This window comes from Pseudoalteromonas prydzensis, from assembly GCF_001661495.1.
GTDB classification, from domain to species: domain Bacteria; phylum Pseudomonadota; class Gammaproteobacteria; order Enterobacterales; family Alteromonadaceae; genus Pseudoalteromonas; species Pseudoalteromonas prydzensis.
The window spans coordinates 173,015-288,357 of the sequence record NZ_BDDT01000002.1 but is presented as its reverse complement, the minus strand read 5'-3'; the positions used below and the strand labels follow the sequence as shown (position 1 = coordinate 288,357).

104 protein-coding genes, 1 tRNA gene and 1 pseudogene (2 of these 106 running past the window's edge) are annotated in these 115,343 nt (G+C 41.1%); 47 read left to right on the top strand and 59 right to left on the bottom strand.

From position 1 onward, the window contains the following. The 3 genes from A7968_RS05645 to erpA form a co-directional block, all read right to left on the bottom strand. Nucleotides 1–618, bottom strand: partial view of an efflux RND transporter permease subunit gene (locus A7968_RS05645; protein ID WP_064665604.1) — the beginning only. 2,460 nt of this gene lie to the left of the window's left edge; 618 of the gene's 3,078 nt are visible here — the first part of the coding sequence; the start codon lies at nt 616–618; its stop codon lies off the left edge, out of view. 3 nt (nt 619–621) lie between these two features. Beyond that, nucleotides 622–1,716 carry an efflux RND transporter periplasmic adaptor subunit gene (locus tag A7968_RS05640; protein ID WP_064665603.1) on the bottom strand — a complete coding sequence of 365 codons (1,095 nt, stop codon included), beginning with the start codon at nt 1,714–1,716 and terminating at the stop codon, nt 622–624. Nucleotides 1,717–1,860: 144 nt separating this feature from the next. Then, nucleotides 1,861–2,199 carry an iron-sulfur cluster insertion protein ErpA gene (erpA, locus tag A7968_RS05635; RefSeq protein WP_064665602.1) on the bottom strand — a complete coding sequence of 113 codons (339 nt, stop codon included), beginning with the start codon at nt 2,197–2,199 and terminating at the stop codon, nt 1,861–1,863. 206 nt (nt 2,200–2,405) lie between these two features. Here erpA and A7968_RS05630 point away from each other — a divergent pair, with 206 nt between their 5' ends. From A7968_RS05630 to A7968_RS05605, 6 genes are all read left to right on the top strand, one after another. Then, nucleotides 2,406–4,766, top strand: a complete 2,361-nt coding sequence (locus A7968_RS05630) for a diguanylate cyclase domain-containing protein (protein ID WP_084448048.1) — start codon at nt 2,406–2,408, stop codon at nt 4,764–4,766. A gap of 202 nt (nt 4,767–4,968) precedes the next feature. Then, nucleotides 4,969–6,651: a chloride channel protein gene (locus A7968_RS05625; protein WP_064665601.1), complete on the top strand. Its 1,683-nt coding sequence runs from the start codon at nt 4,969–4,971 to the stop codon at nt 6,649–6,651. Between the two features lie 20 nt (nt 6,652–6,671). Beyond that, nucleotides 6,672–7,106 (top strand): CopD family protein, encoded by a 435-nt coding sequence (locus A7968_RS05620; protein WP_016708673.1) that lies wholly within the window; start codon nt 6,672–6,674, stop codon nt 7,104–7,106. Nucleotides 7,107–7,242: 136 nt separating this feature from the next. Next, a complete protein-coding gene (locus A7968_RS05615) occupies nt 7,243–8,259 on the top strand; it encodes an aspartate carbamoyltransferase (protein WP_016708672.1) in 1,017 nt (338 codons plus the stop codon). Between the two features lie 28 nt (nt 8,260–8,287). Next, nucleotides 8,288–9,568: a glutamate-1-semialdehyde 2,1-aminomutase gene (gene hemL, locus A7968_RS05610; protein WP_064665600.1), complete on the top strand. Its 1,281-nt coding sequence runs from the start codon at nt 8,288–8,290 to the stop codon at nt 9,566–9,568. Nucleotides 9,569–9,698: 130 nt separating this feature from the next. Next, on the top strand, nt 9,699–11,540 hold the full coding sequence (locus A7968_RS05605; protein ID WP_064665599.1) for a methyl-accepting chemotaxis protein: 1,842 nt from the start codon (nt 9,699–9,701) through the stop codon (nt 11,538–11,540). A gap of 69 nt (nt 11,541–11,609) precedes the next feature. Here A7968_RS05605 and mrcB read toward each other — a convergent pair whose 3' ends face one another. The 5 genes from mrcB to A7968_RS05580 form a co-directional block, all read right to left on the bottom strand. Continuing rightward, nucleotides 11,610–13,961 (bottom strand): penicillin-binding protein 1B, encoded by a 2,352-nt coding sequence (mrcB, locus tag A7968_RS05600; RefSeq protein WP_064665598.1) that lies wholly within the window; start codon nt 13,959–13,961, stop codon nt 11,610–11,612. Nucleotides 13,962–14,058: 97 nt separating this feature from the next. Continuing rightward, nucleotides 14,059–14,220 carry a YqaE/Pmp3 family membrane protein gene (locus tag A7968_RS05595; protein ID WP_084448088.1) on the bottom strand — a complete coding sequence of 54 codons (162 nt, stop codon included), beginning with the start codon at nt 14,218–14,220 and terminating at the stop codon, nt 14,059–14,061. Between the two features lie 175 nt (nt 14,221–14,395). Beyond that, nucleotides 14,396–15,625, bottom strand: a complete 1,230-nt coding sequence (locus A7968_RS05590) for an ammonium transporter AmtB (RefSeq protein ID WP_064665596.1) — start codon at nt 15,623–15,625, stop codon at nt 14,396–14,398. A 9-nt stretch (nt 15,626–15,634) separates the two neighbouring features. Next, the gene (locus A7968_RS05585; protein ID WP_016708666.1) at nt 15,635–15,973 is read right to left on the bottom strand and encodes a P-II family nitrogen regulator; all 339 of its coding nucleotides are present in this window, start codon (nt 15,971–15,973) and stop codon (nt 15,635–15,637) included. Nucleotides 15,974–16,149: 176 nt separating this feature from the next. Continuing rightward, nucleotides 16,150–17,382 (bottom strand): GGDEF domain-containing response regulator, encoded by a 1,233-nt coding sequence (locus A7968_RS05580; RefSeq protein ID WP_064665595.1) that lies wholly within the window; start codon nt 17,380–17,382, stop codon nt 16,150–16,152. A 260-nt stretch (nt 17,383–17,642) separates the two neighbouring features. Between A7968_RS05580 and A7968_RS05575 the strand changes: the two genes are divergently transcribed. The 6 genes from A7968_RS05575 to A7968_RS23780 all read left to right on the top strand — a co-directional run bounded on the left by A7968_RS05575 (nt 17,643) and on the right by A7968_RS23780 (nt 22,639). Then, on the top strand, nt 17,643–19,160 hold the full coding sequence (locus A7968_RS05575) for a S10 family peptidase (protein WP_064665594.1): 1,518 nt from the start codon (nt 17,643–17,645) through the stop codon (nt 19,158–19,160). 115 nt (nt 19,161–19,275) lie between these two features. Next, complete coding sequence (locus A7968_RS05570) at nt 19,276–19,821, top strand: hypothetical protein (RefSeq protein ID WP_064665593.1); 546 nt, start codon at nt 19,276–19,278, stop codon at nt 19,819–19,821. 29 nt (nt 19,822–19,850) lie between these two features. Beyond that, nucleotides 19,851–20,447 carry a 5-formyltetrahydrofolate cyclo-ligase gene (locus A7968_RS05565; protein WP_064665592.1) on the top strand — a complete coding sequence of 199 codons (597 nt, stop codon included), beginning with the start codon at nt 19,851–19,853 and terminating at the stop codon, nt 20,445–20,447. A gap of 53 nt (nt 20,448–20,500) precedes the next feature. Further along, complete coding sequence (gene rpiA, locus A7968_RS05560; protein WP_064665591.1) at nt 20,501–21,154, top strand: ribose-5-phosphate isomerase RpiA; 654 nt, start codon at nt 20,501–20,503, stop codon at nt 21,152–21,154. A gap of 13 nt (nt 21,155–21,167) precedes the next feature. Continuing rightward, a complete protein-coding gene (gene serA, locus A7968_RS05555) occupies nt 21,168–22,397 on the top strand; it encodes a phosphoglycerate dehydrogenase (protein WP_064665590.1) in 1,230 nt (409 codons plus the stop codon). Next, nucleotides 22,397–22,639: a hypothetical protein gene (locus A7968_RS23780; protein ID WP_371850143.1), complete on the top strand. Its 243-nt coding sequence runs from the start codon at nt 22,397–22,399 to the stop codon at nt 22,637–22,639. The genes serA and A7968_RS23780 overlap by 1 nt, the downstream gene beginning before the upstream one ends. A gap of 145 nt (nt 22,640–22,784) precedes the next feature. On the opposite strand, the gene A7968_RS05550 is transcribed toward A7968_RS23780, so the two are convergent. Both A7968_RS05550 and A7968_RS05545 read right to left on the bottom strand, forming a co-directional pair. Next, the gene (locus A7968_RS05550; RefSeq protein ID WP_064665589.1) at nt 22,785–23,084 is read right to left on the bottom strand and encodes a type II toxin-antitoxin system RelE/ParE family toxin; all 300 of its coding nucleotides are present in this window, start codon (nt 23,082–23,084) and stop codon (nt 22,785–22,787) included. Then, nucleotides 23,072–23,329, bottom strand: coding sequence for a type II toxin-antitoxin system Phd/YefM family antitoxin (locus A7968_RS05545; protein WP_064665588.1), 258 nt, complete (start codon nt 23,327–23,329; stop codon nt 23,072–23,074). Before A7968_RS05545 ends, A7968_RS05550 begins: the two co-directional genes overlap by 13 nt. A 407-nt stretch (nt 23,330–23,736) precedes the next feature. Between A7968_RS05545 and A7968_RS23775 the strand changes: the two genes are divergently transcribed. Beyond that, entirely contained in the window at nt 23,737–23,856 is a 120-nt protein-coding gene (locus tag A7968_RS23775; RefSeq protein ID WP_227008886.1) for a group II intron maturase-specific domain-containing protein, read from the top strand. 325 nt (nt 23,857–24,181) lie between these two features. Here A7968_RS23775 and A7968_RS05540 read toward each other — a convergent pair whose 3' ends face one another. The 4 genes from A7968_RS05540 to radA all read right to left on the bottom strand — a co-directional run bounded on the left by A7968_RS05540 (nt 24,182) and on the right by radA (nt 28,347). Next, complete coding sequence (locus tag A7968_RS05540) at nt 24,182–24,967, bottom strand: hypothetical protein (protein ID WP_064665587.1); 786 nt, start codon at nt 24,965–24,967, stop codon at nt 24,182–24,184. Between the two features lie 131 nt (nt 24,968–25,098). Further along, a complete protein-coding gene (locus A7968_RS05535) occupies nt 25,099–25,425 on the bottom strand; it encodes a hypothetical protein (RefSeq protein WP_227008885.1) in 327 nt (108 codons plus the stop codon). 473 nt (nt 25,426–25,898) lie between these two features. Next, on the bottom strand, nt 25,899–26,831 hold the full coding sequence (locus A7968_RS05530) for an aq_1923 C-terminal domain (RefSeq protein ID WP_064665586.1): 933 nt from the start codon (nt 26,829–26,831) through the stop codon (nt 25,899–25,901). 130 nt (nt 26,832–26,961) lie between these two features. Continuing rightward, entirely contained in the window at nt 26,962–28,347 is a 1,386-nt protein-coding gene (radA, locus tag A7968_RS05525; RefSeq protein WP_064665585.1) for a DNA repair protein RadA, read from the bottom strand. 379 nt (nt 28,348–28,726) lie between these two features. Here radA and A7968_RS05520 point away from each other — a divergent pair, with 379 nt between their 5' ends. Further along, entirely contained in the window at nt 28,727–31,213 is a 2,487-nt protein-coding gene (locus A7968_RS05520; RefSeq protein ID WP_064665584.1) for a PilZ domain-containing protein, read from the top strand. On the opposite strand, the gene serB is transcribed toward A7968_RS05520, so the two are convergent. Then, nucleotides 31,214–32,227 carry a phosphoserine phosphatase SerB gene (serB, locus tag A7968_RS05515; RefSeq protein WP_064665583.1) on the bottom strand — a complete coding sequence of 338 codons (1,014 nt, stop codon included), beginning with the start codon at nt 32,225–32,227 and terminating at the stop codon, nt 31,214–31,216. It abuts the gene before it with no gap. Between the two features lie 134 nt (nt 32,228–32,361). On the opposite strand from serB, the gene A7968_RS05510 reads away from it, so the two are divergent. Next, a complete protein-coding gene (locus A7968_RS05510) occupies nt 32,362–32,982 on the top strand; it encodes an AhpA/YtjB family protein (protein WP_064665582.1) in 621 nt (206 codons plus the stop codon). Here A7968_RS05510 and A7968_RS05505 read toward each other — a convergent pair. From A7968_RS05505 to prfC, 4 genes are all read right to left on the bottom strand, one after another. Then, the gene (locus A7968_RS05505) at nt 32,949–33,722 is read right to left on the bottom strand and encodes a TatD family hydrolase (protein ID WP_064665581.1); all 774 of its coding nucleotides are present in this window, start codon (nt 33,720–33,722) and stop codon (nt 32,949–32,951) included. The genes A7968_RS05510 and A7968_RS05505 overlap by 34 nt on opposite strands. 6 nt (nt 33,723–33,728) lie before the next feature. Further along, on the bottom strand, nt 33,729–34,367 hold the full coding sequence (pdxH, locus tag A7968_RS05500) for a pyridoxamine 5'-phosphate oxidase (protein WP_064665580.1): 639 nt from the start codon (nt 34,365–34,367) through the stop codon (nt 33,729–33,731). Nucleotides 34,368–34,704: 337 nt separating this feature from the next. Then, entirely contained in the window at nt 34,705–36,447 is a 1,743-nt protein-coding gene (gene argS / locus A7968_RS05495) for an arginine--tRNA ligase (protein WP_064665579.1), read from the bottom strand. Between the two features lie 54 nt (nt 36,448–36,501). Further along, complete coding sequence (gene prfC, locus A7968_RS05490; protein ID WP_064665578.1) at nt 36,502–38,085, bottom strand: peptide chain release factor 3; 1,584 nt, start codon at nt 38,083–38,085, stop codon at nt 36,502–36,504. Nucleotides 38,086–38,346: 261 nt separating this feature from the next. Between prfC and A7968_RS05485 the strand changes: the two genes are divergently transcribed. Next, on the top strand, nt 38,347–41,025 hold the full coding sequence (locus A7968_RS05485) for an ATP-binding protein (RefSeq protein WP_064665577.1): 2,679 nt from the start codon (nt 38,347–38,349) through the stop codon (nt 41,023–41,025). Nucleotides 41,026–41,049: 24 nt separating this feature from the next. Here the strand turns inward: A7968_RS05485 and rimI are convergent, their stop codons facing one another. The 5 genes from rimI to guaB form a co-directional block, all read right to left on the bottom strand. Beyond that, nucleotides 41,050–41,511 (bottom strand): ribosomal protein S18-alanine N-acetyltransferase, encoded by a 462-nt coding sequence (gene rimI, locus A7968_RS05480; RefSeq protein ID WP_064665576.1) that lies wholly within the window; start codon nt 41,509–41,511, stop codon nt 41,050–41,052. Then, nucleotides 41,498–41,806, bottom strand: coding sequence for a hypothetical protein (locus A7968_RS05475; protein ID WP_064665575.1), 309 nt, complete (start codon nt 41,804–41,806; stop codon nt 41,498–41,500). The genes rimI and A7968_RS05475 overlap by 14 nt, the downstream gene beginning before the upstream one ends. Nucleotides 41,807–41,871: 65 nt before the next feature. Then, nucleotides 41,872–41,948 (bottom strand) — tRNA-Trp (locus tag A7968_RS05470). Between the two features lie 146 nt (nt 41,949–42,094). Then, nucleotides 42,095–43,672: a glutamine-hydrolyzing GMP synthase gene (gene guaA / locus A7968_RS05465; RefSeq protein WP_064665574.1), complete on the bottom strand. Its 1,578-nt coding sequence runs from the start codon at nt 43,670–43,672 to the stop codon at nt 42,095–42,097. Between the two features lie 104 nt (nt 43,673–43,776). Then, nucleotides 43,777–45,246, bottom strand: coding sequence for an IMP dehydrogenase (guaB, locus tag A7968_RS05460; protein WP_064665573.1), 1,470 nt, complete (start codon nt 45,244–45,246; stop codon nt 43,777–43,779). A gap of 135 nt (nt 45,247–45,381) precedes the next feature. Here guaB and xseA point away from each other — a divergent pair, with 135 nt between their 5' ends. Further along, complete coding sequence (xseA, locus tag A7968_RS05455) at nt 45,382–46,716, top strand: exodeoxyribonuclease VII large subunit (protein ID WP_064665572.1); 1,335 nt, start codon at nt 45,382–45,384, stop codon at nt 46,714–46,716. Here the strand turns inward: xseA and A7968_RS05450 are convergent. Continuing rightward, the gene (locus tag A7968_RS05450) at nt 46,713–47,384 is read right to left on the bottom strand and encodes a hypothetical protein (RefSeq protein WP_064665571.1); all 672 of its coding nucleotides are present in this window, start codon (nt 47,382–47,384) and stop codon (nt 46,713–46,715) included. The two genes, xseA and A7968_RS05450, sit on opposite strands and share 4 nt — an antisense overlap. A gap of 25 nt (nt 47,385–47,409) precedes the next feature. After that, on the bottom strand, nt 47,410–48,228 hold the full coding sequence (gene cysE / locus A7968_RS05445) for a serine O-acetyltransferase (RefSeq protein WP_064665570.1): 819 nt from the start codon (nt 48,226–48,228) through the stop codon (nt 47,410–47,412). 341 nt (nt 48,229–48,569) lie between these two features. On the opposite strand from cysE, the gene A7968_RS05440 reads away from it, so the two are divergent. Next, nucleotides 48,570–48,962, top strand: coding sequence for a hypothetical protein (locus tag A7968_RS05440; protein WP_192541105.1), 393 nt, complete (start codon nt 48,570–48,572; stop codon nt 48,960–48,962). Nucleotides 48,963–48,964: 2 nt separating this feature from the next. After that, the gene (locus A7968_RS05435) at nt 48,965–49,285 is read left to right on the top strand and encodes a helix-turn-helix transcriptional regulator (RefSeq protein WP_064665568.1); all 321 of its coding nucleotides are present in this window, start codon (nt 48,965–48,967) and stop codon (nt 49,283–49,285) included. Nucleotides 49,286–49,449: 164 nt separating this feature from the next. On the opposite strand, the gene A7968_RS05430 is transcribed toward A7968_RS05435, so the two are convergent. Continuing rightward, nucleotides 49,450–52,335, bottom strand: a complete 2,886-nt coding sequence (locus A7968_RS05430; protein WP_064665567.1) for a M16 family metallopeptidase — start codon at nt 52,333–52,335, stop codon at nt 49,450–49,452. A gap of 247 nt (nt 52,336–52,582) precedes the next feature. On the opposite strand from A7968_RS05430, the gene A7968_RS05425 reads away from it, so the two are divergent. The 3 genes from A7968_RS05425 (at nt 52,583) to A7968_RS05415 (ending at nt 54,942) form a co-directional block, all read left to right on the top strand. Beyond that, a complete protein-coding gene (locus A7968_RS05425; RefSeq protein WP_064665566.1) occupies nt 52,583–53,539 on the top strand; it encodes a methylenetetrahydrofolate reductase in 957 nt (318 codons plus the stop codon). A 123-nt stretch (nt 53,540–53,662) separates the two neighbouring features. Next, nucleotides 53,663–54,277, top strand: coding sequence for a hypothetical protein (locus A7968_RS05420; RefSeq protein WP_084448042.1), 615 nt, complete (start codon nt 53,663–53,665; stop codon nt 54,275–54,277). Continuing rightward, nucleotides 54,274–54,942: a hypothetical protein gene (locus A7968_RS05415; RefSeq protein WP_064665565.1), complete on the top strand. Its 669-nt coding sequence runs from the start codon at nt 54,274–54,276 to the stop codon at nt 54,940–54,942. Before A7968_RS05420 ends, A7968_RS05415 begins: the two co-directional genes overlap by 4 nt. A 198-nt stretch (nt 54,943–55,140) precedes the next feature. Here A7968_RS05415 and A7968_RS05410 read toward each other — a convergent pair whose 3' ends face one another. Both A7968_RS05410 and A7968_RS05405 read right to left on the bottom strand, forming a co-directional pair. Then, nucleotides 55,141–56,388 carry a DEAD/DEAH box helicase gene (locus tag A7968_RS05410; protein ID WP_064665564.1) on the bottom strand — a complete coding sequence of 416 codons (1,248 nt, stop codon included), beginning with the start codon at nt 56,386–56,388 and terminating at the stop codon, nt 55,141–55,143. 104 nt (nt 56,389–56,492) lie between these two features. Beyond that, nucleotides 56,493–57,197, bottom strand: coding sequence for a DUF3581 domain-containing protein (locus A7968_RS05405; RefSeq protein WP_064665563.1), 705 nt, complete (start codon nt 57,195–57,197; stop codon nt 56,493–56,495). 193 nt (nt 57,198–57,390) lie between these two features. Between A7968_RS05405 and A7968_RS05400 the strand changes: the two genes are divergently transcribed. After that, nucleotides 57,391–58,092: a response regulator transcription factor gene (locus A7968_RS05400; protein WP_064665562.1), complete on the top strand. Its 702-nt coding sequence runs from the start codon at nt 57,391–57,393 to the stop codon at nt 58,090–58,092. Between the two features lie 10 nt (nt 58,093–58,102). Then, nucleotides 58,103–59,296 (top strand): ATP-binding protein, encoded by a 1,194-nt coding sequence (locus A7968_RS05395; RefSeq protein WP_064665561.1) that lies wholly within the window; start codon nt 58,103–58,105, stop codon nt 59,294–59,296. A 136-nt stretch (nt 59,297–59,432) separates the two neighbouring features. On the opposite strand, the gene A7968_RS05390 is transcribed toward A7968_RS05395, so the two are convergent. The 5 genes from A7968_RS05390 to rplU all read right to left on the bottom strand — a co-directional run bounded on the left by A7968_RS05390 (nt 59,433) and on the right by rplU (nt 62,339). Further along, complete coding sequence (locus tag A7968_RS05390; RefSeq protein ID WP_064665560.1) at nt 59,433–59,810, bottom strand: DUF3718 domain-containing protein; 378 nt, start codon at nt 59,808–59,810, stop codon at nt 59,433–59,435. A gap of 79 nt (nt 59,811–59,889) precedes the next feature. After that, nucleotides 59,890–60,381, bottom strand: a complete 492-nt coding sequence (folA, locus tag A7968_RS05385) for a type 3 dihydrofolate reductase (protein ID WP_064665559.1) — start codon at nt 60,379–60,381, stop codon at nt 59,890–59,892. Between the two features lie 73 nt (nt 60,382–60,454). Further along, complete coding sequence (cgtA, locus tag A7968_RS05380; protein WP_064665558.1) at nt 60,455–61,612, bottom strand: Obg family GTPase CgtA; 1,158 nt, start codon at nt 61,610–61,612, stop codon at nt 60,455–60,457. Nucleotides 61,613–61,753: 141 nt separating this feature from the next. Then, the gene (gene rpmA, locus A7968_RS05375) at nt 61,754–62,011 is read right to left on the bottom strand and encodes a 50S ribosomal protein L27 (RefSeq protein ID WP_064665557.1); all 258 of its coding nucleotides are present in this window, start codon (nt 62,009–62,011) and stop codon (nt 61,754–61,756) included. 16 nt (nt 62,012–62,027) lie between these two features. After that, a complete protein-coding gene (gene rplU, locus A7968_RS05370) occupies nt 62,028–62,339 on the bottom strand; it encodes a 50S ribosomal protein L21 (RefSeq protein ID WP_006794538.1) in 312 nt (103 codons plus the stop codon). 421 nt (nt 62,340–62,760) lie between these two features. On the opposite strand from rplU, the gene ispB reads away from it, so the two are divergent. Further along, on the top strand, nt 62,761–63,732 hold the full coding sequence (gene ispB, locus A7968_RS05365) for an octaprenyl diphosphate synthase (protein ID WP_064665556.1): 972 nt from the start codon (nt 62,761–62,763) through the stop codon (nt 63,730–63,732). Nucleotides 63,733–63,819: 87 nt separating this feature from the next. On the opposite strand, the gene mdh is transcribed toward ispB, so the two are convergent. Beyond that, a complete protein-coding gene (mdh, locus tag A7968_RS05360; protein ID WP_064665555.1) occupies nt 63,820–64,755 on the bottom strand; it encodes a malate dehydrogenase in 936 nt (311 codons plus the stop codon). Between the two features lie 224 nt (nt 64,756–64,979). On the opposite strand from mdh, the gene argR reads away from it, so the two are divergent. Next, nucleotides 64,980–65,447 (top strand): transcriptional regulator ArgR, encoded by a 468-nt coding sequence (gene argR / locus A7968_RS05355; RefSeq protein WP_064665554.1) that lies wholly within the window; start codon nt 64,980–64,982, stop codon nt 65,445–65,447. Nucleotides 65,448–65,451: 4 nt separating this feature from the next. Here argR and A7968_RS05350 read toward each other — a convergent pair whose 3' ends face one another. From A7968_RS05350 to A7968_RS05335, 4 genes are read right to left on the bottom strand one after another with little or no spacing between them, the layout of a single operon-like run. After that, nucleotides 65,452–66,351: a Dyp-type peroxidase gene (locus A7968_RS05350; protein WP_064665553.1), complete on the bottom strand. Its 900-nt coding sequence runs from the start codon at nt 66,349–66,351 to the stop codon at nt 65,452–65,454. 47 nt (nt 66,352–66,398) lie between these two features. Next, nucleotides 66,399–67,448 carry an ABC transporter ATP-binding protein gene (locus tag A7968_RS05345; protein WP_064665552.1) on the bottom strand — a complete coding sequence of 350 codons (1,050 nt, stop codon included), beginning with the start codon at nt 67,446–67,448 and terminating at the stop codon, nt 66,399–66,401. A gap of 12 nt (nt 67,449–67,460) precedes the next feature. Then, nucleotides 67,461–69,092 carry an ABC transporter permease gene (locus tag A7968_RS05340; protein WP_064665551.1) on the bottom strand — a complete coding sequence of 544 codons (1,632 nt, stop codon included), beginning with the start codon at nt 69,090–69,092 and terminating at the stop codon, nt 67,461–67,463. Beyond that, a complete protein-coding gene (locus tag A7968_RS05335) occupies nt 69,092–70,096 on the bottom strand; it encodes a Fe(3+) ABC transporter substrate-binding protein (RefSeq protein WP_064665550.1) in 1,005 nt (334 codons plus the stop codon). Before A7968_RS05335 ends, A7968_RS05340 begins: the two co-directional genes overlap by 1 nt. An 857-nt stretch (nt 70,097–70,953) precedes the next feature. On the opposite strand from A7968_RS05335, the gene rluA reads away from it, so the two are divergent. Together rluA and A7968_RS05325 are read left to right on the top strand one after the other, a co-directional pair. Then, nucleotides 70,954–71,607 carry a bifunctional tRNA pseudouridine(32) synthase/23S rRNA pseudouridine(746) synthase RluA gene (gene rluA / locus A7968_RS05330; protein WP_064665549.1) on the top strand — a complete coding sequence of 218 codons (654 nt, stop codon included), beginning with the start codon at nt 70,954–70,956 and terminating at the stop codon, nt 71,605–71,607. A gap of 71 nt (nt 71,608–71,678) precedes the next feature. Continuing rightward, nucleotides 71,679–72,605 (top strand): DUF3530 family protein, encoded by a 927-nt coding sequence (locus tag A7968_RS05325; protein WP_064665548.1) that lies wholly within the window; start codon nt 71,679–71,681, stop codon nt 72,603–72,605. Here the strand turns inward: A7968_RS05325 and djlA are convergent. The 3 genes from djlA to A7968_RS05310 are packed head-to-tail and all read right to left on the bottom strand — an operon-like array spanning nt 72,588 to nt 75,164. Beyond that, on the bottom strand, nt 72,588–73,460 hold the full coding sequence (gene djlA, locus A7968_RS05320; RefSeq protein WP_064665547.1) for a co-chaperone DjlA: 873 nt from the start codon (nt 73,458–73,460) through the stop codon (nt 72,588–72,590). The genes A7968_RS05325 and djlA overlap by 18 nt on opposite strands. Further along, on the bottom strand, nt 73,450–74,160 hold the full coding sequence (gene murU / locus A7968_RS05315; protein ID WP_064665546.1) for an N-acetylmuramate alpha-1-phosphate uridylyltransferase MurU: 711 nt from the start codon (nt 74,158–74,160) through the stop codon (nt 73,450–73,452). The genes djlA and murU overlap by 11 nt, the downstream gene beginning before the upstream one ends. Further along, nucleotides 74,160–75,164, bottom strand: a complete 1,005-nt coding sequence (locus A7968_RS05310) for an aminoglycoside phosphotransferase family protein (protein WP_064665545.1) — start codon at nt 75,162–75,164, stop codon at nt 74,160–74,162. Before A7968_RS05310 ends, murU begins: the two co-directional genes overlap by 1 nt. Nucleotides 75,165–75,267: 103 nt before the next feature. On the opposite strand from A7968_RS05310, the gene lptD reads away from it, so the two are divergent. From lptD to A7968_RS05270, 8 genes are all read left to right on the top strand, one after another. After that, a complete protein-coding gene (gene lptD, locus A7968_RS05305; RefSeq protein ID WP_064665544.1) occupies nt 75,268–77,511 on the top strand; it encodes an LPS assembly protein LptD in 2,244 nt (747 codons plus the stop codon). A gap of 36 nt (nt 77,512–77,547) precedes the next feature. Continuing rightward, a complete protein-coding gene (surA, locus tag A7968_RS05300; RefSeq protein ID WP_064665543.1) occupies nt 77,548–78,843 on the top strand; it encodes a peptidylprolyl isomerase SurA in 1,296 nt (431 codons plus the stop codon). A gap of 3 nt (nt 78,844–78,846) precedes the next feature. Continuing rightward, nucleotides 78,847–79,839: a 4-hydroxythreonine-4-phosphate dehydrogenase PdxA gene (gene pdxA / locus A7968_RS05295; protein WP_064665542.1), complete on the top strand. Its 993-nt coding sequence runs from the start codon at nt 78,847–78,849 to the stop codon at nt 79,837–79,839. Further along, nucleotides 79,836–80,642, top strand: a complete 807-nt coding sequence (gene rsmA, locus A7968_RS05290; RefSeq protein ID WP_064665541.1) for a 16S rRNA (adenine(1518)-N(6)/adenine(1519)-N(6))-dimethyltransferase RsmA — start codon at nt 79,836–79,838, stop codon at nt 80,640–80,642. Before pdxA ends, rsmA begins: the two co-directional genes overlap by 4 nt. Next, a complete protein-coding gene (apaG, locus tag A7968_RS05285) occupies nt 80,626–81,015 on the top strand; it encodes a Co2+/Mg2+ efflux facilitator ApaG/CorD (protein ID WP_064665540.1) in 390 nt (129 codons plus the stop codon). The genes rsmA and apaG overlap by 17 nt, the downstream gene beginning before the upstream one ends. A 3-nt stretch (nt 81,016–81,018) precedes the next feature. After that, nucleotides 81,019–81,834 carry a symmetrical bis(5'-nucleosyl)-tetraphosphatase gene (locus A7968_RS05280; protein WP_064665539.1) on the top strand — a complete coding sequence of 272 codons (816 nt, stop codon included), beginning with the start codon at nt 81,019–81,021 and terminating at the stop codon, nt 81,832–81,834. Between the two features lie 132 nt (nt 81,835–81,966). Then, nucleotides 81,967–83,982, top strand: coding sequence for a methyl-accepting chemotaxis protein (locus A7968_RS05275; protein ID WP_064665538.1), 2,016 nt, complete (start codon nt 81,967–81,969; stop codon nt 83,980–83,982). 411 nt (nt 83,983–84,393) lie between these two features. Beyond that, nucleotides 84,394–84,834 (top strand): DUF3019 domain-containing protein, encoded by a 441-nt coding sequence (locus A7968_RS05270; RefSeq protein WP_208855831.1) that lies wholly within the window; start codon nt 84,394–84,396, stop codon nt 84,832–84,834. Between the two features lie 16 nt (nt 84,835–84,850). Here the strand turns inward: A7968_RS05270 and A7968_RS05265 are convergent, their stop codons facing one another. The 6 genes from A7968_RS05265 to proB all read right to left on the bottom strand — a co-directional run bounded on the left by A7968_RS05265 (nt 84,851) and on the right by proB (nt 95,709). Continuing rightward, nucleotides 84,851–85,690, bottom strand: a complete 840-nt coding sequence (locus A7968_RS05265) for a MipA/OmpV family protein (RefSeq protein WP_064665536.1) — start codon at nt 85,688–85,690, stop codon at nt 84,851–84,853. A 332-nt stretch (nt 85,691–86,022) separates the two neighbouring features. Continuing rightward, nucleotides 86,023–91,338, bottom strand: coding sequence for a S8 family serine peptidase (locus A7968_RS23690; protein ID WP_064665535.1), 5,316 nt, complete (start codon nt 91,336–91,338; stop codon nt 86,023–86,025). 228 nt (nt 91,339–91,566) lie between these two features. Beyond that, on the bottom strand, nt 91,567–93,051 hold the full coding sequence (gene gltX, locus A7968_RS05255; protein ID WP_064665534.1) for a glutamate--tRNA ligase: 1,485 nt from the start codon (nt 93,049–93,051) through the stop codon (nt 91,567–91,569). Between the two features lie 82 nt (nt 93,052–93,133). Then, nucleotides 93,134–93,493, bottom strand: a complete 360-nt coding sequence (locus A7968_RS05250) for a glutathione S-transferase N-terminal domain-containing protein (RefSeq protein ID WP_064665533.1) — start codon at nt 93,491–93,493, stop codon at nt 93,134–93,136. A 68-nt stretch (nt 93,494–93,561) separates the two neighbouring features. Then, on the bottom strand, nt 93,562–94,536 hold the full coding sequence (locus tag A7968_RS05245) for a GGDEF domain-containing protein (RefSeq protein WP_064665532.1): 975 nt from the start codon (nt 94,534–94,536) through the stop codon (nt 93,562–93,564). A 69-nt stretch (nt 94,537–94,605) separates the two neighbouring features. Next, nucleotides 94,606–95,709: a glutamate 5-kinase gene (proB, locus tag A7968_RS05240; protein WP_064665531.1), complete on the bottom strand. Its 1,104-nt coding sequence runs from the start codon at nt 95,707–95,709 to the stop codon at nt 94,606–94,608. Between the two features lie 112 nt (nt 95,710–95,821). Here proB and A7968_RS05235 point away from each other — a divergent pair, with 112 nt between their 5' ends. Next, entirely contained in the window at nt 95,822–96,799 is a 978-nt protein-coding gene (locus A7968_RS05235) for a DMT family transporter (RefSeq protein ID WP_064665530.1), read from the top strand. Between the two features lie 2 nt (nt 96,800–96,801). Here the strand turns inward: A7968_RS05235 and A7968_RS22845 are convergent. The 3 genes and pseudogenes from A7968_RS22845 to pdsO form a co-directional block, all read right to left on the bottom strand. Next, nucleotides 96,802–97,218: pseudogene (locus A7968_RS22845) on the bottom strand (class GN sortase); the annotation flags it as partial. 62 nt (nt 97,219–97,280) lie between these two features. Then, nucleotides 97,281–99,308, bottom strand: a complete 2,028-nt coding sequence (locus tag A7968_RS05230; RefSeq protein ID WP_064665529.1) for a marine proteobacterial sortase target protein — start codon at nt 99,306–99,308, stop codon at nt 97,281–97,283. A gap of 38 nt (nt 99,309–99,346) precedes the next feature. Further along, nucleotides 99,347–100,084: a sortase-associated OmpA-like protein PdsO gene (gene pdsO / locus A7968_RS05225; RefSeq protein ID WP_064665528.1), complete on the bottom strand. Its 738-nt coding sequence runs from the start codon at nt 100,082–100,084 to the stop codon at nt 99,347–99,349. 224 nt (nt 100,085–100,308) lie between these two features. On the opposite strand from pdsO, the gene pdsR reads away from it, so the two are divergent. From pdsR to A7968_RS05210, 4 genes are all read left to right on the top strand, one after another. Next, a complete protein-coding gene (gene pdsR, locus A7968_RS05220; RefSeq protein ID WP_064665911.1) occupies nt 100,309–100,998 on the top strand; it encodes a proteobacterial dedicated sortase system response regulator in 690 nt (229 codons plus the stop codon). After that, on the top strand, nt 100,998–103,145 hold the full coding sequence (pdsS, locus tag A7968_RS05215) for a proteobacterial dedicated sortase system histidine kinase (protein WP_064665527.1): 2,148 nt from the start codon (nt 100,998–101,000) through the stop codon (nt 103,143–103,145). Before pdsR ends, pdsS begins: the two co-directional genes overlap by 1 nt. Nucleotides 103,146–103,252: 107 nt before the next feature. Then, nucleotides 103,253–103,411, top strand: a complete 159-nt coding sequence (locus tag A7968_RS23105) for a hypothetical protein (RefSeq protein WP_157586655.1) — start codon at nt 103,253–103,255, stop codon at nt 103,409–103,411. Nucleotides 103,412–103,461: 50 nt separating this feature from the next. Next, on the top strand, nt 103,462–103,695 hold the full coding sequence (locus tag A7968_RS05210) for a hypothetical protein (RefSeq protein ID WP_064665526.1): 234 nt from the start codon (nt 103,462–103,464) through the stop codon (nt 103,693–103,695). 37 nt (nt 103,696–103,732) lie between these two features. Here A7968_RS05210 and A7968_RS05205 read toward each other — a convergent pair whose 3' ends face one another. Genes A7968_RS05205 through A7968_RS05190 form a run of 4 tightly spaced genes read right to left on the bottom strand, consistent with a single transcriptional unit; the run spans nt 103,733 to nt 107,607 of the window. After that, entirely contained in the window at nt 103,733–104,233 is a 501-nt protein-coding gene (locus A7968_RS05205; RefSeq protein WP_064665525.1) for a DUF1543 domain-containing protein, read from the bottom strand. 8 nt (nt 104,234–104,241) lie between these two features. Further along, on the bottom strand, nt 104,242–105,591 hold the full coding sequence (locus tag A7968_RS05200; protein WP_064665524.1) for a sigma 54-interacting transcriptional regulator: 1,350 nt from the start codon (nt 105,589–105,591) through the stop codon (nt 104,242–104,244). A gap of 2 nt (nt 105,592–105,593) precedes the next feature. Then, entirely contained in the window at nt 105,594–106,136 is a 543-nt protein-coding gene (locus A7968_RS05195) for a hypothetical protein (protein ID WP_064665523.1), read from the bottom strand. A 1-nt stretch (nt 106,137) separates the two neighbouring features. After that, nucleotides 106,138–107,607 carry a sensor histidine kinase gene (locus A7968_RS05190; protein ID WP_064665522.1) on the bottom strand — a complete coding sequence of 490 codons (1,470 nt, stop codon included), beginning with the start codon at nt 107,605–107,607 and terminating at the stop codon, nt 106,138–106,140. Between the two features lie 315 nt (nt 107,608–107,922). Between A7968_RS05190 and A7968_RS05185 the strand changes: the two genes are divergently transcribed. From A7968_RS05185 to A7968_RS05170, 4 genes are all read left to right on the top strand, one after another. Further along, entirely contained in the window at nt 107,923–108,150 is a 228-nt protein-coding gene (locus tag A7968_RS05185) for an EF-hand domain-containing protein (RefSeq protein WP_064665521.1), read from the top strand. Between the two features lie 24 nt (nt 108,151–108,174). Then, a complete protein-coding gene (locus A7968_RS05180) occupies nt 108,175–108,402 on the top strand; it encodes a hypothetical protein (protein ID WP_064665520.1) in 228 nt (75 codons plus the stop codon). A 128-nt stretch (nt 108,403–108,530) separates the two neighbouring features. Further along, complete coding sequence (locus A7968_RS05175) at nt 108,531–108,767, top strand: EF-hand domain-containing protein (protein WP_064665519.1); 237 nt, start codon at nt 108,531–108,533, stop codon at nt 108,765–108,767. A gap of 14 nt (nt 108,768–108,781) precedes the next feature. Beyond that, nucleotides 108,782–109,018: an EF-hand domain-containing protein gene (locus A7968_RS05170; RefSeq protein ID WP_064665910.1), complete on the top strand. Its 237-nt coding sequence runs from the start codon at nt 108,782–108,784 to the stop codon at nt 109,016–109,018. A 12-nt stretch (nt 109,019–109,030) separates the two neighbouring features. Here A7968_RS05170 and A7968_RS05165 read toward each other — a convergent pair whose 3' ends face one another. After that, entirely contained in the window at nt 109,031–110,662 is a 1,632-nt protein-coding gene (locus A7968_RS05165; RefSeq protein WP_064665518.1) for a methyl-accepting chemotaxis protein, read from the bottom strand. A 149-nt stretch (nt 110,663–110,811) separates the two neighbouring features. On the opposite strand from A7968_RS05165, the gene A7968_RS05160 reads away from it, so the two are divergent. Continuing rightward, nucleotides 110,812–112,467 carry an amidohydrolase gene (locus tag A7968_RS05160; RefSeq protein WP_064665517.1) on the top strand — a complete coding sequence of 552 codons (1,656 nt, stop codon included), beginning with the start codon at nt 110,812–110,814 and terminating at the stop codon, nt 112,465–112,467. Nucleotides 112,468–112,471: 4 nt separating this feature from the next. On the opposite strand, the gene A7968_RS05155 is transcribed toward A7968_RS05160, so the two are convergent. Then, nucleotides 112,472–112,708 carry a YgjV family protein gene (locus A7968_RS05155; protein WP_064665516.1) on the bottom strand — a complete coding sequence of 79 codons (237 nt, stop codon included), beginning with the start codon at nt 112,706–112,708 and terminating at the stop codon, nt 112,472–112,474. 268 nt (nt 112,709–112,976) lie between these two features. Between A7968_RS05155 and A7968_RS05150 the strand changes: the two genes are divergently transcribed. Then, nucleotides 112,977–113,633, top strand: coding sequence for a Crp/Fnr family transcriptional regulator (locus tag A7968_RS05150; protein WP_064665515.1), 657 nt, complete (start codon nt 112,977–112,979; stop codon nt 113,631–113,633). Between the two features lie 86 nt (nt 113,634–113,719). Here the strand turns inward: A7968_RS05150 and A7968_RS05145 are convergent, their stop codons facing one another. Beyond that, nucleotides 113,720–114,286, bottom strand: a complete 567-nt coding sequence (locus A7968_RS05145) for a phosphoribosyltransferase (protein WP_064665514.1) — start codon at nt 114,284–114,286, stop codon at nt 113,720–113,722. A gap of 173 nt (nt 114,287–114,459) precedes the next feature. Then, nucleotides 114,460–115,343 carry the 3' portion of an aminopeptidase PepB gene (gene pepB, locus A7968_RS05140; protein ID WP_064665513.1) on the bottom strand. 412 nt of this gene lie beyond the right edge of the window, so only the last 884 of its 1,296 coding nucleotides appear in the window; its start codon lies beyond the right edge, outside the window; the stop codon is at nt 114,460–114,462.

Below are 115,343 nucleotides of genomic sequence, written 5' to 3'. Positions count from 1 at the left end.
TAATTGAATAATATCGCTTGGCTCAAGTCCATATGAAATCATCGCGAGCGGATCGACTTCAATTTCAACCATGTCTTCACGGTCACCACCCACATCAACTTCCAATACGCTAGAGATACTCTCAAGCTCGTCTTTTAAATTGCGGGCAAGGGTTAATAAACCTCGTTCAGGTGCGTCACCAGAGAGTGTTAAAGTAATGGTGGGTTGCTGATCTTCCATGAGAATTTCATGTACTTCAGGCTCTTCTGATTCTGACGGTAATTTTGCTTTAGCAAGGCTGACCCTATCACGTACATCAGCGAGCGCTTCTTTTGGATCCATGCCCGCCATAAATTCAAGTGTTACTGATGCGTGGCCTTCACTGGCCACCGCCGTCATTTCTTTTACCCCTTCGATAGAGCGTAGTTCAATCTCCATCGGCCGTACCAGTAGCCGCTCAGCATCTTCAGGTGAAATACCATCATGAATGATTGATACATAAATAAACGGGATGGTGACATCGGGGTTCGCTTCTTTAGGAATATTTTGGTACGTCACCCAACCAGAGATCAATAATAAAATAAAAATCAGCAGTACAGTTCGCGTGTGATTAAGCGACGCTTCTATTAAGTTTTTCATGCCTTACTCGCCCGCAGTCGTATCAGCTTCGACAAACACGGGCTCAACAATATCACCGGCTCTGACAAACCCTTGCCCTAACGTGATCACATTTGCTGTTTCACCCAACCCCCACAGCCATACTCCCTCTGCAGTTGATTTGGCAAGGCTGACATTTTTAAATTCTACGCGATTTTCAGCGTTAATCACCTTCACACCAATATTACCTTCACTATCAAGTGCCATATAAGCGGGACTTAATAACATTGCAGGCGCAGAATCGAGTGAGATATCAAGCTGCGTTGAATAGCCTGCTTTGTATTCCATATCAGGGTTAGCAAAGGCGGCTTCAATACGAAATGTATTGGTACTGTCATCTGCTACCGAGGCAATATAACGCATTTTACCTGGATATGTTTTGTCATTTAAAACATGGGCATGCACAGCTTGACCAACTTGCAAACCGGTAATTTCTTTTTGCGTTGCATCGGCACGAACTATTAAAGGATCAAGATCGACTAACTCTAAAATAGCATCACCAATAGCAACATAATCACCTAACTGAACTAAGCGCTTATTAATAATGCCACTAAAAGGCGCGCGAATTTCGGTACGCTCTAATTGTAATTCCAGCCCAGCTAAACGTGCTTTACCTTGCGCAAGTACTGCTTCGCTACGCATGGTTTGCACACGGTCTTGCAGGCCTTGATTCCTAAGAGAAAGTGCCCCTTCATACTCAGCCGTATACTGCTTTAACAATGCCGTGGCAGATCCCAACTGAGCGACTAAATCTGATTTATCTAATTCTAGAATCAATGTTCCTTGCTCAACAAACTGCCCTTCTTCGACATAAATTTTGTCTACTTCTCCGGCTTGGCGAGCACTCACTCGCGCTAATTTATCAGGCTCTGATTTACCATAAAACGACAAGGTTTTTTTGATCTCTTGCGCAACTAATTTCACCACTTGCACTTTCGCTACTTTCTCACTATTCGTTTGGGGCTGCTTATCACTGGCATGACTTGAGCCTGAGCCCATCCAGATACAAATAGCAACAACAATGACTATGGCGAGAATATAGGGTTTTTCTTCTAATTGCTGGGCAAGCTTTTTCAACACAAAATTTCCTTTTAGCTATCAATGGTAAATGCGTAAGATGGTTGTATGAATAATAGAGTAGGTAGTCGTTCTAAGGCAATAGAATTAGAGGGTATTAAATTTTAGCCAATAAAAAAGCCGCAATCTGCGGCTTTAATCAATACTTTAAACGCTGAAACTAGCGCCGCACCCACAGGTGGTCGTTGCATTGGGGTTAGCAACAAAAAAGCGTGCGCCTTCAAGTCCCTCGGTGTAATCCACCTCGCCATCAACTAAATATTGAATACTCATTGGGTCAACCACTAAGGTCACGCCATTTTTGACAATCTCTAAATCGCCCGGGTTTGCCTTTTCATCAAAAGTAAACCCATACTGGAAACCAGAGCATCCACCGCCTGTCACATAAACACGCAGTTTTAGATCTGGGTTTTCTTCTTCGTCGATTAACTGTTTAACACGAACAGCTGCTGCATCGCTGAACTTAATGGGTAATTCATCTGACATAATATAACCCTCTATACCTACATTGCTGCGATTATCTAATACCCGAGTGTTTTAATCAAGTATAGGGATGAGTTTGCTTATAATAGTTAATGTAGATCTAAGATAGTTAGTTGTATCAAATGGTCAAGCCACTATTTCTAGGCTATATTTGTTGTTCATACTCAGATACACCCACTTTATTTTTTTAATTAAGATGAGGGACCATCTTGGACAGCCACTTAAAGCTTCATTTTGTTACCCCAGAAATGCTAAATGCACCCGTTATTACTGCGCAATATGATAGCTATCTAGTTATCGCCTCAATTTTAACAGCGGTGTTCGCTTCCTATATTTCTTTTTTATTATCCGCGCGAATTAAAGACTCACAACTAAAAGAAGAAGCGCTACTGTGGACGGTCGTTTCATCATGCTTTTTAGGTGGCGGAATTTGGGCTATGCACTTTGTTGGCATGCTGGCCTATAAGCTCCCTATTCCCGTAGAGTACGATATTACATTAACACTGGTGTCTATTTTACCAAGTGTATTTGCTAGCTACATTGTTATGTCACCTACGTTAGGGCGTTTTAACAATTTATGGCTCAGAAGCATATTGATGGGCTTAGGTATTGGTAGTATGCATTATGTAGGCATGATGGCGATGCTGATGCCTGCTCACATGGCTTATGAACCGTGGTTATTCTCGTTTTCAGTACTCGTCGCGGTGGTGCTATCTGGGCTTGCTTTAAAAATAAATGAATTACGTCTAACAACACATATAAAGCTGAGCTGGGTCAATCTGCTGGCAGCCTTGGTAATGGGTACGGCAATTTCAGGAATGCACTATATAGGCATGATGTCTATGTATGTCTTTGCAGCACATCATACAACCTATCTCACTAATGAAAACAGCTCTGAACTTGCTCAAGTTATCATGTTTGTTTTATTAACATTAAGCTTGCTGCTGGTTGGCAGTATGGAATTACGCGCGAGAAGTTTATTATCCGCAAAATTAAAAGCGGTGCTCAATACTGTGCAAGATGGGGTTATTTGTTTTGATAAACTAGGCAATATTGAGTTTGCAAACCCTGCAACTGCCACTATTTTTGGTTTTGAACAACACGCATTAATTGGTAAAAACATTGCGCTGTTGATGCCGCAAAAATATGCCACCAACACAGCACACTACAACTACGCCGATCAAGCGGGTAAAAGTCAATTGTTACAAGGGCGCAATAGCAATGGCGTTGACTTTCCAATTACGGTATCTATTAGCCCAATCAGAAAGCATGCCAACCCGTCATTCGTCGCCACCATTAAAGATTTAACCAATATACAAAACCAAGAAGCGTTTACGCAAACTATCTTCGACACTTTGCCAATTATGTTAGTCGTCAAAGAAGCTGAGCAACTGTCATTTAGCCATGTAAATAAAGCTGGCGAGCAGCTACTTGGTAAAACACGCGATGAGCTGATTGGACTCAGTGATGCTGATTTATTTCCAGCACAAGAAGCTGCGTTTTTTTCGGCAGCTGACCGCTCAGTTTTAAGTTCAGGTCAAGGCATGACAATCGATGAAGAGCCGATCACCATTGATGGCCACACCCGTTATTTACGCACTCGTAAAATTACCATTAAAGATAACCGTGGTAAGGCAAAATTTTTACTGGCTGTATCCGAAGATATTACCGAACTGCGGGTCGCCAAGCTAGAACTTGAAAAATTGCATCATCGGATGTCAATGGCAGCTAACGCGGCACATATTGGCATATGGGAATGGAACTTTCAGACCAATGAGTTGATTTGGGATGACTGGATGTTCGAACTCTATGGTGTTGATAGGGAAACCTTTAATGGTAACTACTCAGTATGGGAGAACAGCATACATCCCGATGACTACGATGAAGTCATCAAAAACTTAAAAAGTGCAGTAGCCAATCAAGATGAGTTTCATGCCGAATTTCAGATTATTTTACCTAGCGGAGAAACCCGCTACCTAAATGCTGATGGCCGAATTTACGGCAATAGCATGGTAGGGATCAATTTTGATATCTCAAAGCGTGTGATTGCTGAAAATAAACTTCTCCAGTTAGCACAAACAGATCACCTCACAGGCCTCGCTAATCGTAATGCACTGTGCAAGTTTGCGGAGCATGAATTTGACTGCACAGAACGCACTGGCACTAAAGTCGCTTGCTTATATTTTGACTTAGATAAATTTAAACCAATTAATGACACTCATGGTCACTTAGTCGGTGATTTTGTATTGGTTGAAATAGCCAAGCGCTTACTCGACACAGCTAGAAAAACAGACTGTGTAGCCCGTATTGGCGGAGATGAGTTTGTAATTATCATTACCCATATTGAAACAAGCAACCAAGTTAAAAAAGCCCTGACACGATTTATAGACGCCATTGAGTTACCCATAGTATCTACGCAAGGGAATTTCTCAGTAAGTGCTAGTATCGGTTACGCAATTTACCCAGACGAAGCCACCAGCTTAGATGAATTACTCAATAAGGCTGATGCTAGAATGTTCGACCATAAGCGCACGAAGGCAATCAATCAAAAAGCCACCATCAACCAATGACCCTCAGCCACTAAAAAAGCCCAGTTGATTTTGGCAATAGCATTCGTTAGTGCTTTTTAATACATTGCCATCGGTATTGCGTACAGCAACCTAACTAACTGGTATCGATTTGATTTAAATTAAACTCTAAATGAAAATCAAAAGGACTTACTGTGACACTTTTGATAAACTGCCCACTGGAATAGGTGGCGAGGAATAAAGCATGTGGCTTGAAACGCTTAGGCGTCGCTTGGCAAAGCCAAAAACATCGGTGCAATTGTGCTTACTTGGCGTAAGTGCTGGATTAATTGCGGCGTTTTTGATCATTCTATTTCGTTTAACCATTCTATTTTTTCAAGGCTTGTTCCTTGATAACCCTGACGACTTCACCACTTTACCGCCTCTTGAACGGGTGTTAATGCCTATTATTGCAGCCTTTTTAATTGCTCTGTTTGCGGCTTTCACTGGTTTTAAACATTATCGATTAGGTATTCCATTCGTTATTCATCGAATTAAAAGCCATTATGGACAAATGCCGTTGTATAACACAGTTAATCAATTTGTTGGTGGTGCATTAGCATTGATCAGTGGTTTTTCTGTCGGCCGTGAAGGACCATCCGTGCATATGGGTGCAACCGGCGCAAGTATCTTAGCCGATAAACTGCATTTACCTTACAACGCTATGCGAACCCTAAGTGGTTGTGGGGTTGCAGCGGGCATTGCAGCCTCATTTAACACCCCATTAGCGGCGGTAATTTTTGTGATGGAAGTCGTGATGCGTGAGTACAAAGTGCATATCTTTGTGCCTATTATGCTTGCTGCTGTTACCGGTGCTTTGGCTACTCAATTCGTATTTGGTAATGCCTCTGAATTAGAGCTTATTACCATCACCACCCTTAGCGGTTGGCACTATCCATTTTTAATCCTATTTGGTATCGCACTTGGCGCTGTAGCCTATGCATTTAACCAAAATTTAATGTTGATCATTCGAACTTTTAAACCCTTAAGTATGTTCCCACGACTGTTATTAGCAGGTCTCATTGCCGGCGGCATCGCTTATTTAGTACCCCAAGCGATGGGGTCGGGGATGAGTGCAATAACACTCGCCGTAGAAACACCTGAAGATGTTCAACTGCTTACCACTATTTTAATCGCTAAATTACTCGCCACCCTATTTGCTATTGGTTTAGGTATTCCCGGTGGCATTATTGGTCCTGTGATCGGGCTCGGGGTACTAATGGGCACCTTAATGGCATTTTTTGCACAATTTATTAGCCCTGGAGTTGATATAGCGGGCACCTACAGCGTATTAGGAATGGCGGGGTTACTTGCTGCCACCTTACATGCTCCGCTTGCTGCGTTAACGACGGTAATGGAGCTTACCTCAAGCCAAGAGATCATCGTCCCAGCTATGCTGGTTATTACAACCGCCTATGTTACTGCGTTACAAATATTTGGTAATCGCTCAATATTTTTACAGCAACTGGACTTTCAAGGCTTAAGTTACCAAGTATCGCCAGCGACCGAAGCCTTGCAAAAGGTGGGAGTAATGGACGAAATGGATGAAAACTTTAAACTACTGTATTCAGATGATAAACAACAAATCGAAAGTACCTTAAATGCGGTGGATAGCCAAACCCCACTGATTGTTTATGATGCTGAAAATGGCTACCGACTCGCGGAATATGATTTAAGTTTAATGTCGGATCAAAACATCGCTATAAACTATATCAGCCTGCAAGGGATCAGCAGCCAAGCAACCCTTGCCGATGCGTTTGATATACTAAAAGATAAACGCAGTGGCGCTGTATATATTTATAACTTACTCGATAATCAACAAATTATGGGAATTATGCGCTGGGATCAGATCCGCCATATCCTCACCATACGTAATAGTTTACTTTAACTAACCCAATAGAGAACATTATGAGCGCGCTACTGGTCTACAAAGCCCTACATATCTTTTTTATGATTGCCTGGTTTGCAGGCATTTTTTATCTGCCAAGACTGTTTGTTTATCATGCCATGAGTGAAGAGAAATCATGTAATTCAATGCTCAAAGTAATGGAGCGCCGGTTACTGTATTTTGTTACTCCTTTTGCAATACTTACCGCGGTATTTGGTGTATTAACCATTATGGAATACGGCCGTGAGTGGTTCAAACACAGCATGTGGCTGCACTATAAACTGGTATTAGTGATTATTTTATATCTGTATCACGGCTTTTGTTTTAAGTTGTTGGCTGATTTTAAACATGACCGAAATACCCGTAGCCATCGTTTTTATCGCATTTTTAATGAGTTACCAGTGTTACTCCTTTTAGTGATTATATTTTTAGCCGTAACTAAACCCAGTTTATAAAATTTGCTGTATACCCAAACCACCTAAAAAAGCAGAAACTCGCATCTTGAGGTGGTTTGGGTATAATATCGCGCGATTGCGTGCCCATCTTTGATGGTTGGTCGCGCCCCTTTTCAATGTGATAGGAATAACCCCAATGTTAAGTTTCCAAGGTGAAAATATTCTTTCTGTCAATCAGCTCGACCGCGACTGTATTGAACGTATTTTTGCAGTAGCCAAAAAAATGGAGCCATATGCTAAAAAGCAAAAGCGCACCAATGTGTTAGAAGGCGCGATCTTAGCAAACCTATTCTTTGAGCCAAGTACCCGTACCCGTGTCAGTTTTGGCACCGCCTTTAATTTACTAGGCGGCCTAGTCCGTGAAACCACAGGTATGCAAAGCTCTGCACTTGCGAAAGGCGAATCGTTATACGATACTGCGCGCGTTATTTCAGCGTACGCAGATGCTGTCGCGATGCGCCACCCTGATGCAGGTTCAGTGGCTGAATTTGCTACTGGCTGCTCGGTACCTGTGATCAACGGCGGCGACGGCCCGAATGAGCATCCAACCCAAGCATTACTGGATTTATTAACTATCGAAAGAGAGCTAAACCGGTTTGAGCAAGGTATTGATGGCATGCACATCGCCCTTGTCGGTGATTTAAAGTATGGCCGCACTGTACATTCACTATCAAAATTACTGTGTCATTACAAAGATATAAAGTTCTCAATGGTGGCACCAGATGGCTTACAAATGCCCAGCTATATTTTGGATGCCGTTGATAATGCAGGTCATAAAATTGAAATCGTCGATAAAATGGAAGGCAACTTAGCCGCCGATATCGTCTATCAAACCCGCATTCAAGAAGAACGTTTTCCTTCGCAAGAAGAAGCCAATAAATACCGTGGCGGTTTTCGGATCAGCCAATCAATTTACAATGCTCACTGCAAACCAAACTCAGTATTAATGCATCCATTGCCTCGCGACAGCCGCATGGAAGCCAATGAACTCGATAACGATTTAAATAGTAACGATAACTTAGCTATCTTCCGCCAAGTACAAAATGGCGTGCTAATTCGTATGGCACTATTTGCATTGACCTTAGATGTTGCCGACAAAGTTGAGCAATATGAAGTCGCTGTGCCATGGTTTAGCCGTAAACGCGATAGTTAATCTACCAGTACAATTAATAGGATTTTTTATGACAATCAGCCAAGATTTATTTGCCCGCGCCCAAGCGTCTATCCCAGGCGGCGTAAACTCACCGGTACGTGCCTTTAATGGCGTTGGCGGCACGCCACTGTTTATTACAAAAGCACAAGGCCCATTTACCTTTGATGCCGATGGCAACCGTTATATCGATTATGTGGGTTCATGGGGACCTATGATCATGGGTCATAACCATCCAGCCATTAAACAAGCGGTACTTGATGCGGTAGAAAACGGCCTAAGCTATGGCGCACCAACTGAAACTGAAATTTTCATGGCTGAAAAAGTAAAACAGCTAGTGCCATCAATCGAAAAAGTACGCATGGTAAGCTCAGGTACTGAAGCAACAATGAGCGCAATCCGTTTAGCACGTGGTTTTACTGGACGTGACAAAATACTTAAATTTGAAGGCTGTTACCACGGTCACGCAGATTCATTGTTAGTAAAAGCAGGTTCAGGCGCACTAACAATGGGTGTACCAAACTCACCGGGTATTCCAGAAGATTTTGCTAAACATACCTTAACGGTATCGTTTAATAACCTTGATGAAGTAAAAGCTATTTTTGCTAAATATGCCGACGAAATCGCCTGTATTATCGTAGAGCCGGTTGCTGGTAACATGAACTGTATTCCACCTGTACCTGGGTTTTTAGAAGGCCTGCGCGCGGTATGTGATGAGTACAAATCAGTGCTTATTTTTGACGAAGTCATGACCGGTTTTCGCGTAGCATTAGGTGGCGCACAAGCTTATTACAACATCACCCCTGACTTAACTTGTTTAGGTAAAGTGATTGGCGGTGGTATGCCAGTGGGTGCCTTTGGTGGTAAAACTGAGATCATGGATTACATTGCACCTGTAGGCCCTGTTTATCAGGCTGGTACCCTATCTGGTAACCCAATTGCTATGGCGGCAGGCTTAAAGGCACTTGAACTTTTATGTGTTGATGGCCTACACGCTGAGCTTGAAGCGAAAAGTAAAGCAATTTGTGAGGGCTTTGAAGCCGCTGCTAAAAAAGCGGACATCCCACTGACCACAAACTACGCCGGTGGCATGTATGGTTTCTTCTTTACTGAACAAGATAAAGTAACCACTTACCAACAAGCAACGCAATGTGATTTAGAGCGCTTTAAAAAGTTCTTCCACTTGATGCTTGAAGAAGGCGTGTATTTAGCGCCATCAGCATTTGAAGCTGGCTTTGTTTGCTCGGAGCACTCAGAGCAAGAAATCGCCGACACTATCGCCGCCGCTGAGCGCGCGTTTGCTAAGCTTTAAGTTGTAAATTTATGCAATAAAAAAGCCCGCAAGGGCTTTTTTTATGGCTGCTCTCATATCAATGAATGACATTACAAAGATACGCGGTCTTAGTTAAAAGTATTAATAGCTAAGCCATCATGAGATCTCTATGTCAGGATTAAGACACATTACTTCGCCCGCTATCAATTTGATGGCAAACCTAAAATATAAAACCAAAATTAGTTTAGTGTTTGGTATTTTATTAGTCCCTTTAAGCGTTAGTTTATTTTTTTTATTATCTTTACTTACTAATAGCATTGAGATATCTCAATCTAAACGCCATGGCTTGCAAAGCTACAATGCTTTACTCGATAACTTTTTGAATTCACGTACAGATAACAATGCTGCTATTGCCCGTTCATATGGCTACTCGGTCACAGATGCTGATTCTAACGAAGCATTAGAGCGTATATCTATAGCCTCAAGGTTAGCAATAGATGAACAGTTAGCGAGCGCTTATTTAAATCGTACATTAGTCTCACCTCTGCCAGCTTTAATTACACAAATACATTTAACAAAACGAAGTGCCGATACTGTATTAAAGCGCCAATCATTTACACCAGAAACATTTATTAACCTATCTAACTTATCTAAGTCATTGCCACAATACCTAGCAAATGTTCGCACCATCTTACAAGTTGCGACAGATGGCAGTGAACAAGTCAGCGCTAAAATCACACCACTGCTCAGTAAACTTGAACACACTATCAATAACTTTAAGACCAGTATTGATAAAAACATGCTCGAACCCGATGAACTGGCATTAAGCGAGCCTGAATTCACACAATTACATGTCTTAGTTATCAATGACATACGTCAATTGATCGATATTAGTGTGCCAATGTTAGAGCTGCTAATTAACCAAAAGTTGCAAAAACAACTATGGATCAGAAATACCGTACTGCTTGCTTCTTTATTCAGTTTGCTCAGCGCCTGTTACTTATTAATTGGTTTTTACTTTGCGGTGGTAGACGGCATCAGCCGCTTCGCTCGCGCAGCAGAGCATGCTGCAAATGGTAATTTGAATGCCAAGTTAGAAACTGTAGGTAGTGATGAAATGAGTATAATTACTAATAGGTACAATGCGTTACTCTGCGCATTTAAAGGTTTACTTGCACAAGTTAATCAAACAACATTCGATTTGAGTCGATCAATAACCTCTCTTGAACAAGCAAGCCATCAGACGAACCTTGACGTCAATGAACAACAAAATCGCGTCAATACTATTCATAGCGCCTTAAGCGAAATGGCTGATAACGCACATACTGTCGAAGACGCAGCAAGCCAAGCCATGCTGATTGCGCAAGCAGCTGCAGAGCACGTCTTAGCAAGTTCACATAACACAATGGAGCTTGCTGAGTATATGCACGATTTACAAATTGAATTTGGTGACAATCAACAAGCTTTAGATCGCTTAGCTAAAGACAGTCAAAATATCAGTAAAGTCAGCAAAGGGATCAGTGAAATAGCCGATCAAACCAACTTATTAGCACTTAATGCTGCAATTGAAGCTGCACGTGCGGGTGAGCAAGGTCGTGGTTTTGCGGTAGTAGCGGACGAAGTTAGAACCCTAGCGCAGCGAACTCAATTACAAACCCAAGAAATCCACCAAATCATTAGCTCATTACAGCAAGCATCTGACGATACCCAACAAAAAATGCGTTCAAGCGTGGATAAAATGGTGCATTGTGTGCAGTCAGCTAACAGTACAAGTAGCGTACTGCAAAATGCGCAACAGAGTATGCAAGAAATAACACAACAAGGTAAATTGATTGCTCAGCGGGTACAGTCACAATCTATTGCCACCAGCCAAGTTTTAAAAGACTCACAACAGATCAGCGCCTTAGCGTTGAAAACACAAAACTCCGCACATTCAAGCTCTGTAGATACCAGAAAAATCAGCCAGCTGTCTGAGCAACTAAGCAGTGCAATGAAGTTTTTTAAATCCTAACCCTGCTTACTTGTGAAACGAACACCCTCCTAAATTAGCGTGTTCGTTTTATAAGCCGTTTCAACACACTCAGCGTTGGCAACTTGGTCTTGGCTCAAATTCAGTGGCCCTCAGTGGTAGCTGAATAACCTTGCCACAACCAGGTGGTGCTTGTTTACCGGTTAGTTCATCGATAAACGCCCAACGAATAGAAGGTGGACGGGTATCAGCAATTGCCTCTGGGTTAAGCGGTTTGAGATAGCGAATATAGGTTTCTAATGCGCCAACGCTGCCTGTTAAGCCGGTGCTTTTATTATCATCACGGCCAAGCCATGCAACAGTAACTGTATTTTGATCAAAACCTGCATACCAGCTATCACGTAAGTCATTACTGGTGCCCGTTTTACCCGCTAGTTGAATCGATGGAAAGTGAGCATTTAAGCGTTTAGCTGTGCCGTCTTTCGTCACCCGTTTCATGGCATATTTAGTCATATACACTGCGGCTTTATCAAAACGTGGCTGCGAGCTGACATTATGCTGATATAGCACACTGCCTACCGAGTCGGTTAATGCAGATATTGATGTCAGTTGGCGATACTCACCATCTGCCGCCAAAGTGGTATAAAGTTGGGCAACGTCAAAGCTCGACATCTCAACAGCACCAAGCAGTAGTGATGGATAGTGAGGAATATTACCTTTTGCGCCAAGCTTAGTCAGTGTATCAGCAACTTTATCAACCCCAACATCTAAGCCCAGATTTACCGCTGGTATATTAATGCTTTTACTAAACGCTTTATAAAGCGGCATCATACCGCGATATTGATGATCAAAATTTTCTGGTTGCCACACTTTGCCTTGCTCATTAGTCACTTGCACTGGTGAGTCATCTAGCAGCGTCGCTAAATTATAGTGTGGTAAACCCAATGCAGTTAAATACACCGCTGGTTTAACCAATGATCCTATATTACGTTTTGTATCAAGAACGCGGTTAAATCCTAAGAAACGTGGATCGCGCCCTGCAACCAGTGCAGATACCCCACCCTTTTCAACATTAACTGAGATCATCGCTGCTTCAAGCTGCTCTGTCGTGGCGCGCTTTTCAAGATACGGTAGGCTTTTTTCAATTGCCTCTTCCATTGCGGCTTGTTTTTGTAGATCAAAATAAGTAAATACTCGCACACCAGCATCTAGTACTTCTTGGTCTGGCAGTAATTTTTTCAGTTCACGATCCACCAGCTCTAAATAACCAGGGTACGATTTAGGTAAGCTGTCTTTCATTGGTGCAATGTCAATTGGGCGTTTTAGTGCAGCACGGTATTCGCGAGTATCAATTAACTTATTATCAACCATTAAGCGCAGCACTAAATCACGACGCTCCATAGTACGCTCAGGGTAACGGCGTGGGTTATAATATGAAGGGCCTTTGACCATAGCAACGAGTAACGCTATTTGATCATACTCAAGCTCATCTACTGGCTTAGAAAAGTAAAACTCAGAGGCCAACCCCATGCCATGCACACCTTGGTTATACGATTGACCAAGATATACTTCGTTTAGATAGGCTTCTAATATTTGATCTTTTGAATAGCGGTAATCTAAAATCAAGGCGATCAATGCTTCATTGAATTTACGGATCAGCGTGCGGTCACGGGTTAAATAAATATTTTTTGCTAGTTGCTGCGTTAACGTACTGCCACCTTGAACAGTGCGCCCTGCTTTAATATTGCTGTATAGAGCACGCATAATCGAAAACACCGATACACCATGGTGCTGGTAAAAATTCTGATCTTCAACCACTAATAATGTATCTGTTAGCATTGGCGGGAACTTATCCAGCGGCACAAACTCACGGTCTTGTTTGGAATCATTACCAATACGGGCAATTTGTACTGGCTCTAATCGAGCGCTATTTAAGCGCCTGCCAAATTTATCTTTAATACTGGCAAGTTTCTGACCCGCAAAACGCAGCTCAATAACTTGTGCTTGCTCTAAGCCATCGTAAAATTCAAATTCACGACGGAAGATTTTAATACTATCACCCGCTTTTACATATTGTCCGGTGCGGCTAAGCTTATTTACCGATGAATAATTTAGCCTATCAAGTTCCCACACCACTTCTTGGCTAGATAAAAACTGTCCTGGGTAAAAACCCATTGCTCTGGCATAGACTTGTGCAGGTAGCTGCCATTTATTGCCTTCAAATTGACGGGTTATTTTTGCATCTAAATAAATTAAATATAACGCCATGGCAATAATGCCAGCTAAGCTAAGTTTCCAAAAAATAGACCAAATCTTACGACCAATGCCACGTTTTTTTACATTTTTTGCCGGCGCCTTTCTAGTCGCTGCTTTTTTCGCCGACTTAGACGCAGTCGTTGAGGCTTTATTGGCCGAGCGTTTCGATGGAGTTTTACTAGAGCGGGGATCTTTTTTATCAGCCATTGACGTTGCTATTACTATCCAGAGGTTAATTTACAGGTGTTAGGATACACTAACACCTGTAAAGTTAACAGTAACTGAAACGCCGCCAATTATGTGACTAACGTGTGCATAACCACAGCGCGTGGATCATCGCAGGAATAAAGAAGATAAAGCATAAGATAATATTGATGATCAGGTCTTTACCTACTCCTGCTTTTAAGAATACCGCCACAGGAGGTAAAAAAATCGACAGAATGATCAAGAGTAATTTGTTATCCATAGTTTGCCCTTCAATTGTAATTAGTGTCATTTAAAGAATAGACACTAAATCATTATTTTCCTACCTGAATATTCTGAATTTTATCAATAAGTTTTACGTTTATTAGAAACCAAAAAAAGTCCTAATCGAAATTAGGACTTTGTTTTGAACACACAATGATTTTAAAAATTTTTACTTAGTTACTGCGTACCGAAACAAACTCAGGGTAAGCATCAATACCACAATCGTGTTGATCCATGCCGTTTAGTTCTTCTTCTTCTGTTACCCGGATACCCATGGTTTTCTTCAGTATTCCCCACACGATAAGTGAAGCAATAAATACAAATCCTAAGATACATACTAAGCCGATTAACTGGTTAACTAGCGTTGCTTCAACATTTGATACTGGTACTAAAATAATACCTAAAATACCACATACACCATGCACTGAGATTGCACCAACTGGGTCATCAATTGTAATTTTGTCTAACGCAACAATGCTAAATACCACTAATGAGCCACCTAAAATACCGAGTAAACAAGCTAATAAAGGTGATGGTGATAATGGGTCTGCAGTGATAACGACCAAGCCTGCAAGTGCACCATTAAGTACCATAGTTAAATCAGCTTTACCCCATAACACTTTACAGACGAATAGTGCTGCAATTGCACCCGTTGCTGCAGCAGCGTTGGTGTTAAGTAGAATTTGACCAACCGCAGTGGCATTTTCAGCATCAGAGATAAGTAACTGTGAGCCGCCGTTAAAGCCGAACCAACCCATCCACAGAATAAATGTACCGAGTGTAGCCAGTGGTAAGTTAGAACCTGGAATTGGGTAGATCTCACCATTTTTACCATATTTACCTTTACGAGCACCTAGCATTAGTACACCAGCCAGTGCAGCAGCAGCGCCTGTGCCGTGAACAATAGCAGAGCCTGCAAAGTCAACAAAACCCATTTCAGATAAGAAGCCACCGCCCCACGTCCAGTAGCCTTCAACTGGGTAAATAAAGCCAGTTAATACCACGGCAAAAGCAAGGAAAGCCCATAACTTCATACGTTCCGCAACCGCACCCGAAACAATCGACATAGCCGTTGCCACGAATACCACTTGGAAGAAGAAATCAGATTCTAATGAATGATCCGCATCAGCTGCTTGAGTGCCAATTAGCGCACCAAGCGAAGGCACTAAGCCACCTTCAGCGTTGTCCACATACATAATGTTGTAGCCAACCAATAAGAACATGGTACATGCGATAGCATAAAGCGCCACGTTCTTGGTTAAAATTTCAGTGGTATTTTTTGAACGAACTAAGCCCGCTTCTAACATGGCGAAACCAGCCGCCATCCACATCACTAAAATACCCGATATTAAAAAGTAAAATGTATCTAATGAAAACTTGAGTTCTACTATCGTATTTTCCATAAAGCCCCCTTAAATTGCTTCTTCATCTAATTCACCCGTACGAATACGGACAATTTGATCTAAGTCGTAAACGAAAATTTTGCCGTCGCCAATCTTGCCTGTTGAAGCAATTTTGGTAATGGTCTCAACGACCCTTTGACAATTTTCGGTACGAGTAGCAATTTCAAGTTTGATTTTTGGAATAAAATCAACTTGATATTCAGCTCCACGGTACAGCTCTGTATGACCGCGTTGACGACCAAAACCTTTGACGTCAACAACTGTCATCCCCTCAATGCCTAAATCAGCCAGCGCTTCGCGCACATCATCTAATTTGAATGGCTTTATTATTGCACTAATCATTTTCATAGTGGCCCCCTTCGGACGCTTATTGTTATCCTGTTTGCTAAGATAATCCAACCTTTGTGCCACTATTTTAAATAACTAAAAAACAAGTAGTTACATAATAAAAATAAATTATCGATATAAAAAATGCACCATATAGGTGCATTTTTTTAACATCTTAACTGTGCTGGTGCAGCAGCCTAATTTTGCCGTACCACACAGTCGCGGTTTTGCTCTTTTGCCTGATATAAGGCTTTATCTGCTAAACGCATGGCGCTGGTTAACGTCACATTTTGGAATTGGGTTAAACCAATGCTCACTGTAATTGCAAATGCTTGGCCATCTATTACAAACTCATACTCTGATAACCGAACTCGAAAAGCATCGAGCAGCGGATAGGCTTGATCTAACCCTGTATCAGTTAACACAATCGCAAATTCTTCACCGCCAACCCGGGCAACCGTATAACCTTTAAACGAACTACGTAGTAACGACGCTACTTGCTTTAGTGCCTGATCCCCCGCTTCATGACCAAATTTATCATTAATCGTTTTAAAGAAATCAATATCAAGTAGCGCTAAGCTATTATTGCGCGATGTTTCTTTTAACAGTTTTTCGGCAAATTGGTAAAAATAGCGGCGATTATAAAGGTTAGTTAAATCATCACGAAAAGCACTCTCTTTAATATCTGCGATAAGAGAAAGCTGCTCCATCGTTTGCAATACACGACAATGAAACTCTTCATTCATAAAGGGTTTTGTTAAAAAGTCATTTGCACCAAATTTGATAAACCGAGCAGATAAGCCATGTTTACCAGCCCCAGACAAACCAATAATGGCTAAATCATCACGGCCGCGAATATTACGCACCGCTTTGACAAGTTCAAAGCCATCCATAGTCGGCATTGCGTAATCGGTGAGTAGTAATTTAATCTCGGGATCATTTTTTAGTATTTTTAGCGCTTGCTCACCATCATGGGCATCTTGCACATCAAACAGCTGTTTTTCGAGCATTTGCCTCATTAATGAGCGACTCAGTAAAGAATCATCGGCGATCAAAGCCTTGCAACCTTGATTGCGTAATAATTGCGCCACTAATTTGATAGCATAGTGATAAGAGTCGCGATTATCTTTTATTACATAATCAACCACCCCAAGCTCTAATATTTGCTGACGTTTATATTCATCAATAGTCGATGTCAGCACGACAGTGGGAATTTCGTGCTCTAAGGTGTATTTAACAACTTCGCCATTCATGGCATCAGGCAATGTTAAATCAACCAAAGCCAGTGTGTATTGATGTTTTGCAATAAACTCTTTGCCCTGTGCCAGTGACCAAGCAAAATCAATTGCAACATCAAGATAATGAGCCGATAAGTGCCGCAATACTTGCTGGACAACTTTACTATCTTCAACCACTAATACTCTTTGCATATATCTTCTCAACACGACAGCGGGAGATTGCTGAAATAAATTATTTACGAATAAAGTAAGAACTAAGTATGAAATATACCCTATTTTTGTCTTGAGCAAAATATCTTGCTGTAAAAATAAGCATAAAAGCACAGTGTATTCCCGGCTGATAATATTATTGTCTACCTCCTACCGATTAATATTGGTATCTAGTCTCATTCCCTTTGTTATTTAGATAAAAATTATCTTTAATGGGTTAACAATTGTTTAAAGGATCCACCATGAAGCTTATCAGTATCATTAGTTTCTCACTGGCTGTACTTACTTTGAGTGTTAGTACCGCCAGTTATGCAGAAAACCAACGTCGCATTGATGTCGACAGCAGTGTTGTCACGGAGCATAAAGCACGTATTAATGGCGAGCGCTTTTCATACACTGCAACCACAGGCACGCAGCCGGTGTGGGATGACAAAGGCGATGCGATTGCAACCTTGCAATACACCTACTACACCCGCGATAAAGTAGACGACAGAACAAAACGCCCGTTGCTGATCTCATTTAATGGCGGTCCTGGCTCTGCTTCAGTTTGGATGCACATTGCCTATACTGGCCCACGGGTGTTAAAAATTGATGACGAAGGCTACCCTATTCAACCTTATGGTATAAAAGATAACCCTTATTCAGTGCTTGATGTTGCCGACATCGTTTACGTTAACCCAGTCAATACTGGTTACTCTCGCGTACTTGAAAACGACAAAGGCGAACTGCCAAGTAAAGAAGCGCAACAAAAGATGTTTTTTGGTGTAAATGCCGATATAAAATATTTAGCGGAATGGTTAAATACTTTTGTGTCACGCAACGAGCGCTGGCGTTCACCTAAGTTTTTAATTGGCGAAAGCTATGGCACAACTCGTGTATCTGGCCTTGCCCACGAGCTGCAAAACCGCCAATGGATGTACATTAATGGTGTGGTATTAGTGTCTCCGACTGAGATAGGCATTAAGCGCGAAGGACCTGTAGAGGCTGCAAACCGTCTTCCTTACTTTGCAGCAACAGCTTGGTATCACAAAGCACTTAGCCCAGCCCTACAAGCAAAAGACTTAGACGAGTTACTGCCTGAAGTAGAAGCGTTTACAGTTAATAAACTATTGCCTGCGATTGCCAAAGGTGGCTTTCTTGACGCTGACGAAAAACAAGCCATCATCAAACAAATGGCTTTATATGCTGGCGTATCTGAGAAGTTTGTTGCGCAAAATAACTTAGACATTCCAACTAACTTTTTCTGGAAAGAGTTACTACGTGAACGCGGTCAAACAGTGGGTCGTTTAGATTCTCGCTACTTAGGTATTGATAAACGTGATGCCGGTGAGTCTCCTGATTATTGGGCTGAGCTTACCTCTTGGCTGCATTCATTTACACCAGCGATTAATCACTATTTACGCGATGAATTAAACTATAAAACAGATGTTAAATATAACTTGTTTGGTAATGTTCACCCGTGGGACCGCAGCAATAATAACACCGGTGAAAATTTACGTTTAGCTATGGCGCAAAACCCTTACCTCAATGTAATGATCCAATCAGGTTATTTTGATGGCGCAACCAATTACTTTGATGCCAAGTACACTATGTGGCAACTTGATCCAAGTAGCAAAATGCGTGATCGTTTGAGTTTTAAAGGCTACCGCAGTGGTCACATGATGTATTTACGCCATGCTGACTTAGAAAGCTCGAACAATGATTTACGAGATTTTATTTTAAAATCATTACCTAAAGAAGGTGAAGCGGCAAAGTATTAAGCATTGCACTCCCTTAGTTAGTTAAAAAAGCCCGTTTTATTACGGGCTTTTTTGGCAACATGTAAACGTTTAGGTATATACTCAAACCATTGATTTTACGTTTTGGAAAACAAAAATGGCAGAAAACTTCCGTGTCATGTTTGCAGGTCTAGCCAAAGATACCGACCAAGCACACGCGATCAGCCAATTGGCAACTAGACTCAAAGCCCCAACCGCAAAAGTGGCCGCTTTTCTTGAGAACAAGCCATTGTTTGCCCCTTGTGAAAAAGAAAAAGCGCTAAAACAAGCCAAAATCCTTGCTAGTGTAGGCATTAAAAGCAAACTGCAACCTGTACAGGGCAATACAATTGCCAGCAACAATGATACAAGCAGCCAACGCGATGAGCGAATTTTTAATGCCCTTGATTACATTACTAGCAGCTTAATTCGCATCGAAGAAAAACTCGATGACCTAGAACAGCGCTTACCCGCAAATCAACAACAAGCAACGGCTGACGAAGACGAAGATTGGCAAACTGATGATATACTACTAGACGAAGAATTAACCACACCAATTAAAAAACGCAGTAACATATTGTTATTTTCTCTTATTGCTATGGTCGTTATCTTGCTCGTTGTATTGGGATTATCGTTTGCATTTCCTGATTTACTCAGCGTTTAGTAAAAAATAACAGGTACATAAAAATAATAATGAGTGAAAAAAGAGCACAGATCCGCCAACAAATCCGAAAAGCACGTAATTTACTGTCAAAATCTGAGCAAGAAATTGCGGCAAAATCACTTAAAGTGAATTTTACTCAACACTTAAAACAACAAAAAAAGACCCAAAACGCCCATATAGGCATTTATTTTAGCAATGACGCAGAACTTGATACCTCATTGTTAATAAAAGATCTTTGGAGTAAAAATCACCATCTTTACCTACCGGTTATCCACCCCTTTAATGGCACTACTTTGTACTTTCAGCGCTATGAAGAAAATTCACCCATGAAGCCAAACCGCTATGGTATCTTGGAGCCCAAGTTAAATTGTAGTCAGATATGCCCACTTTCAGAACTTGATTATCTGCTGATGCCATTAGTGGCATTTGATGATAACGGTAACCGATTAGGTATGGGGGGTGGTTTTTATGATAAAACACTGGCGCGCTACGAAAAAGAAAACTGGCAAAAACCACAACTAATTGGCCTTGCACATCAATGCCAGCATGTTAAATGTTTACCTGTTGAATCGTGGGACGTACCATTAAATTACATAATCACACCACAGAAAATCTACCATTGGTAAGCAATTTATTTATATACTAATGGCAATCTCTTTCACCTATTGAGCATATAACAATGACACAAGATGAATTAAAAAAAGCAGCAGCTTGGGCTGCACTCGAATTTGTAAAAGAAGGCACCATAGTAGGCGTGGGCACCGGTTCTACGGTAAACCACTTTATTGATGCCTTAGGCACGGTAAAAGACACCATTGCCGGTGCAGTTTCAAGCTCTGATGCTTCAACCGAGAAACTCAAAGCCCTTGGCATTGAAGTATATGAATTAAACGATGTTGATAGCCTAGATGTATACGTTGATGGCGCCGATGAAATCAACGCACAGAATGAAATGATCAAAGGCGGCGGCGCTGCATTAACCCGTGAAAAAATCGTTTCGGCAGTGGCTAAACAGTTTGTTTGTATTGTTGATGAAACAAAAATAGTGGACACCTTAGGTGAATTTCCACTGCCAGTAGAGGTTATTCCTATGGCACGCAGTTATGTTGCCCGAGAATTACTAAAACTAGGCGGGGACCCGGTTTATCGTCAGGGTGTAGTGACAGACAATGGTAACGTTATTTTAGACGTACATAATTTGTCTATCAGCCAGGCAAAAGATTTAGAACTGACAATTAACCAAATTGTTGGCGTAGTAACTAACGGCTTATTTGCCCAACGTGGCGCAGATAAAGTGATTATCGGCACCAAAAATGGGCCGCAAATTAGATAAATAGGATGAGGATATGAGTAAGGTATCGTTAGCAAAAGACAAAATTAAAATTCTTTTGCTTGAAGGTGTGCATCAAAGCGCTGTTGAAACGCTAAAACGTAACGGCTACAGCAATATTGATTATGTAAAAACTTCATTACCTGAGGACGAACTACTTGAGCGCATTAAAGATGTGCACTTTGTAGGCCTGCGTTCTCGCACTCATATTACCGAAGCGGTATTAGATGCCGCTGAAAAACTGGTTGCGGTTGGCTGTTTTTGTATCGGCACTAATCAAGTTGATTTAAACGCTGCTCGTGAACGCGGCATTGCGGTATTCAACGCACCATTTTCTAACACTCGCTCTGTTGCTGAGTTAGTACTTGGTGAAATTTTACTGTTGTTCCGTGGGATTCCAGAGCGTAACGCCATAGCTCACCGTGGCGGCTGGTTAAAAACAGCCAATGGCTCGTTTGAAGCCCGTGGTAAAACCCTCGGTATTATTGGTTACGGTCACATTGGTACGCAACTAGGTATCATGGCTGAAAATATCGGCATGAACGTTGAGTTTTACGATATAGAAGACAAGCTAACCTTAGGTAATGCCACACAAGTACATAACCTAACGCAGCTATTACAACGCGCTGATGTTATCAGCTTACATGTGCCTGAAACACCGCAAACTAAAAATCTGATTGGTAGCGCGGAAATTTCAGTGATGAAACAAGGTTCAATTTTGATCAACGCCTCACGCGGCACAGTGGTTGATATTGACGCTCTTGCAGAAGCACTACGCGATAAAAAAATCAGTGGCGCTGCCATCGACGTATTCCCAGTTGAGCCAAAATCAAACGAAGAAGAATTTATCTCGCCACTGCGTGAATTCGACAACGTCATTTTAACGCCGCACATCGGTGGTTCAACGCAAGAAGCACAAGAAAACATTGGTATTGAAGTAGCAGGTAAACTGGCTAAGTACTCAGATAACGGCTCAACCATTACTGCGGTTAACTTCCCTGAAGTATCACTGCCAGAGCTTGCTAACCGTAGCCGTTTATTGCACGTACACCACAACCGCCCAGGTGTGTTGACCCAAATTAACCAAGCGTTTGCCCAACATGGCATCAACATCGCCGCGCAGTACTTACAAACCGACGAAGCCATTGGTTATGTAGTTATCGACGTAGATACTGATCACTCAGAAGTCGCACTAAAAGAGTTAAGTGCCGTAGAAGGCACCATCAGAGCGCGTATTCTTCACTAATAGCGGTCAGCGGTCAGCGGTCAGCGGTCAGCGGTCAGCGGTCAGCGGTCAGCGGTCAGCGGTCAGCGGTCAGCGGTCAGCGGTCAGCGGTCAGCGGTCAGCGGTCAGCGGTCAGCGGTCAGCGGTCAGAAATAATAAAAGCCGTGCTTGTTAAGTCAAGCACGGCTTTTATTTTGAGTGACAAAATACAATACGCGCTCCCACTATTTAGCAAAAAGAATTTAGATTGCGCTAGGCAATGACTACTTAGCTTCACAAAGTTTAGTGTCATTTAGAGATATTTGGATCTATATTTATTACGAGAGATGAACCGCCCATTGCACTTCCTGTTAATAAAAAGCGCATGATCGATGATGTGGAGAGCTCAGGCTACCCGATTAGTGTAAGCTACATTTGCAACAAGAACTTACGTAAATCACGCTCTTGTCTCATGATGTGTAAAATAAAAACCTTATCACTGGCTATTTTGTAAAATATACGACAAGGGTTAACTATCACTTCACGGTAATTCAGATTAGATAACTCAATCGGTGTCTTCCCTGACTCAGGGAACTCTTCAAGGCGTTCAACTTTATCAAAGATTTTCGCCACCAACTTTTTAGCAGACAGCAAGTTGCTCAATGCAATATATTCAGCGATATCGTTTAGATCTTCCAGAGCAGGATTTGTCCAGATTATTTCAGCCATTTATTCATTTTCTCTTTAGCTGCAATATTAGACATAGTTTCTCCTCTACTTATTGCCTGCTCACCTTTAGCTAGCGCCTCAAGGATTTGCATACGTTTTTGCATAAATTCGAAGTCATCAACATCAACAAGATACGCTGACGGTTGCCCATGTTCGGTGATTAATACGGGCTCTTTAGTTAAATGCAACTCAGATAATATTTTCGTCGCTTGGCGTTTCAATGTTGTTACTAACTCGACTTTCATAATAACCTCCACAAAAATGTATCACTATAGTAGCACTGAGTAAGCAATTTAGGAAACGCAGCTAACGAGCATGTAGAATAACTCGTTTTTAATTTATTTTATTGATGCATTAACCATAGCCGGGCCCTATTTTGATTCAATCGACAACTGACTTTCACGTAAAATATAAAAAGAGGATTTGCTGTTGTTTTAATTGGCGTTTTACAGGTTTTTGATTGGCTTTTTTGAGGAGTTATAGGCTATCTTATTAATATAATGTGTTTAACGCATGCTGATATTAGCCTTCAAGTTCATCCTCATTTACTTCTCATTTCCTTCTCTTTGTGCAAAAAAATTAGTGAATTATTCACAAAGAGGTTAAGAGACGCTGCGCTTAAGAGTAATACAGATTCTAGACCCAAAAGTATTTGCGCGGCGAAGGACATTACTACCGAATAGCCAACGCTAATCTGCTAACGGTGGATTTAGATCACTGGATCCGCCGTAGGATAAGAATGTGCTACTGGCGGCAATGGCGCTATTTATAAGAAATAACACGCACTAAAGTACGCTGTTTAGTGAAATTGAGTGTTAGCGAACGACTCGCCATAACATGTGGTATCACCAGTATCAAAAGTATACGCTTGGAAGCGAAGCCCCTTGTCAAAGCTCAAAAACAAAAGGAATTAACATTGCGCTAGGCAATGACTACCTAGCGTCACAAGGTTTAGCGTCATTGAGAGGTGTTTGGATCAATATTCATTACGGGAGGTGAACCGCCCATTGCACTTCCTATTAATAAAAAGTGCATGATGGGTGGTGTGGGGCTGGAGGTTAGAGACTTCCAGCTACCCGATTATAGCTACACACTGCTTACTGGCTCTGTATTTTCTGCACTTCAGATTCTAGCCATTCATATTTTTCTTTAATTCTTTGTGCCGGACCTGAAGAAATAATACTTTTAATTTTTGGTAACATTTCAGATTGAGCCCTCACAATAGTTCTAAGTTGGGCTGTGTCTGAATAAGCAAGTGAACTTGATGTTGTTATATACCTAAAGCAAGCTGGAAGAGATATATAACTATATTTATCATCTGTTTCAATCAGAGGCTCTAAAACTTCAAAAGTATGAATTTGTCGAAATGCCTCTATACAATGAGCATCAAATATTATCCTTGGTGTGATAGCTTTTTCTGATTCCAAGTGATATGCCCGATTCATAGCGGGACCAAATAATGGTCCGTTTTCGGTATGCACTAATTTCCCTAAGGTTACTCCCCCCCTAATAAGTAGTGAATGCTCATCCCATAATTTAATACTTAATTTCGCTAATAACTCAAGGATAGTTTGTGATGCTATCACATCGTCGACATCAGCTGAGAGGACCAAGCTATCTGAAAAATAGGAAATGGTTACTGGGTGCATTTCACTCATATTCTGAGTCATTCTAGCTATAACAGCTTTTGCTTCATCTAACTTTTCTTCAGGTATCTTGTCTTCATGAAGAGAACCAAACATTGTTTCTTGAAGTAGTTGTGGATTCATAGAGATTAAAGCATTTAGAATGCTTTCAGCTATATCAGGTATATCACTACTTTTTTCTACTAAGGCACCAAAGCCTAATATATCGATAAATGCTATAAATTTATTTTTGTACATTGCAGAAACTTCACCTGTAGCTATAACGCCGCAAATAAACGGCAAAAATTAGTTGGCTAAAAATTTGTGAGGTACGAACAAAGCCAACTAGTTTTTGTCCGCACTTTTTAATTTGCTTTGTTATATGCCGATTACCAATTCACCTGCTTAGTTTTTTTATAACCTAGCCACATAGTAATTGCTAGCGTTAAACATCCCAACAAAATGAAAATAGCTGTTACATTTGGGGACTCTTGCACAATGCCAAGTTTTCCATTTAACCATGCAGGGAAGAATATACTAAACGGGATGTAGGTAACGATAAACAACAGAAACCAAATATATTGGCTGAACACGTTTAACAAACTACGACGATTAACCAGTTTAAGTTTATCTGCTAAATGTTTATGGAACTTTACGATACCCAAGCAGAGCCAAACATAGACCACAAATGAAACTACAAAAATAGCAATATTCACATAACTCTCTTAGGCTTATAACAATTTTACAGTGCGCGAAGGGCGGATATTTCTACTCCGTCACGCTCATTTTTTACTTTATATAGTATTAACAAATTAGCTAAGACATTACTACTGCTAAGTTTTCTATTATCTTTAAGCAAAGCTAAATGGAACAATATACGCGCGCCGCTCACCTTTCCTAGTGCAGGAACAAACAACAGCTTTATTATTCAATAAGTCATTATCCTAAACCTATATCAATGTCGGCTTCCACCTTGAAACCATCACTCAGTTTTACTCTTTCACTATTTACTTTCGTCACTCTCAATCACAACCTACAGCGTTAAATTTAACGCCGATCTACTCTGGTTTTTCCTGATGCCTAGCGCCTAAAACCTAGTCCCTCAAACAAAAAAAAGCGCGAGATTAACTCGCGCTTTCAAATAACTCAAAACTATCGCGGCCTTAAACTTACCGCTTACTGACAGCTATTATTCGCCCTTGGCTTTAAGATTAATAAACTCTGCTAGCTCTTCTGGTTGCCCCATTAGGGTGAAGATCTGTTGGTTAATTTCGGTCATGGTTTGCCCTTCTGGCAAGCTTGCTGAGACGGTTAATGAACCTAAGCCTTGCGTGAAGTTTTTAATCGCTTCACCTAGCTCTTCGCTGACTGGTGCTTGTTGTAACTGCATGTCGACCATTTGCTGCATTTGCTCTAGCGTCATGCCTTGCTTTTCAAGGGCTTGCTCTACTAACGCTTTAAATTCGCCTTCATTGTTTAAGGCTATTTCAATACTGCGCGGTTCAAGCTCTGAAAGTGCTTCCATCATGATGGTTTGTTGCTGTAGCTGCTGCTCTAAAGTTGGCTGTTGTGCGCCTAACTCTTGCTGCATTTTACTAAGCGCTAACGACGCATTCATTAGTGCGGTTGATTTAGCTAAACCTAAGTTAAACTTAAGCGCGACAATTTTATTGGCATTAAGGTCGAAGGCAATATCGCTATCCCCTGATTTTTCATCGTAATTCATCAAGGTGTGTAAGTCATAACTGGCTGAGGCAAGGTTATTATTAGCATCCGGCGGTAGCTGTGCTAAGAAGTGCTCGCTAAAGGTAAAGTTTTTAATCGTCAGCTCGGTACGTGGCGCGATTTTATCGGTTTCGTATCCTGATACTTCAATACTCGCAATATTTGCCATTGCTTGCTGATCAAAGCCGGTGATCACCATATTAGAGATTTCTACGCTTTGCCCAAATACGCTCGCTGAGATATCTTCATAGCTGGCTGTCATACCCATTTGTTGATTCATCAGTGCTAGCTGACGATCAACTTCTACTTTCACTTCCTGTGTCAGTGCGTGATTTGCGTAGCTAACACCACCGATAGCTGCGGCAACAACAACGGCAACAATTGCGAGTTTTTTCATTCTATTTCCTTATTACTATTCTATTTATAGCCAAGCTGATTATGGCCATGCTTTATACTAAAAATTTTCCTAAGCGTATCATTCAATAATAACTTTGGTAAGGGCTTGCGTTTATTTGGGGCACTAAATGCTAATTAATTAAACTCAGTAGCTCATGCACTGTTTTAACTGGCGTAATTTTAGCGCCCAGTCCTTCCATTGATTTATGGTAGTTGCGAAATGGAATAAATATTTCGGTAAAACCGTGCTGGGCGGCTTCTTTAACGCGCGGCACACCACTATCGATTGGCCGTACATCGCCATTTAAGCTCAGCTCGCCCATTATGCAGGTTGTACGTGGCACCACAAATTCATTTAAGCTGCTGAGCAAAGCAGTTACTAGCGCTAAATCGATACAGGTTTCAGTTTCATCAATCCTCAGCCCGCCTACAATATTAAAAAAGGTATCGTGAAAGATTTTGGTTTTAGTGTGTTTACGTAAAATACCGGTCAACATTTTTATGCGGTTCATGTTTAAACCTACACACACTCGCTGTGGAAACTCAGCTTCGGTTTCAGTGGTTAAACATTGAATTTCGAGTAACAAATTACGGTTACCTTTGCGAATGCAGGTGATCGTAGAACCTGGCGAATCGGTGCTTGAGCCCGATAAAAAGATTTCACTTGGGTTATCTACACTGAGCATACCGCGCTCACACATTCTAAAAATACCCACAGTGTCGATATCACCAAAACGGTTTTTATTAGCCCGTAAAGTACGAATTTGCCCGTCGTTGGTGTCTATGTGTAATAGCGCATCAACAATGTGCACTAAAGTTTGCGGCCCTGCGATTTCATTATTCTTATTTACATGGGCGATGATAAACATAGTGACATCGTTTTGCTTGCAGTACTGTGTCAGCGCTTGCGCAGCACTTTTAACTTGCGATGGTGAGCCTGGGCTGCCGTTGGCGGTATCCGTAACAACCGCTTGAATGGAGTCGATCACCGCAAACTTGATTTTATTTTTTTCAAGCTCTTCGATAATGGTTTCAACACTGGTTTCTGATAATAAATACAGTTCGTCAGGGTTGTAATCGAGCTTTAGACGATTAACTCGATTTTTAAATTGTGATAACGACTCTTCCGCGGTGCAATAGAGTGATGGCATACGTTGTGACATGCGTGCCACTAAATCCGACAATAACGTGGTTTTGCCCGCTCCAGGGTCACCGGAAATAATATTTACAGAGCCGGTAGTCACGCCACCAGATAGCACCCGATCAAGCTCACCAATACCAGTGAGTTGTTTTTCTGCTTCAGTGGTTGTGATGTCGTTAATTTTTTTAGAGCCACCGCCCACACCACCGGCATAACCACCAACAACACTGCGCGCTGCTGCTTTTTTACTTTGCCCCGCAGAGGGTTTAAATTCAGCTAAGGTGTTCCATGCGCCACAGCGACACTGCCCTTGCCAGCGCTGATAGTTCATACCACATTCGGTACAAACAAACTCTATTTTTGCCGCTTTTGCCATTAACTTTGCCTATATTCATCATTTTGAATTAATTTATGTTAATACTAGTTTGCCATGCTGTACTGTATTGTATTGTATTGTCGAATATTGACCTTGCCAACTAGGCAAATCAACGCCACAATCGAGTTATATAAAAGCAATGTTATTTACTTTTATGTTTAGGGCATACTTTTTGCTTAATCTTTTTTGCTTGGACTTTTTGATCCTAAAATTAAAGTAATGAGCCATTAATTTGGCAATTTCATACTTGAATTCAAATAATAAAAACTAAAAAGGGTAGTTTATTACATTCACTATGCTGCAAACCAGCGTCCAAGAGAGTGTATAAATACTCACGTAGTATACCAACTTTTTAGAATAGACGGTGATGGTTTTATAAATGACTGAAGACATTCTACTGAAGTACGAAAGTTTGGTTGACGAACTTAAATCGTATTTAGGTAATGCCAAATTTGACACGATCTTTAAATCAAAAACAGCGGGCCTGACCAAGCCTGAGCAGTTCTTGATCAAGATGGAAATGTCACGCCTCTCGCAACCCATTGCTCGTTTTATCGATTTACGTGGTCAAGTAACAGGCCAAGTTAAGCCTTATGAGTATGACGGCAAACAGCACTTTATGGATGAAACTGCCATTGCAGTATTCGAAAAAGCCATAAAACGCCACGGTGGTTATACCCTTGCTGTGTATGAAGCCGTTATGAATACCGATAACAACCACCGCGTAATGCAAAAAAAAGCGGCTGAACAAGCAAAACAACCTGAACTACAAAACAAACAACAATTAGATTGTCAGGTAATTAAATTTGCCTCTTATGAAAGCCGCCGCGAAGAGCGGATGAACTATTCAATCAAGATCACGGTGGAGCTGAGCAAAGACGACACTATTGCAGCCACGACCTCTGATATTTCTTTAAGTGGCGCCAAAATCAAACTGTCGCCACGCTATCAAGTCAAAAAAGGCCAATTGCTTGGTCTGCGCTTAGTGGGCCTTGAACAAGATTTTGAGCTGGGTTTAAAAAACGGTATTCAATACGAAATTGTGGCGGTTGAAAAAATATCTGCAGAGTATAATCATATTCGCTTAAAACGTACTTTTATCGAAAATAATGCAAAATTCGATGAGTTTTTAGCAAGCTTTATTCATGGCAACAAACGCCGCTATAAAGTGAATTTAGATAACACCTTAGACGCCGTCGTGTCAAAAGGCTACGAACAGTATTATATTCCGCGTGTTACATCCTTGTTCACCTTTTTTAGCCAGCAAAATGACAAGCTCTACCCGAGTTTAGTGCTAACTACTGAAAACAATATTTTCATTCAGCGCTATTTTTGTGATGAACGTAAGCTATCGTGTTTGTACACTATTTTAAATCAACAACGTTTAGCCGAGCTGTTAAGCACCCCAGCGCAAGTAAAAGAAGAATATTTATACACCTTTACCCATGTGGTGGCAGGAAAAATATATTACTACTCGGCAACACGCAGCGAGTTGGCAGCAGAGCCGCAGTTCAGCGCGTTATTTTTTGGTTTTGGTAGCCAAAAAGATAGTTGGCAATGCTTTAAAGTGCAGTTAATGCCAAGCCATCCTGAGGACTCATTTATACCATTGAGTTTACCAAATACCGCTGGCAAAGATATTGAGAAGTTGAATAAACCACCTTCGCCGCGCGTACAAGGGATGATCAAAGACGTAAAATATTTGCTGATCTTAACCGCCATTGGTACCGCAGCCGAACAGGCTCATTATCAGAGTTTTAGTTATGATAAAAGTATCGTTAATCAACTCAAACGTTTTGGTCACGGTAAACATAAAACCCCTCCCAAACTTGAGACTGTAGATTTAGAATACGTGAACCTGCGCTCACACAAGCGTTACTTGTATAAAACAGATGCGCTATTAACCACTAAAGATGAGCAAATACAAACCGCCCATAGTCGTGATTTTTCGGTCATGGGATTGCAAATTGAATGCGATAAACCGGTTACATTGCAAAAAGGTGATATTGTTGAATTAAGCTTACCTGAACTACAAAAGATCACTAAAAAGCACACTCTTAGCAAATTAAAATACGAAGTGATGGCTGTCAGTAAATCATTAACTACCATCAATTTAAAAGCCTCACGAATTGCTGATAACCCTCATGAAGGGGTGAAATTTTTCACTCAGTTAATTGAAAATAACAAAGATAAATTAAAGGTATCCGAAGAAGCTCCCAAAGTACCGGGGCTTTCAACTGCGCTTAGGAATATGGTGACGAAAAGTGTCTGCCAATTTCCGTTTTATTTACATAAAGAGGCGGCGCATTTTAAAACCGGCGCAATCGGTCAAGGCTTATACCCGAGCCCACTGCATATTATTTTACAAAATTATGGTTTGCTTAATGAAACCACCAGCATTGATGCGTTTTTACCACCAGAGCAAATCACAGAGGTGATCACCCCTGCAATCAAAGATCGTAGCCGCCAAGATCCGCCACTGCCTTTCACATTATTTATTCGTTTTGATCCGAAAAAATCGAGCATCGAAGATGCTGTAAAAAGTAAATGCACTGCGACTGACGACTTTGCCCCTCAGTTGCTCTTTTTAAAGAAAGGGCTAAAATCTGAATTGCTATTTATTATGCGTGTTTATATTTCGCGTACTGGCCGCCCTGATACCGATTACTTAGCTAACGAGCTAAAATATGTAAGCCAATATGCATTACATAAAGCCAAAGATCTTGAAGAAGCGCTGTGGTCGGTCGCAGGCGTTGGTGACATGGTTGATATAACCGACGAAACGCTTAGTCATTTAGATTTACCAACTGAACTGATAGAACAAATGAATAAGCGTAAACAGATTTGGTTAAAACGGCTCAGTTAATTACTCAGCCTGTGGAATAATTAATAAATACAGCAGCTGTAATAGTGAGCCTTGGCAAATAGCCGCTTGGGCTTGCTCAACCACTTTAGGCTTACCGTGAACTGCGACTCCGAGCCCGGCTGCCGCCATCATGGTTAAATCATTAGCGCCATCGCCAATTGCCACCGTTTGTTGTAGTGGCAAACTTAGCTGCTGCTGTAAGTTGCGCAGCACCACTGCTTTTTGCTGGGCATCGACAATAGTACCAAGTACTTTACCTGTGAGTTTTGCATCTTTAAACTCTAGAATATTGGCATGAACTTCATCTAAATTAATCAGCTGCTGCACTTGCTCGGCAAAAGGCACAAAACCACCCGAAGCAATCGCTAAGTACCAATTATGTTGCTTTAACACTCGGCATAACTCTTTAACGCCAGGCATTAGTGGTAAGTTATTTTTAAGCTGATCAATTAAGCTTTGTTCAATCCCTTCAAGCTTGGCAACACGTTGATGTAAGCTCTCACTAAAATCTAACTTACCAGCCATCGCTTGTGCGGTTACTGCAGCCACTTCGTCATACACATCAGCTAGACGAGCTATTTCATCAATACATTCAATGGTAATAGCGGTTGAGTCCATATCCATTACCAGTAGGCCTGGATTAGTTAAACTTGGTGGCTTACTGACCTGTACAAGCTGAAAACCGTGTGGATGCGCAAATTCATTCATTACTAGAGGGTTAATGCTCGTTTTTGCGGTATCAGAGTAAAAACACAATGCCGGCGTTAGATTTTGATCGGGTTGATAACGGCATATTGCGGTGACTATAAATTGCTGTTGCGCCAAAAACTGCACAATACTCGCTAATTGCTGACCGTTAAAATCGCCAGCAAAAGCAATACTAAACACCCCTTGCGGATCGCTCGGTAAGCTCACTTGCTCTGCTAAGGCATCTTGATAGTGATACCATTTACCTAACGACAACTGCATTGACAATTGCTCTGATGAAAGGCTCGCAATGCGCTCCAATGTCATGATGACTCCAAAAATGATACTAATGTCTCCCCTGTAAAATAACAGTTAACTCGCCATAAAGGGGGATTTAAGGTTATAGTTAGGACTAGTTGTAACATCAAAAGTAAAAGCTGTCAGCAGCGCAAACGGTGACTATGAAAAATAACCATCTTAAAAACCCTATTTCAGCATCCCTTAGGCAACGCCTAGTGCGATTAAGCATTGCTGCGGCATGCTTTTTGTTACTGACTTGGGTAGCGGTTAATAGTAGTTTTCAAAGCCATCAATTACTTTATGATAATGCCGACAGCACAGCAAAAAGCTTAACCCGCTTTATGGCACTTAATGCAAAAACACCGATGCTTGAAAAAAACAAACCTGAGCTCACCGCCTTATGTAATAGTATTAGCAAAGATGAGTTTGTATTAGCGGCAACGATTTACGATCAGCAAGGTGTCCTTATTGCCAGTAGCGATAATTGGCAAAAGCACCATTTACTAGGCAAGCTACCGAATTCAACCCCGGGTATTAGCAAGCTAAAAACGCCGTTTGTTGAGCCGATTATTAGTGATGATAATCGCCCGCTGGGTTTTGTTACAATCACCTATTTAACGCGTTCAGCAGTGGCAACTAGCCATAGCAGTTTTCATGACTTAGGCCGCCAAGTTCTCTTGATGTTAGTGATCACCTGTATTTTTACCTGGCAACTTGGGCGTGGATTAAAACGCTGGCAGGTTAATCGTTATATTCGAAAAAGTGCTGAACACGATTCATAAAGTTGTTGTTCAAAAATACCTTTCTCTTGCTCTTTAAGCTGCTTTAACTCGCACAGTTGTGCAAATATTAAAGGCAGCTGCAATGGCGTATTAACTTGCCCTTGAAACCCCGCCAGTGGCATTGAGGGTGAATCTGTCTCCAGCACTAAATGCTCAGCCGCCAATGCAGCAACAACACTACGGGTTTTTTGCGCTCGCGGATAAGTGATCACCCCACCCACGCCCAGCTTAAAGCCGTGCTTAATGTAATACTGTGCTTGTTGCATTGAACCTGAAAAAGCATGAATAACCCCACCGAACTTAGGTTTGCAACGCTTGAATGCTTGGGCTATTAAGTCATGACTTTGTCGGTGGTGCACAATCAAGGGCAACTCAAGCTGATTAGCAAGCACGATATGATGCTCAAATATCTGTGTTTGTAAGGCTAAGTCATCAATACTGCGGTCAATTCCGCACTCACCAATAGCGATAAGCTGTGAGCGATGTTGCTCTGCAAATTCAGTTAATGTCATCAGATGATTATGCTGATACTGCGCTAAAAAGTAAGGGTGTAAACCGGCTGCAATACCAACGTTTGTATGCTGAGCAGCAAACGCAATTAAAGCCTGAGATTGCGCCAAGGTAACCCCCGGCACAATTAGCTTTTCGATCCCCTGCTGCTGACATTGCTTAATTAGTTGTGCGCGCTCAGCATCAAATTCAGTAAAGTCTAAATGGCAGTGTGAATCAATAAACGCCATAACAGCTTATGGGTTTAAACGGGTAATTTGCCAACTGTTATCAGCTTGACGATGATACATAAAACGGTCATGCAAGCGATGCGCGCCACCTTGCCAAAACTCAATTTTAGTCGGTACTACACAATAGCCGCCCCAAAAATCAGGCAGTGGGATTTCACCCTTAGCAAATTTGTTTTTCATATTGGCAAAAGTTTCCATCAGCACTTTACGCGATGATACCGGTCGACTTTGCGCTGACGCCCATGCCGCTAATTGGCTTTCTTTAGGGCGTGATAAAAAGTACTTCGCCACCGCCGCAGTAGGTAATGGTTGTGCTTCGCCATAAACAATCACTTGGCGTTCCATATGGTGCCACGGGAAATGCAAACAGATTTTGTTATTCCCTTTGAGCTCTTGTGCTTTACGTGAGCCGGTATTGGTAAAAAATACAAAGCCGTTTTCATCTAGATGTTTTAATAACACAATACGCTGTGAGGGCTGGCCAGTTTCATCAACCGTTGCCACCACCATGGCTGTTGGATCGGGCAGCTGACTTGCTACCGCATGCTCAAGCCAAGTTTCAAACTGTTTAAATGGATCATCAAGCAAAGTCTCTTCGCTCAACGCATCTTGCAGGTATTCACGACGAATATCTTCGAGTTTCATAAAATTCCCTCTAAAAAGCTATCAGCTACCAGCTACCAGCTATCAGCTATCAGCTATCAGCTATCAGCTATCAGCTATCAGCTATCAGCTATCAGCTACAAAATTAAACGATTGCAGCTGCGCGTCAAGCTAAACCTAGCACCTAGCACCTAGCACCTAGCACCTAGCACCTAGCACCTAGCACCTAGCACCTAGCACCTAGCACCTAAAATTATCTGCAAGTGTAGGAGTGCTGACAAGGCGGAGTGCTTTTTTATGCCAAGGAGCATACGTGTTTGTATGTGACTTAGGCTAAAAAAGCACGACAACGCCGTCAAAGCGAACTACACGCAGCAGATTACATTTGCTCCATGACTTCGATGCCTAACAGATCCAATCCTGTACGCAGCGTATCCGCCACCAAATTACACAACACTAAACGGCTGTCACGTACACTTGGCTCTACGCCATCTTTAAGCACTGGGCAAGCTTCGTAGAATGTCATGTAAAGGCTGGCAAGCTCGTATAAGTAACTACACAATACGTGCGGGGTTGCTTCACTGATCATTTGATCTAGCACTTCTTCCAATTGTAGCAATTTAAGTGCGAGTGCTTTTTCTTGCGGCTCGATAATAGCAACATCCGCGTTTAAGCTTGCAGCGTCTACGCCCGATTTACGGAAAATACTACGTACGCGAGTATAAGCGTATTGTAAGTAAGGAGCCGTTGCGCCTTCAAAACTAAGCATGGTATCCCAGTTGAAGATATAATCACTGGTGCGGTTTTTCGATAAATCAGCGTATTTAACCGCGCCAATACCTACTTTACGTGCGATTTCAGTGCGCTCTGCATCGGTTAAATCAGATTCACGCTCTGCAAGTTTAGCTGTAGCGCGAACTATTGACTCTTCGAGTAAGTCAGCAAGTTTAACAGTGCCGCCAGCACGGGTTTTAAATGGTTTGCCGTCTTCACCCATCATGGTGCCGAATGGGCAAAATTCATAGCTGGTTTCATCTCGTAGTAAACCCGCTTTACGGGCTGTAAGCTCTACTTGATTGAAGTGCAAGCTTTGACGCGCATCAACAAAGATTAAAATACGCGCTGCGCCTAACTTGTTTGAACGGTAATCACAGGCAGCTAAATCAGTTGTCGCGTATAAGAAACCGCCACCCGATTTTTGTACGATAAACACCGAAGGTTCACCGTCTTTGTTAGCAAGTTCGTCTAAAAACACCACTTGCGCACCTTGCGATTCAACCGCAATATTCTTATCTTTTAATAATGTGATAATGTTATTCAGTTCGCTGTTATAAGCACTTTCAGCCATGATGTCATCAGCAGTTAGGGTTACATTCAAACGCTTATAGACTTCCTCTGAATGTTTTACTGAAGTGGCAATAAATAGCTTCCACAGTTTTTCACAGTGCGCGTCGCCACCTTGCAGTTTTACAACGTAGTCACGTGCTTTATCGGCAAAACCTTGTTCATCATCAAAACGTTTTTTAGCATCGCGGTAGAACGTCTCTAAATCAGCCAGTGCCACTGAGTCTAAGTCAACACCTTGGTTTATTTGATCTTCTAAGTGAGCGATCAACATACCAAACTGCGTGCCCCAATCACCCATGTGATTTTGACGAATAACTTTGTCACCACGAAATTCAAGTGCGCGCACAACGGCATCACCAATAATGGTTGAACGTAAGTGACCTACGTGCATTTCTTTAGCAAGATTTGGTGATGAGTAATCAACTACAACGGTTTGCGGCTGTGCGTGCTCTGCAACAGCAAGTTTTGCATCTTGATTTGCAGCTTGTACGCTGCTTGCTAAAAATTCAGGCTTGAGGTGAATATTAATAAAACCAGGGCCTGCGATTTCAGTTTTTTCGGCGATGTCGCTAACATCTAAGTTATCAATAATTTTCTGTGCAAGCTCACGAGGGTTGCTTTTCATTTTTTTAGCCGCGCCCATAGCCCCGTTAATTTGGTAATCACCAAATTGTGGACGAGTACTTTGTGTAACCGCAGGGTTAGTATCTGCTGGTAGACCTGCTGCGGTCATTGCAGCAATGGCTTTATCGATTAAAAGCGTACGAATATTCATGTAATTTGTTACCTTTGTCAGCCCGCCATTGCGGGCTTTAATTAAATTTTGAGTTTAGTTTTCACGCGTGTGGTTAAACGTCACTTCAGGGTAACGCTCTATTGATAAATTAAGATTTACACGGCTTGGCGCTATGTAAGTTAAGTTATCGCCGCCATCAAGTGCTAAGTTGCTCTCACACTTACGTTTAAAGTCTTCAAATTTTTTCACGTCTGTCGAACTTACCCAGCGAGCTGTATTTACATTCACGCTTTCGTACAGCGCATCTACGTTATATTCTGCTTTTAAGCGTGCCACTACCACATCAAACTGTAGTACACCTACCGCACCTACGATTAAATCGTTATTGATAAGCGGTCTAAATACTTGTACTGCTCCTTCTTCAGAAAGCTGTACTAAGCCTTTAAGCAGTTGCTTTTGTTTTAATGGATCGCGTAAGCGAATACGACGGAACAACTCCGGCGCAAAGTTTGGAATACCACTAAATTTAAGCTTTTCGCCTTGGGTGAAAGTATCGCCAATTTGAATCGTACCGTGATTGTGTAAACCAATAATATCGCCTGCGAAAGCGTCTCCTGCGCGTTCACGGTCGCCGGCCATAAAGGTCACCGCATCAGAAATGCTTACTTGCTTACCAATACGCACATGGTTCATTTTCATACCTTGGCTGTACTTGCCTGATACGATACGCATAAAAGCAATACGGTCACGGTGTTTTGGATCCATGTTGGCTTGAATTTTAAATACGAAACCCGTGAAATTTTCTTCAGTGGCATGCACTGTGCGGTCTTCTGTTTCCCGTGGTAATGGCGTTGGCGCCCATTCAGTCAAACCATCGAGTACATGGTCAACACCAAAGTTACCCAATGCCGTACCAAAATACACAGGCGATAACTCACCGGCTAAAAATAGCGCTAAATCAAATTCGTGCGAAGCGCCAATAACCAACTCTAACTCTTCACGTAATTGCTCTGCAAGTTCTTCACCAATCGCTTCATCAAGCTCTGGGTTATCAAGACCTTTGATGCTACGTACTTCTTGAATTGTATGACCTTGACCGGTTTTATAGAGCAAGGTTTCGCCGCGGTGAATGTGGTAAACACCTTTAAATTCTTTACCACAGCCGATAGGCCAAGTAATTGGCGCACACGCGATGTTTAATTCAGTTTCAACTTCGTCTAACAGCTCCATTGGGTCGCGGATATCACGGTCACATTTATTCATAAAAGTTACAATCGGCGTAGTACGCAGACGTGTTACTTCCATCAATTTACGGGTACGATCTTCTACACCTTTCGCTGCGTCGATAACCATCAAACATGAATCTACCGCGGTAAGAGTACGATAAGTATCTTCAGAGAAATCTTCGTGTCCTGGAGTATCGAGTAAATTAACGAGCGCTTTGTTATATGGAAACTGCATTACAGAGGTAGTAACCGAGATACCACGCTCTTTTTCCATTTCCATCCAGTCTGATTTCGCATGCTGGTTAGAACCACGGCCTTTAACAGTCCCCGCTTTTTGAATAGCTTGTCCGAACAACAGTACTTTTTCAGTAATGGTGGTTTTACCCGCATCCGGGTGAGAAATGATCGCAAAGGTGCGTCGTTTATTAATTTCACTAGATAAATTAGACATGTAAGCCGCTTTAAGTCATAACAAGGCGCCACTAACACAACCCTAAGCAAAGGGCTTTGCTGCGCACTGTAATTTGAAAATAGAATTGCCAGCATTATACCTTGTTTGTCTTAGCCAAAAAAGCAACGATTGTAAGTAATTAGCCGATAATTTAGTTTCAAATAAAGCCAGGCTCTTTGCAGTAGTCAACGTACTAAACTTGTGTAATTTTACGCTAACGCATACTATTGGAAGATTGCATGGAGGATATTTTGTTTGGGTATGAAAACCAGTAAGCTAAGTATAAGATTATTATGGTATATCACGCCGTTGGTGATTTTGCCGTTACTGTTTTTAGGTGGTTTTACTCTCACCAACGTAACCAGTTCTACGCAAAAGCAAGCTGAGCTTATAGTCAGTCGCTTTGTTGAACAACAACAGCAAAAAATGTTTAACTACATTGATTCTTTCCACTCAACCACAAAATTGCTTTCAACCTCTCCTGTACTCAGTGATTTTTTAGCCGATGATCTACGCGACAGTGGTAATTACACCCGCAGACTAGGCGCGTTAATGGATGTATTTGCCAGTTACTCAGAGGCTTACCCTGACATTGTTAGTGTTAATTTGATTTCACCAAACGGTCAAAGTGATGCCTATTACTCCAGTAATTTAAATACCGCCCCAACCAGTTACCCGTTTTTTTCGCAAGTATTACAAAGTAACCTACGCCAACAACAGTTTATGGTGCAAAAACCAGATGGCACCACCAGCTTGTATTTTATTCAACGTATTTACAGTGCCGATTACTACTTAAAACGCCCACAACAGCTTGGTTTTATTGTTGTACACGTCGAGCCATCGATTTTAAATACCAGTATTTTAGAAGCTCCCTATAACAACACGCTCAATTTATTACTAACCAATAACGGTAAAATATTATTTAGTTCAGACTACGATAAACGTGGTCAATATATTAGTGAGTACGAACTTAAACAAATTCATGAACTCGCAGATCTCGGCAAGCTTTCAACCATAGAATTATCGAGTATAGATAAAGTAGAGCGGATGATTTACGCTATTCAGATGAGCGGCGGTTATTATTATGTCTCTACTATTCCGAAAGCTTTGCTGTACCAATCGGGTAAAGCAATCAGCTTAATTACTGCGTTAATTGTGATCATTTCAGTGATCACCCTACCGATGCTGATATTTATTGTGGTACGTAATTTACTGCTTAACCCAATCGAGTTGCTCGGTGCTGCCAGCCATCGTGTTGGTGATGGCGATTTATCGGTGTATTTACCCGCGCACAATAACGATGAAGTGGGCGTGCTATTTAACGACTTTAACCACATGGTGAACCAAATTCGTCATTATCAAGACGAACTTGAAGAATACAAACATCATCTTGAAGATAAAGTTGAAAGCCGTACCAAAGCACTTGAAACCATGAACAGTCAGCTAGAAGTTGCCATTGCCCAAGCTGAGCAAGCCAACCAATTAAAAAGCCGCTTTTTAGCTAATATGAGCCATGAAATTCGCACGCCACTAACCGCAATTATGGGCTTTACCGAGCAGCTGTTACATAGCAATAAAACCAGCGGTGATGCTTTACATCTCAGTACTATATTACGTAATTCAAAGCACCTGCTTGAGCTAATTAATAATATTTTAGACTTATCCAAAATCGAAGCCGAAAAGCTAGCAGTGGAAAAAGAGCCACTGGATATCGTGCAATTAGTCCATGATATAGATTCAATTATTCGGCCGTTATCACAAGAGAAAAAGCTCAACTGTAATATCAACTTTCACTTACCACTGCCGCGCATCATTAATAGTGATGGCACCCGTTTAAAACAAATTCTCATCAATATTGCCAGTAATGCAGTGAAATTTACCGAGCAAGGCTTGATCTCTTTAGATATTACTTATGACAGCGATTCACAGCTGATTGAGTTTGCAATTCAAGATAGCGGTATTGGCATGTCCGAACATGAAGTTGAGCGAGTATTTAAACCGTTTGAACAAGCTGATGCCACCACCACACGACGCTTTGGTGGTACAGGATTAGGCTTATGTATTTCTAAAAATTTAGCGCAACTACTCGGTGGTGATGTATATGTACAAAGTACGCTCGGTAAAGGTAGTTGTTTTAGCGTGCAAATTGCCTGTAACTTAGCGACTAACAGTGATTTTCCTCCTGTGATGCTAACAGAGCAAAGCCAACTCGCTCCGGAAAAAGATCTACAACTTTCATTTGCACAAAACAGTTTTGATGCCAATATTTTAGTCGCAGAAGATAACCCCGATAATCAAGTATTGATCAAACTACTGTTGCAAACATGGGGGCTTGAACCGGACATTGCTAACAACGGCGCAGAAGCGGTTGAAATGGCACTAGTAAACGACTATCAACTGATCATTATGGATATGCAAATGCCTGTAATGGGTGGTTTAGAAGCCACTCAGATGTTACGCCACGCAGCCTATGACGGTCCCATCATCGCCCTCACTGCGAACGTGATGAAACATGACGTAAATACTTATCTGCAAGCGGGTTGCGATGAGGCACTCGCTAAACCAATCGACAAAGATGCTTTAGAAAGTGTGCTGGTTAGCTATTTAAATATTGAAAAAGACACCCAAAATAAATGGGACAACCTACTCAATAGCGAAAGGTTTCAACAAATCAACAACGACTACCGTTCCAAATTACCCGACTATTTAACTCAGGTAACACAACTGCACAGTGCCAATGAGTGGGAACAACTAAGGGTGCTTGCACACAGCTTAAAAGGCAGTGCAGGATGTTTTGGGTTTAACAATATTCACCATGCTGCTGCGGCACTTGAGGATAACTTACGGGGTCGCGATCAGAGCCGACGTGATTATTTAGCGCTGAGTTTAATAGAGTCGATTAAGTACACGTTGCAGCAAGAGCCGCTAACTGAATTATAATATGTGGATGAAGTTCATCTGAGCTCAGCCAAATAGCAGAGTCATGCCCATTAAGATAGCATCTTCATAGCCATTTTTTGCCGGATCATCACTGGGGTAGTAGTTTTTACGCACCGACATTTCAGTAAAGCCAGCCTGCTCATACAAAGCAATGGCACGGGTGTTGGTTTCACGCACTTCTAAAAATAAGTTTTCAGCACAGTGCTGTTCACCATAACTAATAAACGCATTAAGCAATTGTTTAGCAATGCCCTGCCCCTGAAACTGTGGCGCAACGCAAATATCCATTAAGGTAAAATCAGGCCCTGCTTTTTCACCAATATAAAAACCAACCATTTGTTCAGCCTTAAATGCGGCTAAATTAAAGTAGCGCCCAGCTAAACATGATTGCATGGTATTGAGTGCCCAAGGATGACTATGGCATGCATTCTCAATGGCCATTAGCGCATCTATCGATGCTTCAGTGACAGGTTTAAAGGTTATCAAGGTATTTACTCATCAGCGCCCAGAGTGCGCGTTTATTATCGGCAGTAAGCTGTGAGCTTGGAATGCTAAGCAACCCATTATGCCAAGCAAGATTATCGCTTTGCACAATCTGCTTTATCTGTAATGGCGCAACAGCACGCTGTAAGTCTGCGAATAATTGTGTATTGAGCTCAATAGTTACTGGCTGTGCTGTGACTGCCTGATCGCCAACTTGCTCGACTATTGGATCAGATCGAAAATGCTGATTTAGTTCAAGGTTTTCTATACCAAAAATAGCTGCGTATCGTGGATGCATAACAACTCAGTAGATTTAAACACTAGAACAATATAAGAAGTAATAAAAACGATGTAAAGAAGAAATGGCAGGGGCGGAGAGACTCGAACTCCCAACCATCGGTTTTGGAGACCGCTGTTCTACCAATTGGAACTACGCCCCTGCAATGACGACGAATTATAGAGACCTTTCGCTAAAGGTAAAGAAAAAAATTACTTTTTTAGTTTGATTGCTTTTTAAATAAACAAAACGGCGAATTAGTTAACTAATTCGCCGTTTTTATAATCAGTTAGAAAAACTATCTAACGGTTATTCCCACTCAATCGTGGCCGGTGGTTTACCTGAAATATCGTAAACAACACGCGAGATACCGTCGATTTCATTAATGATGCGGTTTGAAACCAGGCCTAAGAACTCATACGGTAAATGTGACCAACGAGCAGTCATAAAGTCGATAGTTTCAACACAACGAAGGCTTACAACCCAGTCATATTTACGCGCATCGCCCATTACACCAACAGACTTCACCGGTAAGAACACAGTAAATGCTTGGCTTACTTTGTGGTAAAGCTCAGCTTTGTGTAGCTCTTCAATGAAGATAGCATCGGCACGGCGTAATAAATCACAGTATTCTTTTTTGATTTCGCCAAGTACACGCACACCTAGACCAGGCCCAGGGAACGGGTGACGGTAAAGCATGTCATACGGTAAACCTAGCTCTAAACCAATTTTACGTACTTCATCTTTAAATAATTCACGCAGTGGCTCTACTAGGCCCATTTCCATATCATCTGGTAAACCGCCCACATTGTGGTGAGATTTGATCACATGTGCTTTACCTGTTGCAGACGCAGCTGACTCGATTACATCTGGGTAGATAGTACCTTGGCCTAACCATTTTGCATTTTTAAGCTTTTTAGATTGCTCATCAAAAACTTTAATAAATGTATGACCAATCGCTTTACGCTTGTCTTCTGGATCTGATTTACCAGCAAGGTCCGCTAAGAATAACTCTTCAGCATCTACTTTGATGATGTTTAGGCCAAACTTATTGCCAAACATATCCATTACTTGTTGGCCTTCGTTTAAACGCAGTAAACCGTTATCAACAAATACACAGGTTAAACGCTCGCCAATCGCGCGGTGGATAAGCATAGCGACCACTGATGAATCAACACCACCAGATAAACCTAAGATCACTTCGTCATCGCCTACCGTTTCTTTAATACGCTCTATTGCGTCATCAATAATTTTGGCAGGAGTCCATAACTTTTCACAACCACAAATATCAATTGCAAAACGTTCAAGTAGACGTTGCCCTTGATGAGTATGAGTTACTTCTGGGTGGAATTGTACGCCATAAAAACGCTTTTCTTCGTTAGACATTGCTGCATGTGGGCAGGTAGATGTTTTAGCTGTGGTTTTAAAGGTATCTGGAATTTCCATTACTTTATCGCCATGGCTCATCCATACGTCTAGTACGCCATTACCACCGTCTGTAATGTGATCTTCAATCGCATCAAATAATGCACAATCACCTACTTTTTCAACTTGCGCATAACCAAACTCTTTTTTATCAGAGCTGTGAACGCTGCCGCCTAGCTGAGTAGCCATTGTTTGCATGCCGTAGCAAATACCAAGTACTGGTACGCCAGCATTAAACACATACTCAGGAGCACGTGGGCTGTTCTCAAGGGTTGTTGACTCTGGGCCACCAGATAAAATAATACCTTGAGGATTGAACTCACGGATCTGCTCTTCCGTTACGTCCCATGCCCACAGCTCACAGTAAACACCAATTTCACGCACACGGCGGGCGATCAATTGCGTGTATTGCGAACCAAAGTCTAAAATAAGAATTCGTGAATCGTGAATGTCTTTGCTCATTGAGGGTCTCGTTAGTCAAGAACTAGCACTCAGGTAACCTGAATGACTAAAAATAAATAAGGGCCAGCAAAAGCTAGCCCAGTAATTTCAATAAAGTATATTGATTAACCTAAGCGGTAGTTAGGTGCTTCTTTGGTGATTTGCACATCATGAACATGTGACTCACCCATACCAGCTGAAGTAACGCGTACAAATTGAGGTTTAGTGTTTAACTCTTCAATCGTTGCACAACCGGTTAAACCCATTGCACTGCGCAGGCCACCAACTTGTTGGTGGATGATTGTCGCGATTGGGCCTTTATAAGCCACACGACCCTCAATACCTTCAGGAACAAGCTTGTCTGCTTGATTTGATTTTTGGAAGTAACGATCTGATGAACCTTCTTTTTGGTTCATCGCGCCAAGTGAGCCCATACCACGGTATGATTTGTAGTAGCGACCTTGGTAAAGTTCAACTTCACCTGGCGCTTCTTCAGTACCCGCTAGCATTGAGCCAACCATGACGCATGATGCACCAGCAACAAGTGCTTTTACGATATCACCAGAGAAACGAATACCACCATCAGCAATCACTGGAATGTCGCGGCCTTTTAAGCCTTCAACTGCATCAGAAATAGCGGTAATTTGTGGTACACCACAACCGGTAACAATACGTGTAGTACAGATTGAACCTGGGCCGATACCCACTTTAACTGCATCAACACCAGCATCTGCAAGGGCAATCGCACCTTCAGCAGTAGCAACGTTACCCGCTACAATTTGTAAATCAGGGTATGTTTGACGAGTTTCTGCAACACGGTCGATAACACCTTGTGAATGACCATGAGAAGTATCAATTAATAATACATCAACACCCGCTTCAACTAATGCAGCAATACGCTCATCAGTGCCAGGGCCTACACCGACAGCAGCACCGACACGAAGACGGCCTTGCTCGTCTTTACATGCATGTGGTTTATCTTGGGCTTTTTGATAATCTTTTACGGTGATCATGCCTTTTAATTTAAAGGCATCATCAACAACAAGAATCTTTTCGATGCGGTGTTCGTGCATTAAACCTAAGATCTCTTCGCGAGCTGCGCCCTCTTTAACAGTGACTAACTTTTCTTTTTTAGTCATTACTGTTGAAACAGGTTGCTCAAGTTTGGTTTCGAAACGCATATCGCGGCTGGTAACAATACCAACAAGGCCGTTTTCAGCATCCGTTACCGGAAAACCTGAAAAGCCTTTTTCTTCAGCAAGTACAATCGCATCTGCAATAGTTAAATCCGCTGTCACAGTAACAGGAAAAGAAACAATACCGGCTTCGTACGTTTTAACTTTACGTACGTTTTTAGCTTGTTCTTCAATTGTCATGTTTTTGTGGATAAAACCTAAACCGCCCTCTTGCGCTAGCGCGATCGCCAAGCGTGCTTCTGTAACAGTATCCATAGATGCTGAAACTAGCGGCAAGTTAAGTTTGATACCACGCGTTAAGCGAGTTGAAATGTTTGCCGTGTGTGGCAAAACAGTAGAATGACCTGGTACTAAAAGTACGTCATCAAAGGTAAGAGCTTCTTTAGCAATTCTAAGCATTTTGGCAACTTCTCACATGTGGATCTTGTATAAGGAATTGCGGCCAAATTTTATCAGCGTTATGGACACGAGTAAATAAGATTTCACAATTATTTATGATAAAATACCGCCATCGTCGTTTTTAAGAGTCGCTTTATGGCCATAACATCCCAGCAGCAAACGATTTATACCGTTTCTAGGCTAAACAGAGAAATTAGAACCGTGCTTGAACAAGGTTTCGCATCGTTAATTTTAACCGGTGAGATCTCAAATTTCATTACGCCTGCGTCTGGGCATTGGTATTTTACGCTTAAAGATGATCGTGCCCAAGTTAAAGCCGCCATGTGGCGTGGCAATAATCGCGGCCAACGTTATCGTCCAGAAAACGGCGCACAAGTAACAGTGCGCGCTCGGGTATCTTTATATGAACCGCGTGGTGATTACCAGCTGATTGTTGAACACATGGAAGCGGCAGGTGAAGGCCAATTAAAGCAACAGTTTGATGAATTAAAAATGCGTCTCGCGGCTGAGGGTCTATTTAGCTCTGCATACAAGCAGCCACTACCAAGTGTTGTACATCGCGTGGGGGTAATTACATCAGCAACCGGCGCCGCAATTAAAGATATTTTAACGGTACTTAAACGCCGCGCACCACAGCTTGAAGTGGTTATCTACCCCGCTATGGTGCAAGGTAAAGACGCCCACTTACAATTGATTGATAAAATTAATTTGGCCAACGCCCGTAATGAAGTGGATGTGCTTATTTTAGGTCGCGGTGGTGGTTCATTAGAAGACTTATGGTGCTTTAACCATGAACTGCTAGCACGTGCTATTTACGCCAGTAAGCTACCTATAATTAGTGCCGTCGGGCATGAAATTGATACCACTATCAGTGACTATGTGGCAGATGTCCGCGCTGCAACTCCATCTGCGGCGGCAGAGCTAGTCAGCCCTAATAGCAGTGAACTCTACAACCAAATTCAACAACAATTACAGCGTTTAGCAAATGCGTTTAAACATCAGTTATCAGCCAAGCAAAGCACAGCCACCGCTCTTGAGCATCGTTTAACATTGTGCCATCCGCGCAATCAATTAAATCAACAAGCACAGCGTTTAGATGAGCTGTCTTTAGCACTACAGCAAGCAATGCAGCAGCGTATTTACCAGTATGAACGCCACTTAAATAATTTAATGCCGCGTTTAATGCAGCGCTCACCTGATCGAAAACTCACTCAAGCGGGTCATCAATTACAACAATTACAAGCGCGCTTACAACAAAGTATGCAACAGCAATTACGTAGCAGCCAAAATACGCTGGCACTGCAAGCGAGTCGTCTTGGATCAGTAAGCCCACTGAACGTGCTAGCTCGTGGTTACAGCATTACCAAAAATGAGCAAGGAAAAGTGATTAAATCGACATCACAAGTAAATCAAGGCGATGCGCTAACCACAGAATTAGCCGATGGAGTAATTCAATCTATTGTTAGTTAATCCGATTCAGTAGCAAGTAATAAAGAAAAATCGCGATCGCTGGACTTAGAGGTACTGACAGTAAATTGTTGCCAAAACTCTTGTTTGACCAATTGATCATTTAGCTCGCGCCATTGGGTATGATCAAAATCTTCATTATCTTTTGGCGCTGCCAGTTCAAATTTACACACCGAACTTTTACACTGTGCGCTTATTAATTCGGGATTAACACTCAGATCCGCAGTTTGCAAAAAATCTTTCATGGCTGTTTCTGTGCGATAAGCCCATTCTTCATTACGATTTTGCTGCTCAAACTTGTCCAATAAAGCTTGCTCAAAATCAGAAGGCGCTTGAGATTGCTTCTCGTAACGTTTAACTAACGCGCGCTGTTGCGCTAACTCATGCTTAAGCTGCTGTAGTTGTTCCTCAAGCGGTTGTTCATCCTTTGTTTGCGCTGATGCATCTTGGGCAGTCGAGGTAATATCCGCCACTTGCTGAGACTGGGATACTGTATCTAGCTCTGCAGCTGCGGTACTGGCAGGCATTATTTTGACTTCTTGTTCAAGTACCTGTGTTTTTGTGGTAGTTACAGGAGCTGCTTCGTCAGAGCTAAACGTAAAGTAACCCGACGTTAAAACAACACCTGCGATAAATGCTAACAACAGCGACAATGGATTATTTTTACTCATGCTTAATTCCTTTTAAGTTTTTTATTTAAAGCATTGCACTAGTGTGTGATTCGTTTTGCGGCTCATCCACATCTAAAAAGTTTTGATTCATACTTTGCGCTGGACAGGGACAGTTTGGTTTGCCAACAATTTTAGCCGGTACACCAACAACGGTAGTGTGTGGCGGTACCGCGCTTAATACAACAGAGCCAGCACCAATACGTGCCCCCTCACCGACTTCGATATTGCCGAGCACTTTAGCCCCAGCACCAATTAGGACACCTGCGCGAATTTTCGGGTGACGATCGCCTTTTTCATTACCAGTACCACCGAGGGTAACTGATTGTAAAATTGACACGTTATCTTCTATTACCGCAGTTTCACCAATGACTATACCAGTTGCATGGTCAAACATAATACCATGGCCGACTTTACAAGCAGGATGGATATCAACGCCAAATACTTCTGAGGTACGGCTTTGAATAAAACGAGCGAGCTCTTTACGGTTTTGTAACCAAAGGCAATGGGCGAGTCGATGTGCTTGAATTGCATGGAAACCCTTTAAATTTAAGATCACAGTTAAATAAGTATCGGCAGCAGGGTCGCGATCTTTAACCGCTTTAATATCATGGGCTACATGGGTCAACATGCGATCACACTCAACAAAAGCCTGATCAAACAATTCACGTATAGTAAATGCAGAAACCACAGCATCAGATAACTTATTGGCAACGATAAAACTCAACGCAGATCCTAAGCACTCATGATTTAAAATGCATGAATACACATGACTCGCTAACAGAGGTTCACGGGTAACGACTTCTTTTGCTTCTGTGCGAAGCTGTTGCCAAATTTCATGACGCATAGGACGGCCTTAAATTAATACTGGGTGTACTTTGTTTCAGTTTAACGGATTTCATCTCGTATGTGTTAACACTGTAATTATTTGTTCTGGTTATTAGATATAACTAATCTATAAACTTTCTTTATAAGCCTCTTAAGTCACTGAGTTGCCAATATTGATACGACAATGTTCCACATACGGAATAATTACAACTATACGTATAACTTGTTTAAATTCAATGAATAACTAAATATGACAGCATCACTGTCATGTGACAAAATGACCACTGGCGTAAAGCTGACGGCGCAAAAAACAATAATAAACGCTAAATTAGCATCATCAACAAAACAAGGAATACGATGATGAACAATGACATACTCAATACAAAGAAACTAGGCTATAAATTTTACTTTCAAGATGGCGACGATCAAATAGCCTGTTTTGGTAGTTACTTCACCGGAAAAGAAGAAGTCTATATTAATGATGAGCTAGTTAGTGAAAAGCGAAGTATTAATGTCACCAGTAAACACCAATTTGAACTGTCAGGTAATACGTTTAATGTTAAGTTTGAAATGCACAATATTTTAACTGGCAGGCTTGAGTGCTCACTTTATAAAAATAAAAAGTTAGTTAAAAGCTTAGAGCAAACAACTTTATTTAGTAACCCTAAAAAATCAGCTCTTTTTATTGCTGGGTGTTTTGTTGTTGGTTTTACTGTTGGGTATATTATTTCAACATTAGCTCTGGGGAATTAATCATGCAATTAAACCCCAAAACTATAAAAGCATTAAGGCAAAAGCTTGATTGGACTCAACAGCAACTTGCCGATAGCTGTGACGTAAGTTTACGAACTATTCAACGGGTAGAAAAAGAAGGTGCAGCGTCTAAAGAAACCACCATGGCCTTGTGCGCAGTGTTAGAAGTACGTCAAGGTGAGTTAATAAAACTTGAGGAAAATACAGTTTCAGTTGCTCAGACACACATTTCTAATACGCAAAGTATCACAACAATTTTAGCGCTGTCATCCATTGCCAGCTTTGCGCTTGGCATGATCACCGTGTTTTTAATTATGAAATAAGGAGATTTAAACTATGTCAAAAGAATCACGAGGACACATCACTTTATTGCTTATCGTCAGTGCAATGATACTTTTTGGATTAGGTGTAGAAATTGGCGCGATGTTATAAAAATGCCCCAAATTTGGGGCATCTAAATTAAGCATCTTAGTTATTTAAATACTCGTTATTGAAACACTTCATCTACTGCAAGTACTTCAATGTTTTTCGCAGGAATTGCTAGTTTGTAATCAGCAATCACTTTATCTTCTGCCACCAGCTCAGCTGGCTTTTCTGCGTTATACACCATAGGCGATGTTTGCTCAGACGCTAAGCGTTTTTGCATGTCTTTACCATCACCGGTAATAAACACATACTGGATATTATCTGTTTGTAAGTTCGCTTTAATTACACGATTGACATCAGCCAAGGTCAGCTTTTCAAGCTTACTTGTAACATACTTCACAAACGAATCCGTGTTATAAAACTCGCTATCGAGCGCGTAACCTAACTGACGGTTTTGACTGGCGACCATTTGTGGCACAAAGTTAATTAAGAAGTTACGCGTTGCGTTAAAATCTTTTTCTGTCATGCCATTCTTGATCAGCTTATCAAGTTCAAATAAAGCAGTACGCGTTGCAAAATGTGCATCGTTGTTTGAGCGCAGTGGGCGCAACCAGACTTGGAAAATTTGCTCTGAACGACCCAAGTTTGCATCAGGTTTAGTTTGGAACATACCACGTGGGAAGTACTCAATATAGGCGTAATCGCCGTAGTTCATACCACGCGTTTGACGAATACGCTCATACAGGTATGCATTTGAACTGCGATGTTCGCCAAAGTATGAACGCACTAACCACAATGCCGTCCAGTCTTCACTGCTACGAATGGTATCAATCGGGAAGCCAAACGATACCGCGGTAGACTGTGCTGACTTTTCAACAATCGTTGCATGATGACCTTTTAGCACTGGCGCATCAGGGATTGATAAACGACTTTGCTCGCCTTTTGGCAACTGACTTAAATCTGCAAACATGGTAGCTTTTACTGATTCAGGCACTGCGCCAATTAAACCGACAGTTAATTTAGCTTGAGTAAACTCTTTTGCGTAAAACGCTTTCACATCATCCAATGTCAGGGCTTCTAGATCTGACAAATCACCATAATTGTAGCTTTCATACGGGTGACTTTGATAGAGCTTATGATAAAGCACTTCTTTACCTAACTCTTCATCGTTAGATGCTTTAAGGCCCGATTTAATACCGTCAATCAGCTCTTTCTTCAAACGTTTAAAGTCGTCTTCTCTAAAGCCCGGATTAAGTAACTGCTCACTAACTAATGCGTACCATTGTGCTGCATTATCTTTATGGACTCGCCCTTGTAAAGAAATCATTTCTTTATCAATCTGGTAGCCAAAGCTGCCAGCCAGTGGATACAGTGCTTTTTTGATATCGTTATAGCTCTTCGACTGCGAGCCACCTTGCGCAAGCATGGCAGCGGTTAGCGCAGCCACGCCTTTTTGACCTTTAGGATCCGCCGCCGCACCAGTATGGAATAGCCAATTAATATCAATCAATGGCGAACTATTAGTTTTATCAAGCACCTTAAAGTGACGCTGTTGCACTGTATGCTTGCTAGCAACGAGGCTATTTAAATCAACTTCTTGCTCAAAGCCAGCGATTTTATCAAGCGCCGACATAGTCACGGTAGTTCGGCTGCTATCGACAAAGTACTTATTAGCAATATCTTGAATATCTTGCGCGCTGATACTGTCTGCCGTTGCATATAATTGATTGACCACTTCTGGGTCGCGCTCAAAATGCACATAACTGGCAAGGGTTGACGCAATTGCTTGCGATGAGTCTAAGCCGTTAATAAAGCTGTATTTTAGATTTGACTTTAAATCGGCTAATTTTTGGCTATCAACCAGCTCAGTGCGTGCTTTTGCATAGGTGTTATTGATGGCATCACGCGCTACCGCTAAATCAGCTTCATTTTCGACTTTGACAAAAACATGCAGTAAGCCCGGATCTTTAGTATCTGGGTTATAGCTAAACATTTGGCTGGCGATTTGCTTATCAACCACTAGCTCTTGGTATAAGTCAGAGTTGTTTGAGAAATAAAGCTGTGATAGTAAATCAAGCGCTGCGCGGTCTTTTTGTTTCGGCTGCCAAGCAGTACCTTTGTATGAAACCAATAACCAATGCCCTGGTAGTCCTTCGTTTTGCTCATGCACGTATTTGGCTGCTTGTTGTTTAGGCTCGGTTGGAATATCAGCAACATAACCGCCTTTTTGCCAATTACCCCAATGCTTTTTCACCATTGCCATAGTTGCTTGCGGATCGACATCACCGACAATTACTAACGATACATATTCAGGTTTATAAAACTTATCAAAAAACTCTTTACCGTAGGCCATTTGATCTGGCATGGCTTCAATGTCTTCAAAAAAGCCCATGGTAGTGTGTTTATAGGTATGCTTTTCAAAAGCTTCATTACGCACAGCAGAGAGCAACTTACGCACTGGGCTGGCATTATTTTTCAGGTACTCACCTTTAACGGTAAGCGCTTCAGTACGGAACTGCTCTTCTGAGTAAGTGAGGTTTTGGAAGATATCCGCTTCAATCTCTAGAACTTTATCAAGATGCTGCTTTGAAAAATTTAAGTGATAATTAGTGTAATCATTAGTGGTGTATGCGCGGTTATCGACACCTGAATTTTTTAGGATGTCAGAATACACATCTTGCGGGAATTTTTCAGAGCCTTTAAACATCATATGTTCAAAAAAGTGAGCAAAGCCCGTTTTTCCTGCTTCTACTTCATTACGAGAACCAACAGACACCGGAATTTGTAGTGATACCACATCAGGGTAATCCGTTTTCACCACCATAACGCGCAAACCGTTATCAAGCTCTTCTAATAAATAATCTTGTGAAAACACACGATCATTACTGCTGGCGACCGTTGATTGTTCAATTTCAACTTCTTTAACCATGTTAGAGCCGCTGTTACTCGCACAGCCGCCCAATGCAAGCGTTACCGCAAGACTGGTTGCTAATAATTTAAATTTCATTGTTATCCCTTGTTAGTTGAATATATTTCTTGTTTTTAGTCACCTGATTATGCAACAAAGCAAGGTAATATAAGACCCCTAGCACAATAAAATATGTAAACAGTTGTGTATAAACGCACTAGCAACACCAGTTCAATATGAATAAAATTCATGTTTATTGAAAAAAACTCACCAGAAAAATCTATCTAGACGTCTAAATGGCTGTTATATTGTTTGCTATAGAAACTAATTAGCTGGAATGAGGATTATGGCTTTATCACTACAACAGAAAATTGAAGATACCAATCAAGGTGTGTACTTAATTGGTACTACCCCGCCACGTATTGGTACTGATAAAGCGCAGCTTGAAACAATCGCTCAAAAGCTGTTAGACCGTTTACATGAAATTGAATACGATGGCGTAATTATTTACGACATTCAAGATGAAAGCAGCCGCACTGATAAGCCACGCCCTTTTCCGTTTAAACAAACGGTTGATCCACGTGAATACAGCCACTTGTTACGTAGCTTATCGCACCTTGATGTGATCACTTATAAAAGTGTTGCACAACGTGGCGAGGCTGAGTTTAAACAGTGGCTTGATGAGACTAAAAACGACTATGACTTAAAGAACTTAGTGCTAGTGGGCAGCCCATCTTCTGATGGCGATATAAAGTTAAGTTTACCAAATGCCTATAAAGTACTGGCAGAGCAAGCGGATGACTTCTTTTTAGGTGGAGTCACCATTGCTGAGCGCCACGCAAGTAAACGTAACGAGCATGAGCGACTACTTAAAAAAACCGCACAAGGGTGTCAATTTTTCATCTCACAAGCAGTTTACAACGCCCAAGCGACCATTGATTTGATCACCAGTTACGCACGTAGCTGTAAAGCACAAGGCGCAGAGCCACAACGTATAATCCTAACTTTTACCCCATGCGGCAGTGAAAAAACACTTGAGTTTATGCAATGGCTTGGTATTTCAGTACCTGAGGCAACCAAATGGCGTATGTTAGATTCACAAAACCCATTGAGTGAATCAGTGCGTATTTGCCGCGAAAATTTAGACTCTATTCTAAAAAGTTGCGCCCATTTAGATGTACCACTGGGGTTAAACATTGAAAGCTTAACCAACCGCAAAGAAGAAATTGATGCATCAATAAACCTTTATCGTTTATTAAAAGCGACAATGGAATTGAATCTAGCTGAAAAGCAGATTGCTTAATAGAGTTAAACTTGAGCCTGTCCATCATTTTTAAGTGAACTAGTGTTCATGATTGTTGTTTTTTTAGGTAATTCCAAGTATTCTTGTATGCTAATTAGGTAATACTATTAAAAGGAATTTTAAATGCCGTTAAATCCACAGGTAAAAGCAGAAGTAATTAAAAACATTATAAAATATGAGAAGAAAATTAATCACTTTTATCTAGACTCTCAGGGCTATGTAACCACAGGCGTAGGTCATATGATAAAAAACAAACAAGCTGCAACCCTGCTCCCAATGAATAAAGTAGTTAACAATCAACCGGGTCCTCCTGCAACTCCTCTAGAAAAGCAAAAAGAATTTGAAACGATAGCTAAACAAAAAAGAAATTATAAAGCTGAATGGTATAAGCAATTTACTACACTCATAATTAAAGATGTAGAAATTACACGCCAACTAGACAAACATATGGATTCTTTTTACAGAGAGCTTTCTACTCTATATAAAAAGTCTAATGGTTATTATGATGATTTTGATAAATTAGACAAAAATATACAAGTCGCATTATTTGATATGATTTTTAACTTAGGTGCAGTAAAAATTGTCACGAAGTTTACTGAGTTTGATAAAGCAATCAAAACTGGAGATTGGATTAAAGCAGCTAAAGAAAGCTATCGTCCTCAACTCAGCGCAGAAAGAAATAACTACGTAAGAGCAAAGCTATCTGCGGCTAACAGCATAAAGGTAACGACACCGTGAAAAACTTATCATTAGTATTATCGATATTTATCTGTGTTAGCTGCTCAAAATTATCTGCTAATGAAATAAAACCTAAATTATTTACTAATTATTTTACAGGTTTAGAATCTGAAATTGTGATGGATTACCAGAGCATTAAATTAAATTATGATTTAACTTTACGTTCAGAGAAGAATGTACACTTTTCTACCTGTAAACAAGTAGAAGAAACCGCTTCTGATGATATAGCAGTGAGCGAATTTCATTTGTTACAGATGTTGAAAGCGAACTGTGCCGCATTAAAACAGTACTCCCAAGCTAAAAGTTCAAACGTCAGTTATTTACAGGAAATTCTTGATAAAAAGGATATTAGCAATCTTCCTGCTACAGCTTACCCTTATGTTAATAAACATGATAAAAGCCAAAGGAGAGGTAAAACACTAAGTGAATACCATAAAAAGTTTAATACATCATTGGACATTAGTGGAGCAATAAAGGTTGAGACAGAAACTGATCAGATGTTTTACTACGTTGTTGCCACAGGCGATTTCAATGCTGATAAAGTTCAAGACGCATTAATTCGTATTGACTGGCAGGTAATTGATGCATTTGGTAAAGGGTTTAAGCTTATTATGGTTACGAAAGAATCCGCAGATAAACCATATGAAATAACTACACTAAATTGAAGTAAGAACCTTTAGCTGCGATTTTAATTTTAAAATTTATCTTTTTAGAGGGCACTCTAGCTTAGTAAAGTTATATCGCGCTTTATTATTAATACTTTTGACTACTGAATTTAGCATATAAAACAATAAAGCTACGGCGCTCGTTTTAGCGCCGTGCTAGAGCTTTACTGACAGCTGATAGCTAAAAACTGAAAGCTTTTATTTACGTCGTCTGCTTGGTGCTCTTTGCCCTGTAATACGCTTTTTATCACGTTCTTTTCGCGACTTACTGGTATTTTTACGATTATCTTTCGGTTTTTTGTTTGGATCGGGTTCATAGCCCGCTAACCACTGCGGCGTTAAACGGGTATCAAGCAGCACTTCAATTTCTTCAAGTAGCCATTGCTCATCTAAACTCACGAGTGACATAGCTAAACCTTGCTCGCCAGCACGTCCGGTACGGCCAATTCGGTGCACGTAGTCTTCTGCTATATACGGCAACTCAAAGTTAATCACATATTTTAGTGAGCTAATATCCAAACCACGGGCAGCAACATCCGTAGCAACGAGCACCCGAGTGGTTCCCTCTTTAAAGTTTTGTAGCGCTCTGTCTCGGGCACCTTGTGATTTATCACCGTGGATTGACTCTGTTTTAAGCCCGTCTTTACACATTTCTTTAGCAAGCTTGTCGGCCATTTGCTTGGTACGGGTAAAAATCAGTACTTGGCGCCAGTTTTTCATGCCAATCATATGCGAAACAAGTTCACGTTTACGGTCTTCATCAACTGCGTAAATGATCTGCTCCACTTCTACAGCAGCTGAGTTACGCTTATCAACTTCAACTAATTTAGGATCTTTGAGTAGCTTTTTACTCAGTTCAAACACACTGTCATCAAAAGTCGCTGAGAATAATAAGGTCTGCCGATCGCTTGGTACGTGGCGTAAGATACGCTTAATTTCATCAATAAAGCCCATATCTAACATACGGTCTGCTTCATCAAACACTAGTGAATCAACACTTGATAGTTTAATACTGCCTTTGATGATGTGATCAAGTAACCGCCCAGGTGTTGCTACGACAACTTGCGCGTCTTTCATTGCTTTTACTTGAGGTCCAATACTTGCGCCGCCATATGCCAATGCGCCTTTAATATCAGACCCTTGTGCGTATTTCTCAAAACTGGCAAATACTTGCTGAGCAAGCTCTCGGGTTGGCGTTAAAATTAATACCCGCGCAGTACCTTGTTCATCTTTTTTGGCACTGGTTAATAGTTTATGCAATAAAGGGAGCAAAAATGCCGCTGTTTTACCTGTGCCCGTTTGCGCACTGCCCATCACATCGTGACCGGCTAAAATTAATGGAATTGTTTGTAGTTGAATAGCCGTGGGCGTTTGATATTCATTTAGCTCAAGCGCTTTAAGTAATAAAGGGTCGAGATGGAGATCATTAAAGGTTGCAGCAGACATAGCATAGACTTGAAATAACTAATAATGGCGCTATTGTACGCACAAAATAAGCAACAAAAAAGGCGCTTGCGCGCCTTCTATTTAAATCTTAAAGCAAGTGTTGCTTATGCAACGGGCTTAAGCGTTTCTTTGCGCTGATTATAAAACGAAATAAGATCGTCAACCGTAGCTTGGCAATATTCACGAATACCAGAAACTAACATGTGCTTTTCACCACTACCTACTTTTTTACCATCTTCAAGTAAGTTGAAGCGTAGAGTAATTTTGCCGCGTTTACCGGTATATTCAAAACTTGGCTCAGCAAACTCTAACGTAGGTGCATGAATGTCTAAGGTATCAAGGTTAATTAACATTGACTCATAGATAACCATAGGACGAGCTGGGTTGATCATCACATCTTGCTTGCCCATAAGTGGAATAATCACATGCGGGAAAGTTGTGCCAGAAAACTCAACATAATTTTTTATTAGACTGTCGGTGAGTGTTTGACACTGACTGGTTTTGCCTTCACGTTTTACCTTTAGCATGACTTTTTCGCCGCTGGTAATATCAAACTCATCGGCGCCCTCAGGGAAGTTGAGTTTGGTATTCTCATCAACCATGCCTGCGAAGGTAAATTCCATTTTTTCACTGATACCATAACGGCTCAATACCAATGAAAATAGTAAATCTCCAGGGACACAAAATTTCTTTGCATCTTTATCGTGTAGTGGGTTGTAATCATCGGCAACACATTTTGCGAAACGACAGCCTTGCTCACGCGATATAGAGATATGATCAGCATGTTGCTGATAAAAAGGACTTAACATAGTTGTTCACTGCTTAAACTGCTTATAACCTGCCTATTCTACCAGATAAAAACGCAATAGAGGTCGAATCTGTTAAACTTTTGTTTCAAATAAAAAATTAACAAAAGTAGCGTTATGTACTAATTATTAATAATGACGCTGTAATAGTGGATAATAAGGATGGAAATAGGCACGATGTGGCTGGAGCTTATAAATGCATATCTATTTAATTGAAGATGATTTAAAACTAGCAAAACTAATACAGTTATTTTTATTAAAGCAAGGGTTTACTATTGATATATTTAACAGTGTTGCTGATTACAAACGACATAGCGCAACCTTCATTCCAGCTTTAATTATTTGTGATGTTATGCTGCCTGATGGTAATGGCTTTGAATTATTTCAACAACTAAGCACTGAACATACTTGCCCCATCATATTTTTAACCGCGTTGGACTCTGACCAATCTCACATTAAAGGGTTAAATTTAGGCGCCTATGATTACCTAATAAAACCACTCAAACCTGAACTATTGCTTGCGAAAATTAATGCTATTTTACGACAAAGTGACACGAACCAACATGAGAGTAATGAGCAACCGATTACGCTTAACCACACTAAGCGTGAAGCGTATTTCATAGGGATGCCATTAAACTTAAATGACAGCGAATTCGAAATTATTGCTTTTTTAATAAAAAGTGCGCCGCACCCAGTGTCACGAGAGATGCTTTTCAAACAAGTCATCGGACGCAATTACAATGGTTTAGATCGTGCTATTGATTTAAAAATAAGTCGGTTAAGAAAAAAGCTTACCACGCTATTTAGTAACCAAAAAAGTGATATCACGTTAGATATCAAATCTGTACGCAGTAAAGGTTATTGTCTAGATATAATTAACACTGAAAAAAGCAAATAGAACTAACCTTATGACTCAGCAATTTTTGCGACTTTATATTTTCATTACAGCAAGTTTAATTGTTTTAGTGGTTAGTTTTGGTCAACTGTACAATTACTTTTTTGAGCAAGATACACCAAGCATTCCGTTTACCGTAAATAACTTTCAGCAGTTAGTTGCCAATAAAGAAAAACACATCACTGAAATCCCGCAAACTGACTTAGCATTACCGCAATCACTACAAACACAACTAACAAGCCAAGGTATCATTACAGTTAATAACCAGAACGATCAAAGAGTTATTTACCTAACAAGTGTTCGGCCTGGCTTTGTATATAAAGTTGGCCCGTTGCCTCAAGAACATAATGAAAATAATAATTTAATTGTATTTTTCGCATTCTATATTTTGCTTGGCAGCATAATTCTGATATTGATAAGGCCTGTATTTAGAGATTTAAGTATCTTACAAACCGCCGCAGATAAGTTTAGCCAGCAGCCAATTTCGATGCAGCCCGCGATAAAACCAAACTCCTCTATAGCCCCTTTGGCCAGCACATTTTCACAGATGTCTCAACGTATTGAACAATTTATCCACTTACATCGTGATCTATCACGTATTATTTCTCATGAAATACGCACCCCGCTAACGCGGATGCGATTTGCACTGTCTTTAACTGAAAATGATCAAATAAACGAGCAGATCCAGCAAGATATTGATGAAATAGAGCAACGCCTAGACCAATATTTACACTTTGCCCGTATCGAGCATCAACAACAACATTTCTTGCAAGCACAAACCAACATTAAAGAATTAATTCAGGCTGAAATTGAAAAATATGCACTGTATGAAAATTTAACCATAGCGCAAAGCTGCAACATCGAAACTCTTTATTGTGAAGCTAATTACATTGCTATTGCTGTGCAAAATTTATTGGTAAATGCGTCAAAATACGCAAGAAAAGTCATCAACATTAATGTCTCAGAGGATGACACTAATTACTATTTAAGCGTTGAAGATGATGGTCAAGGACTACCAGTAAATGCCACATCTTTGATTGACCCATTCCAACAGGGTGAAAATGATAACCTTGCCAGCGGTTATGGGTTGGGCCTGTATATCGTAAAACGTATTGCGAGTTGGCACAGTGGGGATGTTGTTATGACCAACAGCGACATCATCGGTGGCGCTAAAATTACACTTAGCTGGCCTAAAGATAGCCAATAAAGTCTATTATACCAATCGACTTAAATATTTAACCATTCTAGCGAGCTAAATAGTCAGTAACTTAACACGATTGATATTAGTATTAGACAGATACAAAAAAGCCGCGATAAACGCGGCTTTTCAACAAAATTTGCTTTTATAAACCTGCACGATCTTTAATTACAGGTATCAATGCAGATCCTGCATGGCCATTTGATTCAGCCCATGCGATATCAGCACCATCTTCTAAAGAGCTTTTAGATAAATTTTTCACAACGTACTCACCCGCATCGGCTGCATTACTAGCAATTGCATGGCGTAGTAAATTAAGGCCATTACATTGTACTGCATCGTAAATATTACGAATTTTTACACGTGAACTTTTTAATTTATCACGTAGGCGATTTTTATCATCTGCAGCTATGTATTCACAGATTGAAACCGCTAACTGATCGTCTGCTTTAGCAGGTGCACTGAAAGCAACAGAACCAGAAACAACAGCCGAAGCGATTAGGAATGTTGACAATTTAATCATTATATACCCTTGTGTAATACTTTATAACTACCTTAGTTGGCTAATATTGTACCAACCTATCAGCCTATTCGCAATAATGTTACTTAATTTTATCCAATGTAACGAAGGTATATGCATGTAAATTCTTTTCATTAGGTTGATTATGTTGTTCTTCAACAATTTTCCAGTTGGCAACTTTTTCATAATCAGGGAACTGAGTGTCCCCTTTAACATCAAGATCTATAAACGTTAAATAGAGGGTATCTGCACGTTCTAAGAATTGCTGGTATACGTTACCACCACCAATAACCATCACTTCATCAAGCTCACAAACCAATGAAATAGCGGCCTCTGGCGATGAAACCACATCAACCCCAGCAGCTTCGTAATCGGCATTACGGCTTATAACTATATTGCGTCTACCAGGCAATGGACGACCAATTGACTCAAACGTTTTGCGCCCCATGATCACCGGCTTACTCATAGTGACTGCTTTAAAGTGTTGTAGATCAGCCGGTAAATGCCATGGCATATTATTATCTTGACCAATCACACGGTTGTTAGCCATAGCTGCAATCATTGAAATTTTCACATTAACACCTAATACTTTTTCATTAAATAAGAAAAAAGGAGCACCCGCTCCTTTTATAATATTCTATTTATTATTAACGCTCATAGATAACTTCAACGTCATAGTCGTCATCATCCCAACTATCCCAGTCGTCATCGTCGTCATTCTTCTTAGTTGCATCTTTATGATAAGTGTCCCATTTGAATTCAACTTCTTCATCTTCAATTGGTACAAACTTTTCTTTCGGCATGCTCTCAAGCAGAGTCATAATATTATGGATCAACGGCTGCGTGTTTAATTTATTGATAGCTGAAATATGATAGATATTTTCAGTCTCACCTAGCTCTTCTGCGATTTTCTCACACAGCGCCTGAGCTTCTTCTTCTGGTAACAAGTCAATTTTATTAAACACTAACCAGCGCGGCTTTTCAGCCAGCTTAGGGCTATATTGATGCAGCTCATTGATGATAGCAAAGGCATTATCTACCGGATTTGAACCATCAACTGGCATCACATCAATGATATGCAGTAATACACGACAACGCTCTAAATGTTTTAAGAAGCGAATGCCTAAACCAGCACCATCAGAAGCCCCTTCGATCAAGCCTGGAATATCAGCAATAACAAATGATTTATTTGCTTCAGGGCGTACCACACCTAAATTTGGAATAAGCGTAGTAAACGGGTAATCAGCCACTTTAGGACGTGCAGCAGACACACTGCGAATAAAGGTCGATTTACCAGCATTAGGCAAACCTAATAAACCTACATCAGCTAATAATAATAGCTCTAGTTTAAGGTTACGTACTTCCCCTGGTGTGCCCAACGTTTTTTGACGAGGTGCTCGGTTAGTACTTGATTTAAAACGCGCATTCCCCAAGCCGTGGAAACCGCCTTTTGCAACCAAAATCCTTTGACCATGTTGAGTTAAATCACCCAAGCCTTCTTGCGTATCCACATCAGTGATACGAGTACCAACAGGCACCATTACATAGAGGTCATCAGCCTTTTTACCTGTACAGTTACGGCTGCGGCCGTTAGTACCACGTTCAGCTCTATGAAAACGCTCAAACTGATAATCGATAAGGGTATTTAAGTTTTCATCAGCTTGTAGATAAACACTACCACCATCTCCACCGTCACCGCCGTCAGGTCCACCATCTGGGACATATTTTTCACGACGGAAAGATACGATGCCGCTACCACCGTCTCCAGCTTCTGCGCGAATTTCTACTTCATCTACAAACTTCATGATTACTCACTTTAGGGATTGGCTTGTTAATTTCACTATTATATACCTAAGCCAAGCTGATTGCAGGCTTGGCTTAGGTATATATTTTTGCTTAAAACAAAAAACCCCGCAAAGGCGGGGTTTTTTAAGAACCGATTCTGATTACTCAGATACGATGCTTACGTATTTACGGTTTAAAGGACCTTTTTGTTCAAACTGAACTTTACCATCTGCTTTTGCGAAGATAGTGTGGTCTTTACCGATACCTACGTTTGTGCCAGCATGGAATTTAGTTCCACGTTGACGAACAATGATGCTACCCGCTAGAACTGATTCGCCACCAAAACGCTTAACACCAAGGCGTTTGCTTTCTGAATCGCGACCGTTACGAGTACTACCAGCTGCTTTTTTATGTGCCATTTCTAAGTACCTCTAATTAAGCGCTAATGCCAGTGATTTTAACTTCTGTGAACCATTGACGATGGCCCATTTGCTTACGAGAATGCTTACGGCGTCTAAATTTAACAACCTTAATTTTCTCACCGCGACCATGTGAAACAACCTCAGCTGTTATCTTACCACCGTTTACGAACGGTACACCGATCTCGATTTTCTCACCATCAGCAACTAAAAGTACTGAATCAAATTCAACTGCTGCACCAGTCTCAACGTCTAATTTCTCAAGACGAATTGTTTGACCTTCAGTCACACGGTGCTGTTTACCACCACTTTGGAAAACCGCGTACATAATTAACTCCGTCTGTGCGCCCTCAAATCGACGCAACTAAAATATTATTCAATAGGGCGCGAAGTTTACGCTAATGTGCAAAAACTAGCAAGCCTGTTTTATTAATTAAATGAATAAAAAATAGCTGCATTGAGAGCGATTCAATATTTTCCCCTATTTTATATTAAATTGGCATTATGCCAAGCCTTTTTAGCGTTTGATGACAAATAAATTACACCACAGATAAACGCACTCTGAGAATAAAAAACAATCATGTTGAATTGACGTTAATTTCTTAAATTAAAAAGTTATCTTGGCAAATTAAGGTTAAATTAAGCAGCTTAACCGTGTTTTTTCAGCGAATCGTCACAAACTGTCGAGCAAAGCTGTTTTTTGTTGTACAATCAGCCCCGTATACCCATTAAAATTGGCTCGGAGATCAATGGATATAAAAGCTATCCAGGCGTTAATCGAAAACGATATGAATGACGTCAATCAACTAATTTACGCACAAATGCGCTCTGATGTAGCACTCGTCAATCAGCTCGGCTTATATATAGTTAACAGTGGCGGCAAGCGTGTTCGCCCTATGCTGGCTATTTTAGCGGCTAAGGCGCTTGGCTATAAAGGCAAAGATCATGTCACTTTAGCAACTATTGTTGAATTTATTCACACTGCCACATTATTGCATGATGATGTCGTCGATGAATCAAATTTACGCCGTGGTACACCAACAGCAAATGCTGAATTTGGTAATGCTGCCAGCGTACTAGTTGGTGACTTTATTTACACTCGCTCATTTCAGTTGATGGTGGGTATTGGTAAAATGCAAGTCATGCAAATACTCGCTGATGCCACCAACGTGATTGCCGAAGGTGAGGTGTTGCAGCTTATGAACTGTAATGACCCTGATACCACCGAAGAGAGTTACATGCAGGTCATTTACTCGAAAACGGCAAAACTATTTGAAGCTGCAACAGGCCTTGCTGCTATCATTACCGAACAAGACGAGGCTACCTTACAGGCGCTTAACTTGTACGGGATGCACTTAGGCACCGCTTTTCAGTTGGTAGATGACGTACTTGATTACAATGCGGATGCTGAGCAATTAGGTAAAAATATTGGTGATGACTTAGCTGAAGGTAAACCAACCCTGCCACTACTTTATGCGATGCGCCACGGTAATGCAGAGCAAGTGCAACTGATCCGTGATGCGATTGAACACGGCAACGGTATGAATCACTTAGAGGCAATTTTAACTGCACTTAATGAAACTAATGCGCTTGAGTTCACAATGAATAAAGCAAACGAAGAAGCTGATAAGGCGATTGCCTGTTTAGCGTTATTAGATGAATCGCCATATAAAGAAGCCTTGATCAGCTTGGCACGTATTGCTGTTGATCGTAATCATTAGCGAACAACAACCCTTCGAGCACAAAAAAGCCTGCAAATGCAGGCTTTTTTAATCTTTACCTCAACGAACTGCCGAGGTAAATCAAGATTATGCGTTGATGAAATCAACACCTTCTTGGATATCTTTTTTAAGCGTATCAAGCATATCATTTTTAGCTTGCTGTTCAAATGCGCTTAGCTCGCCGTAAGAAAGAATCTCTTCTACGCCGTTTTTACCTAAACGTACTGGGTGCGCAAAGTATTCAGCATCGCCATTTTCAACAGCAACGTATGCGTAATCGACTACGTCTTCACCTTGTAAGCCTTTAACTAGCGACATACAAAAACGAGCAGCAGCAGCACCCATTGATAATGTAGCAGAACCACCGCCCGCTTTAGCGTTAACTACTTCAGTACCGGCATTTTGGATACGAGGAGTCAATGCAGCAACTTCTTCATCTGTGAAAGTAACACCTTCAACTTGAGAAAGAAGCGGTAGAATTGTTGTACCTGAGTGACCACCAATTACTGGTACTTTCACAGTTGCAACATCAACACCTTTAAGCTCAGCGATAAACGCTTCAGAACGGATCACATCTAAAGTAGTGATACCGAAAACACGTTTCGCATCGTAAGTACCCGCTTTTTTGAATACTTCAGCAACAATTGGCACAGTGCCATTTACTGGGTTAGTGATGATACCTACTAATGCTTTAGGGCAGTTAGCAACAATACCTTCAGCTAATGTTTTAATGATACCAGCATTTACGTTGAATAAATCAGCGCGGTCCATACCTGGCTTACGTGGCATGCCAGCAGGGATAAGCACGATATCACAACCCGTTAATGCTTGATCTAGTGCATCAGCACCAAAACCTGCAACTTTAACGTCAGTTGGGATGTGAGAAAGATCAACAGCAACACCAGGAACAACTGGAGCAACATCATAAAGTGATAATTCAGAACCAGCTGGTAAGCCTGTTTTTAATAATAAAGACAACGCTTGGCCGATACCGCCAGCAGCACCTAATACAGCAACTTTCATTGGAATTCTCCGTAATTTAAGGTAGAAAATATTTGTGGCACTAAGATAAAGAAATTAGCGCCTAAAGACAAATTTATCCTGCTTATTTTGCATATAATTTCGACCATAGTTGTAAATTTTTTTATTTACAAAGGCCAAAGAGTAAGCAAAGCTAAACAACTACTGCATAAATATGCATTTTTGTGTAGAATTTAGGTCATCAAATAACAGAGCAGAACAACAACATGCAACCACAAGATAAACAAGAAGCGTTAGTTAAAGCCTTTAAAGCACTTTTAAAAGAAGAAAATTTTGGTTCTCAAGGCGAAATAGTCGATGCTTTAAAAGAACAGGGCTTTGATAATATCAGCCAAAGTAAAGTCTCCCGCATGTTAAGCAAGTTCGGCGCAGTTCGCACACGTAATGCCAAACAAGAAATGGTTTATTGTTTGCCTGCTGAAATGGGTGTTCCAACGGCAAAAAGCCCGTTACGCCAGTTAGTGATTGATATTATGCATAACGAAATGATGATCATCATTCGTACCAGCCCAGGTGCTGCACAGCTGATCGCTCGGTTGTTAGACTCATTAGGTAAAGCAGATGGTGTACTTGGCACTATCGCCGGTGACGATACGATTTTTATCGCCCCAGCAAAAATTTCCGAGATTGACGTAACACTCGAGCGGGTGCGCGTTTTATTTGATACGGTTTAAACAGTTATAGCTGCTTTAAAAAGCTAATTGATGGGGCGAAAAATGCTGAACCCATATCAGCTTGCGTAAAATCGAGCCAGTGGTCATAGCAATCGCCCTGCCCCAATCGACTCAATAACATTTGCTCAAACGCATTACCCTGCGCCGCATAACTGATCGCCAATATTCCCTGCTCATACACATCGCCATAAGGCATGTTTTGATTCAACTGCAGTGGTTGACCTTGCTCATCTTTAAGCTCAGTGCGTACTGCATGGCTATTTTCCACTGCGGGGAAAATTAAGTTATTATCTAAGCGCGTACGGCCCATTATTTGTTCTTGTTCACTCAATGGTAGATTTTGCCATACACTCAAGTCATGTTTATAACGTTGGATATGCACATAACTGCCTTGGTCTTCAAAGTGATCCGGTTTATTAATTAACGCAGTGAGGCGTTTTTGGCGGCCATGTGGTGTGTCACCACCGAGGATAAAACCATTAAAATCACGGCCATCGAGAAAACGAAAGTTTCTTACCTGTTCAACGAGTTCAACATCAGGGGAAAATAATTTCAGTATTTGTAATGCAAACAGATGATTGACATCTTCTCGGTCGGAGCGAATTTGCACAAACAAATCAAACGGCTGTGCACCCATAACATGATCGCTATGGGTAATATTAGGAAAACTCTGTAATTGACTCGGCAGAAACTCAGGCAAAATATGCGGCCAATACTGCGCCCCTACAGCCACCACACTAGAGAGCATAGATTCAGAGAACTGATCTGAAAACTCATCTTGAATAGCACTCACATATTTTAATTTTTTGCGTAATGACTCATCGTGGCCATCAAGTACATTAAAAAATAAATGTAAACCGTGCAAGTTTGCTTCAGCACAAATCCCTGACTGCGCTTGCGCCATGGTATTTCCTTAACTCAAAAGTCCTACACGGCAGAACGTGAATGTAGTTATTCAGCGAAAAAGTTAACCGTGTGCGGTGTTATTCTTATAGTTACATCGTCATTTACTAAAAATGATTGACCCAACTGAGCAGCAACATCAATTTCTTGCCCAGCAATGATAACCTTATACACAAAGTGTGAGCCAACAAATCGGCGGTTTAATATAGTCACCGTGTTTGCAGGACTGCTTTGTGGTTGCAAAGGCATTAGTTCAAGATGATGTGGGCGAACATAGAGTTGCCCAACATGCTTTGCATGGCTTTGTGCAAGCAATGATTCAACTCGCCCAAAAGCAGTAGTATATTCAGTTGCTGTTAATGCTTCTGCGTCTAAGTATATGCCCTGACCAAGAAATTCTGCAACTACCTTTGAGTTTGGCGTGTTAAAAAGCTGCTCCGGCGTGCCTTGTTGAACAATTTTACCGCAATCCATAATTGCCAATGTATCTGCAAATGCAAACGCCTCTTCTTTGGAATGGGTGACAAACACTGCGGATACTTGCTGATTTTTGATAATGCGCCGAATATCAGCAATAAGCTCAAAGCGCACTTGGGTATCAATATTTGAAAACGGTTCATCTAATAACAGTAAACTCGGGTTATAAGCAAGCGCTCTGGCAATGGCAACACGTTGCTGCTGACCACCGGATAGTTGATGAGGAAAACGTTCAGCACAACCAACTAAATGCACCAGCTCAAGCATTTCATTAACACGTTGTTGTTTTTGTGCTTTGCTCATTTTTGTTAAGCCAAAGGCAATATTGTCAGCTACCGTTAAATGTGGGAATAGCGCATAGTCTTGAAACATCATACCAATATTACGATGTTCAGGTGCTAAAAACCGCTGTTCATCGCTGATCAACTTAGCATCAATAAAGACTTTACCCTGCTGTGCTGTAATGAGCCCTGCAATCGCTTTTAAGGTCGTCGTTTTGCCACACCCACTGGCACCAAGTAAGCAGACAATTTCATCTTTTGCGACGGTTAAATCCAAGCCCTCAATGACTGCAGTGCCGTTATACTGATACGATAAATTTTCTAACACTAAACTGCTCATTTAACTTCTCATTTAGCTACGTTGCTCCATTGAGCGATTAACAAAATACAAAGGCACAAGCCCCACCACCACGATTGCTAACGCTGAAATTGAGGCTAGCTCTAATTGCTCATCACTAACATATTGAAAAACATGGGTGGCTAGCGTTTCAAAATTAAACGGTCTTAATAACAAAGCGGCCGGTAACTCTTTCATGCATTCAATAAACACCAATAACGCAGCAGTTAGAATACCGCGCCGTAATAACGGAATATGCACCTTACGTAATGTTTGCCCTTGGCTTTTACCCATTGATTGACTTGCCATATCCAAAGAGGGGCTTATACGCATAAAGCTTGCCTCAACGGCGCCGTGGGCAATGGCATAAAAACGCACTACATAAGCAAAAATAATAGCAAATAAAGTACCGCTCAATAATAAGCCCGGTGAAAAGCCCATCGGCTCTAACCAAGTGTTTAATTTATCATCGAATAAGCTTAAAGGTAACAACACTGCTATGGCCAATACGGTACCGGGCAGCGCGTAACCGGTGCTGGCTAAACGCCCTGGAATAAGCGGATAGGCTTGCTTAGCGATACGTTGATAAAACACCACAAATAAACTCAGTACGATTGTGATTGCACTAACAATCATCGCGATCTTAAAACTTTGCCACGCATAAAGGAAAAAGGCGCTATTCCATGCTTGCTCAGCGTAAGAAACTGCATAACCAATCAACACTGCAACCGGTAATGCAAAGGCAAAAAACAGCACAGCACAACAAAACCCCGTTGCGAGCCAAGCACTTTTACCTGTTAAGTTATAAAGCGTTTCACTATTAACGCCAGATTGGCGTTCAAATACCGCTTGGTTGCGACGACTGTAGCGCTCCATCGCCAGTGCTAAGAATAAAATAAGCAGCATAATTGCTGATATTTTTGCGGCTGCCGTTAATGAGTAATAGCCTAACCACGTATCGTATACCGCCGTTGTTAACGTGCTTACTGCAAAGTAATTTACCGTGGCAAAATCGGCCATTGCCTCCATACTGATCAGCGCAAGGCCCGCCACAATAGCACCTCGCGCCAGCGGTAAACTGACCTTATAAAAACTTTGCCTTGGCGATAAGCCCATTAACTGACTCGCCTGTACTAACTTAAATGATTGCTCGCGTAGTGCCGTTTTAAAAATCAAATACAGATATGGATACAGCACTAAAGCAATCATCATAATTGCACCCGGTAAGGTACGGATATCAAAGAACCAGTAATCGGAGGGGGATTGCCAATCAAACCAGTTTCGCAGTGTTATTTGCACCGGTCCAGCATAATCAAACAAGTCAGTATACACATAGGCGATAATATACGTGGGCATTGCTAAGGGCAGCATTAACGCCCATTCAAACTGTCTGCGGCCAGGGAAATCACAATAAGCTGTTAACCAACCCAATGGCAAAGCGATTAGACAGCTGACAGCGCCAACTCCTAAAATAAGTAACAGTGTATTGCGAGTATAATCCCACAGCACTGTATCCCAGAGATGACTAAACACCTCGGAATCACCTTGCAGAGATTCAAACAGCAAAAAACATAACGGGGTTATTAGCACTATGCCAATAACCCACGCAAAAAACTGCCATCGTGACAGCGAGAATTTAAAACGCATTAAAGATCGAACTTCACCTCATCAATTAGCTTAAGTGCTAAAGGACGATATTTGCTAATTTCATCAAGTGGTAAACTGTCTTCCTTGAAGCTGCCCCACGATGCTACTAAGCTTGATAATTCAACGCCCGGTTTTACCGGATATTCCATATTGACCGAAGCGTACATGTTTTGTGCCTTATTGTCGGTCATATATTCGATAAGTTTCAAGGCATTTTCTGGGTTTTTAGCGTACTTGGTCATAACTACACCAGAGACATTAATATGTGAACCTCTGTTATCTTGATTAGGAAAGTTAATGTGCACAGCATCAGCCCATGGTTTTTGCTCTGGATCTTCAATCATTTTGCCAAAGTAATAACTATTGCCCAGCGCCAAATCACATAGGCCTTCTTTTACTGCTTTTACTTGTGCACGGTCATTGCCTTGTGGTTTACGCACTAAATTTGCTTTCACCCCTTCAAGCCAGCTTTTGGTTTGAGCTTCACCATGATGGGCAATCATTGATGCCACTAGCCCTAAGTTATAAGGGTGCTTACCTGAGCGAGTACAAATTTTACCTTTGTATTTAGGCAAGGCCAGTTCTTCATAGCTTAAATGCGGTAATGCACCCACGCGCTCTTTTGATGAATAAACATTGCGAACTCGTTTAGTTAACGCAATCCACTGACCATCAGCATCTCGAAAGCTAACAGGCACATTGGCATTCACAGCCTCACTGTTAATTGCCTGGGTTAACGCGAGATCCTCTAATTGAATTAAATCACTAAAATTTGACGTGAGCACTAAATCAGCTTGACTATGTTTTCCTTCACGCTTGAGTCGCTCAATCAAACCTTTTTTAGCAAATACCACATTAGTTTTAATGCCTGTTTGCGCTGTGAAGTCATCTAATATTGGCTGAATCAAAAACGGTTGACGAAAAGAATAAATATTAACGGCCTCCTCTGCCAATACTGGGGCAGTAACCACTAAGCCAACTAAAATTGCTAATGTCTTTTTCATAAATCGCTTCCATATTAATAATAACTATTATCATGCAATGATAACGTGTCCCTCAGATCTACGCACTCATTAAATGGTAATCAAAGATGACCACGCCCATTATGGAAATCAGTTGTGCGATATATCTCACGGTTATGACAGCTATTGAGTATAACGCACTACAAAAACACTCTTAAAATACACTAACCACATGAAATAATAGAGCTTTCATTAAATTACAAAAAAATGACTTTATTTTCGTTACTATTTTCAGCCTATTTTGTTTGTCAATTCCCTCTATACTTATTTCATCGGTTAAGCATTGACGCTTAAATGAGTAAACGGACAAGGATTGATTACTCATAAACCTCGAATTTTAGGTTACGTTAGGAAAAAATGGACTCACGGACAGGCTCAGGATGAGTAGCACTAAGGATAGTAAGTAAATGGACAGCGTCAAGATGATGCGAAAAGGACGAACAACATGGCTCACAAGAGGGTTGTTAGACAGGATGTTATAGAAGTGGACAAATGGACAGGCCCTAAAGGGTAACGCAATGGAACTGTTAATTAAAGGATAGCATCAGGATGATGCGTAAAGGATCGGTAATAGACGGTTACCAATAGGGATGACAAGGATGCACACAGGAGATAGGCTCGGAGCGCCTTCATCACGCAGAACGAACAAGTAACAGCGTGATCACATGGATTTGTAAAGTTTAGGAGTTGATTAAGTTCAATTGCAGGATGCAAAATTAGAAGATTCCGCAAGCGCGACTAGAGATAGTTCGCGCTTTTCTTTTGTCTGAAAAACAACTCATTGTATATAAGCGACGATTTCTCTAAAATAGCGCGCTTATAAATCACTGAGGCTGGCCGTGTTAATTAACTACAATCCCCCATTAGATCCATATTTAAGCATTATATTTCAAGATGATGATTTACTGATTGTAAATAAGCCCAGTGAACTGCTAACCGTACCAGGAAAAGATCCTAAGCACGCAGATTGCTTGATTGCGCGCGTTAATCGCGTATTTCCTACCGCTAAAATTGTGCACCGCTTAGATATGGCAACCTCTGGCATCATTTGTTTAGCGATGAATAAAGCCGCGCATCGTAATTTAAGTATGCAGTTCCAAGAGCGTCAAACGGCTAAACGTTATATAGCGCGGGTTTATGGAAAACTTGAACCTTTAACTGGTTCCATCGATTTACCGCTGATCTGTGATTGGCCTAATCGACCAAAACAAATGGTTGATCATGAAAATGGCAAGCCGTCTTTAACTCACTATAGCGTCATTGAATATGAAGCGCATGCCACACGGGTCGAACTCACCCCAATCACCGGACGCTCTCATCAGTTACGTGTACATATGCTATCACTAGGGCACCCAATTCTAGCCGATAGGCTCTATGCTCATGACGATGCATTAGCTGCTGCACAACGGCTACAATTACATGCTCAAATGTTGCAACTAGCGCACCCGGTAACAGGTCAAGTCATGACATTTACGGCTGAGCCTGATTTTTAAACTCTAAAATCAACCTAAACTTTTAGCCATTTAAGCCGATAACGACTTATTGATTCATCTTGGTGGCTGATATGTTTACTGGTAAACAATTTAAAATACCGCAATTAATGAGCTTGGCTATAGGTATTGCACTGACGATGCCTATTCAAGCTGCCGACTTTATAGTACCAACGCCCTGGTCGACAGTTGTCAGTAGTGATTTATCACGTTTAATGCCGCAAGATGAACTAAAGCCGCTGCTTGCGGGTGACACTGAATTTTTGAGTTTGTATCGTGAACATATGAGTGCCCAGCAGCGAGGTGTGGTATTGATCATTCCTGACTGGCAGCATTTACCTACCAATAATGACGGCATTAACTTTTTACGTACCCAGCTTAATGATTTAGGCTATGCCACATTGGCGATGACGGTACCTGATATTGACTGGCAAGCTGTGCCTGCTGATCCGGAAAACTCCCAAAGTGAGCCTGCTGAGAATAACCAAGCAGACAACAGCGAATCGGCCGCTTCTGAAGCTCCCCTCAAAGCCCCTGTACATGTTGATGCGATTGCTCAAATAAGCAATGCGATAATCGATAATTACAAACAGAGCTTAATTGCACGCTTTAATGCCTTGTATCAAAGTGCATTGAATGAAGATGGTAAAATAGTGGTCATTGCCCAAGGCGCGAGTGCCGCAGTGTTACTTGAGCACTATGGTGAATATCCAAATACCAATATAGATGCATTTATCAGCATTAGTAGTTATTTACCAAACAGCAAACGTAATCAACAACTTAACGCCATTGTATCGACAATTAGTCCACCATTATTGGATGTTTACTATAGTGTTGATAACCCGGGTTTATTACTCAGTGTGGAAGATAGAAAACGCTGGGTAAAACGTCACAGTAAATATGATTACCGCCAACGTGAGTTATTTGGTTTGCGCTCACAGCCGCAGCAACATGAACGCCTCACCAAAGAAGTCGACGGTTTTTTACGCCGCCTTTTTTAAGAACTCGTAAGCAGCTTGAATGTCTTGGCTTTTCTTTACCGCTAATTCCATCATGTGCTTAGGTAACCCTTGTGAAACCAGCTTATCTGGATGATGCTGAGCCATTAACTTACGATACGCTACTTTTATTTCGCGCTCAGTTGCTTCATTATTTAACCCCAACAGTGCCAAAGCTTGAGTACGATTCATGCCACTATTTGGCGGCACATGATGCCCTGAGCCCTCTCGGTAACTACTACTTTGCCCTTGTTGGCGTTGCTGCTGTTGTTGATAGCGTTGCTGTTGCTGACGAAATGAAAATTCTGCTTGGTAACGCTTAAGTACAAACGCAAAATGAGTTTTAGATATCCCCAATAATTTGCTGACTTCTTGCAGCAATTCCTTTTCTTGTGCAGCAAGCACTCCGTCAGAAAACGCCATTTGGATCTGAATTTCTAGAAATAACTGCAATAAATCATGGCGACGAGCAAAACGTTCTTTAAAATCAAAGACAGTTTCTTTGAGCGAAAAGTCGCTGTCTTTTCCCGCTTTAAAAGCATCTTGTGCTTCTTTACGATCATCGCCTTTGAGGCCCATTTCATCCATAAACAAACTGGCCGCACGAATATGGACTTCACTTACCCGTCCATTTGATTTAGCAATGTGCCCCATTACCCCAAAACAACTGGTGAAAAATAATGCTTGGCGCTGATGAATATCATCGTCACCTTTAAATAAACTTGAAAAACCACCGGCTTTATCAAAATTTTGTTTTAAACTTTTGTCAAACATATGGCCCAAATATAAGCCTATAAATAAACCTATAATGCGCCCAAACATAAAGCCAAAACAGGCACCTAAAATTTTACCCCACATAAGGTGCTCCTTTAATCTGTGAATGACTGAAAGACTCATTTTGTTGCGCTGCTAACGAATTATTCAATTGCGCGAGTCGTTCAGGCGTACCAATATCATCCCAGCGACCAATATACAGCTCAGTTGAAACAAGCTGCTCAGCCAACTTTTCTCTTAACAGTGCCCCTAAGCGATGAGAACCTGGAGCAATTCCGGCAAAAAATTGCTGATGAAAACGACTAATACCTGAGAATGTATATTTCGGGCTATTGCCATCTAAATGGCGCAACGTAAAGTCACCATCTGGGTTATGAGGCGGATTTTCAACTAACACTATGTGCCCTTCCCCATCATCTAAGTGAATATGTAGCAATGAGCTCACATCATAGTCGGTAAATATATCGCCATTAATAACAATAAATTGCTCGCCGAGTAAAGGCAGAGCTTGGATAATACCGCCTGCGGTTTCCAGCCCCTGCTCGGGTTCTTGGCTATATTCAATATGCACACCAAATTGACAACCATCGCCAAAGTAATCACGAATTTTATCGCCTTGCCACGCAAGGTTGATAACAAAATCAGTGATCCCAGCTCTTTTTAAGCGTTCAATATGATGTTCAATTAATGGTTTACCTTGCACCTTTAACATCGGTTTAGGCAATTCTGCGGTTAATGGCATCATGCGCTGACCGCGACCCGCGGCTAAAATCATCGCTTTCATTATTTATCTGATGCTTTATCAAGTGCCACTATCGTGGCTGGGATAATGGTGTTGTTGATCCACTGACCCAACTCCACTAAGGACGGGTGATCTTGGGCAACATCACTAATATAATTTAGAGTTGGCAGTACGTTGTCCATATAACCGGATTTACCATCACGTAAATTCAACCGGCAAAAAATACCCGCGGCTTTTAAATGACGCTGAATACCGGTTAAATCAAACCACTGTTTAAAGGTTGCAAAGCTAATATTACTGATCAGTCCTTGTTGCTCAAACTCGCTAAATGCATGCTCAAGCAAGTATTCAAGCTCATCGTGAGGTAACTTAAAATAACAATCTCGAAGTAGCGAAACCAAATCATAACAAACTGGACCTTGCACTGCGTCTTGATAATCAATAATCGCCCATTGCTGCTCACTACGCATTATATTACGGCTATGAAAATCGCGATGCACTGTCACTCTTGGCTGGGCAAGCACGTTAGCAATCAGTAATTCACAGCTAGTTTGCCATAATTTGCGCTCCGCAGGGCTGATTTGCAGTTGTAGAAACGCTTCAACTAGCCACTGTAAAAAAATACTCAGTTCTAATTCTAAAAACGCACGGTCAAAATCTTTCATGTGTTCAACTGCAGGCATTTTTGCCCACTGTGCGCTGAGTTTTATTAAATGTTTATAATGGTTAATGCGTTCTTTATCATTGAGCATATCAGCAAGATGTACATTGCCTAAATCACTTAATAAGAAGAACCCTTGCTTTTCATCGGCATGTAATATTTTTGGTAATTTGAAGCCATGCTCAGAAAAAACTTTATTGAGTTCTATATAAGGAGTGTTATCCAGCTTAGTGGGATCTGAGTCCATCACGATATAGCTATCTTGGCCACGATTTAAACGGAAATAGCGGCGAAAACTCGCATCTCCAGTGATCGCAGCAAGCTGATATACTTCATCTTCGAAGTGCGGATTTAAAAACTGCTGTAAACTTTTATAACGGTTCATTTCGTAAGATATCTATTTTTCACTAAGTCAATTACTGTATTTGCCATTGTTTTCCTTTATTATGTCACTCTTATATTCAACGACAGCGTATTAAGGTTAATAAATGAGCAAAACCTGGGGCATAATGATGCTAAGTGTGATCAGCGCACCATCGCTTGCCGAAACTGAACTGACACACAACTTTTGTGGCAATTCAATGCAAACCAGAGCTTGGCAACCGCTTGCTGGCCTTGATTTAGGCATGGTCGATATCCAATCAGATGATATTGAATTGCTTGGTACCCAAAGCGCAGAATTTACCGGTAATGTTGATATTAACACCCTTACTATGAGTTTGTCCGCACAAAGTGCGCTAATTGACAAACAGCGTGGGTTACTTAATGCAACAGGCCCTATTACTTACCGTGATACTATCAGTGAAGTAAATAGCTCTGGTCTCAATGCTGATTTAAATAGTTCTGAAATCAGTTTGCTCGGTGCCGATTATAAATTAACCGAACAACAAGGCCACGGCGGTGCAGAGAAGCTCACAGTAAACCAGTCTGGCCTAGAGCTACTGAACGCAAGCTTTACTACCTGCCCAAATGACACGCCATTGTGGGCAATTCAAGCTGAAGAAATTTTACTTTCTCGTGAAGAAGGCTGGGGTGAAACCCATGATATGGTGTTGCGTATTATGGATACGCCAGTGCTGTACCTACCGTATTTTACTTTTCCAATTGATGAGCGAAGAAAGTCAGGCCTATTAACGCCTAATATTTCCAGTTCCGACCGTTATGGTATTGAAAGCATCACACCTTACTATTGGAATATAGCGCCCAATTACGATGCCACCATAACACCACGCTATATGTCAAAAAAAGGCCTGCAATTACAAGGCGAATTTAGATATTTAAGCGATAGTAACGAAGGATTGGTTGCACTAGAGTATTTAGATAAAGATGACTCTGAGCCAGAACTCGAAGAACGTTTTCTATTTCACTGGCAACAACAAAGCTATTTTAATGAAAACTGGCGTGCAGCTATAGATATAACCAATGTCAGTGATGATAACTATCTCACTGATTTAGGCTCGAATTACGCAACACGTACAGATACGCAACTTTATCGTACTGGTTCACTGTCTTACTTAGGTGAAACATGGCGCACGGATATTAAAGTCCAAAACTTTGAAGTTTTGGGCGATCATACCGAATCTTATGCTGCGTTACCGCAAATTAGCTTTTCGCAAACCACACCGTTTCGCTTTAGCGATATTGAATTAACATTCAATGGTGAATTAAGCCATTTTACCAATGATACGGCAATAATAGAAAAAGCAACTCGGGTACATATCGAACCTAAAGCCAGCTATGGCTATCAAGAGCATGCTTGGTCGTTTCTGTCTGAGTTTAGTGTATTGCACACTAATTATAATCAAGAAGGCGATTTATCGAATACTGACTATGCTGAAACAGTATCGCGTACCCTGCCTAAAGTACGTTTATATAGCCAACTAAATTTTGAACGTGATACCAGCATGATCGACAATGGTATTCAAACGTTAGAGCCGCAAGTACAGTACCTTTACACACCAGACAAAGATCAATCCGATATCGGCCTCTATGACACCACTAAATTACAAGATGACTTTTTTGGTTTGTTTCGTGATAGCCGTTTCTCAAGTGTCGACCGTATAGCTGCTGCAAATCAATTTACACTTGGCGCCACTACGCGATTATTTAACGATAATAGCGAAGAACTGTTTAACTTTAGTGCCGGGCAAATCTTCTACTTAAGCGATTCAGCCAAGCCAACCGCACAAAACTTAGATTCAGATACTAACTATAATGCCTTGTTTGCCGCGCAAACCATGTTACATTGGCACCGTCGTTGGTATTTATCTGGCGGGATCCAATATGACACTGATGGTAAGCAAATCATCCAGTCGAATGTGACCTTAGATTATAAAGGTGACGATAATCAGCTGGTACAATTGAACCATCGCTATGCAAATGATGTCTCAGGCAATACAATCGAGCAAGTTGGCTTATTTACTAGCTTCCCGCTAAGTGAGCAATGGCAATTTGTAAGTAGCTATCACCGCGATTTAGAAAGCGGGCGTAGCGTCGAGGTATTCAGTGGATTGCAATATGAATCTTGCTGTTGGGCCTTTCAAGTTACTGCCCGTCGTCAAATTGAAACTGATTTAAATCAAGCGATAGGCCAAGAACAAGCCACTTTTGATTCAAGTATTGGATTTAATATTGTCTTAAAAGGGTTAGGTAGTAAAAGCCGTTATGATGCACAAAAATTATTACAACAAGGTATTTTTGGCTATCGTAGACCGTATTTTCTTAATAACTAGTATTATCGTACTATTAGCAAGAGTATTAGAAAAAGTATGAATTTAAAAAAACTATTAGCATCCGCATTATTAACGCTTGGCTTATGTCAAAGCGTCTTCGCAGCCCCTGTTGAAATAGACAAGGTGGTGGGTATTGTAAACCAAGGGGTTATTTTACAAAGTGAAGTTGACACTATTGTTAACCGTGTAAAAGCGCAAGCCAAAGAACAAGGTCAAGAATTGCCATCCGATGAAACTTTGCGTATCCAAGCAATGGAACGATTAGTAAATCAAACACTGATGATGCAAATGGCAGATCGCATGGGCTTAGAAATTTCGGATAGCCAACTTGATCAAACTTTAGTTAGCATGGCCAAAGAGCAAGGTGGTTCGATCGCAGATTTACGTCGTACAATCGAGGCCGCAGGTGAGAGTTTTCAATCTTACCGTGAAGAAATTCGTAAAGAAATTACCACCCAACAAGTAATGCGTGCAAACGTTGACCGTCGTATTTACATCAGCCCGCAAGAAGTCGATAACCTATTAAAAATAATGGAAAGCCAAGGTCAAAATACTGAAGAGTACGATATTGGTCATATTTTAATTGATATTCCTAACAACGCTACCGCAGACGAAATTGCAAGCGCAAAAACCCGTGCAGATAAAGTTATCGAGTTTTTACAAGAAGGCAAAGAATTTAAGCGTATCGCGATTTCTTCATCAAGTGGTTCAAAGGCACTTGAAGGTGGTCAATTAGGCTGGATGAGCATTAATGAAATGCCATCACTATTTGCAGAAGCCGTTAAAGGCACCAAAAAAGATGCTATTATCGGCCCTCTTCGCTCTGGCGCTGGCTTTCATATCATTAAAGTACAAGATATTCGCGGCCGCCAAGTTGTTGAAACAACTGAAGTACGCTCTCGTCATATTTTGATCAAGCCATCAATTATCTTAAGCGAAGAAAAAGCCCGCACAATGCTTAATGGCTTTGCTAAAGAGTTACGTGCTGGCACTGCTGACTTTGGCGAGCTTGCGAAAGAATATTCAGAAGATCCAGGTTCTGCACTTAAAGGCGGCGAGTACGATTGGACAGATCCTACAACCTATGTGCCGCAGTTTAGAGATGCCCTGTTATCGCTTGATAAAAACGAGATAAGTGACCCATTTAGAACCACATTTGGTTGGCATATAGTGCAATTATTAGATAAACGCGTAGCTGATAAAACCGAAATAGCGAAACGCAACCGCGCCCACGGCATGCTATTTAATCGTAAATTTAAAGAAGAAAGCTTTAACTGGCAGCAAGAAATGCGTGAACAAGCCCATGTTGAAATTTTCCCAATTGATGAATAACCAATGACTCTACGTATTGCAATTACTCCCGGCGAACCTGCCGGGATTGGCCCTGACCTACTGCTAAAACTTGCTCAACATGACTGGCCAGCACAGCTGGTAGTGATTGCTGATAAACAATTATTACAGCAGCGAGCCAAACAACTTGGTTTAACAATCAACTTGATCCCGTTTGATGAGAATGCCCCAGCAGCACTTGCTCCTGCTGGCAGTGTTTACCTGCATCAAGTTGATCTAGGTGCCGACGTTGAAATGGGCGTATTAAATGATGCCAATGGTCAATATGTGCTTGATACTTTGCGCATCGCCTGTGAAATGAATATGAATGGGACATTTGCAGCAGTTGTAACAGGCCCGGTCCATAAAGGTATTATTAATAAAGCCGGTATTTCATTTAGCGGTCACACCGAATATTTTGCACAGCAGTCAAATACGCCTGATGTAGTTATGCTATTAGCCACTGAAGGGTTACGTGTTGCCCTTGTGACAACGCATATTCCATTGGCTTATGTATCGCGTGCAATTACCAGTGAACGTCTGAGTAAAGTGGCTGGTATTTTACATCACGATTTGCAAACTAAATTTGGTATCGATAAACCACGTATTTTAGTGTGTGGCCTTAACCCTCACGCGGGTGAAGATGGCCATTTAGGCCGTGAAGAAATTGACACTATTACCCCTACGCTAGAAAAACTGAACAGCGAAGGAATGAACTTAATTGGGCCTTTACCGGCTGACACCTTGTTTCAAGACAAATATCTATCGCAAGCAGATGCAGTGTTAGCAATGTATCACGATCAAGGTTTACCTGTGCTAAAATACAAAGGTTTTGGTAAATCAGTGAATATTACTCTTGGTTTACCGTTTATACGCACCTCAGTCGATCACGGTACCGCGCTTGATTTAGCCGGCAGTGGTGATGCTGATGTTGGTAGTTTTGAATTAGCGATCCGCGAAGCAATTAAGCTCGCCCATGAAAAAGCACAAAATCAATGACAGATAAAGTACATTTAGGACACCGCGCCCGTAAACGTTTTGGGCAAAACTTTTTATGCGATGAAATGATCATCGATAAAATCGTCAGTGCAATTGATCCTAAACCGCAAGATAACTTAGTTGAAATCGGTCCAGGCCTTGGGGCTATCACTGAGCCTGTGAGCGAATTAAGCGGCCATTTAACGGTTGTTGAACTCGATAAAGATTTAGCCCAACGCTTAACTGAACACCCATTTTTAGGGCCAAAGCTTAGCGTGCATCAAGGCGACGCCATGAAGTTTGATTTTTCAAGCTTGATGAAAGATGAGCGTAAATTAAAAGTGTTTGGTAATCTACCGTACAATATTTCAACACCATTGCTATTCCACTTATTTGAGTTTGCTGACAACATAGAGCACATGCACTTTATGCTGCAAAAAGAAGTGGTAAAACGCATGGTAGCAGGCCCCGGTAGCAAAACTTTCGGCCGCTTAAGTGTGATGACGCAGTATTACTGCAATGCCATGCCTGTTATTGAAGTACCACCGGAGTGCTTTAAACCTGCACCTAAAGTTGATTCCGCCGTTATTCGCTTAATTCCGAAGAAACCTGAGCAACGCACAGCAAAAAGCACTAAAATTCTTAACACTGTGTGCTTAGAGGCTTTTAACCAACGTCGTAAAACACTGCGTAACAGCTTAGCTAATTTAGTCACTGCGGATGAATTAACAAGTATCGGGATCGATATCACCTTACGCGCGGAAAGCCTTTCGTTACAACAATTTATTGATATAGCTAATTGGATTTATGACAACAAGCAGTAATTTGGGTTCACCCATTAAAGTCTCAGTAGAAACATTTTATGTTGAAGGCCAGTCACAACCTGAGCTTGATAAGTATGTATTTGCCTATTCAGTTACCATTAAAAATCACAGCTTATGCAGTGCTAAGCTAATTAGCCGCTATTGGCTGATCACTGATGCAAATGGTAAAGAAGTCGAAGTACAAGGTGAAGGTGTGGTCGGTGAAAAACCAACGATTGGTCCTGGCGAAAGCTACAAATACACCAGCGGCGCTGTATTGGATACGCCAGTAGGCACCATGCAAGGTTATTACACTTTGAAAAATGAATTCGGCACTGAATTTGATGCACCCATTAACGTTTTTCGTTTAGCACAGCCTAATATTTTGCATTAAATAATGGCAAACTATGCAATTGGTGATCTACAAGGCTGTTATCAAGAATTTCAGGCTTTATTGCTGCAAGTTGACTTCAACCCAAGTAAAGATCACCTCTATTTAGTGGGCGACATTGTCGCCCGTGGCCCCGACTCACTCGCCTGTTTAGATTACTTATATACACACCAAGATAGTATCACTGTGACCTTAGGGAATCATGATCTGCACCTTATTGCCAACTACATGCTAAACAAACCAGCTAACCCCAAAGATAAACTCGCCGCCCTACTGAGCTCAGAAAAGCTACCTGCTTATATCGCCATGTTGCAGCAGCAACCACTCGCGCTATGGCTTAAGCAAGAACAAGTATTTATTAGCCATGCGGGCCTCAATCCGGCTTGGTCTATTAAGCAAGCTCTACAGTATGCACAATTTGCACAACACTGTTATCAAGGTGCAGATGCACGTGACTACTTTAAGCATATGTATGATCAGCATCCACCGGTTTGGAATGAGCAACTTACTGAATTTGAACAGTTTCGCTATATAGTAAATTACTTTACACGAATGCGTTTTTTAACCCTTGATGAACAATTAGAGCTGACTTTTAAAGGTGGCATTACTGACTCTAATGCAATGATCCCTTGGTTTAAACATCCACGATTTGACAGTTTTAAGAAACATATTGTTTTTGGTCATTGGGCAGCACTTGAAGGGGTAACTAATCATGCAAATATCCACGCTTTGGATACAGGCTGCGTGTGGGGTGGAGCAATGACCTTGTTGGAATTAAAAAACAAACAACGATTCAGTATTAATTCAGTTAATTCTATCTAAATAACCTGAAAAATAATTCATCTTCTGTTAGATTTGTTGTTATGAATGTTAAAAGTAATTAAATTTAATTACTTAACTTATCCGCAATAAAGCCGATAAAGTCTAATTGCTACTCTCTTTATGGAATTTTATATGAACTTAACTGTCAGCCAGCGTATTTGGGGTGGATTTATTTGTATCACCTTATTGCTTCTTTTAATTGGGGGTAATTCACTGTTCAGAATCGCAAATATTAATAATTCAGCACAGCAAGTCAATCAATTATCGCTGCCTGCTTTAGAGCAAAGCTCAGATCTGCAAGTTGAATTTATTTTAATGAGTAAAGCTGCGCAAGCAAGTTTTTACACCGAATCAGTCGCCGAACTTGCGCCAATTCAACAATCTGTATTAGAACAAAAACAACGCTTTGATAAATCTTACTTACAATTACAGCAAGTTGTTCACGACAACCCAGAACTTAATAAAAGTAGCCAAAACGTTGAGCAAACTTACAAACGCTTTATTAAATCGGTAGAAAATTTATTACAAGATAAAAGTAATCAACTAAAGCTCAATAAATCACTGCGTGCGCAATTAGAAGCCATTGAGCTTGCGGCGGAGGACGCTAACTCAGTAGTGTTAGATATCATCGATATAGATGGCTTAGAAGCTAATGATAGTAGAGCGTATCAAGCTGCTAATAAATTAGAAAATAACTTTTTATCGTTAGTAACAAATAGCACTGATATGCTGACAGTGAAAACTCAGAATACCTTAGATATCGTTAAAAATGAGCAACTTTATTACTTAGAAGAAATTGAACGTAGCTTAAACCTACTGAGACCAGCGGTGGAAGCTGTAGAGCCCGGTTTATACAATGACCTAAATAATTATTTTACTTCTATTCGCGATAACATTCTCGGCAATAATAGTATCTCGGCCAACAAAAAACGTTTAATTGATGTCATTGCGACCACCGAAGCAGAGCTCGCTCAAGCAGAGCAAGCGACAACAACTGCATTAAAACAACTCAATGAATTAGTTAGCCAAGCCAGTAATGTCGCGTTTGAGTTACAAAAAGAGGTCAGCAGTGATGTTGCTGCAGCAAACCTGTGGACTTGGATTGGTATGATCAGCGCCACTCTGTTAGCTATCATTGTGGCTTATATTACGGTCAATCGCATCATCAAACCATTAGCTGAAGTTAATCGTATTCTCGATATCGTTGCCAGTGGTGACATGACACAGCGCCTTGATGATAGCGCAAAAGATGAATTTGGTGAGCTATCGCGCAGCTGTAATACATTAATAACAAGTTTACGCAGTTTGATCCAAGGCATTATATCTCGCTCTACACAGCTTGCTGCCGCATCAGAAGAAACCTCTGCAATTACTGGTGAGTCAAGCCAAGCTATTCGCAATCAACAAGCGCAAGTAGAGCAAGCCGCCACTGCAACCACAGAAATGAGCAGCACATCACAAACTGTGAGTAACAGCGCTCAGCAGGCACTTAAAGAAATCAAAAATGCGGATAAAGAAGCTGATCGCGTTAAAGGCATTTCTAACAATAATAAAGCAACCATTGAGCAACTCGCTCGAGAAGTAGAGTCTGCATCAAAAGTCATTAATAAGCTGCATCAAGACAGCGCTTCTATCGGCAGTATCCTTGATGTTATTCGTGGTATTGCAGATCAAACCAATCTACTTGCACTCAACGCTGCCATAGAAGCGGCTCGTGCCGGTGAACAAGGTCGTGGTTTTGCTGTTGTAGCGGATGAAGTTCGATCGCTAGCAAGTAAAACTCAAGCCTCGACACAAGAAATTCAAGCCATGATTGAGTCATTACAAACTGGCGCTGAAGCCGCTGTAACAGCAATGTCGAAAGGAAAACAACAAGCTGACTCATGTGTTGAGCAATCAGATTTAGCTAATACGGCACTAGATTCAATCACTGCAGCCGTTGCGCTAGCCCATGATGTAAGTGAAGAGATCTCAACCGCAGCACAAGAGCAGCAGCAAGTATCACAGGAGATCAGCGAACGTCTTGAGTCAATTGTAGCAATTGCTGAACAAACAGCTGAAGGCGCAAATCAAACCAATATCTCCAGCTCTGAAGTGGCTAAGCTCGCTGAAGAATTACGTTTATCAGTGGATGAGTTTAAAGTTTAAACGAATAACTCGCTTAATAAAACGCCCCGCTAGGTTTTCTAGCGCGGCGTTTTATTAGCAAACAATTTCCTGCCACTTATTCAATTCATTAATAATTATTTAAGCAATAATACCGCAACTTTGATGTAACTAAATCGCGGTTTAAAACCGCATCAGTAAATAGAAGCAAATTAATTTTTGGCTGGGATTTACTCCCCCTTTAATGAAGTGTATTATTTTGTGCTAACAAACTGACAACATTTTCGTGATAGTTAATGTTACGCTTAGTAATTAATCATAACTGCTTAAGTTATATAAACTCCGTTCAAACCTCTTACAGGTAAAAAGTAAATTGTGATTTAACACTGACTCAACACAAAGCTAAAAAGCTTTAAACATTGCTCAAACCCGCTATTATAAATAGGTATTCAGTTGTGTAATATCCCAAGGATTTTTAAAATTGATGTGAAAAATCTACACAAAATATTAATCTACATAATATGTATTTATTCTGTGATTAGCAGTATAAATAGCTTTGCAAAATCAACTGAAAAGCCTTTTTTTAAAGTCTCACCAACGGTGTGTATTACTGAAGCCAAACAAGCGTTGTGTGAATTGAACATTCAGGTAAGTTTTATTCTCGCCCCATTTAAAGAGCTATGTTTAGAAATTTCCAACCGACCTCAGTACACCCAATGTTATGCTCAAAGTGGTCTAATTGAAGAAAGGTTTAAAATAAATACAAATCAGTCTCTTAAAGTACAACTAATTGATCCGTTAACTAACTTAATTATCAAAGAACAAGAACTATCTATTGCCAGCTATGAAGCTAAGGATTACCGCATTAAACGCCGTTTTGGTTGGAGTTTATAACAATTGTGCTGTAGGGCTAAAAATGATAAGTAACACCTGCAAACCCAGAGAAGTAACCGTTTTCATTAATGATTGGATTTTTAGCTAACTCGCGATCTAGCCAGGTATGTTTAAGCTGCAGATCAACACTCAGTTGCTCATTGATCGGATACTCATACGCCAGCTTGAAATGATAGTTTATTGCGCTTTGCAACTCGTATTTAGTAAGTCTCGTCAGGGCTTCTGTTGGCGCAATTGTGTAATAATACTCTATCAAATCACTACTTTTATAATTAGCCCCTGCCTCAAAGCCAAATAAACCACCTAAGACTTCCACTGACTTATAGCCATTAATTTGCACTTCATGACCATTATGTACACCAGTAATATCCTGCAATAACGCTAACTCTAACCATGAATCACCGGGTAATTTCAAACCTGATGATAAGCCCGCTAAGTAAGATAAATTACGCTCTATAGGAGTCAGTGTCTTAGTTGGAGCGGAGCCATGAATTGGAGTTTTATGGTTATCAGTAACAATACTCGTTGCAAAAAGCTTGTCTATACCGTCTAATTTGAAGAAAAAACCATCATCATTAAAACGACCTGCTATATCTATATAATAGCGGTCAGTTTCGATAAGGCTATAGCCAAGAGCAAAGTTATCCACATACCAGCGTTCGCCATAATAAGAGAACTTAGGCAGTATCACAGAGGTAATATTTTTAGAACTCGCGACTGGATTTTGAATACCACCATAGCCGAGTGTAATACTCGCATGTAATGTTGATTTTTTTATTAATTGTTGTTGTTTTAACTCGTTTTGAGCACTTGCACTTGTGCATACAAAACACAACAACCCTAATAACCTCATCATTGTATTCAAACCACCTTAATTTAATTACTTTTCTGTATAAAGAGTCAATATATTTACATATAGCCATAGCAGCTATAATTGGTCGATCATATCCTCTGCGGATAAAATTGTATAATAATTTAAATAGATATATTAAAACCAATTTCAATGTAACACAAAGCACACAAAATTAAATAAAAGGTACATTTTGCTACATTAGACCCCCTCTCAAAGTTACCATTTATTCTATTGATATATAGATAAAAAATAAAAGTCACTAATATTAATTTTTGCATAGACGAAAAAAGAGCCCCGAAGGGCCCTTTGTTACATAACACACTTAGGGGGAGTGATTAATTACGTTTTACAACGCGACGTCTTAATCCTGCAAAACCCGTCATTAACACGGTTAACCAAGCAAGTGAACCACTGTCACTTCCTTGCTCATCTGATTCATCAACTTCAGAGGCTGCAACAACGCTGACATTTACTCTTGCCTCAGACTGATGCTCACCGTTAGAAACTGTCACGATGAATACATGCTCACCAGCGCTTAAGCCTGAAACCGTGGTCTTCGCTGCTGTTGCATCGGCAATAACACCCTTTCCTGACCATGCAAATGTTAGCTCGTCACCATCTACATCCATTGATGCTGATGCATCAAGTGTCACTGTCTCACCTTCAGTAATAACCACGTCCGTCGTTGCTACCTCAGCCACTGGTGCATCGCTCACACCTGTCACTGTTAGCATAAACGTAGTGCTGGCTTTATCTGTTGGATTTTCAATATCTGATACCACAACTTCAACGGCAATCTCACCAAAGAAGTTATCTGCAGGCGTTAACGTCACCGTATCACCGTCAACGGTATAGCTGGCGTTATCTGCAATGATTGAAACTTGATTCTTCGAATTCATTTCATCAATGTAGCTAACATTAAACGTTACTGCTGTTTCTTCTGTGGTAGTCATGTCGCTCAGCGGTGCAACAGTGATGTTACCCGGCACTGATAACGTCTTCACCATAGTGCTATCCGCCATGTCTGACATCGATGTCGTCGCCATAATTTCAAGATTTTGTCCTGACGCTGAAGGAAGTACTTCTGCCCACGCTGTTACTTCAAATTGTGATGACTCAGGGCCAACATAGTCCATGCAGACAATATAATCATCTTTAACGACGTCTTTAATATTATTATAGGCAACCTCAACACCACGGTACTGTTCAAGTGGACCACGGTTAAACCTCAGCCCTCTAAAACCTTGAAGTCCAATGCTACCTTGTGCGCCTGTGCTACCAAAATCAATATTGTTGTAAGCGTAGTAAAGCTCATGCTCACCTTTACCGAAGCGGGTATTTGCATTAAAGACTACTTGGAAATCAAAACTATTATCGCGTTTAGTATAAGTATATGTTTTAGTTTCTGAATCATACACGGCATCACCATAATCAGCGGCTTTATCCCATTCAATGATTCCCCAGCCAGATGATGTCCCAGCTACTGAAATACCTTCACTTGATGATAAACCAACTGATAACACATCTTGCTGAAAACCTGACCCCGTTGAACTCCAACCACGCCATAATGGCGCCATCATTTCATACGGAAAAGAGTTATAAGGGAACGGTGAATGTTGTGGGAAGAAAAACGGCGAACCAGTTAAATCAACCGTTCCCATGCCTTTTATCTGCACAAAGGTGTTCGGAATATTCGTCAGTTCAGTATTATTATATAAACTAAAGTGATTATAATTTCCGTTGAAAAATGCATTAAACGGAATGATCCAACCATCTCTATAGTTAGTGAGGCCATCTTCATTAAACCCTGATAAAGATGGAGCAATACCAAATTCTGACAGGTTTATATAACCACCAGGGTTACTATTGCCCAAGTTTGGCAAGCGACACATTTCATCCGAAATATTATTGGTTACTATATAGTCCGGTTCAACATCCCTTGTATCTGCTTGAATACCAGAAATAATGACTTTATCATCGACAAACTCAATTGCGGCCTCCCCACTGCTACCTACCAATACATCTTCAGCACGAATATTTAAACCATCTGGAATAGTGAGCTCAAACGCAAAATCACGATCTATACCTGTGTTGTTTGCCAACACAGCAAAGGTCAGTGGCACTTTATCACCAACTTTCGCACCCGTTTGTGGGGAGCCGAACTCAACAACATTCTTACCACGAGTGATTTTAAATGGAATTGAGCCTATATTACCTGGATTAACGGCAGATGTGCCCACATCTATCAGCGAGTAGTACACGCTGTCTTTTTCCATCTCCATATCCCAATTAACGGTCATGTCAACAGGTTGACTACCATCGCTGGCTGGCACACTAACATCAAAATTATCCGCTATTTCATCCTTAACGATGGCAATGGCTACATCAAACGATTCTTCAACACCAATATGGCCACTGTCATTAGGGTTATAAATAACTGCCCAATACTCACCTTCTTCTGGATTATTAATATTACAAAAGTTGTTATACATAATATGGTTTGATACACACAAGATCTCATCTTGTGGCTGAACTACCCCATCACCATTATAATCTTTACCAATGTAAACGATCGCATTCCCTTTACCTAACGTACCATCTAAAGGTGATGCAACCCCCGTTATTTCAACATTTAAACGCTTGCTGTTTGCAGGAACAGTAATAAACTTAGTAAAAGTCGCTTCATCTAAAATATCGTTCTCATCCACTTCATCAGTGCGGTTTAAAGCCCAAGGGAAAATCCTTTCATCATCTTTAGGGATAGAAACCGTTTCAACATCGGCCTTAACGGGTTTGTATACTTGTCCTATAGGCGCGTCAACTTTAGGTAAAGCTATATTTTTTGCTACATAAGTTCCTTGCTCTGAGTGCGCAGTCGTTTGTAATGATGAGGGTAATTCACCTCGGTCATATTTAAATACGATTGGCCAACGAGCATCAGGGGTATCCGCGTGCTCAGCCTTAAAAGTCAGCGCACTGTGTAACTCAACTTCAGAGTTACTGAACCAGTCCTGCGTATCCATAATCGATGATTTAACGATAATTGTTTGGCTTTCACCTTTTTTCAGGCTAAAAGTACTTGGGATAACTTCGATATTAACGCCATTTTGTGCTGTTTGAGAACGGCTATCTGGGTTCCAGTTAACTACATCATCTTGCGTAACAGACCATGTACCATCTTCCGTTGCCGTGATAGTACGGATCCATTGACATTGCGGGGCACAAGAAAAATTAACTAGGCTTGGGACATTCAATTTATGTGGCGTCCCCCCATTATATGGATCAGCCGCTAAGAAATTATCAGCCGTCTCATCCATCACAAAACCGGCTTTAGCAGCATTTGCTACATTCACTCGCCCTGTACCTGCTCGATATGTTTCGGCTTTATCAATATCACCATTGGCACGATTTAAACGACGATATTGCACAACATTATCTGCTGTCATTAATAGTGCCGATTGGATCTCAGCTGGGGTCCACTCTGGGTGTACCTGCCGAAGTAACGCCATCGTACCAGCTACATGCGGTGATGCCATTGATGTACCACTAATCGCAATATAATCTTGCCCATGGGGTGTTGTAAACGGATGCTCATCAGAGTAGGCAGCATAAATATTAACCCCAGGCGCAGAAATAGCAGGCGCTAAAATTTCTTCATTCGCATAAGATGGACCACGAGATGAGAAAGCTGCAAGCCAATCAGCATTGTCTTCATTTATACGACGTTCAATTACTGTTGGATTAATGGTAATTTGATGACCTAGCTCTGAGGTACTATCAAGCCAGTCTTCTAAGCCTTGCTCAGGGTGAACACCATTCCACTGTTCATAGGTAAAATGCACACTCGGTAGTGAATAACTTTCTGCCACAGTGCCTTGATCTCGATTTTGGTTGTACATAATGAAACCATCTGCACCACCGGCTTTAATATGCTCAACTTTGGCTGTTCGAGCATTTGCGTTCGGATCTTCAGGATCATGACGCTGACACACCACAAGTACATTGGTACTGCCATCCGCTGCACCTGGAATTTCAGTGCCGTCTTTAAAGAAATCAAAAGTACCCGCAGGGTAATCGGCAGTACAGTACCCCATACTATCCACTTCGCCGTTGATATCTTCATAATCTTTGGCCCAAACCACAACACCGGTGATTTCATCTGTATTGATTGAACCACCCACTAAACCAGTTTCAGACCACGTAGGTACTTCACTGCCTAGCTCAGGATCAATAAAACCGGCAAAATCAATAGCTGTTTCCACAGCGATACTACGTGCATGTGTTGTTGCAGCGACTTGTGCAAGCCAAGGTGATGAATTATCAAGTGCACCAAAACATTCCGCACCACATGCTTGACCACTATTACCTGCGGCTGCGGCAACACTAATACCAGCCTCTCGAGCTGCTAAAAAAGCCAACTGAACAGGATCAGCCCAAACATTAGAGTCTGCTCCACCAATTGAAAAGTTAATAACATCTACGCCATCAGATATTGCATCTTCAATACCTGCGATCAAGGCTTCGCCTGGACAACCTGTGTACTCGTCGCTAGTTGGGTAACATACTTGGTAAGAAATAATATTTGCATGGGGTGCCACGCCTGAAATTTGTGGAAATAAGGCATCTTTGAGTATCACACCATCAGATTCTTCACCTAAACCTGCAATCATATAAGGTACGTCATAAAGTATATTACCTGCAGCTGTAGAGGCTGTATGTGATCCGTGGCCTTGGTAGTCCTCACCAATGGCAGGCCAACCTGGGATCATTGCTTCATATGCATCGGTAATTACATCGTAAGAACGCACACCAATCAGTTTATTGTTACACTGCACTTCATCAGGTTCTTCAACACAGTCACCGACATAAACACCAGCACCAAATGGGTTTGTATGCTCAAAGCCATCCCCCCCTATTGCAGAAAATGATGGGTGATCAGAGTTAATGCCGGTATCAATAATACCCACGATTTGGCCTTCACCTTTACCTTGAATGCCGCTTGGTACGCTCGTACCGTCCCAGATTTTATCTGCGCCAATATGCTTTGGACCTTCATCTGACAATAGGTCATATTTTTTTGCTCGCATCACAGCATCAACACCGCCTAAACTTGCTACGCGTGCAGCCTCGGTTTCAGTCATTTTAACTGAGAAACCATTAAGCGCTTTTGTAAAATGGCGTCGCACTTTAGTGCGCCCCGTTACAGCTGTTACATTTTGCATGACTGTTTGCTGCTTAGAAATAAGCTTATTTTGGTATGTTGTCACCGCTGCAGAAGTCGCTCGACCTTTTTCAAAAATTTTACTCACGCCTTGTGTACGTAATGTTTTTGCTAGTGGTGAGTCAAAATTTTGTGCCTCCAATGCAACTGAGTTATTTTTTAACTTAACAATGTAAACATGCTCACCATCAAGGCCTTCTTCTTGGAATTTATTGCCATGAGAATTAAGCTGAACATTCAAGCCATCATTTTGCAACATAGAAGATGAATATACCTGATGAAATTTATCAGCTACTTGTTTTGCTTGTTCTTGGTTAATATTTACAGCTTGCGGTGTATGCTCATTAGGCTGCGGAATATTTGCAGCATGCAATGCACTGGCGCTACATATTGCAACGGCAACAGCAGCGGAAACAGTCGTTAATTTCATAGTAATACCTAATAGTAGTTTTTATAAATATCCATAAACTTAAATTTAACATCCAAGTTAACTACCATTAACTACAACACATGCAAAATGCATTATCACTTACAAGTATGTATCATTTTGTACGCTTTAAGTGCAACAGTGTAAAAGCACAGCCTCAATATTAAAGCGTATAAAAACAAAAAAGCCGCATTGTAAGTAATGCGGCTTATTATTATATCGCGAAATAAATTAGTCTTGAGGATACTCTCGATAAGCACGCTCAATATTTTTAGCCTGTTTCTTAGAAACACCTAAGTGGGCTAAAGCGACTCTTAATCGAGCTCTTGATAGATCTGAGCCTAAAATCTCCATGGCATCAAGCACTGACGTTGAAGATGTTTTACCAGTGATAGCCACAAAAATCGGTTCTAAGAAGTCTTTGATCTTCAATTCATGGAAAGTTGATACAGCTTTTGCGACTGCAAAAATTTCTGGTTTTTGCCAGCTGCGTAAACCTTCAAGCTGCCAGATAAAGAACTGTAAAGCTTGACGAATTACATCTTCATCGGCTTTGCCAGCTGTTAATAAAGCGGGATCATAGCTTGGTATACCCCCCACAAAATGACCGGCTAAATCAACCATATCTGATAAAGTATTAATACGTGTTTTTGCTTCAGGTAACACTTTAGCCAGCATTGCACCGTTAAACTTCCAATCTACAAAGCGCTGAATAAGCTCTTGGTCAGAAAAGTTTTCGCGGATCCACATACCGTTTAACCAGCTTAATTTATCAACGTCAAATACCGGGCCACCCAATGACACACGTTTCATATCAAAGTGTTCAATCATCTCTGCTAGGGTGAACTTTTCGCGTTCATCCGGCATTGACCAGCCCATACGGCCAAGATAGTTAAGTACCGCCTCTGGTAAATAACCCATTTCTTTATAGTAATTAATAGACGTTGGGTTTTTACGCTTAGAAAGCTTTGATTTATCTGGGTTACGTAGTAAAGGTAAATGCCCTAATACAGGCGCTTGCCAACCAAAATCTTCATATAACTTTAATAGTTTCGGCGCAGAGTTGATCCACTCTTCACCACGGAAAATATGGCTAATTTCCATGTGGTGATCATCAACCACGTTAGCAAGGAAGTAAGTTGGGAAACCATCGGCTTTAAGTAGCACTTGCATGTCTACGTTTTCCCATGGGATCTCAATTTCGCCACGTAAGTAATCGTTAAATTTAAATGTGCCCTCTGATGGGATATTCATACGAATAACATAAGGCTTACCAGCAGCTAAGTTTGCTTTAATTTCGTCATCAGTAAGCTTTAAACCGCGGCCATCGTACTTAGGACGAAGGCCTTCCGCCATCTGCTCTTCGCGCATTTGATCCAACTCTTCACTGGTCGCGAAACAGTAAAACGCTTTACCGTCGTCGACAAGTTGGTGAGCATACTTTTTATATAAATCGCTACGCTCTGATTGACGGTATGGGCCAAACTCACCACCTACATCGGGACCATGATCCCACTCAAGTCCTAACCACCGTAAGCTATCCATGATCGCTTGCTCTGATTCTGCTGTGCTTCGCACTTGGTCAGTGTCTTCAATACGAAGTACAAATTCACCACCTTGTTGCTTAGCAAAACAATAGTTGAATAAGGCGATGTAAGCGGTGCCAAGGTGCGGGTCACCGGTAGGTGAAGGCGCAACACGAGTACGAATTGTCATGGTTTTGTTCTCTTTAAAAAGGACTATAAAAGTTGCCCAAATGCTAGCATAGCATGGGCAATTTTCGAAGTTATTGGCCGCTTTATACAGCGACTTTATTTAAGTAAGCGATAATATCGTTTGATTCATATAACCAAGTGACTTGATTATCTTGTTCAATACGCAAACAAGGCACTTTTATTTTACCACCTTGCTCAAGCAGCTCTTGACGATATTGCTGGTTATTCTTAGCATCGCGAGTTTCAACTTTTAAGCCTTCACGCTTAATCGCACGGCGTACCTTTACACAAAAAGGACACGCTTTGAATTGATACAATTTGAATTGAGCAGTCAATTGATCTAACTGTTGTTGCTCATCCGCAGGGCGTTTTTTACTGCGAGGAGTAAATACAAAATCAAAAAAGAGGATTAAACTACCTAATAACCAACGAACTAATTTCATCAACTGAGCCCTGTTTCCAACAATTTAAGGGCGTGGATTTTAGCACAGTTAAAGCAACTGCAAAAGATTCAAAAAAGCTCAATACCATCATCATTAACGATATCGTCCACGACATTGAGATCACTGTATGCAGTGACTAGATTACGGCCGTTATTTTTCGATTCATACAAGGCTAAATCTGCTTTATGAACTAAGGTTGCAACCATATCAATATGGCTGAGCTCTAAAAAACCCGCACTGACAGTTAAATTACCGACTTGAGGAAAAGGGTATTCGGCAACATTAGTCCGTAATCGGTTTAATACACCTCGAGCAGCTGCTTTATCATCGCTTTGAAACAATACTGCAAACTCTTCGCCGCCGTAGCGAAATACATAATCCTCTAAGCAGAAATTATTTTTCAATAGTCTGGATACCAATAAAATAACTTCGTCACCGATAACGTGACCAAAGTTATCATTGACCCGTTTAAAGTGATCAATATCAATAATCGCTAAATACCAGTTTTTACTTTCTTTAAGTGCTATATTTTTGGTTGAAAAATCGTCTCCTGAAAGTATTTCAATTACTTTTTTCTCAAACGTTTGCCGATTAAGTAATTCTGTTAAGGGATCTAACCGTGACTTATGGATCAACGCTAACTGATTAGCATAAACATTTAAGATATGCAGTGCTAATACAGTAGTGCCTTCAGGCAGTTCATCTTTTGACTCAACCATTAATAAACCAATTACCGTGCCTAGATAATACACAGGCACATACGTTGTAATACAACCGAAGGCACTGCTCACACGGACTTTATTTTTGCTAACGTTATCCAATAGGTGCATCAGCTCATCAGCTGCAAACTGCTCTATTTGGCTATCGACATTTAATAACGTAGGAGGAGTTTGTGGATTGAAGTGTTTATTAATATATAACGCAAACACTTGCATGTCTGCCAGTCCAGAAATAGCGGTGATGAGCGCAGCATCTAGTGACTGCTCTTCGGTTTGTTGTGTTAAGAATACAATCCATTCGTGCCCGCAAGGGTTTGCTATCATCTAAACCAACCTAAACAAATACATAACATTTAGTTTAGGTTAGCTTTGCAGTTTTACTAAATTATTAGTTTAGAACAATACCAAATCATCACGATGGAGTACTTCACTGCCACAATCAAAATCTAGTAACGTTGCAATTTCACTTGAGTGGCAACCTTTAATTATATCGGTTTCCACTTTACTAAAACGCACTAAACCACGAGCCACTAATTGCCGTTCGCTGGTGACTAGATCAATTAAATCGCCACGTTCAAATTGACCATGTACACCACACACACCTTTGGCTAATAAACTAGCTCCTTGTTGTTTTAAAGCATTAACCGCGCCAGCATCAATAACTATTTGACCACTACTTTTAGGCCCTGCTAATAACCATTTTTTACGACCATCTCTTGGCGCTGTTAGTTTTAGAAAACGGGTGCCTGGTAACTGATCACTCATGCAATTGAGGATAACATTTTCACCCGCACCTTTGGCAATGATCACCTCAACCCCGGCACGACGAGCGATATCTGCAGCTTGTAATTTGGTAGCCATACCACCAGTACCTAAATTTGTACCACTGCCACCTGCAAGCTGGCGTAAAGCATCATCAATATGCGTTACTTCATCAATAAGTTGAGCGTTGACATCAGAGCGAGGATCGCTGGTAAATAAACCTTCTTGATCGGTTAATAATAATAACTTGTCGGCATTCGCTAATATTGCCACCAGCGCCGAAAGGTTATCGTTATCACCGACTTTAATTTCAGCAGTCGCAACGGCGTCATTTTCATTAATGATCGGCACCACGTCATAACTTAATAATGCAGTTAAAGTATCGCGAGCATTGAGGTAGCGCTCTCTGTCATCAACATCTGCACGGGTTAGCAGCATTTGCCCTACATTCACGCCATATAAAGCAAATAAGCTTTGCCATGTATGGATAAGTTGGCCTTGGCCAATTGCAGCAAGCATTTGTTTATCAATTAATGAACGACCACAGGGTTTTAATAGCTGTTCACGACCCGCAGCCACCGCACCGCTTGATACGAGTACGACTTGATGACCTTGCTTTTTTAGTTCACAACATTGGCGAACTAATTCGACCATGTGCGCTTTATCGAGTTTATCAGTGCCGCCGGTGAGTACACTCGTTCCCAGCTTAACCACTATTACCTGTGCCCTTTGCATGCTTTTTACTACGGTTCAAAAATGAAGGATTTATTTATACCATTTATCGATTTTTGAACAAGTAAAAAATATTCATGCTAGGATCGCCTTTTACTATAATCATACGACGTTTATGCCAGCTAGCCTTTGTTTGATCATTGCTACCTTTTTATGGGGTAGTTCATTTATCGCTTTAAAATATGCCATTGCTATCTATGACCCAGCATTAGTCATTTTCTTACGCATGCTCACCACCTTAGTATTAGCGCTGTGCTTATGGCGCTATGTGATCCGCTTTGACTATCACAAAGGAGATTGGAAATACTTAGTTGGCATGTCCCTCGCAGAACCTTGCTTGTACTTTTTATTTGAAGGCCATGCAATGGAATATACCTCGGCCTCACAGGCGGGTGTGATTGTTTCGTGCTTGCCAATAATAGTGGCATTTTTGGCTTTTTTTATGCTCAAAGAGTACATCAGTAAAGCGATTGTCCTTGGTTTCACCTTTTGTATTGGCGGCAGTATTTTACTTACTTTACTATCGCCAACGTCAGAGCAAGCCCCTAATCCATTACTTGGTAATTTTTTAGAGTTAATGGCAATGGTGTGTGCGGCATTTTATACCGTTTCAGTGAAGCACTTAGCCGCCCGTTATTCACCACTTACACTCATTGCGCTACAAGGTTTTAGTGGCAGCCTATTTTTTGCGCCATTTTTACTATTTATTGATTTACCTAGCGAAAATCAGCACGATTTAACCGCCTTATTAAGCATTCTATATTTAGGTTCGTGTGTAACACTCGGCGGCTATGGCATGTATAACTATGCTATTAGTAAAGTGTCAGTGCTTACAGCCGCAGCCTATTCGAACTTAATTCCAATTTTCACGCTTATTTTGTCGGCAATTATTTTGGGCGAAATCCTTACGTTAGGGCAATGGCTAAGTATATTCGTGGTATTTATTGGCGTGATGATAAGCCAACGCCATCAGGAACTGGTTATCGATGTAAGTGACGAGGTTTTATCGGATGTCCCCTTAGCTGATGATAGCTTACTTGCTGAAACAAGTAAGCGTAACTCTGTACCTGACGCCAGTGAATTAAAAGGATAACAGGTCAGTAAGTACAGCCCCGTCGTTGCTAAAAAGTCATGCTGGGATTGATGAATAACATCAATCCCACGCACTTGATATTGCTCTATCAAGCCATCTTGAGTTTGCAAACTAAACTGCTCGCCTACCTTCACTTTTTGTAAAAAAGCAAAATGGGTATCGTTATGCCCTGCAATCAAAACACCACGATCTGAGCCAAGCTCACCACTTGGTAAAAAGTGACTGGGCGCAAACGCTAAATTACGACCACTAGCACCCGCTAATAGTGTTAATGTTTGCTTTTGGCTTGGCCAATTTAATTGCGCCGTTACATAACTATCAGCATAAAACCATGGCCTAACCTGCTGATCTGGAGTTGTCAGTGCCACTTGCCAAGCCTGCTCTATTAGTCGCTGTGCCAGCCATGCTTTGCCTTGCATATAACCACCATGGCCGAGCAAGCCTAAACCCGTAATCAACAAGACGATGCCAAACACTGTTTTCATTTTTTAAACCTAAGCACAGCAAATCCAGTTAATAACAACAGCCCTAACAAAATATACATTCGACTCTGGCCATCAGTTTGCGGTAATCGCATGGTTAACCCCTGTGGTAACTGATTAGCAGCTTGTACGTTTTGCTCAGCAACCGTGTTCGACTGCGTTTTTTCAATTGCGATAAAAGCGGTAAATGGACTAAGTAACTGATGCTCAAGGGCTAGGCTTTCAACCTGCGCTTTTACTTGCTGTTGCTCGTTATAAAGCAACAGCGATTTAATTTTTTGTCGTGCCCATAGCCTTGCAATCCCCTGCGCTGATTGCCCTTGTTGGGTGTTTAATTTTATTGCAAGTGGTCCTTGCGCTGTTTGCCCAGTTAATCTGATTGCAGCTTGGTTATCAAGTTTAACCGCCACCATTACTGGCTCTGAAAAATATAAATCAGGTAATGGTGATGGCCAATATTCAAGTTGTTGATATTCGCCTTGTTGATTGACGGCTTCACTTGTCAGTGCAAGCTGCGTAATTGCCGGGTGGGCTAACTTATCAAACAGCTGCTGCATTTTGGGCTTAACGTCGCCGCTGTTGCCAATAAAAGTAAAACTGCCCCGACCAACATCGGCAGCGCGGCGCATAAAGTAACTGTTTGGCGCGCTGCCAATACCAATCGTAAACAAACGACTATCTCCCAGCTGCGCACTAATATGTTTAAACAAACTATCTTCGTTACTAACACTGCCATCAGTTAAAAATATTACTTGGCGTACATAACCCTGATGATCACGGCCATCTAGTACGGCATCTAAAGCGCCTTTAATTTCAGTACCGCCATCTGCTTGTAAGTTATAAACAAATCGCTCAGCTCGACGTAAATTAAAATCGTTTGCTGGCACAGGGTTATTACTCATCGGCATTATTTGGTCGTCAAAGCCAATAATGTTAAAACTATCATTGCTATCAAGTAACGATAAAGCATAGTGCAGCGCACTTTTAGCTTGCTCCATTGACTGACCATGCATGGAGCCTGAAGTGTCAACGACAAAAATCATCTCTCTAGCTAATCGCTGGGTTTGCGTAAAATGATCATCTGGCGGCAGCAGCATTAGCAAACCAAACCGCTCACCATTATTAAGTTGCTCAGTAAAAAATGCAGCTTGCGCTTGCTCTTTTTGCAGTGGTTTAAACTCCAGTAAAAAATCACGGTTTACTGCATTAGGCTCATTTAAGGCTACTTGATATTGACCAAAGGCTGGGTTTTCAATTGCAATTTGATGATACTTTGATTGAATATCAACCAACTCTAAACCAACATCAATATTAATTGTTAAACTAAATTCACTTTGTGGTGTGTCGCCATGGCTCGTGGTTGCATAAAAAGGTGTGATCCAATCTGATGGCGCAAATAAACTAGCAGGTTGCTTTTCAACATTTGGACGCTCGCCTTGCTCTTGTAGCACTGCATTAAATGGATGGTAACGCGGCGTGATTGTGGTTGGAAATCGCAGTGCAAATGTACCACTGCGATAATCAATCACTTCTTGATATTTCAGCTCTATTTGCACGTCGTCGCCTGGGCCGATGTTTGCCACGTTAGTGACAAACATGTTTGAGCGCTGCTGATGGACTAAGGCGGCTTGTTTTCCTGCTTGTTGCGCCTGTTGAAAGCGCAACTCAGCTTGTGCTTTTTTATCAATTTCACCTTTGATCACTCGCTCGCCAATGTGCATTGTCATGGCATGCACTGCACTTTCTTCAGGCAGCGGAAAAACATAACGTGCATTAACGGCAAATGGATTTTCATTGCGATAATGTTGAGTTACTACAACATGGTTTATCAATCCAGTGACAGTCATTGTAGCAGCGCTTTTTACAATAACCCCAGGTGCAGCCTTAGCACCATTACTGTCGAACATAATTAACTCTGGCGATGTACTTGCGTTACTCGCAAAATTAATAAACGCGATAACGGTAAAAAGGCTTCCCCGAAGCCATAAACGGCTACGGGTCAGCACTTTGCTTGGTTTACTCAACATAAAATTCACTCCCTTGGCAGTTCTTGGCAAAATGGCGATTAATTACTCGCAGTTTGGCTGTACGGCTGTGTGCTTGGACGAGTTGTTAACGTGACACGGCGATCAAACATGTTTTCTTCATAGTTATCGTTATCAGCCACTGTTTGTTGTTCACCAAATGCAGTGGCTGTTAAACGAGTTGGCGCGATCCCTTGCTGGATCAAATAACGTTGCACAGCCTCAACGCGCTGTTTTGAAAGCATTAGGTTAGCAAGCTCATCACCACGCTGATCGGCAAAGCCATTTAAATCTAACTGCAAGTCAGGTTGGCTTTGTAATAAGTTAACTAGCTGATCAAGTTGGCTGGCAAAGTGCGGAGCAATCTCACTTGAAGCGGTTTTAAATTGGATAGTCATTGCCATTAGGTTATGCATTTGCGCTAAGGCAAGGCGTTCATTATTGGCTTCAAGCATATCGAGTTGTTCACTCATTTGCGTATTTTGCGCCAGTACATGCTGGTAATCATCGGTTTTATCTTGCAGTACAACTAACGCACGTTGTTGCTCGGCAATTTTATCTTCAGCCACTTCTTTATCGCCAATTAAACCACCAGCAAATGCACCAACAAAAGCACCAATTGGGCCGCCAACAATACCGCCTAAAATTGCACCGGTGCTTAAGCCAATAACCGTTTCTTTATGGGTTTCATTTGCGGTCACTGTTTTTGTGTCAGCGTGCGCTAAGTTAGGTGCTGCAAAAATAGCAGCGATAGTGCAAGCGATAATAATTTTTTTCATGGTGTAATCCTTTTTTGCTGAATAACTTAATGATTGGCAACTCATGGGTTGGTAGCTGCCCGATTTGGTATAACGCTATTAAAGCAAGCTCAAGTGGCAACAAAGGGGAGCAAAAAAGGCAAACTGCTGAGCAATTGTGGCAAAAAAATGGCAATTGCCTTTTTGCCAGTACCCAAGGAAAAAAATTAGGTATAGTGCAACGAGAACAAAACAAAGGTATAACGATGAAGAAAATAGCCATCATTGAAGATGAAACTGCAATCCGCGAAAACTACATGGAAATGCTCAGCGCACAAGGGTATCAGGTCTGTGGTTATAGTGACCGTCAAAGTGCAGAGCATGCTTTTAACGACACCTTGCCAGATTTAGCAATTGTAGATATTGGTTTAGGCCATGAAATTGATGGCGGCTTTTTGCTGTGCCAAACCTTACGTTCACTTTCTAAAACCTTGCCGATTATTTTTTTAACGGCTCGCGATAGCGAAATTGATACCGTTTGCGGCCTGCGCATGGGCGCAGATGACTACCTTACTAAAGACATCAGCATGGCACATTTAGCAGCGCGTATTGGTGCGCTGTTTAGACGCATGGAAGCCCTTGAGCAACCTGCAGATCAAAATGCCTTACTCAACCGCGGTCCTCTCACTCTTGATACAAAACGTATGCAAGTGTTTTGGCTGCAGCAGTTAGTCGATTTAACCGTCACAGAGTTTTGGATGGTGCATTCACTAGCCCAACGCCCAGGGCATGTTAAAAGCCGCCACGAATTAATGAGTGATGCAAAGATTTATGTCGACGACAGCACTATCACCTCTCATGTTAAGCGTATCCGTAAAAAGTTTATTGCCTTAGATGCGCAGTTTGATTGTATCGACACCGTATACGGTATGGGTTATCGCTGGGAGCAACTGTAATGCTGCGCTTTGGTTTGCGCAGCAAATTTATTTTGCTGTCATGCTTTTTGTTTTTATTGCCTTGGTTAGGCTATGAATATGTGTGGGAAATGGAGAAGTTTTTACGCCAAGGGCAAGAAAAAACCCTCGTCGGCACTACTCGTGCACTCGCTACAGCACTACATGAGCGCCCAGCGCTATTTGATTCGCAAACCAACTTTTTAGATCAAGTCGTCAAAGGCCGTGATCTTTATGCATATAACCTCAGTAACCCGATTCAGCTCGACGGTAAATTATCTGACTGGCAACCGTATCAAAGTTTAATGTGGCACTATGATGAACGGTATTTACAAGGAGATAAAACCGATCATCAAAGTTCGGATCTGTCTTTTGATCACATGGTGGGGAAATATAGCGAATTTTTATATGCAGTGTTTAAAGTAACCGATGACTCGTTAGTTTATCGTGCTAAAAATAGTTTGAGCTTAACCCGCAACGACCATTTACAGATCATGTTAAAAACCCCACAGGGGCAATTTAAACACTATATAGTTGCCGCTCGCCAAGATGGCTGGGTGAATGCCTTTGACGCCGAAACTAAGCAGCCAGTTACTAAAATCCAAGGTTACTTTATTAGTACAGATAACGGTTACAATATTGAACTGCGCTTTCCGTTAAGTATGCTTGGTAATAAGCTCGGCTTTGCAATTGAAGATTGGGATCAAGGCAAGCCTGAGCCACAGACTATGTCGACTTCAAATTTACAAAATCCCAATGATATTGGCTCTGTTCTGGTTCCTTCCCCTGAAATAAACCGAATTTTAAAAGGCATGGGGCACAGCGGCAGCCGTATTTGGGTGGTTGATAATCATCATCGCGTATTAGCACAGTCGGGATCGATTCATCATGCCGACGGCGTGTGGGCCGATGGGCTTAATGACCAACCCGCAAAAACCTGGTGGCAACGATTTGAGAAAAACTACCTGCACCCACTTTACTATAAAGTACTTACCCGTCCTGAGAATGAGTTTTTAGATACCTTACATGATGTTGCGGCTATGCAAGGTACACACATAGGTAAAGCACTTACGGGAACACCAGCTTCATCATGGCGACTGACCCCAGATAACAAAGCGGTTATTTTATCTGCCGCTTATCCTATTTGGATCCAAGATAAAGTAATTGGTGCCGTGGTCGCCGAAGAGACCACCAACGGTGTACGCACGTTACGAAATAAATCATTGGAAAAACTGTTTAATGTAATTTTAGCGGTCATGCTAATAGGCACAGTGACCCTGTTCTTTTTTGCTTCGAGAATATCAACTAGGATCCGCCGCCTTCGTGATACCGCAGAGCAAGCCATTGATGCTCAAGGTCGAGTAACGGGTAGCATTGATTATAGTGACGCAAACGATGAGATTGGCGATTTATCACGTAGCTTTGCAAATATTGTTGGTCGCTTAGGCGGTTATACTAATTATTTAGAAACCATGTCGTCGCGATTATCCCATGAGCTGAGAACCCCTGTTGCAGTAGTGCGAAGCTCGCTTGAGAACTTACAAATGCAGCCACAAAGTGAGCTGAGCCAAAAATACCTCGATCGTGCCAGTGAAGGGGTTGAGCGTTTAGGTAAAATTATTACCACCATGAGCGAAGCGACGCGTCTTGAACAAAGCATTCAAAGCGCTGAAGCTGAACTATTTGACTTACGCAAAGTAATAACAGGCTGTATGCAGGGCTATCAACTCACCTACCCGCAACAAGAGTTTACAGTCGATATTTGCGACTCTCCTTTAACAATGATGGGGGCGCCTGAATTTGTCGCTCAGTTACTCGATAAACTCATTAATAATGCATTAGAGTTTAACCTTTGTGATAGCGCAATTAGTGTCAGCTTAACTAAAAACGATAACGATGCTGTTTTAACTGTTAAAAATAACGGGCCATTATTACCAGAGGGACTCGCCGAGCATATTTTTGACTCTATGGTGTCCGTACGTAGCCAACAACTGCAACAGCAGCCTCATTTAGGTTTGGGTTTATATATTGTTCGTTTAGTGTGTGAATATCATAAAGGCAGTGTAAAAGCGGTTAATAATCAACTAGGTGATGGTGTTGAGTTCATTGTCAGGATACCTGTCGCTAAAAATGTAACCCAAAAAAGCTGAGGGTTACATTTCTACACACTTTGATCAATAAGTGTTCACCTATAATTCAGGCTCACAGGCATATTCTTAATATCAGCAAGTTTTAGACTGATTATTAGGAGGTTAAAATGCAAACTGTATTAAAGCGCGAAGAAATCGATTTTATATTCGATTTATATCATCCTGTAGAATGTGATGAAAACACCGCAGACGATAGTGAACCTGAAACTGAAAAACTTGATACAGCGCAATCCGGTGCTATTTATAAAACAAGTTATTTGACCTAAAAGCGCTTTGCTCATTACAATGGCGCACCTTGTAAAAGCACCGCCTAATAATGAAAACTCATTCAGCCAAAAAAGAACTTATTTTATTACCTATTCTCCTCATTGTGATCATACTCTGCGTCGCAGGGCACTTTTTATTACAAGCCAGCTTTGCTGACAGTAACCTTACCGAATACTTACTTGCAGCTTTACCTTTTATGATGTTTGGTTTAGTAATTATTGCCTTTAAAATTGCCAGTAATAGCGAAGACAAAGAGCGTACAGAACAAAGCGACCAGGATTAGCCGCTTAGTCAGTTAGCCACTTAATCAGACAATACTTCTATAAAATATGATAACCAAACCAATCTGGTTTTATAGTCTGAGACTGCCCACTCGGGGTGAGCTTTATGTGAAGTTGGCTGTCGAGTAAATCAACCGCAAAGCAATCATCGACGTCGTATAAGTCATCTTTATGAATATGGCTTAGGCCAGCCAGTAAATGCTCTTTTGCTCTTTGTTTAGCTTCGTCACTACTGCGTGCTACATACAAAGCAAAATCATGTTGCTCCGCTAAACTGTCAGCGCGGTACGCCCCTAAATTTACAAAGTATAACTGCTCAGCTTGTTCAACAGGCTCATCAACCACGCTAACGGCAAAACCATCGATATGATTGACCGCCATGTAGCTATCCATATGCACACTATTTTTATCGCCAACCCACTGCGCTTTTAACTTTGTGTAAGTTTGCTCTATTGACTTCCCTACCACAAAACGAACATCATGCATTTCTATATGGCAGCCTTGGATCCGCCCACCTAAATACACCATAAATAATTGCATGTTTTCTCCTAACAAATGCTATCAACGTCTATGTTGTGTTTTTTTATTAGCTTATAAAAATCTGAACGGTTACGTTTAGCCAGTTTTGCCCCTTCAGCCACATTACCACCAGCCATTTTCAGGGTGTTAATAACATAATCGCGCTCAAACTCTTTTTTAGCATCATTTAGCGAAAGCGGCTCAACATTACTTTCATTACTATTAAGCGCACTCTCCACCAGCTGTACCGATATTACCTCGCCAGGGGTAAGTGCAACTACCTGCTCAACAACATTTTGTAACTGGCGAATATTACCTGGCCAATCGTGACGTACTAATGCATGCATTGCATCACTGGCAAAGCGTTTTTCTTTTTGTCCCATACGTTTGGCTATAGTGGCGCTAAAATACTGCGCTAATAAACTCACATCTTCTCTGCGCTCACACAGTGGCGGTAATTTTAGGTTAACAACATTTAAGCGATAATATAAATCTTCACGAAATTGTTGATTGGCAATCGCATCCGGTAAATTTTTATGGGTCGCTGAGACTATCCGTACATCTATCGGGATCTCTTCTTGAAAGCCCACTGGGCGAATGGTTTTTTCCTGTAGAACACGCAGTAATTTGACTTGTAAATTAAGTGGCATATCACCAATTTCATCTAAAAATAAGGTGCCACCTTGCGCTTGTTGAAATAACCCTTGATGATCTTTAATTGCGCCTGTAAATGCGCCTTTTTTATGGCCGAATAATTCAGATTCAAGTAGCTCGCCTGGCACCGCACCGCAGTTAATAGCTACAAATGGGCCTTCACTGACATGACTATGTTGGTGTATCGCATTCGCCAATAGCTCCTTACCTGTACCACTGGCACCTGAAATCAACACATTGACCTGAGTAGGTCCTAGCAACTTAACTTGTTCAAGCAAGTGCAACATTGCGCCACTGCGGGTTACTATATTGCTGCTTGCTGTATTTTCATCAGCGCTCAGACCATGGATTTCAATTGCTTTGGCTAAACTATCAAATAGCTCATCTTTATCTACAGGTTTAGTAATAAAAGCGAAAATGCCCTGCTTGGTGGCCTCAACCGCATCAGGAATTGAACCATGAGCCGTCATCATGATCACAGGCAATGCTGGGTAGCGTTTTTGCAGCTGACGATGCAGGGCCATGCCATCCATTTCATCCATCCGCAAGTCAGTAACCACGGCATCATAGACATGATTTTTTAATAGCTGCAGAGCTGCAATACCACTTTCACAAGTCGTTACCTGATAGCCTTTAGATTCTATACGAATAGCCAGCAGTTTTAATAAACTTGCATCATCATCAACCAGTAATATTCGTGCGCCTTGGTTTTGCTCTATTGACATGATCACTGCTCCTTGGTTTCTTCGCGTAATAATAATTGCTGTTCGATCGTTGCCAGCGATGACAACGTCTCTTGCATTTTATTATTCAGTGCTTGCTGCTGTTTTTTAGCGTCTATCTGCTGATTTATTTGTTGTTTTTGCAACCATAAATACTGTTTTATATCATCTGGCCAATAATACGCCTGATCGAGTCTTAGTAGCTGTTCTAATACTTTTTCCGGTGCTAACACATTATTTTTACAACTAAAATCAAAATAATTCTGGATCTCTTTAGTGCCAATATAAGCAATTTTACTCGCCGCTACCTTAAAGCCCCCACAGGCCTTCGCATGCCAACCAATGACGATTTCTGCCGGAGGATACATAGGATCTGTTTTTGGCCGTGGCTTAGGGTTTGGCAAACCATCACTGTGTGGTTCAACTACTTTAGTAGCCTGCTTTGCTTCGGTATTATTATCTTTTACTGGTTGCTCAGTTAACTCACACCCAGCGAGCCCTAAAGTGGTGACACAAACCACAAAAATGGCATTTAAACGCACGCCCATGCTAATTAACTCCTTGGTTTTTATTGGTTGGATTAATGGTGGGTATTTGAATAACAAAACGACACCCTTGTGGCTCATTTTGCTCAAGCTGCAAAGTCCCCATTAATTGCTCAACAGACTCTTTTACAATTGTCAGTCCTAAGCCGCTCCCTTGAGCGGTCACATCTTTGGCATTTTTACCTTGATAAAAAGCACTGAAAATATGTGATTTTTCTTGCTCCTGAATACCTGTGCCCTGATCACTGACGATCATTTTTAAACTACGACCTGCTAATGATAAATGGATATCAACCGCTTGCCCTTGCGATGAAAATTTCAAGCCATTAGAAATTAACTGTATTAAAATCATTTCAACTAATTCCGCAGCAATTTCTAGCGGCTGCTCGGGTACATCACAATGCCAACATAAACTTTGCTTACGCGCGACTAAACGGTGTTCAAAATGACTGTTGATCTTGGTTATTAATTGCGAAAAAACCAACTCACTTAAGTCCTCTTTACTACTGCGAATTGCATTGTAGCTTAGTAAACTGTCTATCATTGCCCGCAGGCGCACCATACTTTGCGTGATTAGCTCCAGTACAGCTTGCTGTTCTTTATTAATAGGCCCTACGATTTCATCGGTTAATAAATCGGTGCCTTCTACCATTGATGCTAATGGGGTTTTCAGTTCATGGGTCACATGGCGTAAGAAGGTATCTTTTTGTTGTTCTAATTGATGTAATTGCTCCTGCACCCATTGTAATTTATTGCCCAGCTCAACCAGTTCGGCAGAGCCCTGTACTGATATTTTTTGCTGCCAATGACCTTGCCCAAGTTTATCAATAACCGAGGTTAAGCCTTTTAATCGGCCGCTAATACGCCACAAAAAACCACCGCCAACCAATAATGTTAATGGGATAAGCGCCACTAACCAATTTATAAAAGAATCTTGTAAGGCTTTTAACTGTTGCTGATTTTTAGTTATTTGCAGTTCATTTTGATCTCTTAACCATAACGTTTGACGAGCAATTAATTCGCTCACCGGAATAAATAATTGCGCATCCTGTAGCCCTTCGCCGACCAGCTTTGAATGCGCTAACTGCAATTCTTTGGCAAGTTGCTGCCACTGACTAATATAATCCCCGGCGGGGCTAATAAAAGTGAGTTCATCAATACTCTGTAACGATGATTGCCACTTATCAACAATCAATTCGTCAAGTGATTCACTTTTTAGTACCCAATTTTGCCGAGTCGCTCGCTCTAAGCTATTAAGGTCTTGTTTAAGATTATTAAATGATTTGGTTATTTGATAGTTATCACTGACGATTTGCTGAGTAACGGCAAGCTGTTTATTCAATGCATTTAAAAATACAATCACGACCAGTGATAATGGCAGCAAAGATAACAAGGTACTAAACAAAAACTGGCCTATTAAATTGGGTCGCCAACTAAGTAATGCACTGTACTTCTTAGCGAGTGAGGCCACTATCGCTACTCCTTTAGTTTAAATGTCTGATTATGGAAGGTGTTACTTATACACTAGCTGAATCAATAAGAATAATGAATAAGGTGAATTCTGTAACGCTATTTAAAGTAGATGACGCTAAATTGAAACAACTTAATCAACTGTTTTTAAATAACTTTATTGATTAACATAAAAATTTGTTGCAAAAAAGACACACTACCGAGTCATTATTTCACACCCCCTTCACTGTAACAAACTAACACATTGATATTTAAGGTTTAATTTTATTGGCATTATTCTTGTAACAGCTGAGACAACAACTGTTTTTAAGGTAATTATATGAAAGTATTAGCCCCACTGTGTTTATGCTGCAGTGCACTGTTTAGTTTTAATAGCCTTGCTATCGATGTTGAGGCTACCTTCGCTGAGCTTGATAAAGACAGCAATGGCACATTAAGTGAAGCCGAAGCTTCTGAAGATGCAGTGCTGCACGAAAGTTTTGAGCAAATTGATAAAGACCAAAATGGTCAAATATCCCTAACTGAATTCAAGCAGTTTTTACAATAAACTTGCCTATAAGGAAATAAAGCTATGAAACAACTTATCGCCGCCTTTTCATTAATGTTTTTAATCATTAGCGCTACGGTTTTAGCATCACAATCTAACGTTAAGTTTGCACAATTAGATACCAATAAAGACGGACAAATATCATTGCTTGAAGCCAAGCAAAACGACGCCCTGCTGAAGCAGTTTACTGATCTTGATGAAAATAATGACGAGCTTTTATCAGAGCAAGAGTTTTCCAAGTTTAAGATTTAAAAGGCTCTAAAGTATTTGCCATAATCCCGGAGGGAATGTGTAAATGGATTTAATGTTGGGACTTAAATTATGGCAAATACTTTATCTTGAACTAAGCGAAGTTTAGGTTAACTAAAAGGACCTTAGCAATGAAAAGCATATTAGTTATATTTACTGTGCTGCTAGTGACTAGCTTTAGTGCAATGGCACTGGATGTAAAACAACGGTTTGACCATTTAGACAGTAATAAAGATGGCTACTTAACCAAAAATGAGTTGGACGCTCAACCGCAGCTACTAAAACAGTTTCAGCGCTGGGACACTGACCAAGATAATAGAGTTTCACTCGTCGAGTTTAAGAATTTTTTAACTATTAACCTGCATTAATGAGTTTCCCCCCTATGAAATACACCACACAATTGGGATTAATTTCACTCCTTGCGGTTAGTTGTGGCAGTTTTGCAACAACTGATAACGTCGCTGAGCAATTCAAAAAGTTAGACCGTAATCAAGATGGCTTACTTACTCGCTCAGAGTCAGCAAAAGATCCCGCTTTATGGTCGCGCTTTAAAAGCTATGACAGCGATAAAGATAACAGGTTATCGCTGGCAGAGTTTAGCCTGTACGCAAGTAAATAATTATATCGCGCATTATTTTAATTTAAAAAATGCAACTTGCTTTAATACCAACTGACTTTGTTCAGCCATACTATTGCTGGTATTTGCAGTTTGCTGCGAAATATCAGCAGTGGTATCGGTCAAGGTATGGATGGTATGCATATTTTGACTAATATCAGCGGCAACGGCTGACTGCTCTTCAGCGGCTGTTGCTATTTGCTGGGTTTGGTCATTAACTTGATTGATCATTTGCATAATCTCTTTTAATAAGCGATTACTTTCATCCATTTTATCTTCCGCTTGCGCTGCAACTCTGGTGCTATCAGCCATCATAGTCACTGCATTTTGACTTGCTGAGCGTAGCTGCCCAAGCATTGTCTCAATCTCATTTACTGAACTATGAGAACGTTGAGCCAAAGTACGCACTTCATCAGCCACCACGGCAAAACCACGCCCTTGTTCGCCCGCTCTAGCAGCCTCAATCGCGGCATTAAGTGCTAATAAATTAGTTTGTTCGGAAATATTACGGATCACATCGAGAATAGTTTCAATTTTGCTGGATTCACTTTGCAGTTGGTCAACAACGTCTGAGGTTTCATTTAATGTGCCTAATAAGTGACTTACTGCTTCTTTTGTTTGCTCAGAAGCATCTAAGCCACTATTGGCAAGTGTCATCATGCTATCAGAGGCTGTTGCCGACTCTGCGGTATTTACCGCAATACTCTTACTCGTGACCGATAACTCCTCAATTGCAGTTACGGCTTGCGTTGTATGATCGGACACCTCTGATGTCGCTGTTTGAATTTGAGTATTTGAGCTGAGTAACTCATTACTATGATTATTAACCTGTGCTACAGAGTTATAAATAGTGGTAAGAGTGGTATTTAAGTGGCTAATTGTAGCGTCTAAGGTACGGCTTAAGTCAGCGACTTCATCATCGCCTTCAACTTGAGAGTATTGATCTAATTCGCCGCGTTGTAATGCATGGGCACTTTCGCTAACAACCGTTAGTCCCATTACTACTTTTTTCGACAGCATATGGCTAAATAATAAAGCCAAGCCAAGCGCTATTAAAATTGATAAGTAAAACACTGTATTTGCAAAATTGATGGATTGCTGCGCAGTCGCTTGCGCTTTAGCAACTTGCGCTATGTTTGCTTGTTCAAACTGCTCAAAAAAAGTCGTTAAGGCACTATGTGAATCAACAAATTCACGATAAATAGCATAATCGGCTTTATTATCGGCAGCTGTTTCCATCGCCTGTTTAAACTCAATAGCGGCTTGCTCATAACGCTGCGAGTTATTTTTTAGGGCCGTAAGTAAATTAGCCTCGCCTTTGTATATTTGGCTAATACGCTGTATTAGCGGCGCAGTAAGCGCAACATTCTCATCAATACTCTTGAGTAACTCTGGCGCTTGCTCTTGTAAACCTAATAAATAAACTACTTGCAGCCCCCTGACTCCGGATAATATGCCGTCTTGCGCTTGCTTGAGGTCGGCACTGAGTTTAGTCACCATAAAGTTATGTTGATAGAAGCGCTCGAAGCCTGTCGCAGTTTGGTTATTTGCAACTTTTATAAATGCCATAGCAACAATAAAAATGATGCATATTAAAGCAGATAAGAGTATGAATTTGCTACGCATAGCGAGTTGATTAAGCTTCATTTACGTTCCGATTATAATAAAATAATAATAACTAATTCATAAGCATAGCTTAAAACAGCAAACAATAAATAAATTATCAGATTTAATTTGCAGACTCTCTATTCTCTGTTACTGTTTAGCTAACAAAAGCAATTAAAAGAATATTAATAATGAAATGCTTCCTTGCCTTTATCATCGCTTTTTCTTTACCAGCTATCGCTAATACCACAGTGATCTATAATGCCAACGGCTACACGCCTACCTACAGCGGACAGTTGCAACAATTTTCCACATTAGTAATTAAAGATGGCAAAGTAGTTAAGCTAGGTGACGAAAAACTTGCAGCAAGCTTTCCAGATGCTCAAGCATTCGATGCCGAGCAACAAACTCTCCTACCTGGGTTAATAGACGCCCATGGTCATGTTATTGGATTGGGTAATAACCTAACACAGCTGGATTTGCGTGGCAGTACATCGATTGCACAAATCCAACAGCAGCTTGAGGTATTCGCCAAAGATAAAGATGGCTGGATAATTGGCCGCGGCTGGAATCAAGAATTATGGCCTGATAAACAGTTCCCCACCGCTACTGATTTAGATAAAATTGTTAAAGATATTCCTGTGGTGCTTTCTCGAGTCGATAGTCACGCTATTTGGGTCAATAGTAAAGCCATGGAGCTTGCTAACCTAACGGCTGCAACACAAGCCCCTGAGGGGGGAGAAATTATTCGCACACCCGCGGGTAAACTAAGCGGTATTTTTATCGATAAAGCTGAAAGCTTGATCACGGCACATATCCCAGCGCCATCAGATCAAGACGTAAGTAACGCATTAACTCAGGCAGGCCAACACTTAGTGAGCCTAGGGATAACCTCAACCCACGATGCCGGTATTGATAAACAAACATGGCAAATTTATAAACAAAGAGCAGAGCAAGGCACACTACCACTGCGTATTGTGGCAATGCTCAGTGCAACCGATCCTGCGCTTGAAAGCATGCTCAGAGCTGGTCGTTATAAAGATCTAAATGACTTTATGTCTATCCGCAGTGTAAAAATATATGCTGATGGCGCCTTAGGTAGTCGCGGCGCTGCATTACTTGATGATTACGCCGATAGAAAAAATCACCAAGGCTTAATGTTAGAAACACAGCAAAAATTAGAGCAACTTTTCACGCTAAGCTTTAGTCATGGTTTTAGCGCAAATACCCATGCCATAGGTGATAAGGCAAATCATATTGTCTTGGATGCCTATCAAAATGTGTTTAAAAAAACCGGCGGTATTTTATTACGTAATCGCATAGAGCATGCACAAATAGTTGCCCCAGCAGATATACCTCGTTTCAAAACACTAAAAATAATTCCATCAATGCAACCTGTGCATGCAACTTCTGATATGCATATGGCAGAGCAACGCCTTGCTGACACCCAGTTGCAAGGCGCTTATGCGTGGCAGACTTTTTTAAATCAAGGCTCTGTAGTGGCTGCAGGCTCTGACTATCCTGTTGAGCTGGCCAACCCATTTGATGGTTTGTATTCAGCAATTACTCGCCAAGATCATAATCAATTACCTGCTGATGGTTGGCGTGTCAGCGAAGCGCTCAGCAGAGAGGATGCGCTTAGAGCGTTCACACTAGGTGCAGCCTATGCGGCACATCAAGAGTTTAAATTAGGCAGTTTAGAACAAGGTAAATGGGCTGATTTTATTTTAATTGATAAAGATTATTTTAAAGTTCCAGTACAGGAGATTTTTACAATTAAGGTCAATCAAACATGGATTGGCGGCGAGTTACGCTACCAAAAAGAGCAAGAAGTATCGCAGGAATAACAGCTTAATCGACTGGGTGTTGCGGATGTTGTTGGCGATTAAGTTTTATTAAGTGGTAAATATTAACAAACGTTAGTAAGCCGTTGGTAATGGCCACAGGCCATGCGGCAATCGCGATACCGTATGCAGTGAAAGCAATACACCCGGCAAGGTTAAACCAGCGAAGTTTGCTTACATCACTCATGGTTAGAGAGGCAATGAGTAAAGCAGAGGCAAAATAGCCCAAATATTCCCAACTCATTTGTTCTCTCCGATAGTTTAGGTTAGCATTGCAAATGTGGTAGTTTACACAAAGATATTCCACAATATAGCAACAGTATAAAAAGGCTAACTTACTAAAAACCCAAAGCAGCTAAAAGCAGACTTTAATAATCATTACACGGGATATCAGGTATTAAGCTTAATTAATCTCGTTAATTAAACTAGTAAGTTAGCGTAAATTCTTAGAATCTTAATGCTAACGTCATTAAGATGTAATAAATAGGACAATTGTCCGAAGGGCATTGTTGATGTTTCAATATCATTTTTCTAGTTATCTCGTCGACCAGCTACTAACCTTTGCTGGCAGTCGTTATCAACAATCTAAAAAAGAAGTACTGATCCACCAAGATCAACCTCTTACAAAATTAATATTAGTCAGAAGTGGCACTGTGTCGTTTAGTTATGATGTAGGTAATGGTCGTCGCTTGCTGTTGGGTCAGCTTGATTGCAACAACACCCTGATTGGTGAGATTGAAGCGCTAAACAACAATCCTTGTATTTATACAGTTACCTGCTTTAGTGATGTTAGCTATAACTTAATAGAGCTGAAACACTGGCGCGCCTTGTTACTTGAAAAACCAGAACTCAGTTTATACACGGCACAAACGATTGCCGCTAAGTTTCAAGAAAACCAAAAAATCAACTTAGACAAGCTGCTACTACCATTAGGTTACAATATTGCTAAAGACTGCTTATTACGTGCAGAAAATAACAACCCAACACTGCTACGAGCATATCCGACCGTCAATGCCGAAGCCGAACGTTTTGCAACCACCGAACGCGCTTATCGCCGCGTAGTCTCCGAATTAGTAGAAAAAGGTTTAGTCGCGCGCTCAAACGATGGACTAAAAGCGGTAGATTTAGATAGGCTTAGTGATTACGTAGATAGTTTTTCACAACTTTAACAGCTAATTTTAGCCTTGCAGCATGACGTCATGACATTCAGCTTATAAAAGAAAAAGACCTAAATTAGGTCTTTTTCTCTCAAATTTTATTTTGCTAATAAAATATCGTGTATTTTTACTAAATCTGTTTTACCGGCGATGATCTCATCAGGTGTTAAACCCGAGAGCTCATGAGGGAATACTAACCACTCTTCTGATTCATGAATAAAGTAATCAGGCTTCATATCTACTTTTGAATTTTTTGGCTTGTAGTACGGACACGCAACGCGAATATCTTGCGGTAAATTTAAACGCATTAACTCAGAAAGTTTTTCTTTAAGTGCAAAAATGCTGCGCCCTGAGTCAAACACATCATCAACTATCAATAGTGAATCACCGGCATTGGCATTCTCAATAATATAATGCAAACCATGCACTTTTATTTCTTTAGCTTGCTTATTAATGCCGTAATATGAAGATGTACGCACTGCAATATGGTCTGTTTCTATGCCTTTATAATCATAGTACTCTTGTACTGCGATACCAATTGGAGCACCACCACGCCAAATGCCAATTATAAAATCAGGACGAAAACCATCTTGGTAAACTTGTGCCGCAACACGAAAAGAATCTTCGAGCAGTTGCTGCGCTGTGATGTAAGTCTTATCAGACATAATAGAAACCCCAGTGTAAGTAGATCATTCAAGTGTAGTGTAAAGCAACCTTGAACAACAAAGTGGGGCATGATTTTACAGTAAATAAATAAGAAAAGCTTGTTTGAGTTTGTAATACTGTTTTTCAGATAATAAAAAAGCGCCAAAGTAGGCGCTTTTTTAGCATAAAAAGTTTATGCTTTTTCTAATAGGGTCCTTGCGACGGTACGCATACCGACTGTGGTTGCGCCTGCCGCCCACTGACTCGTGCTGCCCATATTAAATGCAGCGGCTAAATCAATATGCACCCAGCCTTTGCCATCATTTGGCACAAAGCGCGATAAGAAACCTGCAGCATTTGATGCGCCGCCATAGCCGCCACCTTTTTGTGCACGGCTATTTGCTGTATCAGCGTAAGGTGATGGACAATTTTGTTGGTGCCACTTTTCAAGCGGTAATGGCCATGCCCCTTCCATTTCTTGCTCTGCAAAACCTTCGACTTCGCGGACAAACTCTTTATCAAGACCAAATAATGCATTGTATTCTTGACCCACAGCAACCAGTGCAGCGCCAGTTAGTGTTGCCGCATCAATAATAAGAGGTGCACCAGTTTCCCCAGCAGCCATTAAGCCATCAGCAAGCACTAAACGCCCTTCTGCGTCAGTATTTACAATCTCAACGGTTGTGCCATTTTTATAAGTCAGGATATCACCTAGCTTGTAAGCGTGACCCGAAATAAGGTTCTCCGCGCAACATAAAAATAGTTTTATACGTTTATTAATTCCGCGGCTAATTGCTAAGGCAAGGCCAGCAGTCACAGTTGCTGCACCGCCCATATCGCATTTCATGCCTAGCATACCTTCACTGGCTTTAATTGAATAACCGCCAGAATCAAACGTAATGCCTTTACCTACAAGCGCTGCATCCACGGGTGCATTTTCATCACCCGTTGGGTTGTAATCAAGCGCTAATAATACTGGTGGGCGTTCACTACCACGACCAACAGCATGAATACCAATCCATTGCTGCTCAAGTAGTGCATCGCCTTTTATGATCTGATAGCTGACATGTTCAGGGG

Excerpts from the sequence above, each read along its gene's own strand:
- argS (WP_064665579.1), bottom strand. The coding sequence starts at position 36,447 with ATGAATATTCGTACGCTTTTAATCGATAAAGCCATTGCTGCAATGACC.
- A7968_RS05540 (WP_064665587.1), bottom strand. The coding sequence starts at position 24,967 with ATGTACAAAAATAAATTTATAGCATTTATCGATATATTAGGCTTTGGT.
- A7968_RS05395 (WP_064665561.1), top strand. The coding sequence starts at position 58,103 with ATGACTCAGCAATTTTTGCGACTTTATATTTTCATTACAGCAAGTTTA.
- A7968_RS05420 (WP_084448042.1), top strand. The coding sequence starts at position 53,663 with ATGCCGTTAAATCCACAGGTAAAAGCAGAAGTAATTAAAAACATTATA.
- pdsR (WP_064665911.1), top strand. The coding sequence starts at position 100,309 with ATGAAGAAAATAGCCATCATTGAAGATGAAACTGCAATCCGCGAAAAC.
- A7968_RS05265 (WP_064665536.1), bottom strand. The coding sequence starts at position 85,690 with ATGATGAGGTTATTAGGGTTGTTGTGTTTTGTATGCACAAGTGCAAGT.
- A7968_RS05235 (WP_064665530.1), top strand. The coding sequence starts at position 95,822 with ATGCCAGCTAGCCTTTGTTTGATCATTGCTACCTTTTTATGGGGTAGT.
- A7968_RS05150 (WP_064665515.1), top strand. The coding sequence starts at position 112,977 with ATGTTTCAATATCATTTTTCTAGTTATCTCGTCGACCAGCTACTAACC.
- pdsS (WP_064665527.1), top strand. The coding sequence starts at position 100,998 with ATGCTGCGCTTTGGTTTGCGCAGCAAATTTATTTTGCTGTCATGCTTT.
- cgtA (WP_064665558.1), bottom strand. The coding sequence starts at position 61,612 with ATGAAGTTTGTAGATGAAGTAGAAATTCGCGCAGAAGCTGGAGACGGT.
- A7968_RS05590 (WP_064665596.1), bottom strand. The coding sequence starts at position 15,625 with ATGGAAAATACGATAGTAGAACTCAAGTTTTCATTAGATACATTTTAC.
- A7968_RS05200 (WP_064665524.1), bottom strand. The coding sequence starts at position 105,591 with ATGTCAATAGAGCAAAACCAAGGCGCACGAATATTACTGGTTGATGAT.
- A7968_RS05230 (WP_064665529.1), bottom strand. The coding sequence starts at position 99,308 with ATGTTGAGTAAACCAAGCAAAGTGCTGACCCGTAGCCGTTTATGGCTT.
- A7968_RS05410 (WP_064665564.1), bottom strand. The coding sequence starts at position 56,388 with ATGTCTGCTGCAACCTTTAATGATCTCCATCTCGACCCTTTATTACTT.
- serB (WP_064665583.1), bottom strand. The coding sequence starts at position 32,227 with ATGACATTGGAGCGCATTGCGAGCCTTTCATCAGAGCAATTGTCAATG.
- gltX (WP_064665534.1), bottom strand. The coding sequence starts at position 93,051 with ATGACAATTCGTACTCGTGTTGCGCCTTCACCTACCGGTGACCCGCAC.
- A7968_RS05245 (WP_064665532.1), bottom strand. The coding sequence starts at position 94,536 with ATGATAGCAAACCCTTGCGGGCACGAATGGATTGTATTCTTAACACAA.
- A7968_RS05585 (WP_016708666.1), bottom strand. The coding sequence starts at position 15,973 with ATGAAAATGATTAGTGCAATAATAAAGCCATTCAAATTAGATGATGTG.
- A7968_RS05570 (WP_064665593.1), top strand. The coding sequence starts at position 19,276 with ATGGCAGAAAACTTCCGTGTCATGTTTGCAGGTCTAGCCAAAGATACC.
- A7968_RS05160 (WP_064665517.1), top strand. The coding sequence starts at position 110,812 with ATGAAATGCTTCCTTGCCTTTATCATCGCTTTTTCTTTACCAGCTATC.
- A7968_RS05485 (WP_064665577.1), top strand. The coding sequence starts at position 38,347 with ATGAAAACCAGTAAGCTAAGTATAAGATTATTATGGTATATCACGCCG.
- A7968_RS23105 (WP_157586655.1), top strand. The coding sequence starts at position 103,253 with ATGCAAACTGTATTAAAGCGCGAAGAAATCGATTTTATATTCGATTTA.
- surA (WP_064665543.1), top strand. The coding sequence starts at position 77,548 with ATGAATTTAAAAAAACTATTAGCATCCGCATTATTAACGCTTGGCTTA.
- A7968_RS05175 (WP_064665519.1), top strand. The coding sequence starts at position 108,531 with ATGAAAAGCATATTAGTTATATTTACTGTGCTGCTAGTGACTAGCTTT.
- rpiA (WP_064665591.1), top strand. The coding sequence starts at position 20,501 with ATGACACAAGATGAATTAAAAAAAGCAGCAGCTTGGGCTGCACTCGAA.
- A7968_RS05450 (WP_064665571.1), bottom strand. The coding sequence starts at position 47,384 with ATGAGTAAAAATAATCCATTGTCGCTGTTGTTAGCATTTATCGCAGGT.
- A7968_RS05275 (WP_064665538.1), top strand. The coding sequence starts at position 81,967 with ATGAACTTAACTGTCAGCCAGCGTATTTGGGGTGGATTTATTTGTATC.
- mdh (WP_064665555.1), bottom strand. The coding sequence starts at position 64,755 with ATGAAAGTTGCTGTATTAGGTGCTGCTGGCGGTATCGGCCAAGCGTTG.
- erpA (WP_064665602.1), bottom strand. The coding sequence starts at position 2,199 with ATGTCAGATGAATTACCCATTAAGTTCAGCGATGCAGCAGCTGTTCGT.
- proB (WP_064665531.1), bottom strand. The coding sequence starts at position 95,709 with ATGCAAAGGGCACAGGTAATAGTGGTTAAGCTGGGAACGAGTGTACTC.
- A7968_RS05310 (WP_064665545.1), bottom strand. The coding sequence starts at position 75,164 with ATGAACCGTTATAAAAGTTTACAGCAGTTTTTAAATCCGCACTTCGAA.
- pdxA (WP_064665542.1), top strand. The coding sequence starts at position 78,847 with ATGACTCTACGTATTGCAATTACTCCCGGCGAACCTGCCGGGATTGGC.
- A7968_RS05530 (WP_064665586.1), bottom strand. The coding sequence starts at position 26,831 with ATGAAAAAACTCGCAATTGTTGCCGTTGTTGTTGCCGCAGCTATCGGT.
- A7968_RS05565 (WP_064665592.1), top strand. The coding sequence starts at position 19,851 with ATGAGTGAAAAAAGAGCACAGATCCGCCAACAAATCCGAAAAGCACGT.
- mrcB (WP_064665598.1), bottom strand. The coding sequence starts at position 13,961 with ATGGCTGATAAAAAAGATCCCCGCTCTAGTAAAACTCCATCGAAACGC.
- A7968_RS05510 (WP_064665582.1), top strand. The coding sequence starts at position 32,362 with ATGAAAAATAACCATCTTAAAAACCCTATTTCAGCATCCCTTAGGCAA.
- pdxH (WP_064665580.1), bottom strand. The coding sequence starts at position 34,367 with ATGAAACTCGAAGATATTCGTCGTGAATACCTGCAAGATGCGTTGAGC.
- A7968_RS05325 (WP_064665548.1), top strand. The coding sequence starts at position 71,679 with ATGTTTACTGGTAAACAATTTAAAATACCGCAATTAATGAGCTTGGCT.
- murU (WP_064665546.1), bottom strand. The coding sequence starts at position 74,160 with ATGAAAGCGATGATTTTAGCCGCGGGTCGCGGTCAGCGCATGATGCCA.
- rsmA (WP_064665541.1), top strand. The coding sequence starts at position 79,836 with ATGACAGATAAAGTACATTTAGGACACCGCGCCCGTAAACGTTTTGGG.
- rplU (WP_006794538.1), bottom strand. The coding sequence starts at position 62,339 with ATGTACGCGGTTTTCCAAAGTGGTGGTAAACAGCACCGTGTGACTGAA.
- lptD (WP_064665544.1), top strand. The coding sequence starts at position 75,268 with ATGAGCAAAACCTGGGGCATAATGATGCTAAGTGTGATCAGCGCACCA.
- A7968_RS05505 (WP_064665581.1), bottom strand. The coding sequence starts at position 33,722 with ATGGCGTTTATTGATTCACACTGCCATTTAGACTTTACTGAATTTGAT.
- A7968_RS05250 (WP_064665533.1), bottom strand. The coding sequence starts at position 93,493 with ATGAAATTAGTTCGTTGGTTATTAGGTAGTTTAATCCTCTTTTTTGAT.
- pdsO (WP_064665528.1), bottom strand. The coding sequence starts at position 100,084 with ATGAAAAAAATTATTATCGCTTGCACTATCGCTGCTATTTTTGCAGCA.
- A7968_RS05625 (WP_064665601.1), top strand. The coding sequence starts at position 4,969 with ATGTGGCTTGAAACGCTTAGGCGTCGCTTGGCAAAGCCAAAAACATCG.
- djlA (WP_064665547.1), bottom strand. The coding sequence starts at position 73,460 with ATGTGGGGTAAAATTTTAGGTGCCTGTTTTGGCTTTATGTTTGGGCGC.
- A7968_RS05520 (WP_064665584.1), top strand. The coding sequence starts at position 28,727 with ATGACTGAAGACATTCTACTGAAGTACGAAAGTTTGGTTGACGAACTT.
- A7968_RS05345 (WP_064665552.1), bottom strand. The coding sequence starts at position 67,448 with ATGAGCAGTTTAGTGTTAGAAAATTTATCGTATCAGTATAACGGCACT.
- A7968_RS05605 (WP_064665599.1), top strand. The coding sequence starts at position 9,699 with ATGTCAGGATTAAGACACATTACTTCGCCCGCTATCAATTTGATGGCA.
- ispB (WP_064665556.1), top strand. The coding sequence starts at position 62,761 with ATGGATATAAAAGCTATCCAGGCGTTAATCGAAAACGATATGAATGAC.
- A7968_RS05335 (WP_064665550.1), bottom strand. The coding sequence starts at position 70,096 with ATGAAAAAGACATTAGCAATTTTAGTTGGCTTAGTGGTTACTGCCCCA.
- A7968_RS05195 (WP_064665523.1), bottom strand. The coding sequence starts at position 106,136 with ATGGGCGTGCGTTTAAATGCCATTTTTGTGGTTTGTGTCACCACTTTA.
- A7968_RS05165 (WP_064665518.1), bottom strand. The coding sequence starts at position 110,662 with ATGAAGCTTAATCAACTCGCTATGCGTAGCAAATTCATACTCTTATCT.
- guaB (WP_064665573.1), bottom strand. The coding sequence starts at position 45,246 with ATGCTTAGAATTGCTAAAGAAGCTCTTACCTTTGATGACGTACTTTTA.
- radA (WP_064665585.1), bottom strand. The coding sequence starts at position 28,347 with ATGGCAAAAGCGGCAAAAATAGAGTTTGTTTGTACCGAATGTGGTATG.
- argR (WP_064665554.1), top strand. The coding sequence starts at position 64,980 with ATGCAACCACAAGATAAACAAGAAGCGTTAGTTAAAGCCTTTAAAGCA.
- A7968_RS05280 (WP_064665539.1), top strand. The coding sequence starts at position 81,019 with ATGGCAAACTATGCAATTGGTGATCTACAAGGCTGTTATCAAGAATTT.
- A7968_RS05180 (WP_064665520.1), top strand. The coding sequence starts at position 108,175 with ATGAAACAACTTATCGCCGCCTTTTCATTAATGTTTTTAATCATTAGC.
- A7968_RS05575 (WP_064665594.1), top strand. The coding sequence starts at position 17,643 with ATGAAGCTTATCAGTATCATTAGTTTCTCACTGGCTGTACTTACTTTG.
- A7968_RS05170 (WP_064665910.1), top strand. The coding sequence starts at position 108,782 with ATGAAATACACCACACAATTGGGATTAATTTCACTCCTTGCGGTTAGT.
- A7968_RS05615 (WP_016708672.1), top strand. The coding sequence starts at position 7,243 with ATGTTAAGTTTCCAAGGTGAAAATATTCTTTCTGTCAATCAGCTCGAC.
- A7968_RS05185 (WP_064665521.1), top strand. The coding sequence starts at position 107,923 with ATGAAAGTATTAGCCCCACTGTGTTTATGCTGCAGTGCACTGTTTAGT.
- A7968_RS05435 (WP_064665568.1), top strand. The coding sequence starts at position 48,965 with ATGCAATTAAACCCCAAAACTATAAAAGCATTAAGGCAAAAGCTTGAT.
- A7968_RS05205 (WP_064665525.1), bottom strand. The coding sequence starts at position 104,233 with ATGCAATTATTTATGGTGTATTTAGGTGGGCGGATCCAAGGCTGCCAT.
- hemL (WP_064665600.1), top strand. The coding sequence starts at position 8,288 with ATGACAATCAGCCAAGATTTATTTGCCCGCGCCCAAGCGTCTATCCCA.
- A7968_RS05400 (WP_064665562.1), top strand. The coding sequence starts at position 57,391 with ATGCATATCTATTTAATTGAAGATGATTTAAAACTAGCAAAACTAATA.
- A7968_RS05430 (WP_064665567.1), bottom strand. The coding sequence starts at position 52,335 with ATGAAATTTAAATTATTAGCAACCAGTCTTGCGGTAACGCTTGCATTG.
- rpmA (WP_064665557.1), bottom strand. The coding sequence starts at position 62,011 with ATGGCACATAAAAAAGCAGCTGGTAGTACTCGTAACGGTCGCGATTCA.
- A7968_RS05210 (WP_064665526.1), top strand. The coding sequence starts at position 103,462 with ATGAAAACTCATTCAGCCAAAAAAGAACTTATTTTATTACCTATTCTC.
- A7968_RS05620 (WP_016708673.1), top strand. The coding sequence starts at position 6,672 with ATGAGCGCGCTACTGGTCTACAAAGCCCTACATATCTTTTTTATGATT.
- A7968_RS05545 (WP_064665588.1), bottom strand. The coding sequence starts at position 23,329 with ATGAAAGTCGAGTTAGTAACAACATTGAAACGCCAAGCGACGAAAATA.
- A7968_RS05340 (WP_064665551.1), bottom strand. The coding sequence starts at position 69,092 with ATGCGTTTTAAATTCTCGCTGTCACGATGGCAGTTTTTTGCGTGGGTT.
- A7968_RS05475 (WP_064665575.1), bottom strand. The coding sequence starts at position 41,806 with ATGCATCCACGATACGCAGCTATTTTTGGTATAGAAAACCTTGAACTA.
- A7968_RS05580 (WP_064665595.1), bottom strand. The coding sequence starts at position 17,382 with ATGCAAAGAGTATTAGTGGTTGAAGATAGTAAAGTTGTCCAGCAAGTA.
- apaG (WP_064665540.1), top strand. The coding sequence starts at position 80,626 with ATGACAACAAGCAGTAATTTGGGTTCACCCATTAAAGTCTCAGTAGAA.
- A7968_RS05425 (WP_064665566.1), top strand. The coding sequence starts at position 52,583 with ATGGCTTTATCACTACAACAGAAAATTGAAGATACCAATCAAGGTGTG.
- A7968_RS05390 (WP_064665560.1), bottom strand. The coding sequence starts at position 59,810 with ATGATTAAATTGTCAACATTCCTAATCGCTTCGGCTGTTGTTTCTGGT.
- prfC (WP_064665578.1), bottom strand. The coding sequence starts at position 38,085 with ATGTCTAATTTATCTAGTGAAATTAATAAACGACGCACCTTTGCGATC.
- xseA (WP_064665572.1), top strand. The coding sequence starts at position 45,382 with ATGGCCATAACATCCCAGCAGCAAACGATTTATACCGTTTCTAGGCTA.
- A7968_RS05405 (WP_064665563.1), bottom strand. The coding sequence starts at position 57,197 with ATGTTAAGTCCTTTTTATCAGCAACATGCTGATCATATCTCTATATCG.
- A7968_RS05350 (WP_064665553.1), bottom strand. The coding sequence starts at position 66,351 with ATGGCGCAAGCGCAGTCAGGGATTTGTGCTGAAGCAAACTTGCACGGT.
- A7968_RS05155 (WP_064665516.1), bottom strand. The coding sequence starts at position 112,708 with ATGAGTTGGGAATATTTGGGCTATTTTGCCTCTGCTTTACTCATTGCC.
- A7968_RS05550 (WP_064665589.1), bottom strand. The coding sequence starts at position 23,084 with ATGGCTGAAATAATCTGGACAAATCCTGCTCTGGAAGATCTAAACGAT.
- A7968_RS05145 (WP_064665514.1), bottom strand. The coding sequence starts at position 114,286 with ATGTCTGATAAGACTTACATCACAGCGCAGCAACTGCTCGAAGATTCT.
- cysE (WP_064665570.1), bottom strand. The coding sequence starts at position 48,228 with ATGCGTCATGAAATTTGGCAACAGCTTCGCACAGAAGCAAAAGAAGTC.
- serA (WP_064665590.1), top strand. The coding sequence starts at position 21,168 with ATGAGTAAGGTATCGTTAGCAAAAGACAAAATTAAAATTCTTTTGCTT.
- A7968_RS05440 (WP_192541105.1), top strand. The coding sequence starts at position 48,570 with ATGAACAATGACATACTCAATACAAAGAAACTAGGCTATAAATTTTAC.
- guaA (WP_064665574.1), bottom strand. The coding sequence starts at position 43,672 with ATGAGCAAAGACATTCACGATTCACGAATTCTTATTTTAGACTTTGGT.
- A7968_RS05595 (WP_084448088.1), bottom strand. The coding sequence starts at position 14,220 with ATGGATAACAAATTACTCTTGATCATTCTGTCGATTTTTTTACCTCCT.
- A7968_RS23690 (WP_064665535.1), bottom strand. The coding sequence starts at position 91,338 with ATGAAATTAACGACTGTTTCCGCTGCTGTTGCCGTTGCAATATGTAGC.